105 protein-coding genes (1 of these 105 cut by a window edge) are annotated in these 113,827 nt (G+C 70.4%); 57 read left to right on the forward strand and 48 right to left on the reverse strand.

What is annotated here, in order from left to right:
• From FIF60_RS06745 to FIF60_RS06770, 6 genes are all read left to right on the forward strand, one after another.
• Nucleotides 1-836: methylated-DNA--[protein]-cysteine S-methyltransferase (locus tag FIF60_RS06745; RefSeq protein ID WP_144185171.1), on the forward strand; the 836-nt coding region annotated here is incomplete at its 5' end.
• A 7-nt stretch (nt 837-843) separates the two neighbouring features.
• A complete protein-coding gene (locus tag FIF60_RS06750) occupies nt 844-1,713 on the forward strand; it encodes a DMT family transporter (RefSeq protein ID WP_144185173.1) in 870 nt (289 codons plus the stop codon).
• A 93-nt stretch (nt 1,714-1,806) separates the two neighbouring features.
• Nucleotides 1,807-2,649: a carboxylating nicotinate-nucleotide diphosphorylase gene (nadC, locus tag FIF60_RS06755; RefSeq protein WP_144185175.1), complete on the forward strand. Its 843-nt coding sequence runs from the start codon at nt 1,807-1,809 to the stop codon at nt 2,647-2,649.
• 3 nt (nt 2,650-2,652) lie between these two features.
• Nucleotides 2,653-3,210 (forward strand): LOG family protein, encoded by a 558-nt coding sequence (locus tag FIF60_RS06760; protein ID WP_144185177.1) that lies wholly within the window; start codon nt 2,653-2,655, stop codon nt 3,208-3,210.
• A gap of 38 nt (nt 3,211-3,248) precedes the next feature.
• Nucleotides 3,249-4,235: a TAXI family TRAP transporter solute-binding subunit gene (locus FIF60_RS06765; protein WP_158639099.1), complete on the forward strand. Its 987-nt coding sequence runs from the start codon at nt 3,249-3,251 to the stop codon at nt 4,233-4,235.
• Nucleotides 4,236-4,303: 68 nt separating this feature from the next.
• Complete coding sequence (locus FIF60_RS06770; RefSeq protein ID WP_144185182.1) at nt 4,304-6,133, forward strand: TRAP transporter permease; 1,830 nt, start codon at nt 4,304-4,306, stop codon at nt 6,131-6,133.
• Between the two features lie 3 nt (nt 6,134-6,136).
• Here the strand turns inward: FIF60_RS06770 and pyk are convergent, their stop codons facing one another.
• Together pyk and FIF60_RS06780 are read right to left on the reverse strand one after the other, a co-directional pair.
• The gene (gene pyk / locus FIF60_RS06775; RefSeq protein WP_144185184.1) at nt 6,137-7,570 is read right to left on the reverse strand and encodes a pyruvate kinase; all 1,434 of its coding nucleotides are present in this window, start codon (nt 7,568-7,570) and stop codon (nt 6,137-6,139) included.
• A gap of 13 nt (nt 7,571-7,583) precedes the next feature.
• Entirely contained in the window at nt 7,584-8,831 is a 1,248-nt protein-coding gene (locus tag FIF60_RS06780) for a glycerate kinase type-2 family protein (RefSeq protein WP_144185423.1), read from the reverse strand.
• Nucleotides 8,832-8,972: 141 nt separating this feature from the next.
• On the opposite strand from FIF60_RS06780, the gene FIF60_RS06785 reads away from it, so the two are divergent.
• Complete coding sequence (locus FIF60_RS06785; protein ID WP_144185186.1) at nt 8,973-9,287, forward strand: DUF1244 domain-containing protein; 315 nt, start codon at nt 8,973-8,975, stop codon at nt 9,285-9,287.
• Nucleotides 9,288-9,295: 8 nt separating this feature from the next.
• Complete coding sequence (locus tag FIF60_RS06790; protein ID WP_144185188.1) at nt 9,296-9,766, forward strand: SRPBCC family protein; 471 nt, start codon at nt 9,296-9,298, stop codon at nt 9,764-9,766.
• Here the strand turns inward: FIF60_RS06790 and FIF60_RS06795 are convergent, their stop codons facing one another.
• The gene (locus FIF60_RS06795) at nt 9,767-10,798 is read right to left on the reverse strand and encodes a catalase family protein (protein WP_158639100.1); all 1,032 of its coding nucleotides are present in this window, start codon (nt 10,796-10,798) and stop codon (nt 9,767-9,769) included.
• Between the two features lie 183 nt (nt 10,799-10,981).
• On the opposite strand from FIF60_RS06795, the gene FIF60_RS06800 reads away from it, so the two are divergent.
• A complete protein-coding gene (locus tag FIF60_RS06800; protein WP_144185192.1) occupies nt 10,982-11,254 on the forward strand; it encodes a DUF2312 domain-containing protein in 273 nt (90 codons plus the stop codon).
• Between the two features lie 47 nt (nt 11,255-11,301).
• Here FIF60_RS06800 and FIF60_RS06805 read toward each other — a convergent pair whose 3' ends face one another.
• Nucleotides 11,302-12,552, reverse strand: coding sequence for an alpha/beta hydrolase family protein (locus FIF60_RS06805; protein WP_204251127.1), 1,251 nt, complete (start codon nt 12,550-12,552; stop codon nt 11,302-11,304).
• Nucleotides 12,553-12,629: 77 nt separating this feature from the next.
• On the reverse strand, nt 12,630-14,414 hold the full coding sequence (locus FIF60_RS06810) for an AMP-dependent synthetase/ligase (RefSeq protein WP_338032063.1): 1,785 nt from the start codon (nt 14,412-14,414) through the stop codon (nt 12,630-12,632).
• Nucleotides 14,415-14,554: 140 nt separating this feature from the next.
• On the opposite strand from FIF60_RS06810, the gene FIF60_RS06815 reads away from it, so the two are divergent.
• Entirely contained in the window at nt 14,555-16,399 is a 1,845-nt protein-coding gene (locus FIF60_RS06815; RefSeq protein ID WP_144185194.1) for a M3 family oligoendopeptidase, read from the forward strand.
• 14 nt (nt 16,400-16,413) lie between these two features.
• Complete coding sequence (locus tag FIF60_RS06820) at nt 16,414-17,763, forward strand: ABC1 kinase family protein (RefSeq protein ID WP_144185196.1); 1,350 nt, start codon at nt 16,414-16,416, stop codon at nt 17,761-17,763.
• 25 nt (nt 17,764-17,788) lie between these two features.
• On the opposite strand, the gene FIF60_RS06825 is transcribed toward FIF60_RS06820, so the two are convergent.
• Together FIF60_RS06825 and FIF60_RS06830 are read right to left on the reverse strand one after the other, a co-directional pair.
• Nucleotides 17,789-18,877 (reverse strand): mandelate racemase/muconate lactonizing enzyme family protein, encoded by a 1,089-nt coding sequence (locus FIF60_RS06825; protein ID WP_144185198.1) that lies wholly within the window; start codon nt 18,875-18,877, stop codon nt 17,789-17,791.
• Between the two features lie 77 nt (nt 18,878-18,954).
• Nucleotides 18,955-19,506 (reverse strand): thioredoxin family protein, encoded by a 552-nt coding sequence (locus FIF60_RS06830; RefSeq protein ID WP_239451526.1) that lies wholly within the window; start codon nt 19,504-19,506, stop codon nt 18,955-18,957.
• Nucleotides 19,507-19,609: 103 nt separating this feature from the next.
• Between FIF60_RS06830 and FIF60_RS06835 the strand changes: the two genes are divergently transcribed.
• Nucleotides 19,610-20,347 (forward strand): Crp/Fnr family transcriptional regulator, encoded by a 738-nt coding sequence (locus FIF60_RS06835; RefSeq protein ID WP_144185202.1) that lies wholly within the window; start codon nt 19,610-19,612, stop codon nt 20,345-20,347.
• Between the two features lies 1 nt (nt 20,348).
• Here FIF60_RS06835 and FIF60_RS06840 read toward each other — a convergent pair whose 3' ends face one another.
• The 5 genes from FIF60_RS06840 to FIF60_RS06860 are packed head-to-tail and all read right to left on the reverse strand — an operon-like array spanning nt 20,349 to nt 25,711.
• A complete protein-coding gene (locus tag FIF60_RS06840; RefSeq protein ID WP_204251128.1) occupies nt 20,349-20,702 on the reverse strand; it encodes a DUF1622 domain-containing protein in 354 nt (117 codons plus the stop codon).
• A gap of 12 nt (nt 20,703-20,714) precedes the next feature.
• Nucleotides 20,715-23,792, reverse strand: a complete 3,078-nt coding sequence (locus tag FIF60_RS06845) for a S8 family serine peptidase (protein WP_144185206.1) — start codon at nt 23,790-23,792, stop codon at nt 20,715-20,717.
• Nucleotides 23,789-24,397 carry a hypothetical protein gene (locus tag FIF60_RS06850; protein ID WP_144185208.1) on the reverse strand — a complete coding sequence of 203 codons (609 nt, stop codon included), beginning with the start codon at nt 24,395-24,397 and terminating at the stop codon, nt 23,789-23,791. The genes FIF60_RS06845 and FIF60_RS06850 overlap by 4 nt, the downstream gene beginning before the upstream one ends.
• Nucleotides 24,394-24,660: a hypothetical protein gene (locus tag FIF60_RS06855; protein ID WP_144185210.1), complete on the reverse strand. Its 267-nt coding sequence runs from the start codon at nt 24,658-24,660 to the stop codon at nt 24,394-24,396. The genes FIF60_RS06850 and FIF60_RS06855 overlap by 4 nt, the downstream gene beginning before the upstream one ends.
• A 37-nt stretch (nt 24,661-24,697) precedes the next feature.
• On the reverse strand, nt 24,698-25,711 hold the full coding sequence (locus FIF60_RS06860) for a radical SAM/SPASM domain-containing protein (RefSeq protein WP_144185212.1): 1,014 nt from the start codon (nt 25,709-25,711) through the stop codon (nt 24,698-24,700).
• A gap of 200 nt (nt 25,712-25,911) precedes the next feature.
• Here FIF60_RS06860 and FIF60_RS06865 point away from each other — a divergent pair, with 200 nt between their 5' ends.
• A complete protein-coding gene (locus FIF60_RS06865) occupies nt 25,912-29,031 on the forward strand; it encodes an adenylate/guanylate cyclase domain-containing protein (protein WP_144185214.1) in 3,120 nt (1,039 codons plus the stop codon).
• Here FIF60_RS06865 and FIF60_RS06870 read toward each other — a convergent pair.
• Nucleotides 28,947-29,903: a hypothetical protein gene (locus FIF60_RS06870; RefSeq protein ID WP_144185216.1), complete on the reverse strand. Its 957-nt coding sequence runs from the start codon at nt 29,901-29,903 to the stop codon at nt 28,947-28,949. The genes FIF60_RS06865 and FIF60_RS06870 overlap by 85 nt on opposite strands.
• Nucleotides 29,904-30,021: 118 nt before the next feature.
• The gene (locus tag FIF60_RS06875) at nt 30,022-32,178 is read right to left on the reverse strand and encodes a malate synthase G (protein ID WP_144185218.1); all 2,157 of its coding nucleotides are present in this window, start codon (nt 32,176-32,178) and stop codon (nt 30,022-30,024) included.
• A 286-nt stretch (nt 32,179-32,464) separates the two neighbouring features.
• Here FIF60_RS06875 and FIF60_RS06880 point away from each other — a divergent pair, with 286 nt between their 5' ends.
• The 3 genes from FIF60_RS06880 to FIF60_RS06890 are packed head-to-tail and all read left to right on the forward strand — an operon-like array spanning nt 32,465 to nt 35,469.
• Nucleotides 32,465-33,634, forward strand: coding sequence for a Re/Si-specific NAD(P)(+) transhydrogenase subunit alpha (locus tag FIF60_RS06880; RefSeq protein ID WP_144185220.1), 1,170 nt, complete (start codon nt 32,465-32,467; stop codon nt 33,632-33,634).
• A 22-nt stretch (nt 33,635-33,656) separates the two neighbouring features.
• Complete coding sequence (locus FIF60_RS06885) at nt 33,657-34,064, forward strand: proton-translocating transhydrogenase family protein (RefSeq protein ID WP_144185222.1); 408 nt, start codon at nt 33,657-33,659, stop codon at nt 34,062-34,064.
• Nucleotides 34,065-34,068: 4 nt separating this feature from the next.
• Nucleotides 34,069-35,469 carry an NAD(P)(+) transhydrogenase (Re/Si-specific) subunit beta gene (locus FIF60_RS06890; RefSeq protein ID WP_144185224.1) on the forward strand — a complete coding sequence of 467 codons (1,401 nt, stop codon included), beginning with the start codon at nt 34,069-34,071 and terminating at the stop codon, nt 35,467-35,469.
• 55 nt (nt 35,470-35,524) lie between these two features.
• Here FIF60_RS06890 and FIF60_RS06895 read toward each other — a convergent pair whose 3' ends face one another.
• A complete protein-coding gene (locus FIF60_RS06895; protein WP_144185225.1) occupies nt 35,525-36,109 on the reverse strand; it encodes an NAD(P)H-dependent oxidoreductase in 585 nt (194 codons plus the stop codon).
• Nucleotides 36,110-36,162: 53 nt separating this feature from the next.
• On the opposite strand from FIF60_RS06895, the gene FIF60_RS06900 reads away from it, so the two are divergent.
• The 4 genes from FIF60_RS06900 to FIF60_RS06915 are packed head-to-tail and all read left to right on the forward strand — an operon-like array spanning nt 36,163 to nt 38,229.
• A complete protein-coding gene (locus tag FIF60_RS06900; RefSeq protein WP_239451527.1) occupies nt 36,163-37,083 on the forward strand; it encodes a pyridoxamine 5'-phosphate oxidase family protein in 921 nt (306 codons plus the stop codon).
• A gap of 3 nt (nt 37,084-37,086) precedes the next feature.
• A complete protein-coding gene (locus tag FIF60_RS06905; RefSeq protein WP_144185227.1) occupies nt 37,087-37,350 on the forward strand; it encodes a hypothetical protein in 264 nt (87 codons plus the stop codon).
• Between the two features lie 4 nt (nt 37,351-37,354).
• Nucleotides 37,355-37,813 carry a gamma-glutamylcyclotransferase family protein gene (locus FIF60_RS06910; protein WP_144185229.1) on the forward strand — a complete coding sequence of 153 codons (459 nt, stop codon included), beginning with the start codon at nt 37,355-37,357 and terminating at the stop codon, nt 37,811-37,813.
• Nucleotides 37,774-38,229 carry a DUF3293 domain-containing protein gene (locus FIF60_RS06915; RefSeq protein ID WP_144185232.1) on the forward strand — a complete coding sequence of 152 codons (456 nt, stop codon included), beginning with the start codon at nt 37,774-37,776 and terminating at the stop codon, nt 38,227-38,229. Before FIF60_RS06910 ends, FIF60_RS06915 begins: the two co-directional genes overlap by 40 nt.
• A 3-nt stretch (nt 38,230-38,232) precedes the next feature.
• On the opposite strand, the gene FIF60_RS06920 is transcribed toward FIF60_RS06915, so the two are convergent.
• From FIF60_RS06920 to FIF60_RS06960, 9 genes are all read right to left on the reverse strand, one after another.
• The gene (locus FIF60_RS06920; RefSeq protein WP_144185234.1) at nt 38,233-38,556 is read right to left on the reverse strand and encodes a thiosulfate oxidation carrier complex protein SoxZ; all 324 of its coding nucleotides are present in this window, start codon (nt 38,554-38,556) and stop codon (nt 38,233-38,235) included.
• Entirely contained in the window at nt 38,553-38,987 is a 435-nt protein-coding gene (locus FIF60_RS06925) for a thiosulfate oxidation carrier protein SoxY (RefSeq protein ID WP_144185236.1), read from the reverse strand. Before FIF60_RS06925 ends, FIF60_RS06920 begins: the two co-directional genes overlap by 4 nt.
• Entirely contained in the window at nt 38,984-40,264 is a 1,281-nt protein-coding gene (locus tag FIF60_RS06930; RefSeq protein ID WP_144185238.1) for an NAD(P)/FAD-dependent oxidoreductase, read from the reverse strand. Before FIF60_RS06930 ends, FIF60_RS06925 begins: the two co-directional genes overlap by 4 nt.
• Before the next feature lie 12 nt (nt 40,265-40,276).
• Nucleotides 40,277-40,585 carry a c-type cytochrome gene (locus tag FIF60_RS06935; RefSeq protein ID WP_144185240.1) on the reverse strand — a complete coding sequence of 103 codons (309 nt, stop codon included), beginning with the start codon at nt 40,583-40,585 and terminating at the stop codon, nt 40,277-40,279.
• Nucleotides 40,586-40,646: 61 nt separating this feature from the next.
• Nucleotides 40,647-41,813, reverse strand: a complete 1,167-nt coding sequence (locus FIF60_RS06940; RefSeq protein ID WP_144185242.1) for a YeeE/YedE family protein — start codon at nt 41,811-41,813, stop codon at nt 40,647-40,649.
• Between the two features lie 109 nt (nt 41,814-41,922).
• Nucleotides 41,923-42,639 (reverse strand): PEP-CTERM sorting domain-containing protein, encoded by a 717-nt coding sequence (locus FIF60_RS06945; RefSeq protein ID WP_144185244.1) that lies wholly within the window; start codon nt 42,637-42,639, stop codon nt 41,923-41,925.
• Nucleotides 42,640-42,813: 174 nt separating this feature from the next.
• Nucleotides 42,814-43,665, reverse strand: a complete 852-nt coding sequence (locus FIF60_RS06950; RefSeq protein ID WP_144185246.1) for a DMT family transporter — start codon at nt 43,663-43,665, stop codon at nt 42,814-42,816.
• A gap of 26 nt (nt 43,666-43,691) precedes the next feature.
• Nucleotides 43,692-44,708: a lipid A deacylase LpxR family protein gene (locus FIF60_RS06955; protein ID WP_144185248.1), complete on the reverse strand. Its 1,017-nt coding sequence runs from the start codon at nt 44,706-44,708 to the stop codon at nt 43,692-43,694.
• Between the two features lie 229 nt (nt 44,709-44,937).
• The gene (locus FIF60_RS06960; protein ID WP_158639101.1) at nt 44,938-46,398 is read right to left on the reverse strand and encodes a Do family serine endopeptidase; all 1,461 of its coding nucleotides are present in this window, start codon (nt 46,396-46,398) and stop codon (nt 44,938-44,940) included.
• A 114-nt stretch (nt 46,399-46,512) separates the two neighbouring features.
• Between FIF60_RS06960 and FIF60_RS06965 the strand changes: the two genes are divergently transcribed.
• The 9 genes from FIF60_RS06965 (at nt 46,513) to FIF60_RS07005 (ending at nt 58,058) form a co-directional block, all read left to right on the forward strand.
• A complete protein-coding gene (locus FIF60_RS06965) occupies nt 46,513-47,190 on the forward strand; it encodes a winged helix-turn-helix domain-containing protein (RefSeq protein ID WP_144185252.1) in 678 nt (225 codons plus the stop codon).
• Nucleotides 47,183-48,559, forward strand: coding sequence for a sensor histidine kinase (locus FIF60_RS06970; protein ID WP_144185254.1), 1,377 nt, complete (start codon nt 47,183-47,185; stop codon nt 48,557-48,559). The genes FIF60_RS06965 and FIF60_RS06970 overlap by 8 nt, the downstream gene beginning before the upstream one ends.
• 48 nt (nt 48,560-48,607) lie before the next feature.
• Nucleotides 48,608-49,396 carry an RMD1 family protein gene (locus FIF60_RS06975; RefSeq protein WP_144185256.1) on the forward strand — a complete coding sequence of 263 codons (789 nt, stop codon included), beginning with the start codon at nt 48,608-48,610 and terminating at the stop codon, nt 49,394-49,396.
• A gap of 91 nt (nt 49,397-49,487) precedes the next feature.
• Nucleotides 49,488-50,573 carry an efflux RND transporter periplasmic adaptor subunit gene (locus tag FIF60_RS06980; protein ID WP_144185258.1) on the forward strand — a complete coding sequence of 362 codons (1,086 nt, stop codon included), beginning with the start codon at nt 49,488-49,490 and terminating at the stop codon, nt 50,571-50,573.
• Nucleotides 50,570-53,623 (forward strand): efflux RND transporter permease subunit, encoded by a 3,054-nt coding sequence (locus FIF60_RS06985; protein WP_144185260.1) that lies wholly within the window; start codon nt 50,570-50,572, stop codon nt 53,621-53,623. The genes FIF60_RS06980 and FIF60_RS06985 overlap by 4 nt, the downstream gene beginning before the upstream one ends.
• 10 nt (nt 53,624-53,633) lie before the next feature.
• The gene (locus tag FIF60_RS06990) at nt 53,634-54,851 is read left to right on the forward strand and encodes an MFS transporter (protein ID WP_158639102.1); all 1,218 of its coding nucleotides are present in this window, start codon (nt 53,634-53,636) and stop codon (nt 54,849-54,851) included.
• Between the two features lie 75 nt (nt 54,852-54,926).
• Nucleotides 54,927-55,442 (forward strand): DUF1269 domain-containing protein, encoded by a 516-nt coding sequence (locus FIF60_RS06995; RefSeq protein WP_144185264.1) that lies wholly within the window; start codon nt 54,927-54,929, stop codon nt 55,440-55,442.
• A gap of 81 nt (nt 55,443-55,523) precedes the next feature.
• Nucleotides 55,524-56,609: a patatin-like phospholipase family protein gene (locus tag FIF60_RS07000; protein ID WP_144185266.1), complete on the forward strand. Its 1,086-nt coding sequence runs from the start codon at nt 55,524-55,526 to the stop codon at nt 56,607-56,609.
• A 3-nt stretch (nt 56,610-56,612) separates the two neighbouring features.
• Nucleotides 56,613-58,058, forward strand: coding sequence for a GntP family permease (locus tag FIF60_RS07005; protein WP_144185268.1), 1,446 nt, complete (start codon nt 56,613-56,615; stop codon nt 58,056-58,058).
• On the opposite strand, the gene FIF60_RS07010 is transcribed toward FIF60_RS07005, so the two are convergent.
• The 4 genes from FIF60_RS07010 to FIF60_RS07025 form a co-directional block, all read right to left on the reverse strand.
• Entirely contained in the window at nt 57,968-59,080 is a 1,113-nt protein-coding gene (locus FIF60_RS07010) for an AI-2E family transporter (RefSeq protein ID WP_204251129.1), read from the reverse strand. The genes FIF60_RS07005 and FIF60_RS07010 overlap by 91 nt on opposite strands.
• A gap of 70 nt (nt 59,081-59,150) precedes the next feature.
• Nucleotides 59,151-59,465, reverse strand: a complete 315-nt coding sequence (locus tag FIF60_RS07015; protein ID WP_144185270.1) for a hypothetical protein — start codon at nt 59,463-59,465, stop codon at nt 59,151-59,153.
• Nucleotides 59,466-59,473: 8 nt separating this feature from the next.
• Nucleotides 59,474-60,457, reverse strand: coding sequence for a 2-dehydropantoate 2-reductase (locus tag FIF60_RS07020; protein WP_144185272.1), 984 nt, complete (start codon nt 60,455-60,457; stop codon nt 59,474-59,476).
• Nucleotides 60,458-60,470: 13 nt separating this feature from the next.
• The gene (locus FIF60_RS07025) at nt 60,471-61,988 is read right to left on the reverse strand and encodes an acyl--CoA ligase (RefSeq protein ID WP_144185274.1); all 1,518 of its coding nucleotides are present in this window, start codon (nt 61,986-61,988) and stop codon (nt 60,471-60,473) included.
• Nucleotides 61,989-62,165: 177 nt separating this feature from the next.
• Here FIF60_RS07025 and FIF60_RS07030 point away from each other — a divergent pair, with 177 nt between their 5' ends.
• The 10 genes from FIF60_RS07030 to FIF60_RS21505 all read left to right on the forward strand — a co-directional run bounded on the left by FIF60_RS07030 (nt 62,166) and on the right by FIF60_RS21505 (nt 69,958).
• Nucleotides 62,166-63,143: an alpha/beta hydrolase gene (locus FIF60_RS07030; protein ID WP_144185276.1), complete on the forward strand. Its 978-nt coding sequence runs from the start codon at nt 62,166-62,168 to the stop codon at nt 63,141-63,143.
• A gap of 9 nt (nt 63,144-63,152) precedes the next feature.
• Complete coding sequence (gene idi, locus FIF60_RS07035; RefSeq protein WP_144185278.1) at nt 63,153-63,689, forward strand: isopentenyl-diphosphate Delta-isomerase; 537 nt, start codon at nt 63,153-63,155, stop codon at nt 63,687-63,689.
• Entirely contained in the window at nt 63,686-64,177 is a 492-nt protein-coding gene (locus FIF60_RS07040; protein WP_144185280.1) for a TspO/MBR family protein, read from the forward strand. The genes idi and FIF60_RS07040 overlap by 4 nt, the downstream gene beginning before the upstream one ends.
• Nucleotides 64,178-64,180: 3 nt before the next feature.
• Nucleotides 64,181-64,438 (forward strand): hypothetical protein, encoded by a 258-nt coding sequence (locus FIF60_RS07045; protein WP_144185282.1) that lies wholly within the window; start codon nt 64,181-64,183, stop codon nt 64,436-64,438.
• Between the two features lie 45 nt (nt 64,439-64,483).
• Entirely contained in the window at nt 64,484-66,016 is a 1,533-nt protein-coding gene (gene crtI, locus FIF60_RS07050) for a phytoene desaturase family protein (RefSeq protein ID WP_144185284.1), read from the forward strand.
• Nucleotides 66,009-67,025 (forward strand): phytoene/squalene synthase family protein, encoded by a 1,017-nt coding sequence (locus tag FIF60_RS07055; protein ID WP_239451528.1) that lies wholly within the window; start codon nt 66,009-66,011, stop codon nt 67,023-67,025. The genes crtI and FIF60_RS07055 overlap by 8 nt, the downstream gene beginning before the upstream one ends.
• A gap of 17 nt (nt 67,026-67,042) precedes the next feature.
• Nucleotides 67,043-67,375 carry a hypothetical protein gene (locus FIF60_RS07060; RefSeq protein WP_144185288.1) on the forward strand — a complete coding sequence of 111 codons (333 nt, stop codon included), beginning with the start codon at nt 67,043-67,045 and terminating at the stop codon, nt 67,373-67,375.
• Between the two features lie 122 nt (nt 67,376-67,497).
• Nucleotides 67,498-69,129 (forward strand): magnesium-protoporphyrin IX monomethyl ester anaerobic oxidative cyclase, encoded by a 1,632-nt coding sequence (bchE, locus tag FIF60_RS07065; RefSeq protein WP_144185290.1) that lies wholly within the window; start codon nt 67,498-67,500, stop codon nt 69,127-69,129.
• A complete protein-coding gene (gene bchJ / locus FIF60_RS07070) occupies nt 69,122-69,778 on the forward strand; it encodes a bacteriochlorophyll 4-vinyl reductase (RefSeq protein WP_158639103.1) in 657 nt (218 codons plus the stop codon). The genes bchE and bchJ overlap by 8 nt, the downstream gene beginning before the upstream one ends.
• Nucleotides 69,779-69,814: 36 nt before the next feature.
• Complete coding sequence (locus tag FIF60_RS21505) at nt 69,815-69,958, forward strand: hypothetical protein (RefSeq protein WP_158639104.1); 144 nt, start codon at nt 69,815-69,817, stop codon at nt 69,956-69,958.
• Here the strand turns inward: FIF60_RS21505 and FIF60_RS07075 are convergent, their stop codons facing one another.
• Nucleotides 69,959-70,771, reverse strand: a complete 813-nt coding sequence (locus FIF60_RS07075; RefSeq protein WP_239451529.1) for a carotenoid 1,2-hydratase — start codon at nt 70,769-70,771, stop codon at nt 69,959-69,961. It abuts the gene before it with no gap.
• 47 nt (nt 70,772-70,818) lie between these two features.
• Nucleotides 70,819-72,363: a 1-hydroxycarotenoid 3,4-desaturase CrtD gene (gene crtD, locus FIF60_RS07080; protein ID WP_144185294.1), complete on the reverse strand. Its 1,545-nt coding sequence runs from the start codon at nt 72,361-72,363 to the stop codon at nt 70,819-70,821.
• 142 nt (nt 72,364-72,505) lie between these two features.
• Here crtD and FIF60_RS07085 point away from each other — a divergent pair, with 142 nt between their 5' ends.
• The 11 genes from FIF60_RS07085 to pufC all read left to right on the forward strand — a co-directional run bounded on the left by FIF60_RS07085 (nt 72,506) and on the right by pufC (nt 83,180).
• Nucleotides 72,506-73,375, forward strand: coding sequence for a polyprenyl synthetase family protein (locus FIF60_RS07085; protein ID WP_144185296.1), 870 nt, complete (start codon nt 72,506-72,508; stop codon nt 73,373-73,375).
• Nucleotides 73,376-73,378: 3 nt separating this feature from the next.
• Entirely contained in the window at nt 73,379-74,542 is a 1,164-nt protein-coding gene (locus FIF60_RS07090; RefSeq protein ID WP_239451530.1) for an acetylserotonin O-methyltransferase, read from the forward strand.
• A gap of 141 nt (nt 74,543-74,683) precedes the next feature.
• Entirely contained in the window at nt 74,684-75,625 is a 942-nt protein-coding gene (gene bchC, locus FIF60_RS07095; RefSeq protein WP_144185298.1) for a chlorophyll synthesis pathway protein BchC, read from the forward strand.
• Entirely contained in the window at nt 75,622-76,641 is a 1,020-nt protein-coding gene (locus FIF60_RS07100; RefSeq protein WP_144185300.1) for a chlorophyllide a reductase iron protein subunit X, read from the forward strand. Before bchC ends, FIF60_RS07100 begins: the two co-directional genes overlap by 4 nt.
• 4 nt (nt 76,642-76,645) lie before the next feature.
• Nucleotides 76,646-78,163 carry a chlorophyllide a reductase subunit Y gene (gene bchY, locus FIF60_RS07105; RefSeq protein ID WP_144185302.1) on the forward strand — a complete coding sequence of 506 codons (1,518 nt, stop codon included), beginning with the start codon at nt 76,646-76,648 and terminating at the stop codon, nt 78,161-78,163.
• Nucleotides 78,164-78,166: 3 nt separating this feature from the next.
• Nucleotides 78,167-79,627 (forward strand): chlorophyllide a reductase subunit Z, encoded by a 1,461-nt coding sequence (gene bchZ / locus FIF60_RS07110; protein WP_144185304.1) that lies wholly within the window; start codon nt 78,167-78,169, stop codon nt 79,625-79,627.
• 132 nt (nt 79,628-79,759) lie between these two features.
• Nucleotides 79,760-79,972 (forward strand): light-harvesting antenna LH1, beta subunit, encoded by a 213-nt coding sequence (pufB, locus tag FIF60_RS07115; protein ID WP_144185306.1) that lies wholly within the window; start codon nt 79,760-79,762, stop codon nt 79,970-79,972.
• A gap of 12 nt (nt 79,973-79,984) precedes the next feature.
• A complete protein-coding gene (gene pufA / locus FIF60_RS07120) occupies nt 79,985-80,167 on the forward strand; it encodes a light-harvesting antenna LH1, alpha subunit (protein ID WP_144185308.1) in 183 nt (60 codons plus the stop codon).
• Between the two features lie 115 nt (nt 80,168-80,282).
• A complete protein-coding gene (gene pufL / locus FIF60_RS07125) occupies nt 80,283-81,107 on the forward strand; it encodes a photosynthetic reaction center subunit L (protein WP_144185310.1) in 825 nt (274 codons plus the stop codon).
• A 10-nt stretch (nt 81,108-81,117) separates the two neighbouring features.
• The gene (gene pufM, locus FIF60_RS07130; RefSeq protein ID WP_144185312.1) at nt 81,118-82,095 is read left to right on the forward strand and encodes a photosynthetic reaction center subunit M; all 978 of its coding nucleotides are present in this window, start codon (nt 81,118-81,120) and stop codon (nt 82,093-82,095) included.
• Nucleotides 82,092-83,180, forward strand: coding sequence for a photosynthetic reaction center cytochrome PufC (gene pufC / locus FIF60_RS07135; RefSeq protein ID WP_144185314.1), 1,089 nt, complete (start codon nt 82,092-82,094; stop codon nt 83,178-83,180). Before pufM ends, pufC begins: the two co-directional genes overlap by 4 nt.
• Before the next feature lie 67 nt (nt 83,181-83,247).
• Here the strand turns inward: pufC and bchO are convergent, their stop codons facing one another.
• The 17 genes from bchO to bchF form a co-directional block, all read right to left on the reverse strand.
• Nucleotides 83,248-84,123 (reverse strand): alpha/beta fold hydrolase BchO, encoded by an 876-nt coding sequence (gene bchO / locus FIF60_RS07140; RefSeq protein WP_144185316.1) that lies wholly within the window; start codon nt 84,121-84,123, stop codon nt 83,248-83,250.
• An 18-nt stretch (nt 84,124-84,141) separates the two neighbouring features.
• The gene (locus FIF60_RS07145; RefSeq protein WP_144185319.1) at nt 84,142-85,896 is read right to left on the reverse strand and encodes a magnesium chelatase subunit D; all 1,755 of its coding nucleotides are present in this window, start codon (nt 85,894-85,896) and stop codon (nt 84,142-84,144) included.
• Nucleotides 85,893-86,918 (reverse strand): magnesium chelatase ATPase subunit I, encoded by a 1,026-nt coding sequence (bchI, locus tag FIF60_RS07150; protein WP_275426715.1) that lies wholly within the window; start codon nt 86,916-86,918, stop codon nt 85,893-85,895. Before bchI ends, FIF60_RS07145 begins: the two co-directional genes overlap by 4 nt.
• A gap of 43 nt (nt 86,919-86,961) precedes the next feature.
• Entirely contained in the window at nt 86,962-88,173 is a 1,212-nt protein-coding gene (gene hemA / locus FIF60_RS07155) for a 5-aminolevulinate synthase (protein ID WP_144185321.1), read from the reverse strand.
• Nucleotides 88,174-88,257: 84 nt separating this feature from the next.
• Nucleotides 88,258-89,322: a putative photosynthetic complex assembly protein PuhE gene (gene puhE / locus FIF60_RS07160; RefSeq protein WP_144185323.1), complete on the reverse strand. Its 1,065-nt coding sequence runs from the start codon at nt 89,320-89,322 to the stop codon at nt 88,258-88,260.
• A 31-nt stretch (nt 89,323-89,353) separates the two neighbouring features.
• Complete coding sequence (acsF, locus tag FIF60_RS07165; protein ID WP_144185325.1) at nt 89,354-90,421, reverse strand: magnesium-protoporphyrin IX monomethyl ester (oxidative) cyclase; 1,068 nt, start codon at nt 90,419-90,421, stop codon at nt 89,354-89,356.
• Nucleotides 90,418-90,729: a hypothetical protein gene (locus FIF60_RS07170; protein ID WP_144185327.1), complete on the reverse strand. Its 312-nt coding sequence runs from the start codon at nt 90,727-90,729 to the stop codon at nt 90,418-90,420. The genes acsF and FIF60_RS07170 overlap by 4 nt, the downstream gene beginning before the upstream one ends.
• Nucleotides 90,726-91,196 (reverse strand): photosynthetic complex assembly protein PuhC, encoded by a 471-nt coding sequence (puhC, locus tag FIF60_RS07175; protein ID WP_144185329.1) that lies wholly within the window; start codon nt 91,194-91,196, stop codon nt 90,726-90,728. The genes FIF60_RS07170 and puhC overlap by 4 nt, the downstream gene beginning before the upstream one ends.
• 19 nt (nt 91,197-91,215) lie before the next feature.
• Complete coding sequence (puhB, locus tag FIF60_RS07180) at nt 91,216-91,869, reverse strand: photosynthetic complex putative assembly protein PuhB (RefSeq protein WP_158639105.1); 654 nt, start codon at nt 91,867-91,869, stop codon at nt 91,216-91,218.
• A gap of 25 nt (nt 91,870-91,894) precedes the next feature.
• Nucleotides 91,895-92,665 carry a photosynthetic reaction center subunit H gene (gene puhA / locus FIF60_RS07185; RefSeq protein WP_144185333.1) on the reverse strand — a complete coding sequence of 257 codons (771 nt, stop codon included), beginning with the start codon at nt 92,663-92,665 and terminating at the stop codon, nt 91,895-91,897.
• Nucleotides 92,666-92,668: 3 nt separating this feature from the next.
• On the reverse strand, nt 92,669-94,126 hold the full coding sequence (locus FIF60_RS07190; RefSeq protein WP_144185334.1) for a BCD family MFS transporter: 1,458 nt from the start codon (nt 94,124-94,126) through the stop codon (nt 92,669-92,671).
• Entirely contained in the window at nt 94,123-94,833 is a 711-nt protein-coding gene (bchM, locus tag FIF60_RS07195) for a magnesium protoporphyrin IX methyltransferase (protein ID WP_144185336.1), read from the reverse strand. The genes FIF60_RS07190 and bchM overlap by 4 nt, the downstream gene beginning before the upstream one ends.
• Nucleotides 94,833-95,759 carry a ferredoxin:protochlorophyllide reductase (ATP-dependent) iron-sulfur ATP-binding protein gene (bchL, locus tag FIF60_RS07200; protein ID WP_144185338.1) on the reverse strand — a complete coding sequence of 309 codons (927 nt, stop codon included), beginning with the start codon at nt 95,757-95,759 and terminating at the stop codon, nt 94,833-94,835. The genes bchM and bchL overlap by 1 nt, the downstream gene beginning before the upstream one ends.
• The gene (locus tag FIF60_RS07205) at nt 95,756-99,358 is read right to left on the reverse strand and encodes a magnesium chelatase subunit H (protein WP_456305143.1); all 3,603 of its coding nucleotides are present in this window, start codon (nt 99,356-99,358) and stop codon (nt 95,756-95,758) included. The genes bchL and FIF60_RS07205 overlap by 4 nt, the downstream gene beginning before the upstream one ends.
• 10 nt (nt 99,359-99,368) lie before the next feature.
• Entirely contained in the window at nt 99,369-100,970 is a 1,602-nt protein-coding gene (gene bchB, locus FIF60_RS07210) for a ferredoxin:protochlorophyllide reductase (ATP-dependent) subunit B (protein ID WP_144185342.1), read from the reverse strand.
• A 2-nt stretch (nt 100,971-100,972) separates the two neighbouring features.
• Nucleotides 100,973-102,274: a ferredoxin:protochlorophyllide reductase (ATP-dependent) subunit N gene (locus tag FIF60_RS07215; protein WP_204251130.1), complete on the reverse strand. Its 1,302-nt coding sequence runs from the start codon at nt 102,272-102,274 to the stop codon at nt 100,973-100,975.
• Nucleotides 102,271-102,858 carry a 2-vinyl bacteriochlorophyllide hydratase gene (bchF, locus tag FIF60_RS07220; RefSeq protein WP_408869790.1) on the reverse strand — a complete coding sequence of 196 codons (588 nt, stop codon included), beginning with the start codon at nt 102,856-102,858 and terminating at the stop codon, nt 102,271-102,273. Before bchF ends, FIF60_RS07215 begins: the two co-directional genes overlap by 4 nt.
• Nucleotides 102,859-103,151: 293 nt before the next feature.
• Here bchF and FIF60_RS07225 point away from each other — a divergent pair, with 293 nt between their 5' ends.
• From FIF60_RS07225 to hemC, 6 genes are all read left to right on the forward strand, one after another.
• On the forward strand, nt 103,152-104,105 hold the full coding sequence (locus tag FIF60_RS07225; RefSeq protein WP_144185346.1) for a cobalamin B12-binding domain-containing protein: 954 nt from the start codon (nt 103,152-103,154) through the stop codon (nt 104,103-104,105).
• 84 nt (nt 104,106-104,189) lie between these two features.
• Entirely contained in the window at nt 104,190-105,614 is a 1,425-nt protein-coding gene (ppsR, locus tag FIF60_RS07230) for a transcriptional regulator PpsR (protein WP_144185347.1), read from the forward strand.
• Complete coding sequence (gene chlG, locus FIF60_RS07235; RefSeq protein ID WP_144185349.1) at nt 105,611-106,534, forward strand: chlorophyll synthase ChlG; 924 nt, start codon at nt 105,611-105,613, stop codon at nt 106,532-106,534. The genes ppsR and chlG overlap by 4 nt, the downstream gene beginning before the upstream one ends.
• A 5-nt stretch (nt 106,535-106,539) precedes the next feature.
• Nucleotides 106,540-107,883 (forward strand): BCD family MFS transporter, encoded by a 1,344-nt coding sequence (locus FIF60_RS07240; RefSeq protein WP_144185351.1) that lies wholly within the window; start codon nt 106,540-106,542, stop codon nt 107,881-107,883.
• Nucleotides 107,884-107,893: 10 nt separating this feature from the next.
• Nucleotides 107,894-109,093 (forward strand): geranylgeranyl diphosphate reductase, encoded by a 1,200-nt coding sequence (locus FIF60_RS07245; protein WP_144185353.1) that lies wholly within the window; start codon nt 107,894-107,896, stop codon nt 109,091-109,093.
• A 112-nt stretch (nt 109,094-109,205) separates the two neighbouring features.
• Entirely contained in the window at nt 109,206-110,201 is a 996-nt protein-coding gene (gene hemC / locus FIF60_RS07250) for a hydroxymethylbilane synthase (protein ID WP_239451537.1), read from the forward strand.
• A gap of 21 nt (nt 110,202-110,222) precedes the next feature.
• On the opposite strand, the gene FIF60_RS07255 is transcribed toward hemC, so the two are convergent.
• Entirely contained in the window at nt 110,223-112,007 is a 1,785-nt protein-coding gene (locus tag FIF60_RS07255) for a helicase-related protein (protein WP_158639106.1), read from the reverse strand.
• A 99-nt stretch (nt 112,008-112,106) separates the two neighbouring features.
• On the opposite strand from FIF60_RS07255, the gene FIF60_RS07260 reads away from it, so the two are divergent.
• A protein-coding gene (locus tag FIF60_RS07260; protein WP_144185359.1) for a patatin-like phospholipase family protein crosses the window boundary here: on the forward strand, nt 112,107-113,827 show its 5' portion. Its footprint extends 172 nt past the window's final position; 1,721 of the gene's 1,893 nt are visible here — the first part of the coding sequence; the start codon lies at nt 112,107-112,109; the stop codon falls past the right edge of the window.

The following is a 113,827-nucleotide window of genomic DNA, read 5'->3' on the forward strand; positions in this document are numbered from 1 at the left end:
CCCCGGCCGACGCGACCGCCCAGGCCGCCGCGGCACGTGCGGTCGCCGGCTTGATCGAGGCGGCGTTCGAGGCGGCCGAGCCCCCGCCGACGCTTGCCGAGCTCGCCGAGCGCACGGGCTACTCGGCCTTCCACCTGCTCCGGCTGTTCAAGGCGCAGACGGGGCTCACCCCGCGCGCCTATGCCGAGGGCCTCCGCGCACGGCGCCTCGGCGAGCGGCTGGCGCGCGGGGAGGGGGTGGTCACGGCCGCCTTCGCGGCGGGCTATGGCAGCCTCCGCGGCGCCTATGCGGCGACAGGCGGGATCACCCCGGGCCGCGCACGCCGGGGCGGGCAGGGAGAGACCATCCGCACCGCCTTCGCCGAGACGCGCTTCGGCCCGCTTCTCGTCGGCGCCACCGGCCGCGGCGTCTGCTTCATCGGGTTCGCCGAGCCGCGGGCGGCGCTTCTCGCGGATCTGCAGCGACGTTTCCCGAACGCGACGGTCGCCGAGGACGACGCGACGCTTGCGGGCCATGTGCAGGCGGTGCTGGCCTATCTCGAGGCGCCGCGCGCCGGGCTGGCCTTGCCGCTCGACCTTCAGGGAACCGCCTTCCAGAAGCGCGTGTGGGACGCGCTGCGCGCCATTCCGCCGGGCGAGACCCGCACCTACAGCGAGGTGGCCGCCTCGCTCGGCCGGCCAGATGCCGTGCGCGCCGTCGCCACGGCCTGCGCACGCAACCCCACATCGCTCGTCGTGCCCTGCCACAGGGTGATCGGCAAGGACGGGGGCCTGCACGGCTATCGCTGGGGGCTTGCCCGCAAGCGCGCCCTGCTCGCGGCCGAGGCGGGGGACTGATGCCCGGGTGAACATCCTCCTCTTCGCGGTGACGTCCGTGCTCTGGGCGCTCGGCTGGGCGGCGATCAAGATCCAGGTGGCGATCGGACCGGCAGGCCCGGCCGTCGCCTGGCGGCTTCTTCTCGCCGGCACGATCCTGCAGCTCTGGCTCCGCGGCACCGGGCGGCACAAGGGCTTCGCCTTGCGCGACCTGCCCTTCGTCGCCATCCAGGGGCTCGGGCTGTTCGCCATCAACAACCTCGTCTTCTACGAGGCTGTGACGTTCATCGCCTCCGGCCTCGTCGCAGTCATCGTGGCCATGGTGATCCCGCTGAACGCGATCGGGCTACGGCTCGGCTTCGGCCTTCCCATCCGGCCGGCGGTGATCCTCGGCGCCGCCGTCGCCGCCTCGGGGCTCGCGCTCGTCTTCGCTCCGGAATGGTCGATGCTCGCCGAAGCCGGCGCCTGGCGCGGCGTCGCGCTCGGCATCGGCGGCTCCTTCGTCGTCGCCTCTGCCAACATGGCGGCGGTGCGCAACGCCCGCGCGCGGCTGCCGACTCTCGCGGTGATCGCTGACGGGCTCGTAATCGGCGGGGTGTTCGCAGCGATCGTCTCGGTGCTGCGCGGGCAAGGGCTTGCCGTCCCGCTCAATGCGGCGTGGATCGCGGCGCTGGTGTTCCAGGCGCTGCTCGTCTCGATCCTCTCCTTCTTCTGCTACTTCACGTTGCAGACGCGCATCGGCGCGGACCGCGCGGCGTATGTGCTCGTGGTCGTTCCGGTGCTGTCGCTCGCGCTGTCCTCGGTGCTGGAGGACTATCGCTGGTCGGTGCTCGCGGTGATCGGTGCCGGTCTCGTCGCGCTCGGCAACGCCATCGCGCTCGCCCCGCGCCGCGTCTGAGTTATTGCGCCAGCGTGCCGGGCGGCGTTGACAGCCCCGCTGGGTGGGGACCACACTGATCATACGCATACGAACAATCAGGGGAGCGCGGGCGTGCTGGAATGGCCTTCGGTGCATCGGATCATCGCCGCCGCCTTCGCAGAGGATGTCGGGGCGATCGACCTGACGAGCGAGACGGTCATCCCCGCCGAGGCGCGCGCCACCTTCGTTCTCCGCACCCGTGAGACCATCGTCGTCTGCGGCATCGACGTCGCCGAGGCGGTGTTCCGCAGCCGTGCACCGCAGTGCGGCTTCGAGGCCGGCGCGAAGGACGGCGCGAAGGTCGAGAAGGGAACGGTGCTCGCAACCGTCACCGGCCCCGCCCGCGCTCTGCTGACGGCCGAACGCACGGCGCTGAACCTGCTTTCCCACATGTCAGCGGTCGCAACCGTGACGCGCCGCTATGTCGAGCGCATCGAGGGAACGAAGGCGCAGCTGATCGACACGCGCAAGACCACGCCCGGCCTGAGGGCGATCGAGAAGCACGCGACCAGCGTCGGCGGGGCGCGCAACCACCGGCTCGACCTCGCCGGCGGCATCATGATCAAGGACAACCACATCTCCGTCTGCGGCTCGATCGCCGCCGCCGTCGCCCGTGCCCGCGCCACCGCCCCGGTTCTGACCAAGATCGAGGTGGAGTGCGACAGGCTCGACCAGGTGAAGGAAGCGGTCGAGGCGGGGGCGGACGTGATCATGCTCGACAACATGAAGCCGCCGATGCTCGCCGAGGCGGTGGCGATGGTGGCGGGCCGCGTGCCGCTCGAGGCTTCCGGCGGTGTCAACCTCGACACGATCCGCGCGATCGCAGAGACGGGGGTGGACTTCATCTCCGTGGGCCGGATCACCCAGGGCGCGCCGCCGGTCGATATCGGCCTCGACGCGACGATCGAGGCCTGAGGGATGGGAGCGGTCTGCGTCTTCGCCTCGGCCAATGATACGCTCGCGGCGTCGCTGAAGCAGGCGGCGGAGGAGGCGGGGGCTGGCATCGCGCGGCTTGGCCATTCGGTCGTCTATGGCGGGTCCTCGCGCGGCCTGATGGGGGCGGTGGCGCGCGGCGCGGTCTCGGCCGGCGGGCGCGTCGTCGGCGTCATGCCGCGCCACCTCGCGGGGCGCGAGCGCGCGGCGATCGACATCGCCGAGATCCACCTCGTCGACACGCTCGCGCAACGCAAGCAGCTGATGGCCGATCTCGCTGACATCTTCCTCGTGCTTCCGGGCGGCGTCGGCACGCTCGACGAGGCGCTCGAGATGATCACGTGGTACGACGTCGGGCTGAGCCGCAAGCCGGTGCTGTTCGTCGATGTCGAAGGGTTCTGGCGCGACTTCGCGCAGATGATGGCCGGGCTCAAGGCCCGCGGCGTGCTGCGCGCAGACATCGAGGGGGCGTGGAGCGTGCTGCCCGACGTGCCGAGCGCGCTCGCGGTGATCGCGTCCTCGTTCGCCCCGCGCGCGGCGTGAGGCGGCCGAGAGATGACTGGGAGAGAGGGAGAATGAACATGCCGGTGCAACGTCGACTTCTCCTCGGTGCGGCCGCTGCCGCGCCGGCCATTCTCGCCGCGCGCGGCGCCGGCGCGCAGGAGGCGATGCGGATCACGCTCGCGGGCGGCTCGGTCGGCGGCGCGTGGAGCGCGATCGGCAACGCGATCGGCGAGAGCATCCGCCGTGCCGTGCCGGGCTCCTCCTTCAGCTACGAGCCGGGGCGCGATGCAGCGAACGTACTTCTGGTCTCACAGGGGCGGGTGCAGCTCGGCATCGCACATGCGCAGATCGCGTTGCGCGCCATCAAGGGCGAGCCGCCCTTCGACCGGGCGATGCCGAACGTGCGCGCCGTGAGCCTGATCGACAGCGAGGCGGCTTGGCAGGCGCTCGTGCGCGAGGGCGGGCCGGTCTCCTCGATCGAGGAGATCGCGCAGAAGCGCGCGCCGGTGCGCGTGACGGCGAACCTCCGCGGCACGCTGATGGCGCTCGCGACCGAGGAGGCCTTCGCCGCCGCGGGCGCGCCCTTCGCGCAGATCGAGCGCTGGGGCGGCAAGACGCACTACGTCGCCTGGAACGACGCGCTCGACATGCTGAAGAACAACCAGGCCGACATCATCACCAACGTCGTCGACTTCCCTTCGCGCCAGGTGATCAACGCAACGCGCGAGATGCCCGTGCGCATGCTGAAGCTCGGGCCCGAGGTCGTGGCGAAGGTGAACGAGCGGCTCGGCTCGACGCCGGTGACGATTCCGGCCAATTCCTACCCGTTCCAGCCCGAGGCGCTGAACACGTTCCGCGCCCATGTCATCCTGCTCACCTCCGCCGACGTGCCGGAGGCGACGATCGAGACGATCGTGAAGGCGATGATCGCCAATTTCGACGCGATCAAGCGCAGCCACGCCACAATGGCGCGGCTCGAGCCGAAGGCGCTACCCGACACGGGCGGCGTGGGGCTGCACCCCGGTGCGGCGAAGGCCTACCGCGCAGCGGGGCTGCTCGCCTGAGCATCGTCGCCCGGTTCGGGCCAGGCAACAGGCGGGAGCTTCCACCGGCGGAGGCTGCCGCCGTCGCCGTGCTCGGAACCGGACTCTCGAGCTGGATGCTGGCGCTTGCGCTGGGCTGGGAGAGCGACCGCAACGCAACGCTCTTCGCCTTCCTCGGCACGGTGCTCGCGCTCGGCTTCCTCACGGTCACAGGCAATGCCCTGAGGCCAAAGGGGCGATCCTGGTTCGCGAACGGGCTCGCCGCGCTCTCGCTCGCCACCTGCGGGTATTTCGTCTGGATGGCGCCGAAGCACGCGCTGCGCTGGCCGATGGTGAGCCCGCTGTCGGACGCCGACATGATCGCGGCGGTCCTGCTCTGCCTTCTTGTCCTCGAGGCGACGCGGCGGACGATCGGGCTCACCCTCTGCATCCTGGTCGCCGGGTTCCTCGCCTACGCCGTCTGGGGCCATCACGTGCCCGGCTCGTTCTCGCACCGGCCGCTAACGCTCACCGAGATCGTCGATCATCTCGTCTTCACGACGAACGGGCTGATCGGCCCCGCGCTTGCGGTCGCGGCGTTCCTCGTCTTCGTGTTCGTGCTGTTCGGCGCGGTGCTCGACAGGCTCGGCGGCGGGGATTTCTTCCATGATCTCGCAGGCGCCCTGGTCGGCCGCCAGGCGGGCGGGCCGGCCAAGGTCGCGGTTGTCTCCTCTGCGATGTACGGCACCATCTCAGGCTCGCCAACGGCGGACGTGGTGACGACCGGAAGCCTCACCATCCCGATGATGAAGCGCCTTGGCTACGCGCCGGCCTATGCCGGCGGGGTCGAGGCGGCGGCCTCCGCGGGCGGCGCGATCCTGCCGCCCGTCATGGGCTCTGCGGCGTTCCTGATGAGCGACTTCACGGGCATCGCGTATGCCGACATCGCCTTCTCCGCGATCACCATCGCGGTGCTCTATTACGTCGCGGTGTTCTACCAGGTGCATGCGCGCGCGGTGCTCGACGGGCTTGGCGCGTTCGAGAAGGCGGGGCCGCGCGTGGTGGAGGTGATGCGCCGCGGCTGGTGGTTCCTCGTGCCGATCGCGGCGATGGTCTGGCTCGTCGTCTCGGCCGACAGGCCTGTCTATGGCGGCGGCATCGCCGTGCTGCTCGCCGGGGCGATGGCGGTGGTGATGACGCGCGACCCGCTGCGCGTTGCCCGCGCGCTGTTCGAGGCGGCGCAGGACGGCGCGCGCCGTGCCGCACCGGTGGGCATCGCCTGCGGCGTGGCGGGTCTCGTGGTCGGCACGCTCACCATCACCGATCTCTCCGGCAAGTTCTCCTCCCTGCTGTTCGGCTTCGCGCCGAACCAGATCCTGTTCGTGATGCTGATCACGGCGGGGGTGACGCTGCTTCTCGGGATGGGCATGCCGACGCCTGCCGTCTATGTGCTCGCCGCCGTGCTTGCCGCGCCGGCGATGATCAATCTCGGCGTGCCGGTGCTCGCAGCGCACCTCTTCGTCGTCTACTTCGCCTCGATGAGCGCGATCACGCCGCCCGTCGCGGTCGCTGCCTTCGCCGCCGCCTCGATCGCCCAGGCAGACCCGATCCGCATCGGGCTGATCGCCTGCCGCCTCGCGGTCGCTGCCTTCGTGCTGCCGTTCTGCTTCGTGTTCCGCCCCGGCCTGCTTCTGGTGGGCGAGCCGATCGTCGTCCTCTGGGCGGTGTTCGTCACGCTCTGCGGCGTGGTGTCCCTCGCCGCAGGGTTCGAGGGCTGGCTTGGCCGCCGGCTCGCACCCGGGCAGCGCGCGGTACTGATCGCCGCGGGCCTCACCCTCGTGGCGCCCGACTGGCGGGCGGATGCGGCGGGCCTCGGCCTTCTCGCGCTCGCGCTCGCCTGGGTCAGGCTCGACCGTGCGGGGGAGAAGCTCCGCGCGTAGCGCTCACGGCATCACGGCGACGCGCAGCGCATTCGTCGTGCCCGATTCCCCGAACGGTACGCCCGCGATCACCACGATCTCGTCTCCCTGCTTCAGGAACCCCTCCTGCGAGGCGATGCGCAGGCTCTTCGAGACCGTCTCGGTCATGGAATGGACATCGGCCGTGACGACGGGGTGGACGCCCCAGGTCACGGCGAGGCGCCGCGCCGTCGTCATGCGCGGGGTGAGGCCGAGGATCGGCGCGTCGGGCCGCTCGCGCGCCATGCGAAGCGCGGTCGATCCGCTCATCGTGAAGGTCGCGATCGCCTCGGCCCGTATGGTGGAGGCAACCTGGCGCGCCGCGGCGGTGATCGCATCGGCCGTCGAATGCTCGGGCGGGTTCCGCGTCGCCTCGACGATCTCTCGCCAGGTCGGGTCCGCTTCGACGCGGGAAACGATTCGGTCCATCATCGCCACCGCCTCGCGCGGGAAGGAGCCTGCCGCGCTCTCCGCCGACAGCATCACCGCATCGGCCCCGTCGAACACCGCGGTGGCGACGTCGGAGGCCTCGGCGCGCGTCGGCGTGGGGGCGGAGATCATGCTCTCGAGCATCTGCGTCGCGACGACCACTGGCTTACCCGCGCGCCGGCACGCCTTGACGATGCGCTTCTGCGCGAGCGGCACGGCCTCGGGCGGAAGCTCCACGCCGAGATCGCCGCGCGCGACCATCACGCAGTCAGACAGCGCGACGATCTCGTCCAGCGCGTCGAGCGCGCCGGGCTTCTCGAGCTTGCTCATGATCCAGGCGCGGTCACCGATGATCTTCCGTGCCTCGGCGACGTCCTCCGGCTTCTGCACGAAGGAGAGACCGACATACTCGACGCCGTTGTCGAGAGCGAAGGCGAGGTCGCGCTTGTCCTTCTCGGTCAGCGCCGGGATCGGCAGCGTCACGTCGGGCACGTTGACGCCCTTGCGGTCCGACACCGCGCCGCCGACGACCACTTCGGTCTCGAGATGGTCCGCCCGCGCGCGCGTCACGCGCAGCCGGACCTTGCCGTCGTCGATCAGCAGCGTCGAGCCGATGCCTGCCGAGCCGATGATCTCGGGGTGCGGGAGCGAGACGCGCGTGCGGTCTCCCGGAACGGGGGAGAGATCGAGCCGGAAGCTCTGCCCGGTCTGGAGCTGCACGCGCCCGCCGCCGAACGTGCCGACGCGGAGCTTCGGGCCCTGGACATCGACGAGCACGCCGATCGGCCGGCCAGCGCGCTTCTCAATCCCGCGGATCGTGTTCAGCCGCGCGAGATGATCCTCGTGCGTGCCGTGGCTGAAGTTCAGGCGGAACACGTCGGCTCCTGCCTGGAACAGCGCCTCGATCACCTCCGGTGTCGAGCTCGCCGGGCCGAGCGTGGCAACGATCTTGGTGCGGCGGTGCCGCCTCAGCGCGGGTTTCTGTCGCATGAGTCTCCGGAACCTATCGGGGGGCGATGAGGATGGCGCGGATGTCGTTGACGTTGGTCAGCGTCGGCCCGGTTACGACAAGGTCACCGGTGCCTGAAAACAGGCTGTAGCTGTCGAAGCCGGCGGCGAGGGCGGCCGCGTCGAGGCCTGCGGCGCGGGCGCGGGCGATCGTGTCGGGGGTGACGATCGCGCCGGCGGCATCCTCCGTGCCGTCGATGCCGTCGGTGTCGCCGGCGATCGCCCAGATGCCTGGCGTGCCCTTCAGCGCGAGCGCGAGGCCCACGAGAAAGGCGGTGTTGCGCCCGCCGCGCCCGGCGGGGCCGGAGCCGATCGTCACCGTCGTCTCGCCGCCCGAAAGCAGCACGCAAGGCGGTTTCGCGGGCGTGCCATGCGTGGCGCAGGCCAGCGCGATGCCGGCCATCACGGTGCCGACGATGCCGCTCTCGCCCTCGATCGCATCGCCGAGGATCAGCGGCGCGAGCCCGTGCGCGCGCGCGGCCTCGGCTGCCGCCTCGAGCGCCATCTGCGGCGTGGCGATCATGTGGAACGCGGCGCGATCGAGCCGCGGGTCGCCCGGCTTCGGCGTCTCCTCCTCCGCGCGCATCAGGTGCGCGGCCACCGCATCGGGAAGCGCGATGGCGTATTTCGCGACGAGCGCGCGCGCATCGGCGAAGCTCGTGGGGTCGGCGACGGTCGGGCCGGAGGCGATCACCGCCGGGTCGTCGCCCGGCACGTCGGAGATCGCGAGGGTGACGATGCGCGCAGGCGCCGCTGCCGCGGCGAGCCGTCCGCCCTTGATCGCGGAGAGGTGTTTCCGCACCGCGTTCATCTCGTGGATCGTCGCGCCGGAGGCGAGCAGGGCGCGGTTCACCGCCTGCTTGTCCTCCGCTGTCAGGCCGGGCGCGGGAAGCGACATGAGCGCCGAGCCGCCACCCGAGATGAGCGCGATGACGAGATCGTCCTCGCCGAGACCGCGCACCGCCTCGAGGATGCGCCGCGCCGCCGCCTCGCTCCGCGCGTCCGGCACGGGGTGGCGCGCCTCGAGCACGGCGATGCGCTTCGTCGGCACTGCATGGCCGTCACGCGTGACGACAACGCCTTCGACGGAGCCCTGCCACGCCTCCTCGAGAACCGAGGCCATCAGCGCGGCCGACTTGCCCGCGCCGATCACCACCGTGCGCCCCTTCGGCGACGCGATTCCGGCGAGCGCCTTCGGCAACACACGCCGCGGGTCGGCCGCGGCGACCGCGCCATCGAACATGGCCCTCAGCGCCGCTCGCGCCGCAGCGTCCGTCACCTCCACGCCCGGAAACCTCCCTCATCCCAGCTCGGCGCGGGGAGTATGGCGAAGACCGTCCCGGCGCGCCATGTTGAGGGTCAGGTGTGTCACAGGAGGCGAGACATGGCCGCACCCGAATTCGACGACGCGACGCGCACGGCGCTCGAGGCCGCTGCCTTCCGCCGGCTCGTGCAGCATTTCCGCGAGAGGTCGGACGTGCAGAACATCGACCTGATGAACCTCGCGGGCTTCTGCCGGAACTGCCTCTCGAAGTGGTACCGCGCGGCGGCCGAGGAGAAGGGCCTGGCGCTGACCTATGACGAGGCGCGCGAGATCATCTACGGCATGCCGTACAAGGAGTGGCAGGCGCTGCACCAGAAGGAGGCGTCGGCTGAGCAGCTCGCCGCCTTCGCCGTCGCCCAGCCGAAGGACCATTGAGCGCCGGCATGGAGGCGCCTGTGGCGAAGGCCGGCATGCTGATCCGCCGGCCTGTGGCGGAGGTGTTCGAGGCCTTCGTCGATCCAGCCGTCACGACACGGTTCTGGTTCACCGAGGCTACCGGGCGCGTCGAGCCTGGCGCGAGGCTTCGCTGGTCATGGGCGATGTACGGTGTCGCCACCGATCTCGAGGTCAAGGCGATCGACGATGGTCGCCGCATCGCCATCGCATGGGATCTCGCCGACGATCCCACCGAGGTCGAGTGGCTCTTCAGCCCGAGGGCCGATCACACCTTCGTCGAGGTGGTCAATCGCGGCTTCGGCGCGGGGCGCGGGGCGGTCGAGCGGGCGCTCGACGCGGCCGGCGGCTTCGCGCTTGTCCTGGCCGCCGCCAAGATCTGGCTCGAGCACGGCGTCGACCCCCGCTTCGTGGCGGATCGTCACCCCGATGCCCATGTCCGTGGGTGGCAGGAGCCTTAGCTAGCTTGGCTCTGCCTGCCTCGGCTCCGCGCGCACGGTGCCGTTCAGCTCGTGGCGCAGGCGCGAGATCGCCTCGTACACGGCGAGGCGCGAGCGGTTGATGCCGCCGAGCGGCCGGTGCGCCGGCACGCAATGCCACGGCGTGAAGGACAGGTTCTCGCAGAACGCCATCTGCTCGGCCGTCTCGAAAGCCTGGCGCGGGATGGTCAGCCGCGCGACGGGAATGAAGGGCGAGGCGGCCTCGCTCCAGATCACCGTCGGGTCCTCGATCGGCATCGCGTCGGGATCGCCGCGAAGCTGTACGAGGAAATCGAAGGCCGCGCCCGCCTCGGCCAGGTGCCGCGAGAGGTTGCGGCGGAGGAAGTCGGGCCCATCGGTACCATGGAACCGTGACGGCGGCGATGCAGGGCGCGCGGAGAACTTGCAGGCGACATCGCCGAACAGATACGGCGTCATACTCCAGTAGCGGATGTCGAGCGGGTTGGTGACGCGGCGGCGCACGATCGCGCCGGCGACGGCGAGCTCCCTCCACCGGAACCGGGTCGGGTTCCAGCCGGGGAAGAAGAAGCGCCAGCGCGGTTTCGCCGCCTGGAAGGCGATGTAGTCGATCGCGTTGCGCACGAAGAAGCTCGGATGGTTGATCAGCAGGAAGTCCTGCGTACCCGACGGACTCCCCTCGACGCCGAGCAGCTTGATGGCGAGCCCGCGGCCGTCGCCGCGCCGATCGTTCCTCGGGGTCTCGGAGCCGTTCGAGAGACGCACCCATGCGGGGTAGCAGCGCGGCTCGGCGAACACGCCTGCGCGGAGATGCACGGGAAGGCCGTCAAGCACGCGGAACTCGGCGCGCACGCAGCCATGCGCCTTCGGGTGCGCATCCCTGCGGGCGGGCCCGGTCGCGGCCGTCGAGCGAACCTCGGCCTCGATCGCGGCGACGACCGCGCCGATCGCCTCCGGCTCTCCCTCGGGGATGGCCTCGCCCGCCACGGGCGCGAAGCGGAACGGCTCGCCTTCGGCTGTCTCGGGATGGGTCATCCTGGGCCCGGCTGTGGCAAGGGAAATGCTGCGCCGAAGCGAGGCGGGCGCTGCCCGGGTGAGCATATAGCCAATCGCGACGGCAGATGCATCGCGGCGGAGGGGTGGGGCCTAAAGCCCCGGGCTTGATGTCGGGGCCCGCCGCCGCTATCCCTCCCGCCCCTTCGCGACGGAGTGACGCGCATGGCCAAGGCAGCCGAGAAGACAGCCGACGACCAGACCTACGGCATCGCTGCCGACAGGCTCCGCAGCCTTGTCGAGCGCATCGAGCGGCTCGAGGAGGAGCGCAAGGCGCTCGCGGGCGACATCAAGGACATCTACGCCGAGGCCAAGTCGGCCGGGTTCGATGTGAAGGTGCTGCGGCAGATCATCCGCATCCGCAAGCAGGACCAGGCCGAGGTCGAGGAGCAGGAGAGCCTGCTCGATCTCTACAAGCGCGCCCTCGGCATGGGCTGAGGGGGCGCGGCCCCCGGCGGGATTTTTGCGCAGGCGTCGGCGCCGCGTCACGTCGCGGACAGCCCGTCGAACCAGGATTTCCACTCGGGCACCGCGCGCGCGAACGTGCCGCGATGCGTCGTCGGGCCGGTCGAGACCGCCTCGACCCTGGCATTGCCCATCGCCCGCTGGAACTCCATCGCCAGCCGCCCGATGCCGTGGCGGATCGCCTCGTCTCTCTCGCCGTAGTGGTTGCGCACGGGCGTGCGGATGATCCAGCGATAGGCCTGGTTCGCGGCCATCTGGCGCCCGAAGGCGGAGGCCGTGAAGAAGCCCGGGTCGAAGTAGGCGTCCGCGATCAAGCTGCGCAGATCCGTCGGGATCCGTGCGGGGTCGACCACCTGTCCTTCATAGGCCTGCCTGCAGATGTCGTAGTGCTCCGGCCTTATCATCGACCGTGCGAGGCCGGGCAGGGCGTAGTAGGTCTCGAACGAGAAGGACGAGAGGATGAAGATCGTCGTGATCCAGGTCGCATCGATTGGTCGCGGGAAGTTCAGGAAGCCCGCGAGCGCGGCCCAAAGGTCGATCGGCGCGCTTGCCGTGGCGGTCGCTGTGACAGGCATGCCGATCGCCTCGAGCCGCTCGAGCAGCGCCATCGTCACGTAGCCGCCCTGCGACCAGCCGGACAGGAAGAGGTGACGGTCGGTGAGGCCCTCTGCCCGCAGCACCGTGCGGGCGGCGATGATCAGGTCGGCTGTTGCCTGCTGGTGGCTGCCCTTGACCATGTAGCCCTGCGGCTCGGTCGACTCGCCCATCCCGATGTAGTCGGCACCGATCACCGCGTAGCCCTGGCCCGCGAACTGCGCGACCATGAGCTGGGTCTCGGGTGACTGCTCGGGGAAGGACGGAACCTGCTGTTTCCCGTACACGGTGCCGTGCTGGTACGAGAGGAGCGGCAGGGTGGCAGCGCCTGTCTCCGGAATGGCGACGAGGCCTGTGAGCGTGACGGGCGTGTTGCTTCGCTCCGGCACCACCGACGGATAGCTCACGCGATAGAGCCGCACCGCAGTGCGCGCGGGGCTGTAGGTGACCGGTATGCCCGCGAAGGCCGGCGTATCGGCGGTGAGGATCCGGTTCAGCCGCGCCACGTCCCACCGCGCGATGAGGCGATAGGTCACGTGGCCTGGCACCTTCTGCGCGGCTGCCGGCTGCGCCGCGCCCGGCGTGGCTGCGAGCGCCATCGCGCCGAGGCTCAGGCCTGCGGCCGCACCGGCCATCTGTCGCCGCGGCAGGCCTGGTGGTGGCGAGCGGTCACGCATGTCGTCCTCGCTGCGGGGGCTGGGTCGCGCGGGTACCGTGCCCGATCTTCGTTGACGAATGGCGAGCGAGCCGCCTGTCAGGCGTACATCCTCTCCACGATGTCCTTGTGCTCGCGCAGCACGATCTGGCGGCGCACCTTCTGCGTCGAGGTCAGCAGCCCGTTCTCGATCGTGAAGGCCGGAACCGCCCGCCAGTGGCGGATCCTCTCCGTCACCGTCAGCGTGCGGTTGGCCTCGTCCACCGCGAGGCCGATCTCCTTCTCGTCCGCCCCATCGGCCGGAACGATCAGCGCCACGAGATGCGACCGCCCGTCGCCCGCCACCACGGCCTGAGCGATCGCCGATTGCTGCGCGAGGATGCCTTCCACGCGCGCGGGGCTCACCATGTCGCCGCCCGTCGTCTTGATGATCTCCCGCTTGCGGTCGGTGATGCGCAGATAGCCGTCCTCGTCGAGCGAGCCGACATCGCCTGTGTGCAGCCAGCCATCGCGGATCGCTGCCTCGGTGGCCTCGGGGTTGTTCCAGTAGCCCTGCATCACGAGATCGCCGCGCACGAGGATCTCGCCGTCATTGGCGATGCGCACCTCGACATTGGGCAGAGGCAGGCCGACCGTGTCGATGCGGATGCGCCCCGGCGGGTTGGCCGCGATCACCGGCCCCGCCTCCGTCTGCCCGTAGCCCTGCATGATCGGGATGCCGAGGGCGAGGAAGAAGCCGCCGACATCGGGGTCGAGGCGGGCGCCGCCGCTCATGATGCCCTTGAGCCTGCCGCCGAAGCGCGCGCGCACCTTGCGCCGCACGAGGAACTCGAGCGCCTTGTCGGCGAACCACCCCGTCGGCCCGAGGCTCTGCCCGCGCACCCGTCGCGCGCCGAGCGCGAGCGCGGCGACGAAGAGGTCGCGCTTCCATTTCGGCTCGCGCTTGAGGCCCGTGAGGATGCGCGAGCGGATCACCTCGAACAGTCTTGGCACGGCGGTCATTACCGTCGGGCGCACCTCGAGCATCTCGGGCGCGATCCTGTCTGCGCCCGAGGCGTAGTAGATCTGCGTGCCGATCGAGAGAAGGAAGAACTGCCCGCAAGTGTGCTCGTAGCTGTGCGAGAGAGGCAGGAAGGAGAGGTAGACCTCGTCCTTGAGGCCGAGCGGCTTGAGCAGCTCCCACGCCCCGGCGCAGTTCGACAGGAGCGCGCGGTGCGGCAGCATCACGCCCTTCGGCGCCCCGCCCGTGCCGGAGGTGTAGATCAGGCACGCCGTCTGCTCGCCCGGGATGGCGAGAAGCTCCTCTGCGAAGCCAGGCAGTGGCGGGCGGGAGACGCCCTCGGTCCAGGGCAGGACGGTGGTACCCGCAAGCGCGCCGACATCCTCCATCGCGACGACGAGGTCGAGCCCGCCGGCACGGCCCGCGCCGTCCATCAGCTTCTGCGCCAACGCCCGGGTCGAGACCACCGCTGCGCGGGCGCCGCTGTCTGCCAGCACATGGGCGATGTCGCCCGGCGTGAAGGTCGTGTAGGCGGGAACGCAGACGCCCCGCACCGCCATGATCGCAAGGTCGGCGATCGGCCATTCGGGCCGGTTCTCCGCAAGCAGGAGCACCCTGTCGCCAGGCTCCACGCCATGGGCGCGGAGCGCGGAGGCGAGGCCCGCCGCAGCCTGTCCGAGCGCGGCCCAGCTCGTTGCGCGCCAGGACGTGCCTTCCCTGGCCCACACGGCCGGGCGCTCGCCCCATTCGGCGGCGCGGGAAAACATCATCGCGGCAAGGTTCGGCCAGGCGGGATAGCCCGAGCCTGCCTGCCCCATGGAAGCCAGCGCACCGTTGGCCTTAAGGCTCGCGGCAAGGTCATCCCAGTCACCCGAATTCGTCACCCGGCGTTATCCTCCCAGATCGGCCGCCCAGGCCGGCTCGGCCTGCGCGGCGGTGTCCCCGCAGCATCCCGCCCGTGCCGGTTGTCCCGGCCCGGCGCGGTGCCATATCCCTTCAGCGCCAACAGAGGTAGGAAGCCGCCGTGCCGCACGCCAGCCGAGATCGCTACGCCACACTCGCCGCTTCCCCCGAGGCGCCGGCCGCGGGCGCGCAGGCCCAGCAGCTTCCCGCCTGGGACCTTTCCGACCTCTACCCCGGCCCGGACAGCCCCACCGTGGCGGCCGACCTCGACGCAGCCGAGAAGGCAGCGAAGGCGTTCGCCGAGCGCTTCAAGGGCCGGCTCGCAAGCCTTTCGGGAGCAGACCTCGCCGCGGCGATCGAGGAGTACCAGCGGATCGAGGAGATCCTGGGCAAGGTCATGTCCTACGCCCAGCTCCTGTTTGCCGAGGACGCGACCTCCGCCGAGATCGGCAAGTTCTATCAGGGCTGCAACGAGCGGGTCACCACGATCAGCTCGCACCTGATCTTCTTCACCCTCGAGCTGAACCGGCTCGAGGATGCCGCGCTCGAGAAGAAGCTCGGCGATGCCGCGCTCGCCCGCTTCCGCCCCTGGCTGCGCGACCTCCGCGTGTTCCGCCCGCACCAGCTCGCCGACGAGCTCGAGCGCCTGCTGCACGAGAAGGAGGTGACGGGCCGCTCGGCGTGGAGCCGCCTGTTCGACGAGACGATGGCGGGGCTCCGCATCACCATCGAGGGCGAGGAGCTCACGCTCAGCCACGCGCTGAACCGGCTGTCGGACCATGACCGCGCGCGACGCGAGGCGGCGGCGAAGGCGATCGGCGCGACGCTCGCGGGCAATGCGCGCCTCTTCGCGCTGATCACCAACACGCTCGCCAAGGACAAGGAGATCATCGACACCTGGCGCAGCTACGAGCGGCCCGAGAGCTACCGCAACCGCGCCAACATGGTGGAGGACGAGGTCGTTGAGGCGCTTGTCTCCGCCGTCACTGCCTCCTTCCCGCGCCTGTCGCACCGCTACTACGCCCTGAAGGCGCGCTGGCTCGGCCTCGAGAAGCTCGCCTACTGGGACCGCAACGCCCCGCTGCCCGAGGATGACGACAGGCTGATCTCGTGGGACGATGCCGTCCGCCGCGTGCGGTCGGCCTATCGCAGCTTCTCCGACGAGCTCGCCGATGTGGGAGACCGGTTCTTCGCCGGCCCCTGGATCGATGCGCGGCTGAAGCCGGGCAAGGCCTCGGGCGCCTTCGCCCACCCGACCGTGCCGTCGGCGCACCCCTACCTGCTGCTGAACTATCACGGCCGCGCGCGCGACGTCATGACGCTCGCGCATGAGCTCGGCCACGGCGTGCACCAGGTTCTCGCCGCGCCCAACGGCTACCTGATGTCGGGCACGCCGCTGACGCTCGCAGAGACCGCCTCGGTGTTCGGTGAGATGCTGACCTTCCGCCAGATGCTGGACGGCGAGGCCGATGCGCGCCGCCGCCGCGTGCTTCTCGCGGGCAAGGTGGAGGACATGCTGAACACGGTCGTCCGCCAGATCGCCTTCTACCGGTTCGAGCAGCGCGTGCATGCAGAGCGGCGAAAGGGCGAGCTGACGCCCGACGCGCTCGCCGCCATCTGGATGGAGATGCAGGCCGAAAGCCTCGGCCCCGCCTTCACCTTCGACGACGACTACCGAACCTACTGGGCCTACATCCCCCACTTCATCCACACCCCCTTCTACGTCTACGCCTACGCGTTTGGAGACTGCCTGGTGAACGCGCTCTACGGCGTGTTCCGCGACGGCCACCCGCGCTTCCAGGAGAAGTATCTCGATCTCCTCCGTGCGGGCGGAACGAAGCGACACAAGGAGCTGCTGGCACCCTTCGGGCTCGACGCGTCCGACCCCGCGTTCTGGAACAGGGGGCTCGACGTGATCGCGGGCTTCATCGACGAGCTCGAGGCAGCGATGCCTGCGAAGGCCTGAGGAGAGCGCGCGGGATGGCGGGGGAAGAAGCCTCGATCTTCGGGCAGCTGAGGCGCGTGGTCCGCACCTCGGGCGCCGTGGGCGGCATCGCAGCGCGCGTCGCGGGCGAGCGCCTGTTCGGCGTCAAGACCGACAGGGTCGGGCATGCGGAGGACCTCAAGGCCGTGCTCGGGGGGCTGAAGGGCCCTCTGATGAAGGTCGCGCAGTTCCTCTCCACCATCCCCGATGCCCTGCCGGCGGAATACGCCGCCGAGCTCGCCCAGCTCCAGGCGAACGCGCCCGCGATGGGCTGGCCCTTCGTCAACCGCCGCATGCAGGCAGAGCTTGGGCCGCAATGGAGCACCAGGTTCGCGAGCTTCGGGCGCGAGGCTGCGGCTGCGGCCTCGCTCGGCCAGGTGCACCGCGCGACATTGCCTGACGGCCGGTCCGTCGCCTGCAAGCTGCAATACCCGGACATGGCGAGCGTGGTCGAGGCCGATCTCCGCCAGCTCAAGCTCGCGATGGCCGTCTACCGGCGGATGGACAACGCCATCCAGCAGGAAGAGATCTACAAGGAGCTGACGGAGCGGCTGCGCGAGGAGCTCGACTACGCGCGCGAGGCGGCGAACATGCGCCTTTACCGCGCGATGCTCGCGGCCGAGCCCTCCGTGCACGTGCCCGATCCGATCGAGGGCTACTGCACGTCGCGCCTGCTGACCATGACCTGGCTCGAGGGCCGCGCGCTGATGCGCAGGCTCGAGGAGGATCCGCCGCAGGAGGAACGAAACGTCATTGCATTGAACCTGTTCAAGGCGTGGTATGTTCCGCTCTACCGCTACGGCGTCATCCACGGCGATCCCCACCTCGGCAACTACCAGGTGCGCGCCGATGGCGGGGTGAACCTGCTCGACTATGGCTGCATCCGGATCTTCCAGCCGCACTTCATCCGCGGCGTGATCGACCTCTACGAGGCGGTGCGGGACAAGGACGAGGACAAGGCCCACCACGCCTACGAGACATGGGGCTTCACCGGGCTCGACCGGGAGAAGATGGCGGTGCTTAACCTCTGGGCCGAGTTCCTCTACGAGCCGCTCCTGCAGGACCGCACCCGCCGCATCCAGGAGAACGACGACCCCCAATTCGGCCGCCGCGTCGCCGAGGAGGTGCATGCGGGGCTCAAGCGGATCGGCGGCGTGAAGCCGCCGCGCGAGTTCGTGCTGATGGACCGTGCGGCGATCGGGCTCGGCTCGGTGTTCCTCCGGCTCGGCGCAGAGCTCAACTGGCACCAGCTCTTCCACGGCCTGATCGACGATTTCGAACAGGGCGTGATGGCCGAGCGCCAGGCCGCCGCGCTTGCCGAAGCCGGGGTTCCCCAGCCGACCTGACGGACGCGAGGCCCCGCCGCGTTTCTCAGCCGGCGTGCCGGGCGAGGCCCTTCCAGTCGAAGCCTATGCCATGGCCCGGCCTGTCGGGAGCGATCGCGCTCCCTTCGACGAGGCTGATCGGCTCGGCGATGAACCGGTCGAGCCCGAAGCCGTGCGCCTCGAGATATGCGCGGTTCGGGCACGCGGCGAGCAGGTGCACCGTCACGTCATGCGCGCCGTGCGAGGTCACCGGCAGGTTGAACGCCTCCGCGAGCCGCGCGACCTTCATGAAGACCGTCACCCCGCCGCAATTCGTCACGTCAGGCTCGGGGAAGCTCACCCCGCCTGCGGAGATCATCTGCTGGAATTCCCAGAGGGTGCGCATGTTCTCTCCCGTCGCGACCGGCAGCCCGCCCTCGCGGAGGATGCGCGCGTGGCCCGCGACGTCGTCGGGGATGGTCGGCTCCTCGAGCCAGACAAGGTCATAGGGCGCGAAGGCGCGGGCGCGGCGGATCGCTTCGTCGACGGTCCATTTCATGTTGGCATCAACCATCAGCGGGAAGCCCTCGCCGAGATGGCTGCGCATCGCCGCGACCCGCTCGACATCCTCTGCCATGTGCACGCGGCCGGCCTTCATCTTGATGGCACGTAAGCCGCGGGCGAGATTGCCGTCGGTCTGCGCGAGAAGGTCGGCGACGGAAAGGTCGAGGTCGATGCCGCCCGCGTAGCAGGGCACGGCCGGGTCGTACCCGCCGAGCAGGCGCCACAGCGGCGCGTTGGCGCGCACGGCCTTGAGGTCCCACAGCGCCATGTCGAACGCCGACTGGGCCAGCACCGAAGGGCCGCCGCGCCCGCCATAGTGCAGCGCCCACCACACCTTCTGCCAGAGATGCTCGATCCGGTCGGCATCCTCGCCGGCGACGATCTCGGGGATCTCGCGCCTGGCGATGTCGGCGATCGCGCCGCCGTTCCGGCCCGTGGTGTAGGTATAGCCGACGCCCTCGGCGCCGTCCTCGTCGCGCACGCGGATAGTCACGAGCTCGAACCGCGTCATGACGCCGTGCGTCGAATCGGACAGCGGCACATCGAGCGGTATGCGGAACAGCCCGGTGTCGATCGATGCGAGTCGCGCCATGTGCTTCTGCCTTCCTCCCGGTTCGTTTGCGCGGGAGCATGGCGTCGCGGGGTGGGCGGTGCAATCCGCGCGGGGGTCTAGCCCGGCGGGACCCGCCGCCACTTGATCGCGCAGCCGATCGCCTGGACCTGCTCCTCCGGCGCGGGGCGGCCTTCGGCGACGGCGCGCATCGCCTCGAACAGCTCCCGCCGCGCGCCGGGGATCGCCGTGGTGCGCGAGGCGTCGAGTCGCCCGCGATAGACGAGCCGCCGCGCGGCATCGAAGCCGAAGAAATCCGGCGTGCAAACCGCACCATAGGCGCGTGCGACCTGCTGCAGCGGGTCGTGCAGATAGGGGAAGGGCAGGCCTTGGTCGCGCGCGAGGCGCTGCATCGCCGGGAACCCGTCCTCGGGATAGGCCTCCTGGTCGTTCGAGCAGATGCCGGCGAAGCCGATGCCGAGCCGCGCGAGTTCGCGGGCATCGCGGATCATGAGGTCGAGCACCGCCTTCACGTAGGGGCAGTGGTTGCACATGAAGACGACCACCGCACCCTTCGGCCCGGCGATGTCGGCGTAGGCCAGCGTGCGCCCATCCGTCGCCGTCAGCAGGAAATCCGGCGCCGTCGCGATCGTTTCATGTCGTTCCGCCACGTCCATGCCTTGCCTCCATCCGCCTCGTGGGCGCAGCATAATGCAAGCCGGGTTGCGATGCTGCCCGGATTTGCAACCTTAACGTTCGGGGGTCCATCGCCTGATGGCTGTTCCGAGGCGCGCCGATCTCGCACCACCGCAGAAGGCGGACACGCTGGCCGACCGCGCGGCGCTGCTCGGCCGAGCGCCGCTGCTCCGCCGCCTGCCTGCCGAGGCGCTGGCGCGACTCGCGGGCTTCGCGCATCTCCGGCCGATGACGAAGGGCGAGACGCTGTTCCGCAGGGGCGACCCCGGGACGGGACTGCTCCTCGTCGTGAAGGGACGAATCCGCGTCTCCGTTCCCTCGACGGAAGGACGCGACGGCGTTCTGAACCTCGTCCGCGCAGGCGAGGTGGTGGGCGAGATCGCGCTTCTCGACGGGCACCCCCGCACGGCGGACGCGATCGCCGATACCGACGGCGAGGTGATGCTCCTCGAGCGCCGCGACCTCCTGCCGCTTCTCGAGGAGAACGGCTCGCTCGCGCTCGCGCTGATGGAGGTTCTCTGCGAGCGCCTGCGGCAGACCTCCGCGCAGGTCGAGGCACTGATGTTCCAGGAGACGGGGCCGCGACTCGCGCGCGCGCTGCTGCAGCTCTCCGCGGTGCAGCGTCTCGCCTCCGTGGCGGTGACGCAGAAGCAGCTCGGCGAGATGGCGGGCACGAGCCGCGAGAGTGCCAATCGCACGCTTAAGGCGTGGGAGGCGAAGGGGTTCGTCTCGCTTGTCCCTGGCCGGGTGACGCTGCGCGACGAGGCGGCGATACGCACGATCGCCGAAGGCGTGCGCGAGCACCAGGAGGGCTAGCCTAGCCGTTTTCCTTCTTCGCGACCTCCACTTCCGCGGCGAGTTCGTGTTGAAGAAAGTAGTTGAGGAAGGTGCGGATCGCGGCGACCGCCGCAAGCTTGCCGATCTGTTCCCAGTTCGGAGAGATCGCCGTACCGACGATGTCGGCGGCAAGCTGGAACTCGAGCGCGAGCGACAAGCCGCGCGCGAGTGCGATTCGCGCTGCCGTCGTTCCGGACCCCAGAAGCTTGAACAGCGCGAAGGCAATGGCTGCGAGGACGATCGTCACGCTGATCGCCTCGATGCCGAGCTTCAGCCACGAGGCAGCCTCGATGACGGCCTGTTCCGCCGACGCGGAAAGCGCACGTTCCTCCACCGCCACCTCCCCCTAGCCGGCGCGCGCCGCGGGTGCCATCGTGACCGAGCACGAGGCGACGCGCCTTCCGGCAGACAGCATCAGCCCCGTCAGCCGATTCGCGCCGCTACCCGCGATCAGCGCGAGCGGGACCGTCGCCCCCGCGGCGAGCCTGAGACGCGGCAGGACCACCGTCTGGCCCCCCTCGATCGTGGCGAAGCCATGCGCGATGCCGAGGCTCGTCGCACCGAGCGTCTCCGTCAGCGCCTCGATCGGCCGCTCGCCCTTCACCTGGTCGCGCAGATTGGCAACCGGGTCGAGCACCTCGTCGGAGGAGCCCGCATAGGGCCGCCGCCTCTGTCCCCAGGGTCCCGCATAGAGCCCGGCACGGCGATAGGGCAGGGCAGCCGAGGGGATGACGAGGCGGAGGAAGGAGGCGCCGGGCGCGCGAAGGACGAGCCCGTCCTCGTCGTCGCTTCCCGTGACAAGCAGACGCAGCCGCGTGCCCATCGGGGCGCTCCGGGCGCTGGCGAGCGAACGGATCGCCGCATTGTTCCGTGCAGGCAACGGCTCGTCCGCGCTCAGCGGGTCGTCGGGGCTGTCGATCGTCGCGACGAGCAGGGGGGTGGACGGGTCAGGCTGCGGCCAGGCGAGCCGCGCCGTGTACCGGTTTCGCGGCTTGACCTCGCCGAGGGCCTGCTCGGCGATCAGCGTGAACAGCCCTTGCCGCTTCGGCGAGGGTGGCGTGGCAGCGAGCGAGGCCGGCGCGGCCCACAGCCTGAGCACGGCCTCGCGTGCCGGTGCGCCGCCGCGGTTGCCGTAGCGCACGGTGACGGTGGCGGGACCCTGGCAGGCGGCGAGGTCACCCACCGGCGCGCCCTCCTCGTCGGCCACCGCGATGGCGGGGCTCGCGCAGAGGTCCTCCGACACAAGAGGTTCGATGCCTGTATCGCCCTCGTATCGTTCGACCCAAAGATCGGCTCCCGCGACGGCTTCCTCGCCTGTCGCTGCAACCATCGCTGCGATGTCGAGCGCGCCGAAGCCGGCGGCGGGGTCCCACCCCGTGGCGTCCTCCGGCGTATCGGCGGGGCCGAGCGCGACCACGTCGCGGCGCGCCGTTTCGCAGAGCACCTGGCGGATGTCGGCAGCCGCGGGGGCAAGGCCGGTCAGCGCATGGATGCGCTCGCAGTAGAGCGCGGCTGCGCCTGCCACCTGGGGGGCCGCGAAGCTCGTGCCGCCGCTCGTCCGCACCGGTCCGCCATTGGTGATCAGCCCCCGCATCGAGGGCGCGGTGACGAAGGCGCCGATGGCGGAAAGCTCGGGCTTGGGGAACCCGCCGCCGCGAACCGGGCCGCGGCCCGAGAAGTCCGACACGCGCATCGGCGCGCCGTCGCTCCGCGCATCGAGCGAGGCGACGGCGAGAACGCGCCGCGCGGTTGCCGGAACGTTCACCGTCGTGCCGAGCGCGATGCCGTCGATGCCGGGCTGGCCGAGCCAGCGGCGGAGCATCCGGTTGTTGCGATCCACCCAGCCATGCACGTCGCCGCTCGCGCCATGGACGAGAAACTGCCAGGTGCCGCGCGGCAGCGTCGCGCCAGGTGCCGGGCGCACCGTCAGGGTGAGGCAGCAGAGGCCGCCCGCCTCGCGCGACAGCAGCCCCTCTGCCAAGAAGCCTGACGGTGCGGGCGAGACGGGGATCGGCACGATGCCGTCCGTCTCGCGCACGGTCACCGGCCCGATCATCCGTGCCGGAGCGAGGATGCCCGAGATCGTCACCGAGGCCGCGCCGGTGCTCTCGAACCAGAGCTCGGCCGCCTCGGCGAAGAGGCAGCCCGGCGCGAACTCGAGCGCGAGCGCGACGTCACGTGCCGTGGCATCGCCAGGCACCACGGCGTGTGCGGGCATCGGCACGGGCGGCAGGCCCTGGAAGCGGAGCAGGTGCTCGTTGCCCGCCGCGACGACGAGCGCGCGGCCGGGCAGGAGGAGCAGGTTGTCTAGGAACTCCTCGCCGAGGAGGCCGCCGTCATGCGGTCCGAGATTGTCGCCGTTGGAGAGGTTGACGACGACGCCCGCGAAGGGCGCGAGAGGCGTTGCGGTGGCGAACAGGTCTGCCACGCCCGCAAGCATCGCTGCCTCGTTGCCGAAGCGCCGTTCGTCCTGCCCCGCCGCCGCGACGAAGGCGAGCGCTGCCTCGGGCGCGATGCCAGGGAGGCTGCGCTGGGCGAGCCTGCCGCTTCCGCCAGCGATGCCGGCGACCATCGTGCCATGCGTCTGCAGCACGGTGCGGTCGCCGGCTGCGGTCGGCGCGAGAGGCAGGTCGCGCGCGCGCACGAGATGGGCGAGCGCGCCGGATGGGGCCCCGCCCGCCGCGTGCGCCGCGATCGCGACATCGATCTCGCCGCGCTCGAAGCGCGCCCCCATCGCCGGCTGGCCGGGCCCCGGGCGCGGCGGCAGCGAGAGATCGTGCAGCCAGGCGAGCCGAGTGGTTCCGTCCTCATTCCGGAGATCGGGATGCAGCAGGTCGATGAAGGTGTCGACCACGCCGACCAGCGTTCCCGCCCCGGTGAGCCCCTCCGCACCGTCGCCGTGGGGAGGCAGGGCATGGACGCGGGCGACCTCCACCGGCGTCGCTGCGGCCTGCCAGGTTCGCCCCGGCTCGGCGCGCACGGTGGCAGGGTGCTCGAGCACGCGCACGAGACCGATGACGTTGACCCACACGACGAAGATGTCGGCCGCCTGAGCGGCGACCTCCGCGCCGAGTGCCTCGAGCTCCGCCCTCTGGCCGAGGAAGCGGAGAAGCACGCCGGCGAAAGGGCGGGAGCGGTCGAAGGTCGTGACGATGCCGGCCTCCCGCGCCTCGGCCGCGCGGCGGAACGCAAGCCGCTCGGGCGTGGCCGTGATGCCGAGCCGCCGCGCGTACTCGTCGAGCGCCTCGAGCCCCTCGCGCACGGTCTCGTCCACCGCCTCGTCGGCGAGCGAGGCGAGCAGGGCGGTGACGCGCCCCGAGAGGCTGAGGCCGTAGCGTGTGGCCGATGGCGCGCCTGCGCGCGGCTTGTCGCGCGGCGTGACCGGTGCGACCCGCCTCCGCCTCGGAGGGTCGCGTTCCGTCACGCTCCCGACGGTCCGGTGGCGATCGAGTGGCCGATCAGGTCACCGACGGCGGAGAGGAGCAGCATCTTCTCGACCTGCACCGTCTCCTCGTCGAGCAAAAGCGCGAGGAAGGTGCGGATCCGGTCGAACCGTGCCCGGTCGGTTGCCTTGGTTGCGGCGAGCGCGCGGCCCCAGGCCGAGGCGTACTGCGCCTCCGAGACGGGTCGCGTGAGGCCGATCAGCATCCGCACCGTGCGCTTGGCACGGCCGGCGACGATGAAGGTGCCGAGATAGCGCGCGCTTCCCGCGAGCTCGCTGTCGGCGAAGAGCGTGTCGGAGACGAGCTCGGCCAGCTCCGTCTCGTTGCTCACGCCGGGGCTGTCGGACTCCTTGTCGGTCAGCCAGTCCTGCACCGCCGCAGCGCTCTGCCACGAGAGAACGGCGGTGACGGAGATGATCGCCGCGAGCGTGCCGGAGACATTGATGCCGGCGGCGGGCGCCGCGCCATGCTCGCCGAAGAACGGCAGCGCCGCTTCCGTGCGCACCTCGGAGACAATCTCTCCTGCCCGTGGCTCGCCTGCGCCAAGGCGGGCGAGAAGCTCGCGTGGGGAGATGTCATTCGTCATGGGGGCGTGTCCTTCCGGGTCTGCATCGAGGCGTGGGGGTTGGCGGCGGTGGTGACGAGGCCGAGCGCGGCAAGCTGCTCGAGCCCGCGCGAGAACGCGCCCTGCTCCGGCGCGGGGCCGGGCAGGGAGCGGAGCGCGTCGTTGAACTCGGCGGCGATCGCCGCGCGTGGCCGTCCGTCGCAGAGCGTCAGCAGCAGCCAGGATGTGGCGTTCAGCGTGTGCAGCCGCGCGCGCGCCGGGTCGTAGGCGAGGCAGGTCCCCATCTCCGGCACCGGCCTCAGGCGCAGGCCGCGCGCGGCGCTAACGCAGTCGGTCGGGGAGAACGGCAAGGTCCACTCCCTCGTTCAGCGTCACGTCGAACGGATCGGGCGCTTCCCAGCGCCCGTGGAAGGCAAAGGCGGTCGAGCGGCAGCCGCCATGGCTCCTCTGCGTCGCCGAGCAGTCCGGGCAGGAGGCTTCGACATTGCCCGAGCGGATGCGGCGGTAGAGCGGATCGTTCCGCCAGGCATCGAGGTAGGAGCGCTCGAGGATGTTGCCGTAGTTCACGTACTCGCGGAGATACTGGCAGCCGATGATGTCGCCTGCCGCATCCAGCGCTGCGGCCTGCCAGCAGCAGTTCTGGTCGCGCGGGTGCCAGGACTGCATGACGCCGAGCCCGTCCGGCGGGTCGAGCGAGGCGATCGCTGCCATCTGCGCCTCGAGCGGCAGCGCGATCTCCTCCCAGATGCGCTTGGCGCGCCCGAGCGGGTAGAGCCTCAGAATGCCCACCCGTTCGGCGCCGAGACGATGCGCGAGGCGAAGGATCGCGTTCAGCCGCGGGGCCGTGCGGCGCGTCAGGACCACGAGCGCATCGACGGGGATGCCACGCCGCGCGCATTCCTCGATCGCCGTGCAGGCGGAATCGAACGCGCCCGGCGCGCCGGCGGTCGCGTCGTGGGAGGCTGCGTCGTCGCCCATCAGGTCCACGAGCACGCGGCCGACACGGATGGCGGCGAGCCGGTCCGCCACGGCGGCGTCGAGGCCGGCGCCGCGTGTTCGCACGAGCGTCATCATCCGCGGCGCGACGGCCTCGAGCAGGTCGAGGAAGCCGGGCTTGGCGAAAGGCTCGCCGCCTTCGAAATAGACCTGGATGAACCCGTCATCGGCGAGCTTCGCCAGCACCTCGCGCCAGGCAGGGATGGAAAGCTCGCGCGGCTTGGGCGCCGCGGAACAGTCGCTGTAGCAGTGCGCGCAGGCGTGCGGACAGGCCTCGGTGATCGAGACCGAGATCTTCGGTGGCGTCTCGAGGACGGGGTTTGCATACGCAGCAGTCATCGAGCGGCCCTGATCGCGCGGACGTCATTGTCCCGACATATTGTTCCCGGGTCGCGACGGAGTGTAGGCAGCAGCGATCCGTGGCACAATCCGGCCAGGGAGCGGGCGGCGCCTGGCCGGTTGACACCGGACGCGTCGCACTCCGCCAGTGGCTCGGAAGGCGAAGGCAGAACGGGCGCAGATGCGCGAAGACGACCGCCATGGCACATGACGGTGCGATGACCCTCTCCTGCCGCGACTGCGGCGAGGTGCTGCCGCCCGCGGCGCGCTTCTGCCCGGCCTGCGGCACGCGCGTCGCGCAGGCGGCGCCGGGGCCGGTGGCCGATGGCGGCGAGCGCCGGCATGTGACCGTTCTCTTCTGCGACCTCGTCGGGTCGACCGGACTCGCCGCGAGGATGGATCCCGAGGAGTTCGCCGACCTGCTCGTCGCCTACCGGCAGGAGGCGATCGGCTGCGCGCGGCGGCATGGCGGGCACATCACCCGGTATGTCGGCGACGGCATCCTGATGACCTTCGGGTACCCGCGCGCGCTCGGGCGCGACGCCGAGGCGGCCATTGCCTGCGGGCTCGAGCTTGTCGGCGCGATCACCGCACGCTACCCGGACGGCGTGGCCGGGCGGCCGGTGACGGTGCGTATCGGGATCGAGAGCGGCCTCGTGCTCATCGGCAATATCGGGCCCGAGGGCGGCGTCGAGCAGGACGCGATCGTGGGCGATGTGCCCAACACGGCCGCCAAGCTCCAGGTCGCGGCCCCGCCTGGCGGGGTGGTGATCGGGGAGGGCACGCAGCGCGTCGCGGGCCAGCATTTCCTCTGCCGCGACATCGGCGCCCCGCCCGGCCTCGCGCGCCCGATGCGGGTGCAGCTCGTGACGGGCCGGGCTCATTCCGCCCGCGTGCGCCTCGGCTTCGACGGCGCGCCGCCGCCCCTGATTGGCCGCGAGGCGGAGCTCGAGGCGCTCGCGACACGCTGGCGCAAGGCGGCGGACGGATACGGCCAGGTCGTGTTCCTCAGCGGCGAGGCGGGCATCGGCAAGTCGCGCCTCGCGCTGGCCCTCAGCGAGCGCATCGCGCAGGCGAGTGCCGCGCATGCCGACCTGGTCGCCACCTGCGCGCCGCAGACGGAAAGCTCCGCGCTTCGCCCGCTCGTCGTCGCCCTTCGGCGCGCGCTCGGCCTCGGCGATGCCGCGCCCGCCTCGGACATCGCCGCCGCCGCCGACCAGCTCATCGACATGCTGAGGCTGCCGCGCGAACCGGCGCGGTCGATCCTCGCGGCCCTTCTCGAGGGCGGCGACCTTCCCTCCGCAGCGACGCTCGACATGACGCCGGAGGCCATCCGCCGCGTGGTGTTCGACGCGCTTCTCGCCTTCGTCGCGCAGAAGGCAGAGCAGGCGCCGCTGATGTTCCTGGTCGAGGACCTGCACTGGGCAGACCCCTCGCTTCTGGCGTTCGTGCGCCTTCTCGTCGAGCAGATCGTGCGCCAGCGCGTGCTCCTGGTCGCCACGCACCGGCCGGAGATGGTGCCGGACGTTCCCGAGCACGGGCATGTGCTCCGGCTCGCGCTGCGGCCGCTGGCGGCATCCGAAAGCCGCCGCATCGTCGCGGCCGGCGTCGGCGCGGGTCTCGATGAGGCGACGGTGGGGCGCATCGTCGCCCGCTGCGACGGCGTGCCGCTCTTCCTCGAGGAGTACGCCCGCGCCGCGACCGAGCGTGGCGGGGCGGAAGAGGCAGAGGTGCCGGAGACGCTCGCGGAGGTGCTCGAATCGCGCCTCGATGCCGTCGGCGAGGCGAAGGCAACCGCACAGGTCGCCGCCGTTCTCGGCCGCGAGGTGACGGCCGATCTGCTTCGCCCGCTCTGCGGCCTCGGCCCGGAGGCGCTTCTGTCGCATCTCGATCGCCTTGCCGCCGCGGGGCTTCTCGTGCCGACGCGCGCCGTACCCGAGCCCGCCTATGCGTTCCGCCACGCCGTCCTGCGCGAGGCGGCCTATGCGAGCCTCAGGCGGGACAAGCGTCGCGCGCTGCATCGCGCGACCGCCGAGCTGATCGCCTCCGCCCATCCCGAGCTTGCCCGCGCCGAGCCGGAGACGGTGGCACTGCACTGGGCCGAGGCGGGCGAGGCGCAGCGCGCGGCCGCGCTCTGGCGCGTCGCCGCCGCGCGCGCTCTCGGCGCCTCGGCGAACGAGGAGGCCGAGCGGCATGTGCGCGCAGCACTTCGCGTGCTTCCCCCTGGCGAGCAGGCAGGCGAGGAGACGCGGCTGCTCACGCTGCAGCTGATGCTGCAGCTCGGCTCCGCGCTCACCGCCCTGCGCGGCTATGCCGCCCCCGAGACCTTTGATGCGTTCGAATCCGCCCGGCGCCTCGCGGAGGGGCTCACCGATGCCGCGAGCCTCTACCCGGTGCTGTCGGGTCTGAAGGCGTTCTACATGGTGCGCGGCCCGCTGCCCGAGGCGCGGCGGCTCGGCGAGAGGCTGCTCGCGCTCGCCGAGCGTGGTGGCAACCCTGCCCATCTGCGCGACGCGCGCCGCCGCATGGGCTGGTGCCTGACCGCGATGGGCGAGCTCGCCGACGGCGAGGCGATGCTGCGCCAGGTCGTCGCCGAGGAAGGGCCGGTGCCGGAGGGCGCAGGCAGCGACGTGGTGGCCATGGCGTGGGGCAACCTCGCGATGAACGCGATGCTCGCTGGCCCCGCAGAGACGGCGCGCGCCGCCGCGGAGGCCGGCGTGCGCCGGGCGCGCCGCGGCAGCCACTCGCTCAGCCTCGCCTATGCCGCGGGCCTGGCCGCAACCTCTGCGCAAGTGCTGGGCGATGTCGAGGCGACGCGCAGCCTCGCCGAGGAGGTGCACGCCGTCGCGCTCGACCGCGGCATCACCTACTGGTCGGCCATGGCGCGAATCATTTCGGGCTGGGTGCGGGCCGTCGATGGGGAGCCGGCCGACGGGGTGGCCCGCATCCGTGCCGGCATCGCGCTCTATCTCGACACGCAGGGCGCCGTGCTCCTGCCCTACGCGCAGGGCCTGCTCGCCGATGCGCTTGCGCTCGCGGGCCAGGAGGAGGCGGCACGCGAAGCCGTGCGGCACGGCATCGCCACGGCCACCACGCTCGGCGGCAAGGCCTTCCTGCCCGATCTCCTGCGCCGCCTCGGCACGCTCGGCGAGGCAGACGCGTTCGACCGCGCGGCCGCGCTCGCCGAAGTCATGGGCGCCCACCTCGCTCTCGAGCGGATCGTGCGGGCGCGGGCTCACGCGGTGGCGGCGGACGCTGCCGGAGGGGCGACGGCGGGTGACACCCGGGCGAGCAGCCTCAGCGCCGGCGGCATCGCGTAGAACACGATCGCCGAGAGGGCGAGCATCTGCTCGGTCGCCTCCGGCAGCATCCCCGCCGTCGCTGCCCACACCACGGCGATGTTGCGCGACACCGCGCTCACCGCCACCCCGCGCGCATCGGCCTTGGCGTGGCGCGAGAAGGCCAGCGCGGTCGCCGCATAGGCCGCGAGAAGCAGGGCAGCGATCAGGAGCGCGATGGAGGCGGCCTCGAGTGGCGCCTCGCGCAGCATCGGCCCGATGCCCGATGATCGGGCGAGCGTCGTCGGCAGCAGGATGGCGAAGGCAAGCGTGGTCCAGCGCGCGGCGTTCAGCCTGGCATCGGCGAAACGGACGCCGGCGCGCCGCAGCGCGAGCGCGGCCAGCGCCGGCAGCAGGACCACCACCGCCGCGCGGCCGGCCAGCGCGAGCGGCGCCATCCCCTCTGCCGGAAGCGCGACGAGCAGGGCGAGAAGGGGCAGCAGCAGCGGCAGCGCGAGGAAGGTGACGGCGGAGAGGCAGAGCGCGAGCGCGGCATTGCCGCCTGCGAGCGTCACGTAGAGGGCAGCGCCCGTGCCGACGGGCGCTGCGAGAAGCAGCATCGCGCCGAGGGCGAGTGCGGGGTCTGCCCCGGCTGCCGCGGCGAGGCACCAGCCGGCGAGGGGCAAGGCGAGCTGGATGAAGAGCGCGGCGCAGAGAAGCCGGGCCGGGGCGCGCAGCACGGCGGCGAAGCGCGCCGCATCGGCACCCATGACGGTCGTGAACACCAGCGCGGCGACGAGGGCGGGGAGAAGCGGCAGGGCTGCGGCAGCCGCGCCCGGAGCGAGGATGCCGAGGGCGAGCGCGCCCGGCACCGCGAGGGTCGCGACGTCACCGATCGCAGGGATGCGCGGCATGGCGGTGCTCCGCAGGGGCTGGCAGGGACCGGTGACCCGGCCCGTGCCGCACTCTGCGTCGGCCGCCCCGCCGCGCCGTGTGGCCTACCTCACACGCGAGCGGCTTGACGCGGCCCCCTCAGGCGGCCTTGGCCTCGCGCCGGCGCGCGTGCAGCACGAACTCGGTGTAGCCGTTCGGCTGCTCGCGGCCCTTGAACACGAGGTCGCACGCCGCCTTGAAGGCAGGGCCGTCGAACTCAGGCGCCATCGGGCGATAGGCCGGGTCGGACGCGTTCTGGCGGTCGACCACCGCTGCCATGCGCTTCAGCGTCTCCATCACCTGCGCCTCGGTGACCACGCCGTGGTGCAGCCAGTTGGCGACGTGCTGGCTCGAGATGCGCAACGTCGCGCGGTCCTCCATCAGCCCGACATCGTCGATGTCCGGCACCTTGGAGCAGCCGACCCCCTGGTCCACCCAGCGCACCACGTAGCCGAGGATGCCCTGGCAGTTGTTGTCGAGCTCGGCCTGCAGGTCCTTCGGGTCCCAGTTCGGCCGGTCAGCGATCGGGAGCACGAGGATGTCCGACACCGTGGCGGGGCTGCGGGTGGCGATCTCCTTCTGCCGAGCCCCGACATCGACCTGGTGGTAGTGCAGCGCATGCAGGGTCGCGGCCGTCGGCGAGGGCACCCACGCGGTGTTGGCGCCCGCCTTGGGGTGGCCGACCTTCTGCTCGAGCATCGCGGCCATCCTGTCCGGCATCGCCCACATGCCCTTGCCGATCTGCGCCCGACCCGCGAGGCCGCAGGCGAGCCCGGCATCGACATTGTTGTTCTCGTAGGCGCCGATCCAGACCGCGTTCTTCATCTCGTTCTTGCGGATCATCGGGCCCGCTTCCATCGCGGTGTGGATCTCGTCGCCCGTGCGGTCGAGGAAGCCCGTGTTGATGAAGGCGACGCGATGCTTCGCCGCGGCGATGCTGGCGCGGAGGTTGATCGAGGTGCGCCGCTCCTCGTCCATGATGCCCATCTTCATGGTGTGGCGGGCGAGGCCCAGCAGGTCCTCCACGCGCGAGAACAGCGCGTCGGCCCAGGCGATCTCGGCCGGGCCGTGCATCTTCGGTTTCACCACGTAGATGCTGCCCGCGCGGCTGTTGCGGAAGCCCGCCGCGCCCTTGAGGTCATGCACCGCGCAGAGCGAAGTCACCGCCGCGTCGAGGATGGTCTCGGGGATCTCGCGGCCCTCGGCATCGAGCACCGCGTCGGTCATCATGTGGTGGCCGACATTGCGCACCAGCATCAGGGACCGGCCGGGAAGCGTGATCGTGCCGCCAGACGGCGTGGTCCAGCTCCTGTCGGGGTTCAGCCTGCGCTCGACCGTTCGGTCGCCCCGCTTGAAGGCGGCCGACAGCGTGCCCTTCATCAGCCCGAGCCAGTTCCGGTAGACGCCGACCTTGTCTGCGGCATCGACGGCCGAGACGCTGTCCTCGCAGTCCTGGATCGTCGAGACGGCGGCCTCGAGCACGACATCGGCGACGCCGGCCCGGTCGTCCCGGCCGATCGCGTGCGAACGGTCGATCCGGATCTCGACATGCAGGCCGTTGTGGCGGAGCAGGATGGAGGACGGGGCTGCCGCGTCCCCGGCATAGCCGACGAAGGCCCCGGCGTCCTTGAGCCCCGTCTTGCCCGAGGGAAGGGCGACGGCGAGCGCGCCGGCCTCGACCGCGTAGCCCGTCGCCTCGGCGTGCGACCCGGCGGCGAGAGGGGCCACCTCGTCGAGCACCTTGCGAGCGCGGGAGACGACGGCGGCGCCACGGGCGGGGTCGTAGCCAGGGCCGCCCGGCAGGCCCATGCCCATCGCATCGGTGCCGTAGAGCGCATCGTAGAGCGAGCCCCAGCGGGCATTCGCGGCATTCAGCGCATAGCGCGCGTTGGAGACGGGCACGACCAGCTGCGGCCCGGCGATGCGGGCGATCTCGTCGTCGACATTCGCGGTCGCGGCCTGCACCGGGCCGGGGTCGGGCAGGAGGTAGCCGATCTCGCGGAGGAATGCCTCGTAGGCGGCCTGGTCGTGCTTCTGGCCGCGGCGGGCCTTGTGCCAGGCATCGATCTCGCCCTGCAGGCGGTCACGCTCGGCGAGCAGCCGGGCGTTGCCGGGCGCGAGTTCGGTGACGATGGCGCCGAGGCCCGACCAGAAGGCGGACGGGTCGATGCCCGTTCCGGGAGCAGCCTCGTCCGCGACGAAGGCGGCCAGCTCCTGTGCAACCTGGAGGCTCCCGGCCTCGATCCGTGACGTCATGCGCCTTCTCCTCGTTTGCACTTGCGGGCCAAGCCTCCGGGCGCGGCCCGTTCCTGCACCGTTCTTCTTCCGGAGCGGTTGCAGTGCAGCATGCTCCGGTTCAAGGCCGTTTTGAAGGGGATGGGTGGGATTGTCGACAGGAGCGGCCCCGGAAAGAGGCGCAATGCAGCCCTGCCCCATGCTCTTGCGCAGGTGACCCCTTTGCAGCATATGCGGCCTTCATGCTCCGGCAGGGCTCGCCTGCCGGGCGTTCTTTGGCCGGCCATCTCGAGAAGGATCATCGCCGATGCGCCTTGCGGTGCTGAAGGAACGTCGCCCGGGTGAGGCGCGTGTGGCGGCCACCCCGGACACGGTGAAGAAGCTCACCGCGCTCGGCCTCACCGTCGTGGTCGAGAGCGGAGCGGGTGCGGGCAGCTCGATCCCCGACAGCGAGTTCGCCGCCGCCGGCGCCGAGATCGCGCCCGATGCCGCGGCGGCGCTCTCGGGGGCGGGGATCGTCTTCAAGGTGCAGGCGCCCCTCGGCCCGGGCGAGGGTGACGTCGACGAGATGGCCCTGATCCCGCGCGGCGCGCTCCTCGTCGGGACGCTCGGCGCCTACGGCAACGAGGACAGGACGCGCGCCTACGCCGAGCGCGGCATTGATGCCTGCGCGATGGAGCTCCTGCCCCGCATCACCCGCGCGCAGAGCATGGACGTGCTGTCGAGCCAGGCGAACCTCGCCGGCTACCGCGCCGTCCTCGAGGGCGCGACCGCCTATGGCCGCGGCTTCCCGATGATGATGACGGCGGCAGGCACGGTTCCTCCCGCGGCGGTGTTCGTTCTCGGCGCCGGCGTCGCCGGGCTCCAGGCCATCGCGACCGCCCGACGCCTCGGCGCGAAGGTGTCGGCCACCGATGTGCGCCCCGCGGCGAAGGAGGAGATCAAGTCCCTCGGCGCCGCCTTCATCGGCGTCGAGAGCGAGGAGACGGCCGCGGCCCAGACCTCCGGCGGCTACGCCAAGGAGATGAGCGAGGACTTCAAGCGCCGCCAGGCCGAGCTGATGGCCGAGACGGTGAAGAAGCAGGACATCATCGTCTGCACGGCGCTGACGTTGGGCCGCGCCGCGCCGAAGATCCTCTCGGCAGAGCATGTCGCCTCGATGAAGCCCGGCGCGGTGATCGTCGACATCGCGGCGGATGCGGGCGGCAACTGCGCGCTGACCGTTCCCGGCGAGAAGGTCGTGACCGAGAACGACGTGACCATCCTCGGCTGGCGGAACTGGCCCTCGCGCATCGCTGTGGCCTCCTCCGCCCTCTATGCGCGCAACCTCCTGACCTTCCTGACGGCGTTCTGGGACAAGGACGGGAAGAAGCCGAACCTCAAGCCCGAGGACGAGATCGTCCAGGGCGTGGCGCTGACGCGCGGCGGCGCCGTCGTCCACCCCGCCTTCGCGCCGAAGCCCGCAGCGGCTGCCTGATCTCCAACAGGGACACAGCATCATGAACCCCAACCAGGTCGCTGAGACCGCGAGTTCGCTGGCGCGCGACGCCGCCGCGCTCGCCGACCGCGCCAACGCTCTTGCGATGCAGGCCGCGGGCACGGCAGCCGGCACGGCGGAAGTGGTCGAGCCCTTCCTGTTCCTGCTCTCGATCTTCCTGCTCGCCTGCTTCGTCGGCTACTACGTGGTGTGGAACGTCACGCCTGCGCTGCACTCGCCGCTGATGGGCGTGACCAACGCGATCTCCTCGGTGATCATCGTCGGTGCGCTTCTCGCCGTCGGCCTCGCCGACGACCCGGTCGCGCGCGTCTTCGGCTTCATCGCCGTGCTTCTCGCCTCGGTGAACATCTTCGGCGGGTTCATCGTCACGCAACGCATGCTCTCGATGTTCCGCAAGAAGGGGAAGTGAGACGATGAGCGCTTCCCTCACCGCGGTCGCCTACCTCGTCGCCTCCGTCTGCTTCATCCTGGCGCTGCGCGGGCTCTCGAGCCCGGAGACGGCGCGCCAGGGCAACATGCTCGGCATCGCAGGCATGGCGATCGCGGTGTTCGCGACGCTGCTGAAGCCGGGCATGGGCGGGTTCCACTGGATCATCCTCGCGGTCGCGATCGGCGGCGGCGCGGGCGCCTACATCGCCACCCGCATCCAGATGACGGCGCTGCCGCAGCTCGTCGCCGCCTTCCACAGCCTCGTCGGCCTCGCCGCGGTGTTCGTCGCCGCCGCCGCCCTCTACTCGCCGCAGAGCTTCGGCCTCGGCCTTCCCGGCACGATGAAGGCCGCCTCGCTGATCGAGATGAGCCTCGGGCTTGCCATCGGCGCCATCACCTTCTCCGGCTCGGTGATCGCCTTCGCCAAGCTGCAGGGCATGATGTCGGGCGCGCCGATCACCTTCGCCAACCAGCACATGCTGAACGCCGTGCTCGGCGTCGTGCTCGTGCTGCTGGTGATCATCTTCGTCTCGACCGAGAGCCGGGCGGTGTTCTGGCTGATCGCCCTGCTCGCCTTCGCGATCGGCTTCCTGATCATCATCCCGATCGGCGGCGCGGACATGCCCGTCGTCGTCTCGATGCTGAACTCGTACTCGGGCTGGGCTGCCTGCGGCATCGGCTTCACCGTCGGCAACCTGATGCTGATCATCGCCGGCGCGCTGGTCGGCGCCTCGGGCGCGATCCTCTCCTACATCATGTGCAAGGGGATGAACCGCTCGATCATCAACGTGCTGCTCGGCGGCTTCGGCACCGACACCTCGACGGCCGGTGCCGGCGGCGGCCCTGGGGGCGACCGCTCGGTGCGCGCGGGCGCGGCGGACGATGCGGGCTTCATCATGAAGAACGCCTCGAAGGTGATCATCGTTCCGGGCTACGGCATGGCGGTGGCGCAGGCCCAGCACGCGCTGCGCGAGATGGCCGACACGCTGAAGAAGGAAGGCGTGGAGGTGAAGTACGCCATCCACCCCGTCGCGGGCCGCATGCCCGGGCACATGAACGTCCTGCTCGCCGAGGCCAACGTTCCGTACGACGAGGTGTTCGAGCTCGAGGAGATCAACAACGACTTCTCGACCGCGGACGTGGTGTACGTGATCGGCGCGAACGACGTGACCAACCCAGCCGCCAAGACCGACCCGCAGAGCCCGATCTACGGCATGCCCATCCTCGAGGTGGACAAGGCAAAGACGGTGCTCTTCGTGAAGCGCTCGATGGCCTCGGGCTATGCCGGCGTCGACAACGAGCTGTTCTTCCGCCCGAACACGATGATGCTGTTCGGGGACGCGAAGAAGATGACTGAGGAGATCGTCCAGAGCCTCGGCCACTGAGCTTGCCGCACCGTGGCAGCGTGATTGCGGGCGGGGGCTTCGGCTCCCGCCCGTCTCATTTCGCGTCTCGGCCGAGTGCGCGCATCTCAGCGAGCCAGCGCGCCCGCTTCGCCTCCGGCGCCGCCTCGACGCCGCCGAGATAGGTCTTGCGCACCGGCCGTATGCCGACGAGGCCGAGCACGGCGCGGTCCAGCGTCCTCACCCCGTGTGCGCCGAACCACCAGCGGTAGGCGAGGGAAGGCATGCCCATCGTGACGACGACGCGCGCCGAGATCCCTGCGAGGCGCCGCCTGCCGCGCCAGCCGCTGTCGGGATCGAGCAGCGCGAAGGAAGGGCGCAGGATCTGCTCGAGCGCGCCCTTCAGGACGGCCGGCATTCCGCCGAGCCAGAGCGGGAAGACGAGCAGGAGATGGTCGGCCGCGGCGAGCATCTCCTGCACGGCGGCGACCTCCGGCGGCGCGGGACGCTCGAACTCGGCCTTCGTCTGCAGCGGCGGCAACGCGAGCGAGGCGACCGTGACGACATCCACGCCGTGCCCGGCCTCACGCGCGCCCGCGGCATAGGCCTCGGCAAGCGCGTGGCAGAGATGCCCGCCCGCCGGGTCGGGGTGGCCCTGGATGATCACGATACGCTTCGCCACGGCTGCGCGACCTCTCCCTCGCCTCGGCCAGGCGAGGACGCTACCATCGCCGCATGAGCGACGCCCACACCGCCGAACACGCCCTTCCCGTCACCCTCACGCCCGATCCTGACGCGCCGCCCTATGTCGCGCTGCCGTCAAGCCGGTTCCGAGTGAAGTTCGATGCGCGCGTCGACTTCACCAACGGGGGCCACGCGGCGGTCGAGGATTTCCTGCTCGACATTCCGGGTGAGAGCATCACGCCGGGGCGGCTCGCGGAGATCATCGTCTCGTCGATGAACCTCCTCCGCGCGGGGCCGGTGACGATCACGCGCATGGAGGTGGTGCCGCGCGGCGCGCATGAGGACGCCGAAGCCGCCGCGGAGGACACGCTCGCCTCGCCCGAGCAGGTGCGCGCCGCCTATGGCAGCCCGCGCCCGCTCGCTGCGTCCAAGACGCGCACGGCGCTCGACCACTGGTCGCGAAGGTTCATCGCGCTCTCGCCTTTCTGCGTCATCGCCTCGGCCGACCAGCGCGGCTGGTGCGACGCGACGCCGCGGGGCGACGCACCGGGCTTCGTCCGTGTCCTCGACGACGCGACGCTGGCCATCCCCGATCGCCTGGGCAACAACCGCGTCGATACGATGATGAACGTCGCCGCCAATCCGCGCGTCGGGCTCCTGTTCATGATCCCCGGCGTTCGCGAAACGTTGCGCGTGAACGGCCGCGCTGCGATCAGCACGGACCCGACGCTGCGCGCGACGATGATCGAGCGCGGCAAGGTGCCTGCCTCGGCGCTGGTGATCACGGTCGAGGAGGCGTTCTTCCACTGCGGCAAGGCGCTGATCCGCTCCGAGCTCTGGAACCCGGAGAAGCACCTGCCGGCCGGCACCCTGCCGACGATCGGGAGGATGGTGGCCGAGCAGGTCGGCGGCATCGACCCTGACAAGGCGGAGGCCGATACGTTCACCGCCTATGTCGAGAGGCTGTACTGAGCGATGGCCGCCTACCGGAACCCGCAGAACGGCTACACGGAATCGGTCACCCCGCTCTCGGTGATCGGCGCCGGGCTGCTCGGGCCGATCTGGTTCGGCCTGCAGGGGCTCTGGGCGCATGCGGTGATCTCGCTGCTGCTGATCCTGCTGTTCTCCGGCTTCTTCCTGTTCTGGCCGCTGATCGTCGTGGTGTGGGTTCTCTACGCGATCGCAGCCCCCTTCATCCTGTCGCGTTCCTATCTCAGGCGGGGCTGGCAGCGGGTGTAGCCCCGTGCCCCTCTACGTCTCCTACGGCTCGAACATGGACCCCGCGCGGCTCGCGTCCCGCACGGGGGCGGATGCCGCGCGCGTCGCGGGGCGCATCGCGGTGGTGGTGCGGGGGATGCGCCTTGCGTTCCTCAAGCGCAACGACGACGGCACGGCCTACGCGACGCTTCTGCCGGACCATGCGTCGCAGGCCGAAGGCATCGGCTACGAGCTGACGGAGCGCGAGCTCGACGCGCTCGATGCGGCAGAGGGCGTGCCAGGCCATTACCTCCGCGCGACCATCGAGGTGATCCCCCGCGCGGGCGGCGTCGCGCGCCCGGCGGTCACCTATCTCGCCAACCCCGCGCGCTGCGCAGAAGGGCTTGCGCCACCGGCCTGGTACCTCGCGCATTTCCTCGCCGCAGAGGACCTGCTGAGCCCCGAATGGGTGGCGATGCTGCGGCGGCAGAAGGTGGCGGGCTGAGCCGCATCCCCCTCCGCACCGTCCCTGCCTACAGGGCGGCGCGCTACGCGGTGTGGTTCCGAGACGAGACAATTTCGCTTTCCGTCGGCACGACGGTGCCGCGGCGCGTCGGCGCCTGGCTGGGCGCGGCGATGGCTGCGGTATTCGTCACGCCCTGCGCGCCGCGCGGCAGGCCACGGCGCCCAGGCGTGGAGCGCGCGAGCTTTCGTCGTTTCCGCGCGAGGGTGGTTGCGGCACGCATCGCGCATCTCGAAGGCGAGGGGGGCGATCACGCAGGGCAGTGGCCGTCGGAGCCGAGCCTGCTTGTCCGGCTCAAGCACCCGTCCCATGCAGCAGGCTGGGGGCGTGCTCTCGACCAGAACGCCGTCCTGCTCGTCCAGCGCCGCGGCGCTGTGCGGCTCCTGCTGCTTCGGTGACGCTCAGGCGACCGTGACGCGATGCGTGGCCGATGCGGTGCGGCCCTGCTCGTCCGCGTAGGTGAAGACGAGGTCTGCCGTGCGGTCGAGGCGGAGCCAGAACACGTGGAACGGGTTCGCTGCCGTGCCGTTGCCGAAGCGCGCCTCGAACAGCGTCTCGCCTCCGGCGGCGACCGTCATGCTCGCGAGCATGTCGCGCGGAACCGACGGCGCGCCGATGCGGATGCCGCTTTCCATCCTGTGTTCCATCAGCAGCCGCACCTCGAACGCCTCGCCTGCGCGGGCGATTCGCGGGACGCGCAGCCGCGGCGTCGCGAGCCCGCTCACGACAGGCACCCGCCCGTGGTGACGCGCACCGAGGCGGTGGCGCGCCGCAGCGTGCCGTCGGAGAGCTCGGCGATCGCGACGACCACCTGCTCCTCTGCGAGGCGTATGCGCGTCGTCACCTCCGGCTTCGCGACCGCGCGGGTCAGCCGGAAGCTCGCGACGCCGGGCGTGGGGTTGCGCGTGGCGAAGAGGTGGATCGCGGTGACGTGGAGGGTCCCGTCCTGCGGGCTCTCCACCGTCACGGTCACAGGCACCTGGCCGCCATTCTCGGCAACCGTGGGTGCGGACAGCGTCACGCCCCCATCGGTCGGCGTGCGCCCGCCCGTCGCCTCTGCGATCGCGCGGTCGAGCGCGCCGGCTTCCGCCACGGCAGCGAAGGGAACCGGGGCGAGGGCGAGGGCAGCGAGGAAGGCTCGTCGGCTCGTCGTCATGCCCCGAACATGTAGTCCGTGATCGCCTTGTACCAAGCGTCGGCGTAGACGGCCTCGAGGCGCCGCTGCTCAGGGTGGTCGCCGCGCGGGGAGATGCCGCCCGAGTTCGGCGTCTCGACGAAGCCCTGCCCGCCGGGGCGGAAGAGGTTGACGACGGAGATGCCGTACTCGTCTCCGCAATGGCTGTAGCAGGTGTTGAAGTAGGTCGGGTTGCCGGGCGGCTGCCCGCCCCGAGCAAGCGCTATGGCGGACGCGACGGCCTGGCGCGAGGTCGAGTTCGCGATGAAGCCCGATTTCGGCATCGGCGGCGCGGTGTTGGCGTCGCCGATCACGTGGATGCCCTGAGCCGCCTTCGCCTCGAAGGTGACGGGATCGACTTCGACCCAGCCGCCGGCATTGGCGAGCCCCGCCTCGATCGCGATGGAGGCAGCGCTCTGCGGCGGGATGACGTTGGCGACCGCCACCTTGTGCTTCGTGCCGAACTCCGTCTCGAGCACGCGCTCGCGCGGATCGACCTTGACGACGCGGCCGTCGCGGTTGCCAGGCACCCACTCGATCATGCCGGGGTAGAGCGCGGCCCAGGCATCCTGGAACAGGGGCTGCTTGCTGAACCCCTCCTTGGCATCGAGCGCGAGGATCTTCGAGCGCGGCTTCGCGCGCTTGAGGTAGCTCGCGATCATGCTGATCCGCTCATAGGGTCCGGGCGGGCAGCGGAACGGGTTGGCCGGGATGGCGAGGCCGACGACGCCACCATCCTCCATCGCCTCGAGCTGGCGGCGCAGAAGCGCTGTCTGCCCGCCGTCTCCCGGCACCCAGGCATGCGGCAGGAGCTCCGACGCCGCCTCGTCATATCCCTCGATGCCGCCCCAGCGGAGCGCGATGCCGGGCGAGAGGATCAGCCGGTCATAGGCGAGGCTCTGCCCGCCGGCGAGGCGCACGCTGCGCGCCGCGGCATCGATCCCTGCCGCGCGGTCATGGAGCACCGTCACGCCGCGGGCGCGCACGGCATCGTAGCCGAAGCTGATCTCAGGGAGCTGGCGCTTCCCGGCGATCACCAGGTTTCCGTAGGGGCAGGTGACGAAGCGCGTGCGCGGCTCGATGAGCGTCACCTGCACGTCGGGGTACGTGTCGCGCGCGAAGCGTGCGGCCGAGGCGCCGCCGAACCCGCCGCCGATGATGACGAGGCGCAGCGATGCCTGCGCGCGCGCGACGGAGGGGGCGGCGAGAAGGGCGGCGGTGCCGAGCGCGAGGGAACGGCGTGTGAGCAGGGCGGTCATGGCGAGCGTCCTTCAGCGCCAGGAGGAGAGCGCGGCGGCGATCGCGGCGATCTCCTCGTCGGTGTAGCCGCGGGCGATGCGTCCCATGATCGTGCCCGGGCGCTCGTTGGCGCGGAACGCCTTCATGGCGGAGACGATCTCCTGCTCCGGCCGCCCCGCGAGGGCGACGACGGGGCCAGAGCCGGTGCTGCCGACGCCGTGGCAGCCGCCGCAGGCGTAGGCGGCGAGGGGGGCAGAGAGGGCGGAAACCTGCCGGGTGGGCGCCTGCGCCATCGCCGGCGCGGCAAGCAGCGCAGCGGTTGCAAGGATGGCAATGCGCATGTGTTCCCCCCGGCACGCGTCGTTCAGAGGAAAATGCGTTTACTTGACGTGGTTTTCTGTTTCAAGCGCCAAAACGTGGCGAGAGCCCGAACAGCGGCCGAAGCCTGACGCCCGCGGCGTTGCCGATCAGCGCGGGGACGATCCATGCCCAGCCATGCAGCGAGCCCGACGCAATGCCGGCGAGATAGGCGCTGATGTTGCACCCCGTCGCGAGTGTCGCGCCGATGCCGAGGCAGAGCCCACCGATCACCGAGGCCGCCGCCTCGCCTGGCCGTGGTAGGGCGAGCACCATCGGTCCGCCGCGCAGGCGTGCCGCGAAGGCCGCGCCTGCGATGATGCCGAGATCCATCACCGTGATGCTGTCTGCGAGAAGCGGCCGGAGCAGCGCCTCCGTCCGCGTCGGGTCTTCCCAGTAGGGCCAGAAGGCTGGGTCATCGATGCCGAGCGCCTCGACCAGCCGCGAGCCCCAGAGCGGGAAGGCGGCGGTGATGGCCCAGGGGCGGCCGGCGATGGCGAGGGTGGCGAAGGAGAGAAGTGCCAAGCCCACCGCGCCCCAGAGGAGCGGCCACGGGCCGAAGGCCAGGCTTCCCCTGCCGCCGATCGGGGCGATGGCACCGTGCCACGCCCGCTCGATGGTGACGGACGCGAGCCAGGCGAGGGCTAGAACCCCGAGAGCGGCCGCTGCGGCCCCCGCCGGGCCGAGAAGCGCTGGAAGAGAGATGGGCGGCAACGCGGGCAGGGCGCTCCAGAGCTCCGACTGCCAGGCAGCAAGCGTCGCGCCGGCAACGAAGCAGGCGAGGGTGAGCCACATGCGCGGCACGCCGCCGCCTGCCGAATAGAGCGTTCCCGAGCCGCAGCCGCCGCCAAGCTGCATGCCGATGCCGAACAGGAAGGCGCCGATGACCAGCGCAAGGCCGGTGGGAAACACGAAGCCGCGCACAGGTTGCCCGGCGATCTCCCCGGCCGCGAGCGCAGGCGCGAACAGTGCAAGCGTCAGCCCGATCAGGACGAGCTGGGCGCGGAACCCTGCCCCCCGTCCTTCGGCGAGAAGCGCCCGGAAGCCCGCGGTGAAGCCGAACCCGGCATGCAGCAGAACGAGGCCGAGTCCCGCGCCGATCGCCCAGAGTACGCCGAGACGCCAGCCATGCTCGGCGGCGAGCCAGAGGCCGGCCGCGACGATCAGCCCGGCAAGGGGGAGTACGGCAAGACGAGAGGAAACACCCGGCATGGCGGCGTGGAAACAGAAAAACCCGATCGCCGCAAGACGTCAGCGCCGCGTGGCGGCAGCCGAGAGGGGGCAGGGCAGCGCCCCGCCCCGTCGTCGTCCCATGCTGGCTTCAGGCGCTGTGGCGCCGCCGCGCGGCGACGCCGAGCCCGAGCAGCCCGGCGAGCAGGAGCGCCATCGTCCCCGGCTCCGGCACCTGCACAATCAGGTCCTGGCTGCCGATGCGGAGGATGACGTCGAGATTCTCGGTACCGGCCATCCAGCTCGCCTCGTCCAGGTAGGCAAGCGCCTGGGCGCGCACCGCGCCAGAGGCGGTGTAGCGGAACGCGCCGTCGCCGAGATCGGCCACCGCGTCGTAGGCGACTTCCCAAAGCGCGACCTGGAATGCGGCCGACTTGGTGGCGCTCGTCAGCGAGTCGGCGAAATGCGTGTTCACGAGCCGGGTCAGCGCCGTCTCGTCCGCCGCGTAGGGCGTGCCGGCGAGGCCCTCGGAGAACGAGCCCTTCTTCGGCGTGCTGCCGGATATGCCGAGCAGCTCGTCGGGCTCGAGGCAGTAGGTGAGGAAATCGGTCCAGCCCGGGGCGGAGCCGCCGGGGGTGGCCTCGGAGAAGATGTACTGGAGCCGGAAGGCACCGGCCTGGACGGTGGTGTTCACCCCGTCGACCCGCACGGTCAGCGTGACCGAGCCGGGGCCGCCATTGAACACGGTGCCGCCATTGCCGTCGCGCACCCAGATGGTCGACGCCTCGGCCGGCGCGGCGAAGGCGAAGGCGCCGCAGAAGGCGGCGGCGAGGGGCAGCGAAACCTTGAGAGCGGTGATCGAGCGCATCGTCGAGTTCCCCACGAACGGTGTGATGCAAAGTCCCGCGTGACGCGAGAGGGTCATGCCACTCGTGGTAGCAAGCGTGATGCCAAGTGATTAAGGCGTTGATTGCGTTCGAAAGGCGATGAATACGTCGGTAGGACTGTCACAATCTCCGACAATAATACCAATGTACTTGCGCTATTTCCGGTTGATCAGCGCCAGCGCGCCGAGGATGGGAACGAGGCCGAGCAGGTCGGTCACCGCCAGCGTCTCGCCATGCAGGAGCGCGCCATACGCAAGGCCGAGCGGCGGCACGGCGAACTGCGCGACGGCCGCGGCGGCGAGGCTGCCCGAGCGCAACATGCGGAACCAGATCAGGTAGCCCGCGATCGACACGCCGCCGACGAGCCAGGCCTGGCTTGCGACAAGTGTCGCGGTGGCGCGGATCGCGCCCCAGTTCTCGAGCGCGGCAGAGACGGGAACGAGGGCGAGGCCTGCGCCGAGGCTCTGCACAGCGTTGGCGAGAACAGGCTCCGCCCGCGTGCCGTAGCGGCGGAACAGCACCGTGCCGAGGGAGAGCGAGATGAGCCCGAACACGGCAAGCGCATAGCCAACGGCATCGCCGCCGCCGCTTGCGACTGCACGCGGCAGCATCACGATGGCAAGCCCCGCGACGCCGAGCCCGAGTGCCGCGATCGCCCGCCGGCTCGGCGTCTCGCCGAGCAGCACCGCAGCGGCTGCGACCGACAGCACCGGGTTTACGCCCACGATGGCGGCGACCACCGCGCTCGGCACGAAGGCGAGCGCGACAGTGGAGAAGCCGAGATAGGCCCCGAAGTTCAGAAGCCCGAGCCCCGCGAGGACGGCGACTTCGCGCCGCCCGGTGCTGATTCCGCGCGCTGCCGCCCAGGCGAGCATGATGCTGCCGGCAGAGACGAAGCGGATGACGAGGAAGAGAAGCGGCGGACAGTCGGCGATGCCGAACTTGGCTGCGGCGAAGGCGCTCGACCAGATCAGCGCCGCCGCGCCCGCGAGCGCGAAGCCCTGCATTCAGGCCTGCCTTCAGGTCGGTGCGGTCAGAGCCGGAACGACAGCGTGATGGACCCGAACTGCTGCAGTTCCTCCTGGGTGTCGAATTCGCGCGAGCGGAAGGTGTGGCTGTAGGAGAGCCTGGCCCAGGGCATGATCACGGCGAAGCCGAACACGCCATCGCCCACGAAGTTCCGCTTGTCCACGCTCGGGCTGTCGCGCCAGGTATTGCCGTCGAGGAACACGTCGACAGCGACCGCGCGCACCTCGCCACCCGCGAACACGTACCAGCCCCAGCGGCCGTCCGGCTGGAAGAAGCCGGAGCCGGCCGGGGCGGGCCGGATGCGGGGCGGCCCGAAATCGGCCTCGAGATTGCTGCCGAAGCGCATGAGCAGGCCCGCCGAGGCGTAGGTCTGCACGTTGCCGAGGCTTGCGGTGAAGCTCGGGACGAAGCCGCCGGCGAGGCCCTGCGGGTCCTCGGCATCGATCGGCAGGTTCACCCGCCACTGCCTGGTCAACACCAGGTTGGCGCCCGGCTGGTCCTTCAGCTGGTAGTCCCAGCCAAGCGCACGCTTGAAGTTGAAGAGGTCATGGACGTTGTTCTGGACCTGCTCGCCGAGCGCGGATGGCCCGACCACGCCGACCTGCAGCTCGATCGCGCCGTACTTGGTGACGTTCATCTGCCGGGCCTGGTAGGCGGCCTCGGCGTATGAGGTCAGCGAGATCGTGCCGTAGAGCCACCCGGCATAGGGCCTGTCCGTCGGGTCTGGGATGCGGGCCTGGGTGTCGGAGGGCGTGTAGATGTTCTGCCCGAACCCTGCGCCCCAGCGGACCGCGCCGTTGCTCGGCAGCAGAAACAGCGAGTGGTTGGCGACCCATTGCAGGAAGTAGGGCGCGCCCTCGGACGGGGACTGCCACTGGAACAGGAAGCCGTTGGTGTAGTTCTTGTCGGTTCCCGCGAAGGTGTCGTTCTCGAAGGTGAAGGAGAACGTGCCCTTCGGGTCGAGGGTCTGCGCCGTGGCATCGCGTGCGGCGGGGAGCGTCCCGGCAAGGGTCACCGCCATGGCAGTGACGAGAAGGCGGGCGCGCCGCAAAGAGGATTTGTGCTTCATCAAGACCGATAGCGCACGAGCGTGCGCCAGGTTGTCAACCGAAGCGAAGAAATCTGCGCCGGTTTACGGCCGGCTGTTGCCGCACCGCCTCTGACAAGCCCGTGCCGCGCTCAATGCGAGGACGCCGGCCACCCTTCCGGGCGGCCGGCGTCGCCGGACCGGTGCTTGCCCCTTGCCCCGGTCAGGCCGCGCGCAGGGGAACGGCGATGTATCGCCGCCCGGCCCCGGCACGCTCGACCTGCAGCGCCACCGAGCGCTCGCCCGATGCCCGCGCCTTCTCCACCGCCTCGACCACCTCGGCGGGCTTCGTCACCTCCCGCTCGCCGACGCGGCGGATGACGTCTCCCTCACGGAAGCCTCGCTCTGCCGCGACGCTGCCCGGCTCGACGCGCATCACGCGCACGCCGCCCTCGGGCGATTCGCCGAGTGCGAGGCCGATCGCCGGGCGCTGGTCGCCGGCCGGGCGTGCCGCCTCGGCACGGCTCCCCGGATGCTCGCCGAGCGTGACGCGAAGCTCCTTCACCTCGCCCTCACGCCGGATCGCGAGCGTCATCGCAGCACCAGGCTTCGCCGCACCGACGGCCGTGGCAAGGTCGCGCGGGGTCGCGATCGCCGCGCCATCGACGCTGGTCACCACGTCTCCCGCCTTGAGCCCCGCCTTCGCGGCAGGCCCCTCGGCCTCGACGGAGGCGACGAGCACGCCCTTCTCGGCGCCCGCCTTCAGCGCGGTCGCGAGCTCGGGGTCGAGCGGCTGCATCGAGACGCCAAGCCAGCCGCGCTCGACCCTGCCTTCCGCCTTCAGCTCGGCGACCACGCGCTTGACCATGGCGGAGGGCACGGCGAAGCCGATGCCGATATTGCCGCCGGAGGGAGAGAAGATCGCGGTGTTCACCCCGATCACCTCGCCCGACGCGTTCACGAGCGGCCCGCCCGAGTTGCCCGGGTTGATCGGCGCATCGGTCTGGATGAAGTCGTCATACGGCCCGGCGCCGATCTGGCGACCGCGCGCCGACACGATGCCGGCCGTCACCGTTCCGCCGAGGCCGAACGGGTTGCCCATCGCCATCACCCACTCACCGACGCGCACATGGTCGCTGTCGCCGAAGGCGAGCGTCGGCAGCGTCCCGCCGGCCTCGACCTTGATCAGCGCGATGTCGGTCGGCCGGTCGCGGCCGACGACCTTGCCCTCGAGGGTGCGGCCGTCCGCGAGCACGACCTCGACGTTCTCGGCCGAGGCGACGACATGGGCGTTCGTCACGACGTAGCCGGCGCCATCGACGATGAAGCCCGAGCCTTCGCCCATGCGCGGCCGCTCGCCGGCCTGGGGCGCACGCTCGCCGAAGCGGCGGTAGAGATCCTCGAAGGGCGTGCCGCGAAGCTCTGGCGGCATCTCCATCGCTGCGACCGGGCGGACGGCCTGGGTGGCGCGCACCCGCACCACGGCCGGCCCGACGCGGGCTGCGGCATCGGCGAAGTCTGGCCCCGCCGCGCGGCCAATTGCCTGGACAGGGATCGACTGCACGGGGGCGGCGCGGTCCTGCGCGATGCCGGGAAGGCCGGTCAGCGCCGTGGTCGCGAGCGCCAGCGCGAGCACGCCGCCGGCAAGCGCGCCCCGGCGGTGTCGGCGGATCAGTGTCATCATCGGTGAGGCTCCCTCTGGTGGTCTCATCTCGGGAGGGAGGAAAGCGCATGGGCCATCGTGCTTCGCTGTCCGGGGGCTTACGGTTTCGTATGCTGGCGCACGGAGGTGTGGGGTTTGCGTATTCTCCTGGTCGAGGACGATTCCGAGACGGCCGCCTATGTGCGCCGCGGCCTGATCGAGGCGGGCCACACGGTCGACCATGCTGCCGATGGCCAGGAGGGGCTGTTCCTCGCCTCCGGCGGTGGCCATGACGTGCTCGTGGTCGACCGCATGCTGCCCAAGCTCGACGGATTGTCCCTCGTCCGCGCGCTGCGCGCCGCCGGGGTGACGGCGCCGGCGATCTTCCTCACCGCGCGTGCCGGCGTCGGCGACAGGGTGGAGGGCCTCGATGCCGGGGGCGACGACTACCTCGCCAAGCCCTTCGCCTTCGCCGAGCTTCTCGCGCGCGTCAACGCGCTCGCCCGCCGCCCGCGGCTGCAGCAGGAGACCACTCTTCTCCGTGTCGGCGACCTCGAGATGGACCTGCTTCGCCATACCGTCTCGCGCGCGGGCCAGCGCATCACGCTGCAGCCGCGGGAGTGGCGGCTCCTCGAGTTCCTGATGCGGCGGAAGGGCGAGGTGGCGACGCGCACGATGCTTCTCGAAGCCGTCTGGGACTTTCATTTCGACCCGATGACGAGCGTGGTCGAGACCCATATCAGCCGGCTGCGGTCCAAGATCGACAAGGGCTTCGACCGCCCGCTGATCCATACCGTGCGCGGCGCGGGCTACGTGGTGCGCGACGATGGGTGAGGGCGGCGGCTTCACCCGCACCACCACCTTCCGGCTGACACTTCTCCACCTCGCCCTCACGCTTGCCGGAACCGTGCTGCTCGGCGCCATCGCCTGGTGGGCGACGGTGGGCTTCGCCGCGCGCCAGGCCTCCGAGGAGGTCGCGCGCGGCATGGGCGTGCTCGGCCAGTCCGCCGCTCTCTCTGGCCTGCGCGGCGTCGCGCTCTCGATCGAGGCGCGGCTCGCCGCCGACCGTGCGGGCGTCGAGTACTACCTGCTCGCCGCGCCCGACGGGCAGAGGCTCGCCGGCAACCTCGCCACCGCCCCGCCAGAGATGGGCTGGCAGACGATCGAGGTGCGCGAGGCCTCCGGTGCGACCGTTCCGGTGATCGCGCTTCGCGCCGCCCTCTCCGGCGGCGCGACGCTTGTGGTCGGGCGCGACCTCTCTGCCGTCCGCGCGCTCGAGTCGCGGCTGCTCGGCGCGGCGGGCTGGGTGGCGTTCGGGGCGATCGTGATCGGGCTTGCCGGAGGCTATCTGATCGGCCGCGGGATCGCGCGGCGTACCGCGGCGATGGACCGGGCGCTCGCCGCCGTCGCTGCCGGCGACCTCGCGCGCCGACTGCCTGTCGCCGGGCGCGGAGACGAGTTCGACACGCTGTCGGCGCGGATCAACGCGATGCTCGACAGGCTCGGCGAGGTGATGGCCGCGCTCCGCTCCGTCACCGACGACATCGCCCATGACATGCGCACGCCGCTCACCCGGCTTCGCCAGCGGCTCGAGGAGGTGCGCCGCGCCGCGGGCGAGGGCGAGGCGGCGAAGGCGGCGGCTGCGGCGGAGGCGGAGTGCGACGCGATCCTCGAGCTTTTCGCCGCCCTTCTCCGCATAGCCCAGGTCGAGGCCGGCGCGCAGCGGAGCGCCTTCGGCCGGTTCGACCTCTCCGGCGTCGCCGAAGCGGTGGCCGAGGTCTATGCGCCCGCGGCGGAGGAGCGCGGCCAGACGCTCGAGGCAGAGATCGTGCCTGGCATCGAGGGCTTCGGCGACCGCGCGCTGATCACCCAGCTCATCGCCAATCTCGCGGAGAACGCGGTGAGGCACGGTCGGGAGGGCGGGGCGGTGCGCATCGCGCTCAGCCCCGCGGCCGCAGGCGGGGTGGAGCTCTCCGTCACCGATGACGGTCCGGGCATTCCGGAGGCCGAAAGGGAGCGCGTGTTCCGCCGCTTCCACCGGCTCGATTCCGCCCGCGCAACGCCAGGCTCCGGGCTCGGGCTCGCGCTCGTCCGCGCCGTCGCCGGCCTGCACGGCATGGCGGTGACGCTCGAGGACGCCGCCCCCGGTAGCGACATGCCGGGGCTTGTGGCGCGCGTCTTCATCCCCCCGCCGCCGGCGTAGCGGACGCGGGCATATCTCCCGGGGGCGGAATCGGCCTAGCCTCGGGTCATGCCTGATCCGCAACAGCCGACGGTGCTTGCCGCCCGCGCCCTTCTCGTCGGCGAGCGGCTCGACCTGCGCGGCCTCGGCCGGGCGGGGGCAGCGACGGCCGACCCGCTGCAGATCGTCCTGCCCGGGGTGGAGGCGGCCTTCGCGATGCGTTGGGGCGCGCTCGTCCTGTTCGGCGCCAACGAGGCGGCCGAGGCCGCCGCGCTCGAGGCGCTACGCCCCCGCATGGTCAACCGGATGGCGCAGCCGGTCGACGAGAAGGCGGTGGCGGTGATCGGCGCCGAGGACGGGGTGGAGCCGGGCGGGACGATCACGCTTACCGGATTCGACCCTGCCCGCCTCGCCGTGGTGGCGGATGCGCTGGCCAAGAGCGCTGCCCTCTCCCACCAGGAAACCTCGCTTGCCGGAACCCTCGACGGCATGGAGCCGGTGATCGCGCGGCTGAAGCGGCTCGGCCGCGTCGGCGCCACATCGCGCAGCCTGCTCCGCGCCGTCGGCTCCGCCCTGGATGCGCGGAGCCGGGCCACGGCACGGGTGGATGCCGACGGCAAGCCGGACGTGCTGTGGGACAATCCCGCGCTCGAACCGCTGCATGCCCGGCTCGTGGAGGAGTTCGAGCTGCGCGAGCGGGCCGGCCTGCTCGACCGCAAGCTCGCCCTCGTCGGCGAGACGGTGCAGTCGCTGCTGCAGATCATCGAGGCGCGCCGGAGCCTCGGCCTCGAGATCGCCATCGTCGTGCTGATCGCCATCGAGGTCATCGCCACCCTGTACGAGGCGATCGCGGGCTGAGCGCCGCCTTGATCTTTCTCATCGCCCCGCGCCCGCCTCTCATGGTTAGGTGCGGCATCAACATGACCGGCCCTGGCCGGCGAGGGGATCGATGCGACACGGACTGCTGAGGGCATTTGGCCTTGCCGCGCCTCTGCTTGGCCTGCTCGCCGCCTGCGGCCAGGAGGCCCAGCAGGACGCCGAGCCGATCAGGCCCGTCCGCGTCATCACCATCGAGAAACGGGAAGGGGGCGAGACCGTCTCCCTCACCGGCCGGATCGAGGCAGAGGACAATGTCGCTCTTTCCTTCCGCGTCGCGGGGAGGATGACGGCACGGACGGTCAATGTCGGCGACCGTGTCGAGGCCGGGCAGGTGATTGCCCGGCTCGAGCCCGAGCAGGCAGAGAATGCGCTGCGCGGCGCGCGGGCAAACCTCGCCGCAGCGATGAGCGTGCTGACCAAGACGCAGAACGAGTTCGGCCGGCAGGACCAGTTGTTGCGCGACGGCTGGACCACGCGCGCGCGGCACGACCAGGCCGTGCAGGCCTTCCGCAGCGCCCAGGCGCAGGTGGACGCGGCGCACGCGCAGGTGGCGATCGCGGAGGAGAATCTGAGCTACACGGTGCTGGTCGCCGATGCGCCGGGCCACGTGACCGCCCGTGGCGCGGAGCCTGGCGAGGTCGTCGCGGCCGGGCAGATGATCGTGCGGCTCGCGCGCGAGGGTGGGCGCGATGCCGTGTTCGACGTTCCCGCCGCGCTGTTCGGCCAGGCGCCGCCCAACCCGGTGATCGCCGTCGCGCTGACCTCAAACCCTGCCGTGCGCGCCACCGGGCGCGTGCGTGAGGTTGCCCCGCAGGCAGACCCGGTGACGCGCACCTTCGAGGTCAAGGTGGGCCTCACCGACCCGCCCGAGGAGATGCGCCTCGGCTCGACCGTGACGGGCTCGGTACGGCTCGAGGGCGGAGCAGGGATCGGCATCCCAAACTCGGCGCTGACGCGGGCCAACCAGCTTCCCGCCGTCTGGGTCGTCGACCCCGCGAGCAACGCGGTGTCGCTCCGCCCCATCGAGGTGGACCGCTACGACCTTGCGAACGTCATCGTCCTGCGCGGCCTCGAACCGGGTGAGGTGGTCGTCACCGCCGGGGTGCAGGCGCTGCGCCCTGGCCAGAAGGTCCGCCTGCTCGGCGCCACGCCGTGAGCTTCAACCTCTCGGCCTGGGCGGTCCGCAACCGCTCGATCGTCGTGTTCCTGATGATCGGCGCGCTCGTCGCCGGCACGCTCACCTTCCTCCGCCTCGGACGTGCCGAGGACCCTGTGTTCACCATCCGCACCATGGTCGTCCAGGCGCAGTGGCCGGGTGCCACGCTTGAGGAGACGCTCGAGCAGGTGACGGAGCGGCTCGAGCGCAAGCTCCAGGAGACGCCGCATCTCGACAACCTCCGCAGCTACACCAACCCCGGCCTCTCGGTGATCTTCGTCGACCTCGTCGGCTCCGCGCAGGAGCGCGCGGTGTCCGACGCCTGGTACCAGGTGCGCAAGAAGGTCGGCGACATCCGCCATACATTGCCTGCCGGCGTGCTCGGCCCGTTCTTCAACGACGAGTTCGGCGACACCTACGGCATCATCTACGGCTTCACGGCTGACGGGTTCTCGCGGCGCGAGCTTCGCGACAGGGTAGAGGAGGCGCGTTCTCGGCTGCTTATGGTCCCGGACGTGTCGAAGATTGAGATCCTCGGCGCGCAGGACGAGCGCATCTTCGTCGAGTTCACCTTCGCAACGCTTTCCCAGATCGGCGTGACGCCCGACCAGCTCGTCGCCGCGCTTGCCGCGCAGAACGTGGTCCGGCCCGCAGGCGTCATCCGCACTGGGGCGGAGGCGCTGTCGGTGCGCGTCTCGGGCGCCTTCACGAATGAGCAGGACATCCTCGACGTCAACTTCGCCGTGGGCGGACGTATCCTGCGGCTGCGCGATGTCGCGACTGTCCGCCGCGGCTATGCCGACCCGCCGCAGCCGCTGTTCCGCGTCAACGGACAGGAGGGGCTCGGGCTCGCCATCGCCATGCAGGAGGGCGGCGACATCCTCGGCCTCGGGCGGAACATCGCCGAGGAGATGCGGAAGATCGTCGCAGAGTTGCCGATCGGCATCGAGGCGACGCTGGTGGCCGACCAGGCGGCGACGGTCGACGAGGCGATCTCGGATTTCACCACCTCGCTGTGGCAGGCGATCCTGATCGTGCTCGTGGTCAGCTTCATCGCGCTCGGCGTACGCGCCGGCACGGTGGTGGCGATCGCCATTCCGCTGACGCTCGCGATCGTCTTCCCGCTTATGGAACTGGCCAGTATCGACCTCCAGCGAATCTCGCTCGGCGCGCTGATCATCGCGCTCGCGCTTCTGGTCGATGACGCCATGACGACGATCGATGCGATGACGCGGCGCCTCGCCGCCGGCGACAGGATGGAGGATGCCGCCGTCTACGCCTACAAGGCGCTTGCCTTCGCGATGCTCGCGGGCACGCTCGTCACCGCGGCGGGCTTCGTTCCGATCGGCTTCGCGCAGAGCTCTGCGGGCGAGTACACCTTCTCGATCTTCGCCGTCGTCGGCATCGCGCTGATCACGTCGTGGTTCGTCGCGGTGATCTTCGCCCCGCTTCTCGGCATCGCGCTGCTTCGTCCGCCGAAGCCGGGCAAGGAGCCGGGCGACGGCGGCGCCGTGCTCCGCGCCTATCGCGGCTTCCTCGGCACAGCCATCCGCTTCCGCTGGGTGACGGTGGGGGCAGCGATCGGTTTGTTCGTCCTGTCGATCCTCGCACTTCCGCTCGTTCCACGGCAGTTCTTCCCGCCGTCGGACCGGGTCGAGCTTCTCGTCGATCTCAAGCTGCCGATGAACGCCTCGATCCACGCAACCAACGACGCCATCCGCCGGCTCGACGAGCGGCTCGCCGAGGACGCCGACATCGCGCGCTGGTCGAGCTATGTCGGGCGCGGCGCGATCCGCTTCTACCTGCCGCTGAACGTCCAGCTCGCCAACCCGTTCTTCGGCCAGAGCGTGATCGTGACGAAGTCGATCGAGGCGCGCGAGAGGCTGCAGCCAAGGCTCGAGGCGCTACTCGCAGAGGAGTTCCCCGAGGCGATCGGGCGCGTCTATCCGCTCGAGCTCGGCCCCCCCGTCGGCTGGCCGCTGCAGTATCGCGTCACCGGCCCGGGACTTTCGGAGGTGCGCGAGATCGCGCTCGAGGTCGCGCAGGTGATGGCGCGCGCGCCCGATACGCGGCGCATCAACTTCGACTGGATGGAGCCCGCGCGCGTGCTGCGCATCCAGGTCGACCAGGACGAGGCGCGGCTTCTCGGCCTCTCCTCCAACGCCGTCGCCAGCGCCCTGAACGCGGCGATCTCTGGCGTGACGGTGACGCAGGTGCGCGACGACATCTACCTCGTCGATGTCGTCGTGCGCGAGACGGACGGCCAGGCGCTCTCGATCGAAACGCTGCGCACCCTCCAGCTGTCGCTGCCTGGCGGGCGTTCGGTGCCGTTGAGCCAGTTCGCGCGCTTCGAGTATGCGCAGGAGTATCCGCAGGTCTGGCGCCGCAACCGCGTTCCGACGCTGACGGTGCAGTCCGACGTCGCACCCGGCGTCCTGCCGGAGACGGTGATCAGCGCGATCGAGGACGACATGGCGGCGCTCGCCGCGCGCCTGCCGGAGGGCTATCGCATCGAGTTGGGTGGCATCGCCGAGGAAAGCGCGGACAGCCAGGCCTCGGTGTTCGCCGTCGTGCCGCTGATGATGATGCTCGTCCTCACCGTTCTGATGTTCCAGCTCAAGAGCTTCCAGCGCATGACGATCGTTCTCTCGGTCGTGCCGCTGGGGCTCATCGGCGTCGTCGCGGCACTTCTCGTCTCCGGCCAGCCGCTCGGGTTCGTCGCCATCCTCGGCATCCTTGCGCTGGTTGGCATGATCGCGAAGAACGCGGTCATCCTGATCGAGCAGATCGAGGCGGAGCGGCGTGCGGGCAAGCCCGTGCGCGAGGCGGTGATCGAGGCGTCCGCCTCGCGCTTCCGGCCCATCCTGTTGACCGCGCTTTCGACCGTGCTCGGCCTGATCCCGATCGCGCCGACGGTGTTCTGGGGCGCGATGGCCTTCGCCATCATGGGCGGGCTGCTCGTCGCCTCGCTTCTCACCCTCGTGTTCCTGCCGACCGTCTATGCCACCTGGTTCGGCTGGCGCGAGCGGCGCGAGGCGACAAAGGGCTGATCGGCCGGCGATGGCCGAAGGAGTCGAGCCGTCGCTCCGCGTCACCGATCGTCGCGCCTACTATCACCTGTTCGCGAGCCAGGTGCTGGCGCTGCTGGCTACCGGCATCGCGACGGTCGCGCTCGCGCTTCTGTCCTACGACCTCGCAGGCGCCGATGCCGGTGCCGTGTTCGGCACCGCGCTCGCGATCAAGATGGCAGCCTACATCCTGATCTCCCCCGTTGCCGCGGCGCTCACCTCGCGCCTGCCGCGCCGGTCTCTTCTGATCGCAATGGACGGGCTTCGCGCAGCCGTCGCGCTCACGATGCCCTTCGCAGCCTCGGTGTGGCAGATCTATTTCCTGATCTTCGTGTTCCAGGCGGCCTCAGCCGTGTTCACACCGGTGTTCCAGGCGACCATCCCGGAACTGCTTCCGGAGGAGGCGGACTATGCCGGCGCTCTCGCGCGTGCCCGCCTTGCCTATGAGCTCGAAGGCACGGCGAGCCCGGTCCTCGCCGCGGCACTTCTGCTCGTCGTGGAAGGCCCGGCGTTGTTCGTTGGCACCGCCATCGGCTTCGTCATCTCAGCCGCGCTGATCCTCCGCGTCGCCCTGCCGCAGCCGGTGCCGCGGCCGGGGCGGGGCGTTCGCGAGCGCCTCGCCGTCGGCTTCCGCGCCTTCGCTACGACACCGCGGCTGCGCGCGCTCGCGGCATTCGGCGTCGTGTCCGCGCTCGGCACGGCAATGGTCGTCGTCAACACGGTCGTTCTCGTCAATGTCCGCGCCGCCGATCATGACCGCGCCACAGCGATCGGGCTTGCCACCTTCGGGCTCGGCTCGGTGATCGGCACGCTCGCGATGCCGTGGCTGCTCACCCGGCGGCGCGAGCGGAACGTCATGCTCACAGGCGCGCTTCTCGTCGCCCTGTCGCTTGTGGCTGGAACGGCGGTGCAGGGGCTGCGGGCGCTGCTGCCTCTCTGGTTCCTGATCGGCCTCGGCGCCGCGCTCGCGACGACGCCCTACGGCATCCTGATCCAGCGATCCGCGGCGCGGGAGGACAAGCCCTCGCTCTACGCCGCGCAGTTCGCGCTCAGCACGCTGGCGCTGCTGCTTGCCTACCCGCTCGCGGGCTGGCTCGGCGTCGAGGCGGGGTTTGCCGCAACCTTCGCCACCCTTGGCGTGTTGGCTGCCTTGTCGGGGCTCGGCGCAGCCTGGATCTGGCGCGGCGACCCGAAACCCGAGCGCGCTTGAATGCCCCGATGATTTCCGCTCACCTCATCTCCGCCGGACCCTCAGACAGACGCACAACGAAACGGGAGAGAAATCATGGCCGATCTACTCGTCGTCGAGTTCCCGACCGAGGCGCAGGCCGAGGCGCTGCGCAGCAAGCTCATCTCGATGCAGCAGGAGTATCTCGTCGAGCTCGGCGACGCCGTCGTCGCGGTGAAGCAGGCCGACGGGTCGGTGAAGCTGAACCAGCTCTTCCAGCCGGTGAAGGCGGGCGCGCTTTCCGGCGCGCTGTGGGGCAGCCTGATCGGCCTCCTGTTCCTGATGCCGATCGCCGGAGCCGCCATCGGCGCGGCGGGCGGCGCGCTCGGCGGCAAGCTCACCGATCTCGGCATCAACGACCAGTTCATGAAGGACGCCGCCAAGACGCTTCATTCGGGCAACGCGGCGCTGTTCGTTCTGATCCGCAAGATGACGACCGACAAGGTCCTCGCCGAGCTCAAGGGCTTCGGCGGCACGGTGCTTCGCTCCTCCTTCGACGAGACGAAGGAGGAGGCGCTGCGCGAGGCGCTTGCCGGCGCCGAGGCGGCGCACGCGGCCTCGGCCAAGGGCTGACGCCGCCCTCCGTTCCGTTGTGCAGTGCAGCATGGGTGTGCTAGAGCCTGCTCCGAAGCGCTATCGAAACGGGGGCGGCCAATGGCTCGGAAACCTGGCGGCGGCAGAACGAAGCCGAAGGCGACGCCGGCTGGTGATGGCGCTCCGCGTGGCACGCTGAAGGTCGATCTCGCGCTCCAGGGCGGCGGCGCGCATGGCGCCTTCACCTGGGGCGTGCTCGACCGGCTTCTCGAGGAGCCCTGGCTCGTCATCGAGGGTGTCTCGGGCACCTCCGCCGGTGCGATGAACGCTGCCGTGCTTGCCGATGGTTACGTTGCTGGCGGCGCGGAAGGCGCGCGCCTCGCGCTCGCTGGCTTCTGGCGCGCGGTGTCCGACGCCGCTGCGTGGAGCCCGCTTCGCCGCAGCCCGGTCGACGTGATGCTCGGTCGATGGTCGCTCGACACCTCGCCCGCCTTCATCGCGATGGACGTGATGACGCGGCTCTTCTCCCCGTACGACCTGAACCCGCAGGGGCTGAACCCGCTGCGCGAGATCCTGGCTGCCTGCGTCGACTTCGAGCGCCTCGCACGCTCGCCGATGAAGATCTTCGTCACGGCGACGAACGTGCGCACGGGCCGGGGCAAGATCTTCCGCAACGCCCAGCTCAGCCCCGACGTGCTGCTCGCCTCGGCCTGCCTGCCGACGATGTTCCAGGCGATCGAGATCGACGGCGAGGCCTACTGGGACGGCGGCTTCGCAGGCAACCCGACCATCACTCCGCTCGTCCGCGAAACGGATGCCGACGACACCATCCTCGTGCAGATCAACCCGCGCGAGCGGCCCGGCACGCCGCGCACCGCGGCCGAGATCCTCAACCGCATCAACGAGGTCTCCTTCAACGCCACGCTGCTGAAGGAGCTTCGCATGATGGCGCTGCTCCGCCAGGTGGTCGGCCCCGGTGCGCAGGGCGAGGCGGCGCGCTGGGCGAGGATGCGCACGCACCGGATCCGGTCCGACATGATGGTTCGGCTCGGCCAGTCCTCGAAGCTGAACGCGGAATGGGCGTTCCTGACGATGCTGCGCGACGAGGGGCGGCGGGCCGCCTCGGAGTTCCTCGAGACGCGTGGCGACAGGCTCGGCCGCACCTCCACCTCGGACATGAACGTGCTGCTCGAGCAGGAGTGCTGAGGCATGGGCCTTCTCGGCATCCTCGCAGGCCTCGTCCTGCTCATCGGGCTTGCCTATCGCGGCTGGTCGGTGCTCCTGCTCGCGCCCATCGCTGCGCTGATCGCTGCCGCCGCGTCCGGCGAACCGCTGCTCGCGCACTGGACGCAGACCTTCATGGATGGCGCGGCCGGGTTCGCGGCACAGTTCTTCCCGTTGTTCCTGCTCGGCGCGGTGTTCGGCAAGCTGATGGACGACAGCGGCGCGGTGCGCGCGATCGCCGCCTGGGTGTCGCAGCGGCTCGGCCCCGAACGCGCGGTCCTCGCCGTCGTTCTCGTCGGCGCCGTCGTCACCTATGGCGGCGTCAACCTCATGGTCGCCTTCTTCGTTCTGGTGCCGATGGCGGCCGCGCTGTTCCGTGAGGCCGACATTCCGCGCAGGCTGATGCCGGCAGCAATCGGGGTGGGAACTTTCACCTTCACCATGTCGGCGCTGCCAGGCTCGCCTGCGCTGCAGAACGCGATCCCGATGCCGTTCTTCGGCACGACGCCCTTCGCGGCACCCGGGCTCGGGCTGATCGCGTCGGCCATCATGCTCGGCTTCGGTCTCTGGTGGGTGGGCCGGCGCGAGGCCGCGGCGCGCCGTGCCGGCGAGGGGTTCGAGGGGGTCGCCTCGCCCGAGGCCATGGCCGACCCGCGCGTGCGCGAGCTCGCCACGGTGGCACGGGAATTCGACCCGGCGGAGCTTGCGCAGGGCGAGCGGGTGGCCGAGCCGCCGGCGTTCCTCGCCTCGGTGCTGCCGCTGATCACCGTGCTTATCGTCAACCTGGTGATGAGCTTCGTGGTGCTGCCGCGGATGGATGCCTCCTTCCTCGCAGACCCGGCCTGGGGCGGCACCACGCTTTCCGCCGTGGGCGGCGTGTGGGCCGTCATCGTCGCGCTGGCTGCCGGCATCGTCATCCTGCTCGCGTTGCACTGGCACAGGCTGCCTGCGCTCAAGGAGACGGTCGATGCCGGGGCCAACGCCTCGGTCCTGCCTGTGCTCAGCGTCGGCTCGCTCGTCGGCTTCGGCGGCGTCGTTGCGGCGATGCCGGCCTTCGAGCTGGTGCGGGACTGGGTGCTCGGCATCGGCGGCGGGCCGCTCGTGTCGCTCGCCGCCTCCATCAACGTCCTCTCCGCGCTCACCGGCTCCGCTTCGGGTGGGATGACGATCGCGCTCGGCACGCTCGGCGAAACCTACATGCAGCTTGCCGCCGAATACGGGATCGACCCCGCGCTGATGCACCGCATCGCGGTGATGAGCTCAGGCACGCTCGACTGCCTGCCGCACAACGGTGCCGTGGTCACGCTGCTGAAGGTCAGCGGAACGACGCATGGCGAGAGCTACGGCGATCTGGTGATGTCGGTGATCGTCGGGCCGGTGATCGCGCTCGTCGCGGTGGTGGTGATCGGCTCGCTCGTCGGCTCGTTCTGAGCGAGCCTTCCGGTTCCGCCGGAGAGCAGCACCGCGACCCACCGTGCACCCTCGCTCCGCTCGCAGACGGAGAGGATGGCGATGAGGATCGGCGTGCCGAGGAAGGCGCCGGCCACGCCCCAGATCAGCGCGCCGAAGAACACCGCGAACAGCACTGCGAAAGGCGAGACGGAGAGCACGCGTCCCGTCATCCGCGGCTCGAGATAGGATCCGAGAACGAACTGGATCAGGTTCATGCCGAGGAAGACGGTGATCGCCATCTGCCACTCGCCGAACTGAAGCCCGGCAAAGAGGGTCGGGAATACCGTCGCCACCAGCGGTCCGATGAAGGGGATGTAGTTCAGCGCGAAGGCGATGACGCCCCATTCCTCGGCAAGCTGGAGGCCGGTGACGCGCGCGAAGGCCCAGATGCCGAAGCCCGTCAGCAGACTCATCACCGTGCGGACGGCCATGTACACCTGGAGCTTGCGCGCGATGTCGCGCGAGGTGCCGACCGCGCTTGCCCCGCGTTGGCCGAGCCGCGCGAGCCGTTCCGCAACCGCCTCGACCTCGAGCAGCCCGAGAAGCGTGAACACCAGCGTGATGATCGTGAAGCTGACGAAGCCCTGCACGTAGCCGGTGAGCTGCTGCGCCGCCCGCACCATCCAGCGTATGTCGAAATGTTCCGCAAGCAGCGCGGCCGCGCCGATGCCGTGGTCGTCCAGCCAGGCCGTCTGCTGGACGAAGATCTCCTGCAGCCGCGCGCCGTTCGCGATCAGCCAGAAGGCGACGCGGTTGAACCCCCATACCACCATCGAGGCCAGCATGCCGACCGCGACGAGCGTCGCGAACACCGTGACCAGCACGGCAAGGACCGGCGTCATCCGCGCCTGCAGCGCCTTCTGCAGAGGCCAGACGACGGCGATGAGGAACAGCGCGCAGGCGACGGGCGCGAGCACCGGGCGCGCGAGGGCCAGCGCGGCGATGACGAGGATGGCGGTGACGGTCGCCACCATCGCGGTCATTCCGCGCGACGTGCTCATCGCTGCTCCCCAGGCTTGCCCCCGGCCGGAGCATGGGAACCGGCTTGCCGCGGCATGGGCGGAGATACCCTCATGTAAGGCTGAGCACGACCATCGCCGGCACGATCACCGCACGCGCGAAGCGCGCGAAGGCGGGGTCGGCGTCATCGCGGCGGGCCGAGCGCAGTACGCCGACGGTCGCGATGACGTTATAGGGCACCGACAGGAGGTAGCCGATGACGAGCGCCCATTCCGGCTCGTCGGCGATCAGCAGAACGTAGCAGGCGATCGAGGTCGAACCGTTGAGGATGAAGCCGATCGTGACTGCCCAGGTCCAGAACGCATCGGGCAGCGGAATCTCGCCGCGCCAGAGTCGCCCGAGTGCCCCTCCGCGGCTGAGCGACACCGGCGCGGTCAGCCGTAGCAGCCGGCTTCGCGCGCCCGTGCGCGCACGAGCGCAAGCACGGTCTCGCAGATCGGTGCCGGGCGGCCGACGAGCGCGGCAAGCTCGACGACGACGCCGAGCAGCGCGTCGATCTCCATCGGCCGGCCGCGCTCGAGGTCCTGCAGCATCGAGGTGCGGTGCGCGCCCACCTCGGCCGCACCAGCGATGCGCTTGTCGACATCGATCGCGAAGCGGATGCCGAGCGCCTCGGCCACGGCCTGCGCCTCCAGCATCATCGCCCGTGCGACGCCACGCTGGCCGGCATCGGCCGTGAGCGTGTCGAGCGTGGACGTCGTCAGCGCGCTGATCGGATTGAAGGCGAGGTTGCCCCAGAGCTTGACCCAGATCTCGTCGCGGATCTTCGGCCGCACGGGCGCCTTGAACCCTGCGGCGATCAGCGCCTCGGAGATCGCGCTCACGCGCGGGCTGCGCGAGCCATCCGGTTCGCCGAGCGTGAACCGGTCGCCATAGGTGTGCTCGATCACGCCGGGCTCGACCACCTCGGCCGCCGGATAGACGATGCAGCCGATCGCCCGCTCGGGCGGCAGCAGGCGCCAGACCGACCCGTCTGGGTCGACGGAGGACAGGCGGTGCCCCTCATGCTGCCCGCCCGGGTGCTTGTGGAAATACCACCAGGGTATGCCGTTGACGGCGGAGACGATCGCGGTGTCGGGTCCGAGCAGGGGCTGCATCTGCTCCGCCGCTGCGGGAAGCGAGTGCGCCTTCAGCGTGACCACCACGTAGTCCTGCTCGCCCGCCTCTGCGGCGGAGGCGACGCAGCGGGGGCGGACGGTGATCTCCTCGCCGTCGCTGCGGAGCACGAGGCCCTTCTCCTGCATCGCCGCGAGATGCGGCCCGCGCGCAATGATGGTGACCTCCGCCGCGTCCTTGGCGGCAAGCCGCGCGGCCATCAGCCCGCCGATCGCGCCGGCGCCGAAGATGCAGATGCGCATCAGACCACGCCCCTCACGCCGTCAGCCCAAGCTTCTCGGCAAGCCCGATGCGCATGAGCTTGCCCGTCGCGCCCTTCGGAATCTCGGGCAGGAACACCACCTTGCGCGGCACCTTGAAGTCGGCCAGGTGCTTGGCCGCGAAATCGCGCAGCTCGCGCTCGGACAGCTCCATCCCCTCGCGCAGCACCACTGCCGCGCCAACCTCCTCGCCAAGCTTCGGGTGCGGAATGGCGAAGGTGAGCGCCTGGGCGACGGCTGGGTGGTCGGACAGGATGCCGTCGACCTCGAGAGGCGAGACCTTCTCGCCGCCGCGGTTGATCAGCTCCTTGAGCCTGCCGGTGAGCTGGAGGAACCCGTCCTCGTCGAACATCCCCTGGTCGCCGGTGCGGAACCAGCCATTGGTGAAGGCCTTGGCGTTCGCCTCCGGGTTCGCCTCGTAGCCCTTCGTCACGTTCGGGCCGCGGATCACGACCTCGCCGATGCCGCCGCGCGGCAGGATCGTTCCGTCATCGTCCATGATCGCGACGTCCGGCCCCGCAGGAAGGCCGACGAAGCCTGGCTTGCGCGGGCCGGCGAGCGGGTTCGAGGCCATCTGGTGCGACGCCTCCGTCATGCCGTAGCTCTCGACGAGCGGGGCGCGGAACGTTTCCTCGAGCTGGCGCATCACCGGCCCGGGAAGCGAGGCGGAGGAGGAGCGCAGGAAGCGGAGCGGCGCGCGGGCGATGATCTCGGCGTTGCGGTCCGCGCGGGCGAGGATCGTCTGGTGCATCGTCGGAACGGCCGTGTACCAGGTGGGCCGCTCCTCATCGAGCCAGCGGAAGAACTTGAGCGCGTCGAAGCCCGGCGTGCAGCACACCGCCCCGCCCGCGCCGATCGAGGAGAGCACCGCGGCGATCAGCCCGTGGATGTGGAACAGCGGCATGATGTTGAGGCAGCAATCGCCGGGCCCGAGCGCGAGCGTCGCGCCGATGTGCCGGGCCGAGGCGCAGACATTGCCGTGGGTCAGCGGAACGATCTTCGGCCGCGCCGTGGTGCCGGAGGTGTGCAGCACGAGAGCGACGTCATCCTCGCCCGCCATGCCCGGCGAGGCGGCACGGCCCTCGCGACCGCCTTCGAGGGTGAAGCTGCCCGCTTCCTCACCCGGAACGAGCTCGATGACGGGAATGCCCAGGCGCTCGGCGGCGGCCCGGGCCGGGCTCGCCACCCCGCGCTGGGCGACGAGCGCGCGGCAGTTCACGTCCTCCATGTAGAAGGCGAACTCGTCCTCGCGGTAGGCAGGATTCAGCGGCGCGTTGGTCGCCCCGCAGGCGATGGCGAGGAAGGCGGTGGCCATCTCCGGCCCGTTCGGCAGGACGATGCCGACACGGTCGCCCCGGCCGATGCCGCGGGCGTTCAGCGCCTCGACGGTGCGCGCGGCGAGCGCGCGAAGCCCGGCATGGGTGAGGGGACGGCGCCCCTCCGGCGCGCGGATCGCGGGCGCCTCTGCCGGGCCTGCCTCGAGAAGCCGGGGAACCGTCGTGAAGGCCGCCATTCTCGGTCCTTTCCTCCTGGAACGCGGCCGCCGCGCCGCGCGCGAAGCATGTGGCATCCCGGGGCGCTGCGGGAAAGCCCCCCAGCCTGAGCGTTTCGTCCTGAGCGTTTCGTCCTGTGCGTTTCGTCGGCGCGCGTTTGGTTCTAGCCTTGGGATGGAACGAAGGGGGAGGGCCGCATGCAACGCCGCTACGGAAGGATCGATTCCACGCTCGAGGCGGTCTACGCGAAGCTGGCGGACGAAGGCCATGTCTCGCCCGACCCGATGGTGATGCCGATCGCGGAGGCCCGGGCGGGCAACGTGCGCTACCTGACCCATGTCGGGGCGGGCGGGCCCGAGATGGCTTCCGTCACCGTCCGCGACATTCCGGGCCCGGCCGGCCCGATCCCCGTGAAGATCCTCAGGCCCGAGACGGCCGACATCCCGGCCCCGGCGGTGCTCTACCTGCACGGCGGCGGCTTCGCCTTCGGCGATCTCGACACCCATGACGGGCTTGCCCGCCATCTCGCCGCCGAGAGCAACGCGGTGATCGTGATGCCGCACTACCGCCGCACGCCGGAGCACCCGTTCCCCGGGGCCTATGACGACAGCCTCGCCACCTGGCGGTGGCTGGCGAGCGAGGCGACCATCGGTGAGCTCGGCCTCGATCATCGCCGCCTCGGGCTTGCCGGCGATTCGGCTGGCGGCAATCTCGGCCTCGCCCTTGCCGCGGCGCTTCGCGACGGGGCAGGCCCGGTTCCGGCAGGGGCTGCGCTGATCTACGGCATGTTCTCGCGCAGGAGCGACACGCGCTCGCAGCAGGCCTATGCCGCCGGGCCCGGCCTGACCAGCCCGCGGCTTGCCTGGTTCTGGGATGCCTACCTGCCCGGAGGCGTCGGCGCGGAGGACCCGCGTGCCGTGCCCTGGCACGTCACGCTCGAGGGGCTGCCGCCGCTCGCCCTCTTCGTCGCCGAATGCGACATCCTCGCCGACGACACCTGGGACATGGCCGAGCGGCTCGAGAAGGCGGGCGTTCCGTTCACGCTCGATGTCTTCCCCAACGCCACCCACGGCTTCATCCAGCTCTCGCGCTTCTACGCGCCGGCGGGGGATGCGCTCTCGGTCATCGGCAGGCGGATCGCCGAAATGCTTGGCGCGCCGGGAATGTCAGCTTAAGTTGACATCATGGAGGAACAGGTCGTCCTGGTCGATCGGCAGGATCGCCCGCTCGGCGTGATGGGCAAGCTCGCCGCGCACCAGGAGGGGCGGCTGCATCGCGCGCTGTCCGTCGTCCTGCGCTCCGCCGACGGGCAGAAGCTGCTGCTTCAGCGGCGGGCGAGCTGCAAGTACCACTCCGGGGGGGCCTGGACGAACACGTGCTGCAGCCACCCCCGCCCGGGCGAGGACCCCGAGCAGGCCGCCGTGCGCCGCCTCCGCGAGGAGATGGGCATCGCCCTTCCGGGCCTCGAGAAGCTCTTCACCACCGTCTACCACGCCCCTGTCGGGTCGGGCCTGACGGAGCATGAATACGTCCACGTCTTCGGCTGCGCCTGGGACGGCGAGGTGCACCCCGACCCCGCAGAGGTCGAGAGTTATGCCTGGTTCGACGCCGAGGCGCTGAGGCGCGACATGGCCATGCACCCCGAACGCTACAGCGTGTGGTTCAGGACCTACGCCGATGCGTTCTGGGAGCGCATGGCCGGAGTGAAGCCTGCCGCATGAGCGGCGGAAGGCATTCCCCGCTCCTGCCGGTGATCGTCGCGGCGGGGGCGGCGCTTCTCGTTGCCGCCGTCGGCGCGACGATGACCGATCTCGGCCCCTGGTACCAAAGCCTCGTCCGGCCGTCCTGGCAGCCGCCCGACTGGGCCTTCGGCCCGGCCTGGACGGTGATCTTCTCGCTGATGGCCCTGTCGGCAGTCACTGGCTGGCGAGACGCGCCAGACCAGGCGACGCGGGAATGGCTCGTCGGCCTCTTCGCCGTCAACGGCGTGCTCAACATCGTCTGGAGCGGCATCTTCTTCCGCCTGCGCAGGCCGGACTGGGCGCTCATCGAGGTCGTCTTCCTCTGGCTCTCGATCCTCGCGCTGATCCTGTTCCTGCGCCGGTTCAGCGGCCGCGGCGCGCTTCTGCTCGTGCCGTACCTCCTCTGGGTCGGCTTCGCCGGCCTGCTCAACCTCGCTATCGTCCGGCTCAACGGCCCGTTCGGCTGAGCGATGGCCGAAGTCATTGCCACGGCGCTCGACCTCGTCCTTGTGGCGGTGGTGGTCCAGGGGGTGTTGCTCTCCCTCCACTGGCGGCGGACGGGAAGGGGAGTCCCGCCTGCCTCGCTTGCGGCCACCCTCGCCGCGGGGTGGTTCCTGCTTCTCGCGCTGCGCCTGGCCCTTGGCGCCGCCTGGCCCGGCTGGATCGGGCTCGCGCTGCTAGGCGGGCTGCTCGCCCACCTCGCCGACCTTCGCATCCGCTGGCGCTGATCAGGCTGGCGAACTCTGTCAACTTGCCCTTACACTCGGAGCGGCATGGACGCCGCAACGCTCGCCCCCCCGCGCCTTCAGGATGACCCCCGACCACATGCGGTGGTGATCGGCGCCGGCTTCGGTGGCCTCGCCGCCGCGGTGCGGCTCGGGGCGCGAGGCTTCCGCGTCACGGTCCTCGAGCGGCTCGACCAGCCAGGCGGCCGCGCCACGGTGTTCCACCAGGACGGGTTCACCTTCGACGCCGGCCCGACCATCGTCACCGCCCCGTTCCTTCTCGAGGAGCTCTGGTCGCTCGCCGGCCGCCGCTTCGCAGACGATGTGACCCTCGTGCCGATGGACCCGTTCTATCGCATCCGGTTCCATGACGGCGCCGTGTTCTCCTACTCCGGAGACCCTTCGGCGATGCGGGCGGAGGTCGCGCGGTTCTCGCCGGCCGACGTTCCGGGCTGGGAACGCTACATGCGGCTGTCGGCCGAGACCTGCCGCATCGGCTTCGAGGAGCTCGGCCACGTTCCGTTCGGCTCGCCGCTCGACATGCTCCGCGTGGCGCCGGACCTCATCCGCCTCAAGGCATGGAATAGCGTGCACGGCGTGGTGGCGGAGCATTTCCGCGACGAGCGGCTTCGCGCGGTGTTCAGCTTCCACCCGCTTCTGATCGGCGGCAATCCGTTCTCCGCGCCCTCCGTCTACTGCCTGATTGCCGCGCTCGAGCAGCGCTGGGGCGTCCATTCTGCGATGGGCGGAACGGGCGCGATCGTCGCGGGCCTCGTCTCGCTCATCGAAGGCCTCGGCGGTGCGGTGCGCACCGGGGCGGAAGCGGAGGAGATCCTGGTGCGCGACGGCCGCGCCCGCGGCGTGCGGCTCGCCGGCGGCGAGACGATCGCCTCCGACATCGTCGTCTCCAACGCCGATGCCGCCTTCACCTACGGCACGCTTCTGCGACGGCAGAAGAGACGTCGCTGGACGGACGGGCGGCTCTCCCGCGCGCGCTACGCGATGAGCCTGTTCGTCTGGTATTTTGGCACGCGCCGGCGCTACGAGGATGTCGGCCATCACACGATCCTGCTTGGGCCGCGCTACCGTGCGCTTCTGTCCGACATCTTTCGCCGGAAGGTCCTGGCGGAGGATTTCAGCCTCTACCTCCACCGCCCGACAGCGACCGATCCGGCTCTTGCCCCGGAAGGCTGCGACAGCTTCTACGTCCTCTCGCCTGTGCCCAACCTGCTCGGCAAGACGGACTGGACGGAGGCGGCCGAACCCTACCGGCAGGCGATCGAGGCGTCGCTCGAGGCGACGATGCTGCCTGGGCTCTCCTCGTCGATCGCTACGTCCCGCGTCATGACGCCGCTCGACTTCCGTGACCGCTACCTCTCCCGCCACGGCGCGGCCTTCGGCCTCGAGCCCGTGCTGCTGCAGAGCGCCTGGTTCCGCCCGAACAACCGGAGCGAGGAGGTCGACGGGCTCTACCTCGTCGGCGCGGGCACCCATCCGGGCGCAGGCATACCGGGCGTTCTCTCCTCCGCGCGCGTCCTTGACACGGTCGTTCCGGGGCCGGAGGTCTTCGCCCGTGCGTGAGGCAGACCTCGCCGCCTGCCGCGCGCTGCTGCGCGACGGCTCACGCAGCTTCCACACCGCCTCGCTCGTCCTGCCCCACTCCGTCCGCGCGCCAGCGACCGCGCTCTACGCCTTCTGCCGCCTCGCCGACGATGCGATCGATGGCGACCGCGGAAGCCCCGCCTCCCTTGCGCGCCTCGCGGCGCGGCTCGCGCGCGTCTACGAGGGCCGGGCAGACAAGCACCCGGCAGACAGGGCCTTCGCGGCCGTCGTCGAGGACCATGCGCTGCCGCGCGCGCTTCCCGAGGCGCTTCTCGAGGGCCTCGCCTGGGACGCCGAAGGACGCCGCTACGCCACGCTGTCGGAGCTGAACGCCTACGCCGCCCGGGTTGCCGGCTCGGTCGGCGCGATGATGGCGGTGGTGATGGGCGTGCGAGACCCCGCGGCCATCGCCCGCGCCTGTGACCTCGGCGTAGCGATGCAGCTCACCAACATCGCCCGCGATGTCGGCGAGGATGCGCGGATGGGGCGGATCTACCTTCCGCTCGGCTGGCTCGAGGAGGCGGGAATCGCGCCCGCGCGGTTCCTTGAGCGGCCCGGCTTTTCTCCTGCGCTCGGCGCGGTGGTGGCGCGGCTGCTTGCCCATGCCGATGCGCTCTACGACCGCGCTGCCCCCGGCATAGGCGCGCTCCCGCTCTCCTGCCGCCCGGGCATCGGCGCGGCGCGGCTGATCTATGCCGAGATCGGGCGGGAGGTCGCGCGGCGACGGCTCGACAGCGTCTCCTCCCGCGCGGTGGTTCCGGGAAGGCGCAAGGTCGCGCTTCTCGCGCGCAGCCTCGCCGCGGCGCCGCTCGCCACGACGGGGCCTGGCCTTGCCGCCCCGCCGCTCGCGGAGACGCGCTTCCTCGTCCAGGCCGTCACCGCCGGTGCGGCGCCGCGCCTTGCGGGTCCGCTCGCCCGCATCACCTGGGTGATCGGGCTGTTCGAGAGGCTGATGCGCGAGGACAGGCTCAGCCGAAGCGGCGCCTGACGCGGAAGGGAGGCGGGATGCGCTATATCGTCGGGCTCGTGTTCTTCGCCGCCGGCGCGGCCTTCCTGTACTCGGCGCTCGGCCGCCGCCGTCGCGTCATCGCCGCGGGGCCGGATGCTGCGCCGAAGCTCCACCCTTCTCTCCAGGCACTGGGCGACACGATGCCACCCCTGATCGTGCTCGCCCTCGGAATCGTCGGCGCGAAGATGGCGCTCGCCTTCGTCGTGTCCGGCGCCGAGCGGCACCTCTCCTATCTCGACCTGCTCGGCTTCCTGTTCCTGCTCGCTGCCTATGGAAGCTGGGTGGTGATCCGCGCGCGCTATCGCGAGGCGGCGCCGGCGAAGCGATAGGGGCCTTGGGCGGTTTCGCGCCCACCGTCAACTTGGATTGACACACCTCAACGCCTGACCGTTCCAGCACCGCTACCGGTAGAGAGCCGGCGCGCCGCCGGCCACGAACGTCCGGAGGGTCCATGCGCGTCGTCCTCATGCATCCGAACTATCATTCGGGCGGTGCGGAGATCGCCGGGAACTGGCCGCCTGCCTGGGTGGCCTATCTCGCTGGCTACCTGAAGGCGGCCGGCCATACCGATATCCATTTCGTCGACGCGATGACCAACCACCTCTCCGACGACGAGGTGCGCGAGGCGATCCGACTGCTCAAGCCCGACATCGTCGGCGCGACGGCAATCACGCCCGCGATCTACAAGGCCGAGCAGCTTCTCGCCATCGCCAAGGAGGTCGACCCCTCGATCGTGACGGTGCTTGGCGGCATCCACGGCACCTTCATGTATCCGCAGGTTCTGCACGAGGCGCCCTGGATCGATGCGGTGGTGCGCGGGGAGGGGGAGCAGGTGTTCCTCAACCTCGTCACCACCGTCGCCGAAGGCCGCTGGCCGGCAGAACGCGCCTCGGTGAAGGGCATTGCCTATGCCGAGGACGGCAAGGTGGTGGCGACCCCGGCCGAGCCGCCGATCGCAGACATCGACCGCGTGAGCCCCGACTGGGGCATCCTCGACTGGGGCAAGTACATCTACATCCCGATGGGCGTGCGGGTGGCCATCCCCAACTTCGCGCGTGGCTGCCCCTTCACCTGCTCGTTCTGCTCGCAGTGGAAGTTCTGGCGCGACTACAGGGTGCGCGACCCGAAGAAGGTGGTGGACGAGATCGAGACGCTGGTCCGCGACCACCAGGTCGGCTTCTTCATCCTCGCCGACGAGGAGCCGACGATCCACAAGAAGAAGTTCGTACAGTTCTGCGAGGAGCTGGTCGCGCGGAACCTGCCCGTTCTCTGGGGCATCAACACGCGGGTGACCGACATCCTGCGCGACGAGGCGCTGCTGCCGCTCTACCGCCGCGCCGGGCTCGTGCATGTCTCGCTCGGCACCGAGGCCGCCGCTCAGCTCAAGCTCGACCGGTTCAACAAGGAAACGACGATCGCGCAGAACAAGAAGGCGATCGACCTGCTGCGCGCCAACGGCATCGTCGCCGAGGCCCAGTTCATCGTCGGCCTCGAGAACGAGACGGCCGAGACGCTCGAGGAAACCTACCGCATGGCGCGGGACTGGAACCCCGACATGGCGAACTGGGCGATGTACACGCCCTGGCCCTTCTCCGACCTGTTCCAGGAACTCGGCGACAAGGTCGAGGTGTTCGACTTCGAGAAGTACAATTTCGTCACGCCCATCATCAAGCCCGACGCCATGGACCGTGCCACGCTGCTCGACCGCGTGATGCACAACTACCGGCGCTTCTACCTGAACAAGACGCTGTTCCACTACCCGTGGATCAGGGACAGGACCAAGCGCAGGTACATGCTCGGCTGCCTCAAGGCCTTCGCCAAGTCGGGATTCCAGAGGACGTTCTACGACCTCGGCAAGGTGGGATACTGGGGGCCACAGTCGAAGAAGAAGGTCGATTTCGCCTTCGATGCCTCGCGCACGCTCGACGCCCAGGCCGCTGCCGCGCCGGCGAATGCGATGTGGAAGACGATGCACCACCGCAAGAAGGGCGGCGGCACCGTGCGCGAGGGCGCGATGGTGAAGGCCTGCGGCGGCGGCACCGAACAGCTCGTCGAAAGTGGCGAGGCCGCGCCGCGTGGCTGAGGCGCAGGCGCTCGATGCGGCCGGCATCGCCCTCGCCTCGGGTGCCGCGCGGATCGGGCCGAACGCGATCATTCAGCTCGCGGCCGCGCTGGCGGAGGAACATGGCGAGGCGGCGGCCTCTGCCGTGTTCCACCGCGCCGGGCTGCCGGGCTGGCTCGACCATGCGCCCGGCGCGATGGTTCCCGAAGCCGATGTCGCCGCGCTGCATCGAGCGCTCGTCGAGCATGTGAGCGAGCCGGAGGCGCGCGGTGTGGCTGCCTCGGCCGGGAGGAGGACGGCCGCCTATCTCCTCGCCAACAGGATTCCCGGCGCCGTGCAGGGTCTGCTCAGGCTGCTTCCTCCATGGCCTTCGTCGCGCGTCCTGCTGCGCGCGATCGGCCGCAATGCCTGGACCTTCGTCGGCAGCGGCACCCTCTCGGTCGCGGCCGGGCATCCGATCGTGGTGACCATCTCTGGCGGGCCGCTTCGCGCTGCAGGCTCGGGCGCGCCGTGCGTTGCCGCGTACTACGCCGCAACCTTCGAGGGCCTGTTCCGCGCCCTCGTGCACCCAGAGGCGCATGCCGCGGCGCTGAGCCGGCTGACGGAGACGAACGGCAGCTGCGCCTTCTGCCTTAGCTGGGCACCGCCGCAGGCCTCGCTGGTGCGGTGACTTGCGCGGCTTGCCGGCACGGCCATCTGCCAGCGCATGGAAGAGGGGTTCCTGACCACGCTCGCGCGGCATGAATGGCTCATCATGCTTCTCATCCCGCTCGGCCTCCTGCTCTGGGAGTGGCGGAACATCCGTCGCGAGATCCGCCGCGCGCGCGAGGCCGAACGCCGCGAGGGCTGATCAGCTGCGCCGCGGCATCCGGAACGGCAGGAGCATCTTCACCCAGGCGCTCGAGAACCGGTCGAGATCGAGGCTCTCGTGCACGGCCGTCGCCTCCGCGCCTAGAAGCCGCGTGGTGACGACCGACCGCGCGTAGAACGGCGTATCCTCGAGCGTCGCCGCCACGCGCGCGTCGCCCCCTTCGCCGTGGCTCGACCGGCGGATTCGCCAGATCGTGGTGGACGGCAGCGCCGCGGGCGGAGGCAGATCGATCGGCGCGAGCGTGCCGTCCCGCAGCGCCTCGAGCGCGAGCGTCATCCGCGAGCCGTCGCGGCGCCACGCGTCATACAGGATCGCGGCCCTGCCTCCCGCATCGGCGCGCGACCAGTCCCACCGCGAGAAGCCCTGCTCGAGCGGCGCATCGCCCTGGTTGCTGTCGAGATAGCCATGGCCGGCCCAGGAGAGGGAGGGCTCCTCGAGCCGAACCTCCACCCGCGCGCGGGGGCTGAGCGGCGTCCAGCGATGCAGGCCCGGAGCGTCGAGCGGGAAGGTCCGCCCGCCTAGCGCCTCCGGCAGCAGTCGGATCGTTCCGCGAAGCCGGCGCGGCAGCGGCGCAGAGCGCTCGTCGAACCGGACGGTCAGGGCCGAGCCGTCCCAGGCCATCGAGCTGGGCCCGACCGCGAAATGCTCCACCGAGCGGGCCAGCGCGCCGCGGCCGCGTTCCGTCATCGCCCAGCGCCGGGCGGGGCCGTAGAGCGCGACGTTCAGTGCGACATGGTTCTCGGGCTCGGCGCGCCCCCGCGCGCGCCGCCAAGCGTAGTAGGGGGAGAACACCGAGCCGACGAAGCCGATGATCGTGAAGCCGTGGACGCCGTCGTCGCTCAGCCCGTCGAGATACCACCAGAGATACCCGCCCGGCCGAACCCGCGCGTCGAACCGGAGCGCAGGCGAAGATGTTCCGCCGCCGCCGCCGCCGCGATCCTCCCCGACAGCGCCGCCATCGGCACGCCCGGGCCCGGATGGATGCTGCCCCCCGCAAGGAACAGGCCCGGAAGCCGCGTTCTCGCCCCCGGCCTCTGGAACGATGCCGCCCAGCCGTGCAGCGCCCGGCCGTAGAGGGCTCCCCCCGTCGCCGGGAACATCGCGTGGAAGGTCGCGGGGGTCGTGACCACCCGCTCCACGGTCGAGAGGCTCAAGCCCGCCCGGGCCAGAAGGCCGAAGGTTCGTTCCTCGCATTGTGCGATCTCCGAGGGGGATGGGGCGCCGCGGTCACCGGTGGCCGGGGCGTTGACGAGGACGAGGAACCGCTCGGCCGCGTCGGGGGCAGGGACGCCGCCGGCGCCGCGATCCTGCGCGCAGACATAGATCGTCGGGTCGTCTGGCAGCCTCGCCTGACCGACGATCTGGTCGAACTCGGATCGATAGTCCTCTGAAAAGAAAACATTATGATGCAAAAGCGGAAACCCTTCCGCCTTGGCCGCGAGGCTCCACGTCACCGCGGAGAGGGACCGTGGCGGCGCCTCCCCGGCGGTTGCGGAGGCTGCGCCGTCGCCGAACCGCCCCTCGCGCAAGGCGGCATGGTCGACATTGGCGATGACGGCGTCGGCCTCGATTGCCTCGCCGCTCGCGAGGCGCACCCCGCAGGCGCGGCCAGAGCGTTCGAGGATTGCCGCAACATCAACGCCATACCGGAAGATGCCGCCATGATGGGACACCGCCCCGGCAAGGGCGCGGGCGATCCTGTGCATGCCCCCCTGGACCGCCCACACCCCTTCCTGCTCGACATGCGCGATGAGCATCAGCGTGGCCGGGGCAGCAAAGGGCGAGGCGCCGCAATAGGTCGCGTAGCGGCCGAAGAGCTGGCGCAGCCGACCGTCCCGGAAGTGCCTGCCGAGCTCGTCCCATAGCGTGGCGAAGGGTGAGATGCGCATCAGCCCAGGCAGTCCCCGCACGCCGACGCGCCTGGCGAGCCCGATGGGCGAGGGCAGCTCGTCCGTCATGAAGCTGTCCTCGAGCGTGCGGTAGATCTCGCCAGCGCGGACGATGAAGTCGCGATAGCCGCGTGCCTCCGCCGCACCCGCGAAGGCCCCGATCGCCTCCTCGCTCGCGCCCCTGTCTGCATGGAGGTCGAGCCGCGCGCCGTCCCGCCAGGCGTGGCGGGCCAGAACGTCGAGCGGCTCGGTGGGCACGAGCGCGCCGAAATCGACCCCGGCCTCGGCGAACAGCGCCTCCAGCACCCAGCGCATGGTGAACACGGTGGGACCGGAATCGACCGGGCGGCCGGCGACCATGACCTCCCGCATCTTGCCGCCCGGGGCGGCGGCGCGCTCGAGCACGGTGACGCGGGCGCCCTGGCGGGCGAGGTCGAGCGCGGCGGCGAGCCCGCCCATTCCGGCACCGATCACGACGACATGTCGTTCCGCCATTCCTGCCGTTGCTCCCCCTGTGCCGGATCGTTGCGGGAAAAAGTCGTTGACGCGAGTGTCAGGACAAGATGACAGTCTATACCGACAACGAAGCGTGACGCACCCTCGTCCTTGGCTTCGTTCCTGCGGGAGGCGCTGGCCCATGGATGCCATCACGCGGATCGAACGGGCGCTCGGCGCCGCTCTGTCCTGCACCGAAACAAGAGGCTCGCCGCCGCGTCTCGGCGAGGCGATGCGCTATGCCGTGTTCCCACGCGGCTCGCGCGTCCGCCCCCGGCTCTGCCTCGCCGTCGCCTATGCCTGCGGCGACGACATCCCCGCGATGGCCGATGCCGGCGCGGTGGCGATCGAGCTTCTGCACTGCGCATCGCTCGTGCATGACGACCTTCCCTGCTTCGACGATGCCGAGATGCGCCGCGGCAAGCCTGCGCTGCATCGCGCCTTCGGCCAGCCGCTCGCGGTGCTCGCGGGCGACGCGCTCATCATCGCCGCCTTCCAGGCGATCGCCCACGCCTCTGCCCTCGCGCCCTCGCGCGCGGCCGCGCTGATGCTGACCATCGGCGACAGCGTCGGCATGCCGTTCGGCATCGTCGCGGGCCAGGCCTGGGAGTGCGAGGACGAGGTCGATCTGGAGGAATACCAGAGGCAGAAGACAGGCTCGCTCTTCGCCGCCGCCGCCGTCGCGGGAGCAGCGTCTGCCGGCGCCGACGCCGAGCCGTGGCGCCTGTTCGGCGAGCGGCTTGGCGAGGCTTACCAGGTCGCCGATGACCTCTCCGACGCGGTGTCGGAGGACGGCGAGAGCGGCAAGACCAGCGGCCGCGATGTCATGCATGGCCGGCCCTCTGCCGTGCGCAGCCTCGGCATCCAGGGGGCCGTGCGCCGGCTCGAGGAGCTCACGGAGGCGGCGGCCGATGCGGTGCCTGCCTGTGACGGCGCCGAGGCGCTGAAGGCGCTGATCCGGCTCGAGGCGCGCCGCCTGCTTCCCGGCAAGCTCGCGCTCAGCGCGGCCTGAGCCGTGGCGGCGCTCTCCCGCGAGGCGCCGCCCGCAAGGCCGATGCCGCTCCTCCGCTCCGCTATCGACCGTTTCCTCTCCTGGCGCGACGGGCGGATCGCCGATCCGCGCTTCCGCGCCTGGGCGGCGCGGTTTCCGCTGACACGGCCGAAGGCGCGCGCCGAGGCCCGTGCCCTGTTCGATCTCTGCGCCGGCTTCGTCTACTCGCAGGTCCTGCTTGCCTGCGTGCGGCTCGACCTGTTCGAGGCGCTCGCGCGCGGCCCGCTTCCTCAATCCACGCTCGCCGCACGATCGCGGCTCTCGCCGGAGGCGATGCAGCGACTCGTCGACGCGGCCGCCTCGCTGCGCCTGCTGCGGCGCGACGGCGCGGGGGGCGTCGCGCTCGGGCCCCTCGGCGCTGCGATGGTCGGCAATGCCGGGCTTGCAGCGATGGTGGAGCATCACGCGCTCGTCTACCGCGACCTCGCGGATCCGCTCGCGCTGTTGCGCGGCGAGCATGGCCAGGCGGCGCTCGCCGGCTACTGGCCCTACGCGGCCGATGGCCCGCACGCCGCGCTCGGCGATGCCGACGTTGCGCCCTACACGGCGCTGATGGCCGCCACGCAGCCGCTCGTCTCGGCGGAGGTGCTCGGCGCCTACGATTTCTCGCGGCACCGCACGCTGCTCGATGTCGGCGGCGGAGACGGCAGCTTCCTCGAGGCGATCGGCCGCGCCAACCCGCGGCTGTCCCTGATGCTCTTCGACCTGCCCCCGGTGGCCGAGCGCGGGCGGCAGCGACTCGAGGCCGCAGGCATGGGGGGGCGATTCCGTGCCTTTGGCGGATCGTTCCTCGAGGATAACCTCCCTCGCGGCGCAGACATCGTCTCGCTCGTGCGGGTGATTCACGACCACGACGAGGCGCGGGTTGCGCGACTCCTCCGTGCCGCGCGCGAGGCGCTGGGCCCCGGCGGCACGCTGCTGATCGCCGAACCGCTCGCCGACACGCCGGGCGCCGAGCCGATCGGGGCGGCCTATTTCGGCTTCTACCTGCTCGCCATGGGGCGCGGCCGGGCTCGTTCTGTCGAGGAAATCAGCCGGCTTCTGCGGGATGCCGGCTTCGCCCGCACGCGCCGGGCGCCGACACGCACACCGCTGCTGACCGGCCTCATCGTCGCGGAAACGGCATGAACCGGGCCGTCATATGTCAATCTTGCTTGACCATCCGAACCGTCAAGTTAAACTGACACTCAAGTGAGGCAATCCGACAAGCAGCCTGCATCCGCGGGCAGAACGCTCCGGCTTCGTGCCGAACGGGGAGAGAAATCGTCAGTGGACACACTCGCTGTCCTCCTGAAAGCGCCGCAGGAGTTGGCCCTCAGCCGGCTCCCCCTCGTCGATCCGGGCGAGGACGACGTCGTCGTCGATGTCGAGTGGAGCGGCATCAGCACGGGTACGGAACGGCTCCTCTATACCGGCCGGATGCCGCCCTTCCCCGGCATGGGCTATCCCCTGGTGCCTGGCTACGAGTCGGTCGGCCGCGTCGTCGAGGCCGGCCCGCGCGCGGGGCGGGATGTCGGCGCGCGGGTGTTCGTTCCGGGCGCCCGCTGCTTCGGCCCCGTCCGTGGGCTCTTCGGTGGGGCCGCGCAGCGGCTCGTCGTTCCCGGAACGAAGGTGCGCCCGATCGACGAGCGGCTTGAGGAGCGGGGAGTGCTGCTCGCGCTCGCCGCCACAGCCCGGCACGCGCTTGCCGCCCCTGGCGCACCGCTTCCCGAGTTGATCGTCGGACACGGCGTGCTCGGCCGGCTGATCGCGCGGCTGGTTCTTGCCCTCGACGGCAAGCCGCCCACGGTGTGGGAAACCAACCCGGTGCGTGCGGACGGCGCCGAGGGCTATTCCGTGGTCGACCCGATCGAGGACGAGCGGCGGGACTATCGCTGCGTCATCGATGTCAGCGGCGACGCCACCATTCTCGACACGCTCGTCGCGCGGCTTGCGCCGGGCGGAGAGGTCGTTCTCGCCGGCTTCTACTCCGATCGCCTCTCCTTCGCCTTTCCGCCCGCCTTCATGCGCGAGGCGCGGCTGCGCGTCGCCGCGGAATGGCGCGAGGGCGACATCGAGGCAGTGACCGCGCTGATCGCCGAAGGGCGGCTCTCGCTCGACGGTCTGATCACCCACCACGAGCCGGCGGAGCGGGCCGATGCGGCCTACCGCACCGCTTTCGGCGACCCAGCCTGCCTGAAGATGATTCTCGATTGGAGGGCGTGCCCATGAACGTGACCGTCGGCGCAAAGCCGGTTCCCTCCGCCCAGGCAAGCCAGGCCGAGGCCCTGCGCGCAGAAGCCTCGATCGAGCCCGATGCCCCCGTCACCTCCGAGCCGAAGAAGGAGACGCAGATCATCGCGATCTACGGCAAGGGCGGCATCGGCAAATCGTTCACCCTCGCCAACCTCAGCTACATGATGGCGCAGCAGGGAAAGCGCGTGCTGCTCATCGGCTGCGACCCGAAGAGCGACACTACGTCGCTGCTTTTCGGCGGCCGCTCCTGCCCGACGATCATCGAGACCTCCTCGCGCAAGAAGGCGGCGGGCGAGCAGGTGATCATCGGCGATGTGTGCTTCAAGCGCGACGGCGTGTTCGCGATGGAGCTCGGCGGGCCCGAGGTCGGCCGCGGCTGCGGCGGGCGCGGCATCATCCACGGCTTCGAGCTGCTCGAGAAGCTCGGCTTCCATCAGTGGGACTTCGACTACGTCCTGCTCGACTTCCTCGGCGACGTGGTGTGCGGCGGCTTCGGCCTGCCGATCGCGCGCGACATGTGCCAGAAGGTCATCGTCGTCGGCTCGAACGACCTGCAGTCCCTCTACGTCGCCAACAATGTCTGCTCTGCGGTCGACTACTTCCGCAAGCTCGGCGGCAATGTCGGCGTCGCCGGCATGGTGGTGAACAAGGATGACGGCACGGGCGAGGCCGCCGCCTTCGCCGCAGCGGCGGGCATTCCCGTTCTCTCGGCGATCCCCGCGGATGACGACATCCGCCGCAAGAGCGCGTCGTACGAGATCATCGGCAAGCCGGGCAGCCCCTGGGCGCCGATGTTCGAGGAGCTCGCCCGCCAGGTGGCCGAGGCGCCGCCCGTGCGCCCGACCCCGCTGACCCATGACGCGCTGCTCGGCCTGTTCAAGGGCGAGGCGGTCGGACGCGGCGTCACGCTCGACCCCGCGACGATGGAGGACATGTGCGCGGCCGAGCTGGTCACGAAACCCTCCCTCGAAGTCGTCTACGAGGGGGCGTGAGGGCATGAACGCCGTCTCGCAACCGAAACAGGCCGCTCCGCCCGCCTCCGAGGGCGGCTGCCATGGCGGGCGCGAGACCATGCGCGAGGCCGCGCGCGCCGCCGGCAAGTCCGAGGCGCTCGACCGGCTTCAGGCGGACTATCCGCAGGGCCCGCACGACCAGCCGCAATCGATGTGCCCGGCCTTCGGCTCGCTCCGCGTCGGGCTTCGCATGCGGCGGGTGGCGACGATCCTCTCGGGCAGCGCCTGCTGCGTCTACGGCCTCACCTTCACGAGCCACTTCTATGGCGCGCGGCGCACGGTGGGCTATGTGCCGTTCAACTCAGAGACGCTCGTCACCGGCAAGCTCTACGAGGACATCCGCGAGGCGGTGCACCAGACGGCGAAGCCCGAGGAGTACGACGCGGTCGTCGTCATAAACCTCTGTGTGCCGACCGCCTCGGGCGTGCCGCTCGACCTCCTGCCGAAGCAGATCGACGGCGTGCGGATCATCGGCATCGACGTGCCTGGCTTTGGTGTGCCGACGCATGCCGAGGCGAAGGACGTGCTCGCCGGCGCGATGCTCCGCTACGCCCGGAACGAAGCGGAGGCAGGCCCCGTCGCCCGGCCGCGCAACCTCGCCGAAGGCGTACGCAGCGTCGCCCTGATCGGCGAGCTCTTCCCCGGCGACCCGCCAGGCGTTGCGGCGCTACTCGCACCGATGGGCCTCGGCATCGCGCCGCAGACGCCCGCGCGCGAGTGGCGCGATCTCTACGCAGCGCTCGACTGCGAGGTCGCCGCCGCCGTGCATCCGTTCTACGTCGCGAGCGTCCGTGAGTTCCGCGCCGCGGGCCGCCCCGTCGTCGGCTCGGGCCCTGTGGGGCTCGACGGCACTGCGTCCTGGCTCGAGGCCGTCGCCGCCGCGGCGGGCGTCGAGCCCGCCGCGCTCGATGCAGCGAAGGCCAAGGCGCTGCCCGCGATCAAGGCCGCGCTTGCGGCGAGCCCGATCGCCGCGCGCGTCACCATCTCCGGCTACGAAGGCTCCGAGCTCCTCGTCGCGCGGCTTCTTGTCGAGGCAGGGGCAGAGGTGCCGTATGTCGGCACGGCCTGCCCGCGCACGGAATGGTCCGACCCCGATCGCGAATGGCTCGAGGCGCGCGGCACGCACGTCCAGTTCCGAGCCTCGCTCGAGCAGGACATCGCGGCGATGAAGGACGCACGGCCCGATCTCGCCGTCGGCACCACGCCGCTCGTGCAGAAGGCCAAGGAGCTCGGCACGCCCGCGCTCTACTTCACCAACATGGTCTCGGCCCGGCCGCTGTTCGGCCCTGCCGGTGCCGGCGCGCTTGCCGCGATCGTCGCCGCGCAGACCAAGGGGGCCGAGCGCTTCAAGCGCATGGTCGGCTTCTTCGAGGGCGTCGGCACCCCCGATGGCGCCGGCTACGGGTTTTCCGGCAAGCCCGTCGATCCGCCCGGCTTCCGCGAACGGCAGAAGAAGCTGCGCGCGGCGAAGGCGAAGTCCGAAGAAGCGGTGGGGACCTGAGCGATGCTCGTTCTCGACCATGACAGGGCTGGCGGCTACTGGGGTGCCGTCTACGCGTTCAGCGCGGTGCGCGGCCTGCGCGTCGTCATCGACGGGCCAGTCGGCTGCGAGAACCTGCCGGTCACCGCGGTCCTGCACTACACCGATGCGCTTCCGCCGCATGAGCTTCCCGTCGTCGTCACCGGCCTCGACGAGGACAGCCTTTCGCAGAACGGCACGGAAGGAGCGCTGAGGCGCGCCGCCGCGACGCAGGACGCGGATCTTCCCGCCGTCGTCGTCACGGGCTCGATCGCGGAGATGATCGGCGGCGGGGTGACGCCGGAAGGGTCGAACCTGCAACGGTTCATTCCCCGCACGATCGACGAGGACCAGTGGCAGGCGGCCGACCGCGCGATCAACTGGCTGTGGACGGAGTTCGGCGCCAAGCGCACGAAGATCCGCCCGCGCAAGGAGCGCAAGGAAGGCGAGAAGCCCCGCGTCAACATCATCGGGCCGATCTACGGCACGTTCAACATGCCCTCCGACCTCGCCGAGATCCGAAGGCTGGTCGAGGGGATCGGCTGCGAGATCAACCTCGTCTTCCCGCTCGGCAGCCATGTCGAGGACATCGCGAAGCTGCCGGATGCAGACGTGAACGTCTGCATGTACCGCGAGTTCGGTGCACGCCTCTGCGAGACGCTGGAGCGGCCCTGGCTGCGCGCCCCGATCGGGCTGTTCGCGACGACGAACTTCCTCCGCACCCTCGGCGAGCTCGCCGGTGTCGATCCCGAGCCGTTCATCGAGCGTGAGAAGCACACCACGATCAAGCCGATCTGGGATCTCTGGCGCAGCGTCACGCAGGACTTCTTCGGCTCCGCCACCTTCGCCGTGGTCGCGACCGAGACCTATGCGCGCGGGCTTCGCCGTTTCCTCGAGGAGGAAATGGGCATCCCCTGCGCCTTCGCCTTCTCGCGCAAGCCAGGCGAGAAGCCTGACAACGCGGCCGTGCGTGCGGCAATGCGTGCGACGCCCCCGCTCGTCCTGTTCGGCTCCTACAACGAGCGCATGTATGCGGCCGAAGCCGGCGGCCGGTCGATGTACATTCCGGCCTCGTTCCCAGGCGCCATCATCCGCCGTGCCACAGGCACGCCGTTCATGGGCTACGCGGGCGCGACCTACGTCATCCAGGAATACTGCAACGCCCTGTTTGACGCGCTGTTCCACATCCTCCCCCTCGGCACCGATCTCGACCGCGTCGATGCGACGCCGGCGAGGCCCGCGCAGGCGGAGATCCAGTGGGACGCGGATGCGGCTGGGCTCCTTCAGGCCCATGTCGAGGCCGAACCGTTCCTTGTCCGGATCTCCGCCGCCAAGCGGCTGCGCGAGCGCGTGGAGGCCGAGGTACGCGCCTCCGGCACGCAGCGCATCGATGTCGGCCGCGTCCGGGCCGTGCTGGGCGAACCGCGCGAGGCGGTCCCGGCATGAGCCCTTCCTCCGACATGCGGCAATGCCGCCCCATTCGCACTCGGCCTTGCCGGGTCACGTCTCGTCCGTGGTGGTCACGGCGGTCCCTGCCGCGCGGGAGGTGCGCGGTAACGATAACCTGCAGGAGACTCCATGGCTGACAGGTTAGACAGTTCGCTGTCTGGGTTGACGGAGAACGAGGCTCGGGAATTCCACGGAATTTTCGTGCAGTCCTTCGTCATCTTCACGGTGATCGCGATCGTCGCGCACTTCCTCGTCTGGATGTGGCGTCCCTGGCTCCCGCCAGTGGGCGGCTACCGGGCGATGCTCGACACTGCGACCACGACCATCTCGTACCTGGTGTAGGAGGGGGATGCCATGTGGCGCATCTGGCTGATTTTCGATCCCAGGCGTGTCCTCGTCGGACTCGCTACCTTCCTGCTCGTACTGGCCCTGCTGATCCACTTCATCCTGCTCGGAACCGACAGGTTCAACTGGATCGAAGGGCCGCGGCCTGCTGCGGTGACGACGCAAGCGTCGCCTCTGCCGCCGTCTCGCTAGCCTACCATGCCCGGCTGCGGGCGGGCGGCGGGTCCAACCCCCCCGCTCCTCCGCAGCCGGGACCCGCAACGGAGAGGCCGACCCAACTCGACCTCGACACCCGGGAGTTTCGACAATGTCGATGCTCAGTTTCGAGAAGAAGTACCGAGTCCGGGGAGGCACCCTGGTCGGGGGAGACCTGTTCGACTTCTGGGTCGGTCCCTTCTATGTCGGCTTTTTCGGCGTCACGACGATGTTCTTCACGGTGCTCGGCACCGCGCTGATCATCTACGGCGCCGCGCTCGGCGGCACGTGGAATGTCTGGAAGATCAGCATCGCGCCGCCCGACCTTGCCTACGGCCTCGGCATCGCGCCGCTCAAGGCCGGCGGGCTGTGGCAGCTGATCACGGTCTGCGCGCTCGGGGCATTCATCTCGTGGGCGCTGAGGCAGGCGGAGATCTCGCGCAAGCTCGGCATGGGGCTTCACATCCCCTTCGCCTACGGCATGGCGATCTTCGCGTATTTCACGCTCGTCGTCATCCGCCCGGTCCTGATGGGCGCCTGGGGGCACGGCTTCCCCTACGGCATCTTCAGCCATCTCGATTGGGTATCGAATGTCGGCTACCAGTACCTGCACTTCCACTACAACCCGGCGCACATGATCGCGGTGAGCTTCTTCTTCACCACGACGCTGGCGCTCTCGCTGCACGGCGCGCTCGTTCTCTCGGCGATCAACCCGCCGAAGGGCCAGCCGGTGAAGACCGCGGAGCATGAGAACACGTTCTTCCGCGACACGATCGGCTACTCGATCGGCACGCTCGGCATCCACCGCCTGGGCCTCTTCCTCGCCCTGTCGGCCGGCTTCTGGAGCGCGGTCTGCATCGTGATCAGCGGTCCGTTCTGGACGCGTGGCTGGCCCGAATGGTGGGGCTGGTGGCTCAACCTGCCGATCTGGAGCTAGGGAGGGCGAGATGGCCGAATATCTGAACATCTTCACCCGGGTGCAGGTTCGCGGCCCTGCGTATCCGGGAGTGTCGCTGCCGCGAAGCGACGAGCCGCGAAGGGGAGTGCCGCGCTTCCTCCACCTCGCCGGCAAGCTCGGCGACGCGCAGATCGGGCCGATCTATCTCGGTTGGCTCGGCGTGCTCTCGCTGGCCTGCGGGTTCGTCGCCTTCGAGATCATCGGTCTCAACATGCTCGCCTCGGTGGGCTGGGACCCGATCCAGTTCGTCCGTCAGCTCTTCTGGCTGGCGCTCGAGCCGCCCGCGCCGCAATACGGGCTCTCCTTCCCGCCGATGGCGGAAGGCGGGTGGTGGCTGATGGCGGGGTTCTTCCTCACCGCCTCGATCCTGCTCTGGTGGCTTCGCGTCTATCGTCGCGCCAGGCAGCTCGGCATGGGCACCCATGTCGCCTGGGCATTCGCCGCGGCGATCTGGCTCTACCTGGTGCTCGGCTTCATCCGCCCGATCCTCATGGGCAGCTGGTCCGAGGCCGTTCCCTTCGGGATCTTCCCGCACCTCGACTGGACGGCTGCGTTCTCGATCCGCTACGGCAACCTCTTCTACAATCCGTTCCACGCCCTCTCGATCGTCTTCCTCTACGGATCGACGCTGCTCTTTGCGATGCACGGCGCGACCATCCTCGCCGTGAGCCGCTTCGGCGGCGAGCGGGAGATCGAGCACACCCTCGATCGCGGCACGGCGGCGGAGCGGGCCGGCATCTTCTGGCGCTGGACGATGGGCTTCAATGCCACCTACGAGTCGATCCACCGCTGGGCGTGGTGGTTCGCGGTGCTCTGCCCGCTCGCCGGCGGCATCGGCATCCTGCTTACCGGCACGGTCGTGGACAACTGGTACCTCTGGGCGGTCCAGCACGATTTCGCCCCGGCCTACCCGGCCGTGTTCCCGCCCTCGGCTGATCCGGCAATCGCGGCAGGAGTGGTGCGATGAACATCTTTCTCCAAAGCGGGCTGGGCGTTGCCGGTGTCGTTGGCGCCGCGATCGTCCTGCTCACCTTCGAGAGACCACCCGTCGAGACGGTGCAGCGCGGCTATCGCGGCACCGGAATGGAACTGGTCTATACCGAACGCGCTCTCGAGCGCATCTCGGCGGCCAACATCGTCCCCGAGGCCGACCCGCCGGTCGACCCCGTGGGGCAGCGGGCCTCGGAAGTGTACGAGAACGTGCAGGTGCTCGGCGATCTCGATGCCGGGCAGTTCATCCGGCTGATGGCGGCGATCACCGCCTGGGTGTCGCCGGAGCAGGGGTGCAACTACTGCCACAACCCCGAGAACCTCGCTTCCGACGACGTCTACACCAAGGTCGTGACGCGGCGCATGTTGCAAATGACCCGGGCGATCAATACCGACTGGCAGACGCACGTGAAGGAAACGGGCGTGACCTGCTACACCTGCCACCGCGGCCAGCCGATCCCGCGGCAGGTGTGGTCGACAGAGCCGGGGCGGAGCACGGCGATGCTCGCGGCCTCGGCGGGACAGAACGTCGTCTCGTCCTCGGCGGGCCTTACCTCGCTTCCGTATGACCCGTTCACGGCCTTCTTCCGCGACAGCCTGCCGATCCGCGTCAACGGCACGACGCCGCATGGGCCGAACAATCGCGCCTCCATCAAGCAGACCGAGTGGACCTACGGCCTGATGATGCACTTCTCGCAGGCCACGGGCGCGAACTGCACGAACTGCCACAACACGCAGAACTTCGCGTCCTGGAACGATGCGGCGCCGACGCGGATCTCCGCCTGGCACGGCATCCGGATGGTGCGCGAGATCAACAACGCCTACATCGAGCCGCTCACGCCGCTCTGGGCCGCGAACCGGAACGGTCCTCCCGAGCGGGGCTCGGCGACAATGTCGCGTCTCGGCCCGCATGGCGATGCGCTGAAGACGAACTGCGCGACATGCCATCAGGGTGCCTACAAGCCGCTGCTCGGCGCACCGATGCTGCGTGACTATCCGGAGCTGAACGCCGTCAGCCAGAACCCAACGACACCAAGATCCGCCGCGCTGGCGCCACGCTAGCCGGCTCCCTCTCCCTCGCTGGGGCGGCCCTTCGTGGCCGCCCTCTTTTTTTGCGCAGCGCGGCGCCTCAGGGTTCGGAAGCTTGCACGATCAGCGCAGCGACCTCCTCGGGTGCCTCCTCATGCGCGAGGTGACCGAGCCCGGGAAGCGTGACGAGCTGCGCCGTGGGCAGGATCGCGCGCACGCGCAGCGCATCCTCCGGTGGGATCGTACGGTCATTGCCGCCGACGACCAGCGTGAGCGCGGGCCTGAGCCCCGGCAGGGCGCGGGCGAGGGGGTGAAGGTCCCACGCAGCCATCATGCCGAGGGCGGCCGTCACATGCGCCGAATGACGCGCCAGGCTTGCGTAGAGCCTGACGCCTTCGGCATCGATGCGCGAGCCGGTGTTGCGCAGGAGCCGTTCCACAGCCGAACGGTCTGCCGCACGCCTGGCGATCAGCCAGGGCACGACCGGAACGGCAACGAGCATGCGGGCAAGGGCCGAGAAGATGAACAGGTCGCCTGGCCCGCCGCGCAGCGGCAGAAGCGCGCCGTTGATCGAGACGATCGCGCGCGGCGCGAGCATGCCCTCGAGCGCCATGGAAGCAGCGACCGCCGCGCCGGCGGAATGGCCGGCGACGAGCTCGGGCACGGCGCCGAGCTCGCGCAGCAGGGCGTGCACGGCCTCCGCCATGCCCGGCAACGACAGGGCGCGTTTCGGCGGCGCATCGGTGAAGCCGTGGCCCGGAAGGTCGGGGGCGACGACGGTGAAGCGCTCTGCGAGAAGCGGCAGGAGGCCGCGCCAGGAATGCGTCGCCGCGCCGGTTCCGTGCACCAGGAGGAGGGCAGGGCCCGTGCCGGTGATCTGCACGTGCCAGCGGAAACCGCCTGCACGGACGAAGCGGCTTGCCTTCCGGTTCGGCCAGTCGCGGCCGTCACGATCCCAGGCCGGCCGGCTGGACAAAGGGCGGCGTCCGCGCGCTCAGGCAGCCCGCGCGGTGTGCGCCGGCGCCATCGCCTTCACCGCGCGCGACACGGCCGCCGCATCCGCATAGGGAAGCGGGAGGTAGCGCGCGCCCATCGCTGCGGCGAGCGTCTCGCCCTGCTTCTGCGGCCGCGGCGAGGTGTCGAGCAGGACCGAGGCGATGCGAAGCGAAGCCAGTACACGGGCGGCGGCAAGCGCGTCCCGCTCGGCGGCCTCGCGCCCACCCGTGCCATCGCGCGCGACATTGGCGCGCCCATCGGTAAACAGGACGACAACCGGCGTACCGCCGCGGCGAAGCACCGCTTCGGCGAGCGCGCGCGCACCGTCGAGCGCAGAGGCGACGGGCGTGCCGCCACCGCCCGGAAGGGCCGCGAGGCTTCGCTTGGCGCGGACGAGCGATGTCGTCGGCGGAAGAAGAAGTTCTGCCTGCCGGCCGCGAAAGGCGATCAGCGCAACGCGGTCGCGCCGCACATAGCAATCGGCGAGCAGGAGCTCGACCGCCCCCTTCGCTTCGGCCATGCGGTTCAGCGCAGAGGAGCCGGAGGCATCGACGGCGAAGATCGTCGTCGTCTCGCTCCGCTCGCGGTAGCGGCGGATGTGGAAATCCTCGCGCCGCACGGCGATGCGTGGCCCGCCTTGGCGACGGCGCATGCCCTGCCAGGGGGCAGCGGCGCGAAGCGTCTCGAGCAGCGCGAGCCGCTTGCCTCCGCCAGGCATGCCAGGCCGCGCGGCAAGCGGCGCGCCGCGAAGTGCGGAGAGGCGCGCGGCCCCTTCCTTGCCCGTGCTCGCGGCACCGCGGGAGAGGCCTCGCTGCGCGAGCGCCGCGAGTAGGTCCTTCGGCACGGCGGCTGCGGCGGCGGCAAGCAGGACGTCGGAGAGCGCATCGCTTGTCTCGCCTTCCTCCGAGCGGTTCTCCGTCTGCTCGGGCGGCGGCGGAGTGTCCTGCTCAGGCGGTGTCTCCGGCTCGGGCGGGCTCGGCATGCAGGTCGCGCGCGGGGCAAGCACCAGCCGGGTCGCAGCGATCGCATCCGCCTCCTCGACGGCGGGCCGTCCCGCGAGGGCGGCGGAGGCGCGCGCGGCCGCAAGCGCAAGCAGCGGGGCGCGGAGCGAGCCGATGCCGAAGGCCGCGGCCGTGGCGCAGAGCGCCTCCAACGTTCGGGCATCCACCGAAACCTTCGCCAAGGCGGTACGGGCGCGGAGGATCGCATCGCGACCCGTCTCGGCCATGGCTGTGTCGGCAAGCGGGATGCCCTCGAGCCGCGCGGCGAGGCCGATGCGCTCGGCGAGCTCGGGCGGCGGCGCCTCATCCTCCGTGGCACCTTCATCGAGAAGCACGAGCCCGACGCGCGCGGGAGCCCGGATCGTCATCCCCTCGCGCTCGGCGACGACCTCGCCGCGGTCGAGCGCAGCGCCGAGGCGCGCAGCGAGCCCGGGCGCAAGACGTTCCGCCATCGGCACCAGAACGAGGCCGCCATCGGCTTCGGCGAGCAGGCCGCGCGCGCCGACAGGCCGGCCGCTCTTCAGCGTTGCTGCGAGATCGATGCCGCCGAGCAATCGCGAATCGCCGATGCCGGGGGGCAGCTTGCGCAGCGGCATCCCTTCCGGAAGCACGCGGCGCAGGAAGCCGAGCCAACGGTCGAGCACCGGGCCTGGCCGCGCGCGAAGCACGAGGCCCTTGAGCCCGGCAGGGTCGATCGCGAGAAGCTGCGCGGCGAGAAGGGCATCGTCCCAGGCCCGCGCGGCCTCGCTCATGCGGCAAGAACCTCGGCGATGGCGCGTTCGACGCGCGTGGTCGCCACGGTATCGTCGAGCGGGTTGCGCCGAAGCCTGTGGCGCAGCGCCGCCGGGGCGACCGCGCGAAGCTGCGCGAGGCCGACCTCACGCTCACCGTCATACGCAGCGAGCGCGCGCGCGGCGCGGATCAGCGTGAGCTCGCCGCGGAGACCGTCCGTTCCGAGCGCTATGCACAGCCTCGCGGCATGGCCGATCGACTCGTCCGGCACGACGATCTCGGGAAGGCGCTTGCGGGCGGCGACGAGGCGCCGGCGAAGCTTCGCCTCCTCGGCCGCCCAGGACACGGCGAAGCCCGCCTGGTCGCGCTCGAACGCGTCGCGACGGCGGACGACCTCGATGCGCGTGGCGATGTCGCTGGGCGTCGTGACCTCGACGGAAAGGCCGAAGCGGTCGAGCAGCTGGGGGCGAAGCTCCCCCTCCTCGGGGTTGCCAGAGCCGACGAGAACGAAGCGCGCGGGGTGGCGTATCGACAGCCCCTCGCGCTCCACCACGTTCTCGCCGGACGCGGCGACGTCGAGCAGGAGATCGACGATGTGGTCCTCGAGTAGGTTTACTTCGTCGATGTAGAGGAAGCCCCGATGGGCGCGGGCGAGCAGCCCTGGCTCGAACGCCTTCACGCCCTGGGCCAGCGCGCGCTCGATGTCGAGTGCGCCGACCACGCGGTCCTCCGTCGCGCCGAGAGGGAGGTCGACCACGGGAACCGGCACAAGCGCCGTCTTCGCCTTCGCGCCGGGCTGGCTGCACTGCTCGCAGAGGCCGGCCGGCGCATCGGGCGAGCAGGAATACGGGCAGCCGACGACGACGCGCATCGGCGGCAGGAGCGCCGCGAGCGCGCGCACGGCGGTCGATTTGCCCGTGCCCCGATCGCCGAACACGAGGACGCCGCCGAGCGTGGCGTCAACCGCCGCGATCAGCAGCGCGCGCTTCATTTCCTCCTGGCCGACGATGGCGGAGAACGGAAAAAGGACCCTGGCGTTCACGCCGCGAGCATCACCCCGCGCTCCGCTCGCGGCAAGAGCGGAGTCATGCCGCACGGCGCAGGCTCAGCTCCGACCAGATGGCGGAAAGGGCGCCGATCAGATGCTCGATATCGGCATCGGAGTGCAGCGGCGAGGGGGTGATGCGCAGCCGCTCCGTGCCGCGCGCCACGGTCGGGTAGTTGATCGGCTGCACGTAGATGCCGTAGGCCTCGAGCAGGATGTCGCTGATCCGCTTGCAGGCGACGGGGTCGCCCACCATCACGGGCACGATGTGGCTCGGGTTGGCGAGATGCGGAACCCCGATCGCGTCGAGGCGGCGGCGCACGGTCGCGACGCGTTCGTGCATCCTCTGCCGCTCCGTCGTGCTGCGCTTCAGATGGCCGATCGAGGCGATGGCGCCGGCCGCGACATGGGGCGGGATGGCGGTCGTGAAGATGAAGCCCGACGCGTTCGAGCGCACGAAGTCGCAGAGCGCGGTGGAGGCCGCGATGTAGCCGCCGAGCACGCCGAACGCCTTGCCGAGCGTTCCTTCGATGACCGTCAGCCTGTCGGACAGGCCCTCGCGCTCGGCCACGCCGCCGCCGCGCGGCCCGTAGAGTCCGACGGCGTGCACCTCGTCGAGATAGGTCATCGCGCCGAACTCGTCCGCCACGTCGCAGATCTCGGCGATGGGCGCGATGTCGCCGTCCATCGAGTAGACGCTCTCGAACGCCACGAGCTTCGGCCGCTCGCGCGGGAACTCGGCGAGCTTGCGACGAAGGTCCTCAGGGTCGTTGTGGGCGAAGATGCGGCGCTCTGCGCGCGAATGGCGGATGCCCTCGATCATCGACGCATGGTTGCCCTCGTCGGAGAACACCACGCATTCGGGAACCCGTGCGGCGAGCGTGGTCAGGCTCGCCCAGTTTGACATGTAGCCCGAGTTGAAGATCAGCGCCGCTTCCTTGCCGTGCAGGTCGGCAAGCGTCGCTTCGAGGCGCACATGGTAGTGGTTGGTTCCGCCGATGTTGCGCGTGCCGCCCGCGCCGGCGCCGCAGCGGTCGAGCGCCTCGTGCATCGCGGCAAGGACCTCGGGGTTCTGCCCCATGCCGAGATAGTCGTTGCTGCACCAGACGGTGACCTCGCGGGTTCCCTCAGGCGTGTGCAGCGTCGCCCGCGGGAAGGCACCGGCTCGCCGCTCGATGTCGGCGAAGACACGGTAGCGTCCTTCGTTCCGCAGGCCCTCGAGATGGCGGCGGAAGAATGCCTCGTAGTTCATGTCGCCTCCGTACCGTGCCGGTGCCGCGCTGCATCGGGTCTGGCGTCTGCACGGCGCGGCGTCGTGCGATGCCTTGTCATCGTCTCATCCAGCCTCTGGCAGAGGCGCGGCGGTGCAGGCGAGGAGCGCGGCCTGCAGGCGCTTGAGGTCTATCCGTGCGCCCGTCGCCGTGACCCGGGCCTCAGCGCTCGGCGGTGCAGGGCAGGCGGTGATCGTCGCTCCCCGCTCGGAGGCATAGAACTCGACCCAGCCGCCTCCGGCCCGCACGCTTCCGCGCAGCGTCTCGACCTCGCCGAAGGCGCCGCGCGACGCGGCATCGAGGAGATGGCGGAGGCCTTCGGGATCGCAAGGAGCGTCGATCGAGGTACTCCAGTCCCGCTTCTCGGGCTTCCGCGCCGCATCGCGCAGGCTCCAGGCCCAGAGCAGGATCGAGGGGATCGGCAGAACGAGGAACCAGTGCTCGAGCACCGCGAGCGCAAGCATGCTCGCGAGGAAGGTGTAGCCCGCGGCCTCGCCAGCCGACGTCGCCGTGAGCGCGGCCTGGACGAGAAGGACCGTGCCGATCGTCCCGCCCGTGATGGAGAACGGGAAGAGCAGGTTCATCGGCCGCCTGCGGAAATGGCTCTTGAGGAAGGCGAGATGGTCGGGCAGCAGCTCCTCGCCTGAATTGGGTACGCCGAGGAACAGGTTGAGCTTCGCGCTCAGCCGCATCGCCCAGAGGAGAAGGTAGGTCCAGAGCCCGGCCAGGTTCTCTCCGCCCCAGGTCGCGGCCGCGATCGCTGCCGCGCCGGCGAGGATGGCGAGCTCGTGATGCAGGATCGCCGCCGTCGCCTCGGCGAAGCGGCGGAGCGGCCCCGCGCCGGGCGTCGCCGCCGCCGGGCGCGGCCCGGTGATGAACCCCATCAGGAAGGTCATCTCCTGCCAGGCCCAGATCATCAGCCCGGCAAGGAAGGCGAGATACGCGCCCGAAAGCGAGCCGTCATCGGCGGTTGCCGAGAGCGCCCACAGGGAGAGTGCGGCGAGCGAGGTCGCGACCGTGATGCTCACCCGGAACGTGTTCCGCGGCAGCCCGTCGAGCCAGAGGATCGCGCCGGTGGAGAACCACCAGGCGAACGCCGTGAACACAGCCGGGAGGAGCAGATCGGTCATGCGGCCGCGACCCTCGCTCCCATGCCGCCTGCTACCACGCCGCCGCGGTGCGGATCTCGGCCGGAAGGGCCGCGTGCTTGCCCGGAAGCAGATAGAGGCCAAGGAAGGTCTTCGCCGCCGACGCCTTCAGCCCGAGCCGCCTCAGCGCACCGCCGATGCCCTTCTGGTTCTTCGCCTCCGACATCGCCTGCGTGATCGCGAACAGCTTCTCGAGCCCGCGATGGAAGGCTGGATGGTCGAGGTCGAGCGTGACGGGGAAGACCTGCTTCGAGATCTCTGCGGTGATGCGGAACACCTGCATGTCATAGGTGGTCGCATCCATGCCGAGCGCCTTGTGAAACTCCGGCCGGGCATGGTCGCGCACGTACATCGTTGCGTAGACGGCGAGCTGGAAGAACTTCACCCAGTACCTGTTCAGCCCCTCGAGCAGTGAAGGATTCGCACGCATCAGCAGCGCGAAGGCCTCGCCGTGGCGGAACTCGTCGTTGCACCACTTCTCGAACCACTGGAAGATCGGGTGGAAGCGGTTCTCGGGGTGCCGTTCGAACTGACGGAAGATCGTGATGTAGCGGGCGTAGCCGATCTTCTCCGAGAGATAGGTCGCGTAGAAGATGAACTTCGGCTGGAAGTAGGTGTACTTCTTCGCCTTGGTCAGGAAGCCGAGATCGACGCCGATGCCGAGGCCCTTCAGCGTCTCGTTGATGAAGCCTGCATGCCGCGCCTCGTCGCGCGCCATCACGGCGAAGAGCTCCTGCACATCGGGGTTCTTGATGCGCTTCTTGATCTCGGCATAGAGCACGCAGCCGGAGAACTCGGCCGTCACGGAGCTGACGAGGAACTCCATGAACTCCTTCCGCAGCGGCGGCGGCAGGTCCTCGAGCTTGAACTCGTCAAAGGCGGTCGTGCGGACGAAATGGCCCTTGTTCAGGTCCGCCCGGAACTCCGCCATCAGCGCGTCCCAGTCGGCGCGGACGGAGGAGATGTCGAGCCTGTCCATCGCGTCGAAATCGGTCGTGTAGAAGCGTGGCGTCAGCACCGTGTCCTGCAGCGCGATGCGCGTGCTCTCGTTCGTCGTCTTGTGCGGCGTGAGCGCGTTCATGCTGCCACCTCTGGAAGCTCGATGTCCTCGAAGCCGACATTGTAGAGCTCGGTCAGCGTGAAGAACGCGCCGAGATGCACCATCGCGCGGTCATACCAGCCGGCGCGCCGCACCGTGGCGCGCACCTGCATCGTCGCACGCTCGCCGAACGGAACCCCCGCCGGCGCGCCGTGCATCACGAGCTCGTCCCCGGGACCGATGTCGATTCCGACCGGAATCGAGTAGGCGTGGAGGCTTTCCGCCGTCTGCTCGAGATCGAGATCGCAGACGATCTCGACCGTGTGTCTCCCCAGAAGCCAGTCGATCATCGGCGTTGTCCTCCTTCTGCGACGAGGATTGTCGTGAAGCTCTCGACCTGCGTCGGCCCGAAGGCGCCGAGGTCAACGAAGCGGCCAGTCGCGGGGTCCTCGAGGGTGAGGCGCCCGTCACTCCAGGCCGTCAGGCGGAACGGGGTCTCGGGTCCTGGACCATCGGCCGCGCGGCGCTCGCGGGCGAAGCCGCGCAGCGTCGCGCGGACGAAGCCGCCCGTGCCCGGTGCGAGGTCCGTCACCGTCTCGCCTGTGCGCGCGTCGCTGATGCGGATCGAGCCGGTCGGCGTATCCTCAAAGCGGAGGTCTCGCGTCACGCGTGGAGCGCCGTTCGGGCGGGAGAGATCGCTGTCGTTGGGCTCGAAGAGAAGTGCGGCGCCGAACGACAGGGCGACGGCAACGGCGGCAGCCGCGAGCGCGCCGCGCGGAAACCGGCGGCGTCGCGTGGAAGAGGAAGGTGTCTGCATGGTCTCCTCCCGCCCCCCGCTAGATCGTTGCGGCCGCGGCTTCGCCGCGCGCGGGGCTTCGGTGCTCGGTGCCGGGAACCGCCTGGACGGGGAGGGCGGCGGATGCCGCGAGCGCGCGTCCGATGATCTGCGCCACCGTCTCGGGCTCGGCGATGCAGCGGAGCGTCGGCTGCGGGCGAGAGAAGTGCCAGGGCCGGGCATGCGGCCAGAGGAAGAGGAAGGCGATCTTCTCGCTCGGCGCGAGCCGCAGGGCGATGTCGCCGGTTCCGTCGGAATGCTGCTTGAGCCCGGCCGCTTCGACGGACGCGTAGGGAACGTTGACGGTGGTCGGCAGCGCCACGCCGGCGCGGATCACCACCCTTCGGTTCGTCACGGTGTAGAGCGTCGTACGCGCCGAGGCCCAGGCGTAGAGCGCGAGCGGCAGGATGGCCGCCCCGCCGAGCACGACGAGGAGCGCAACACCGAGCGCGATCTCGGTCGCTGCGGCGCCATCCATGGCGAGCGCGATGCCCCGCCAGGCAGCGAGCAGCGCGAAGTAGATGGCGATGGTGCGCACATGCAGGGCGCGACGGGCGAGCGAGTCTCGCCTCGGCGCTCCCTGCCACAGGATGGTCTCGCCGGGAGGCAGCCTCTCCGGCAGTCCCGGAACGGGCTCGAAGTCATGCTCCCTCACGGCGATCCCTCCTTTCGCGCCACGCTCAGACAAGCGGTTCCTGCCTCTGCGGCGTGGCGTACATGTGACCCGACGCGAAGTATGCGCCGATGCGGTCTTCCTCGCGAAGCGTAACCTGGTTCGGGTTCGCAAGTCCCGGAGCATCGGCGAAATGCTTCGCCAGAACCGACACCACGCGAACCTGGCGCCGCGTCGCATCGATGCGCACGAGAGTCATCGGCACGAGCACGCTGCGTGCGCCGATATCGACCTCGACGAAGCGTGCGATCACCTCGGACAGGTCGATCCAGACATCGGTGCAGGTCCCGGCGACCTTGCCGTCGGCGCCGACCACGGCCATGCCGCGCGGATCGGGATCCTCCTCGGCGAGGCTCCAGCCCGGCGCGATGCGCAGCGGCACGATCTTGGGCACGCCGTCATCGTAGGTCAGGTCCGGAACGTCAGCGCGCTGTACGTAGGAGGCGGGGCCGACGGCATCGAGCATCGGGTTGCCGGTCGGCACGAGCGGGGAGCCGAAGCTTCCCGATGCCGGAACCGCGCCCACGATCGGCGGCTCGACCTCGCCGACCCGCGGCACCGTGATCCTGTGACCGTCATGCGTGATGAAGGTCTTCGGCGAAGGCAGGTCAGGGAACCCGACGACGCGGATGCGAGAGGGGCGGTCGCTGACCAGCGGGTAGCCTTCGCGCTTGCCTTCGCGGTGCAGGTAGAAGACGAGCCCCGCGAAGAAGATCCAGAACGCGTAGAGGCTGATGAAGGCGATATCGAAGTGGGCCGTTATGCCGGTGGAGGGCATCGTTTACCTCGCCAGGCTGGGTGTTGGCTCGACAGCGCGAGCGGTGCGCGGGTCGAGCTGGGGCGCGGGCTGTTGTGGCGCGCCCGCATGGCGCACAAGCGGGCCGATCACGGCCAGCGTGAGGAAAAGAAGTACGATCTCGATGAGGTACACCGCGCCGTAGCCGGTCACGGTCGTCTGCAGCGTCGAGCCGAGCGTGCCGGCCGTTGCCGCGCCGCCGATCACGTCGCGCAGCACGGAGCCCATGGCGATCGCCGCACCGACTGCGGTTGCCTGAACGGCCCCCCAGGCACCGAGGGCGAGCCCGGTCTGGCCCTTGCGGGCGAAGCGGATGCAGGCGGTGAGGGTGCCAGCGACGAAGAAGCCGCTGCCGAGCCCGATCATCGCGGTTCCGGCGAAGAACAACGCGACCGACCCGGTCGGGGCGGCAAGGATGATGGCGGCGAAGGCGAAGGCGCCGATCAGCGCACCGTAGGCGGCGAGCCGGTGCGGATCGACCGGGCGGCTCAGCGCCCGCGCCGAGAGCGCGAAGCCCGCGATGCCGCCGGCGGCGAACAGCGCGGTGAGCATCGTCGTTCCGGCGACGCTCATGCCGAGAACCTGGCCGCCATAGGGCTCGAGCAGCACGTCCTGCATGCTGAACGCTGCGGAGCCGAGGCCGACGGCGAGCAGGCGGCGGTTCCACTGCCCGCCCTCGCGAAGCTGGGCCCAGCTCTCGGAGAAGCTCGGCTGCGGCACGTGCCGTGCGGTGCGGGCCGGGTCGCGCGGCTCCTGCTTCCAGAGAGCGATGCAGTTGAGCGCCATCGTCACGACCGCCGCACCCTGGATCACCTGGATCAGGCGAAGCTGGCTGAAATCGGCCAGAAGGGCGCCGAAGATCAGCGCCGAGACGACCATGCCGGCAAGCAGCACGACCGACATCAGGGCGACGACGCGTGGCTGCGTCTCCTCTGCCGCGAGGTCGGTCGCAAGGGCGAGGCCGACGGTCTGGACCGTGTGCAGCCCTGCGCCGACGAGGAGGAAGGCAAGCGCTGCCGCGAGCTGGCCGAAGATGGGCGGCCATTCGGTGTCGCCCGAGAGGAGCAGCAGGGCGAAGGGCATGATGGCGAGGCCGCCGAACTGCAGCAGGCTGCCGAACCAGATATAGGGAACACGTCGCCAGCCGAGCGCTGAGCGATGCGTGTCGGACCGGAAGCCGATCAGCGCGCGGAAGGGTGCGAACACGATCGGAAGCGCGACCATCAGACCGACGAGCGAGGTGGGCACGCCGAGCTCGACGATCATCACGCGGTTCAGCGTGCCGATCAGCAGAACCGCCGACATCCCGACGGAGACCTGGAACAGCGACAGCCGCACCAGGCGGCCGAGCGGAAGGTCGGGCGTTGCGACGTCTGCGAAGGGCAGGAAGCGCGTGCCGAGGCGCTGCCAGCCGCGCAGGAGCGAGGCGTTGAGTGCCTTCATGCAGTGCCGTCCCGCCGCAGCTCGAGCGCCTGCGAGGTGTAGAAGCCCCGCGAGACCCGGAGCGTCCGGCCGATCCCGTAGGAAGACAGCCCCGCCTCCTCGCCGATGAGCCGCGCGAGCTTCGCCCCGGCTACCGGCTCGATCGCTGGCGCGCGGTCGCTCCGCGGGAACAGCCTGCCCACCGCATGCATCGCGGCGAGGGCGGGTGTGCGCGGCGCATAGGTGAAGAGAACGCTCGATCGTGTCCGCGCGGCAAGCCCGGCGAGGGCGCGCGTCACGTCCTGCGCCCGGTAGTGGATGAGGCTGTCCATACAGACCACATGGTCGAAGCTGCCAAGGCTCGCATCGAGCATGTCGCCGGAGCGGAACGTCACCCGCCCGCGCAGCGGCGTCGCCTCGGCGCGTTCCCGTGCGAGGCCGACCAGCGTCGGCGAGAGGTCGATCGCGACGACGTCTGCGCCCCGTGCCGCCGCAGCGATCGCGAGCGCGCCCGTTCCGCACCCGGCATCGAGAAGGCGGAGGCCGGTGAGATCGGCTGGAAGCCACGAGAGCATCGTCGCGCGCATCGTGTCGCGGCCCGCGCGAACGGTCGCGCGGATTCGGCCCACCGGGGCATCCGAGGTCAGCCGCTTCCAGGCTTCGACCGCCGTGCGGTCGAAATAGGTGAGGAGCTGGCCGCGCCGCTGCTGGTAGGTCGCCGTGTGCATCAGTCGAACCCCAGGAGGTCGAAGATCTCGCGGTCCTTCAGCGGGCCTGCCTCGATGGCGTCGGTGCCGGCCCAGAGAGCCGCGGCGAGCCGCATGTATTCCTGCTGCACCGCCTCGAGTTCGGGCGAGTGCTCCATCTCGAACAGGGTCGTCTTCTTCAGCCGGGACCGGCGGATGACGTCGAGAGACGGGAAATGCGCGAGGGTGCGAAGCCCCGTCGCCTGGTTGTACTTCTCGATCTGGTCGGTGCTGTCGGAGCGGTTCGCGATCACCCCCCCGAGGCGCACCGGATAGTTCTTCGCCTTTGCGGCGATCGCCGCGACGATGCGGTTCATCGCGAAGATGCTGTCGAAATCGTTCGCCGCAACGATCAGCCCGCGATCGGCGTGCAGAAGGGGGGCGGCGAACCCGCCGCACACGACGTCGCCGAGCACGTCGAAGATGACGACGTCGGTCTCCTCGAGCAGGTGATGCTCCTTGAGCAGCTTCACCGTCTGCCCGACCACGTAGCCGCCGCAGCCTGTGCCAGCCGGCGGCCCGCCCGCCTCGACGCAGAGCACGCCGTTGTAGCCCTCGACGACGAAATCCTCAGCGCGAAGCTCCTCGGCATGGAACTCGACGGATTCGAGCACGTCGATCACCGTCGGGATCAGCCGCTTGGTCAGCGTGAAGGTGCTGTCATGCTTCGGGTCGCAGCCGATCTGCAGCACCCGCCGCCCGAGCTTGGAGAAGGCCACGGAGAGGTTCGACGACGTCGTGCTCTTGCCGATCCCGCCCTTGCCGTAGACGGCGAACACCTTCGCCCCCTCGATCTTGAACGCCGTGTCGGGGTGGACCTGAACGCTGCCGTCTCCGTCACCGCGTGCGCGGGTGTGGCTGCGCGACAGCGCGGGCGCGGCCGGACGTGTTGGCGTCACGACAGTCATGCGGGCACTCCCTGTGTGATGCCTTCCATCCTGTCCTCGAGGTCTTCCCCGGCGCGGCGAAGCGCGTCGAGCATCTCGGGATCAGGGCTCCAGTAGCGCCGCTCATGGGCCTCGATCAGCCGGTTGGCGATCTTGGCCGAAGCGGTTGGGTTCAGCGCGGCGAGGCGCTCGCGCATCGCGTCGTCGAGCATGTAGGTCTGCGCCAGGTGCTGGTAGACCCAGGGTGCGACCTCGCCGGTGGTTGCAGACCAGCCCATCGTGTTCGTCACATGCGCCTCGATCTCGCGCACGCCTTCGAACCCGTGCTTGAGCAGGCCCTCGTACCATTTCGGGTTCAGCACCCGCGTGCGCGTCTCGAGCGCGACCTGCTCGGCGATCGTGCGCACCCGACCATCGCCGCGCGTCTGGTCGCCGATGTAGACGGCCGACGCGGTACCGCCGCGCGCGCGGCGCACCGCGCGGCTGATTCCGCCGAGCGTGTCGAAGTAGTGATCGACCGTGGTGACGCCGACCTCGATGCTGTCGAGGTTCTGGTAGGTGATGTCGACCGTCGCGAGGATGTCGCCAAGCACCTTGTCGTTGCGGGCGGGCTTGCCATCGACGCCGAAGGCGTAGCCCTTCCGCTTCACGAAGGCCTCGGCGAGCTCGTCCTCGTCGTTCCACGCCCCTTCGCCGACAAGGAAGTTCACGTTGGCGCCGTAGGCACCGTCGGTATTGCCGAACACGCGCAGGGCGGCGTCCTCGATCGTGCCGCCGTGCCGCGCGATATGCGCGAGTGCATGGCGCCGGACGAAATTCATGTCGGCCGGCTCGTCTGCGGTTGCCGCCAGCAACGCCGCTTCGGCGAGCAGCTTCATCTGCAGCGGCAGGAGGTCGCGGAAAATGCCGGAGGTGGTGATCACGACATCGACCCGCGGGCGACCGAGCTCGGCAAGCGGGACGAGGGCGGCGCCGGTAACGCGACCATAGCTGTCGAGCCTCGGCTTCGCCCCCATCAGCGCCAGTGCCTGCGCGATCGGTCCGCCCTCGGTCTTGAGATTGTCGGTGCCCCAGAGAACCATCGCCACCGTTTCGGGCAGTGCATTGCCCTCCTGCGCGTGCCTCTCGAGCAGGCGCTGTGCCTGGCGCGCGCCATCCTCGACAGCGAAGGCGGAGGGGAGCTTGAACGGATCGAAGCCATGGATGTTCCGGCCCGTCGGCAGCACGTCCATGCTGCGGAGCAGATCGCCGCCCGGGGCAGGGCGGATGTAGCGTCCGTCAAGCGCGCGGAGCAGGCCGGGAAGCTCGTTGTCGGCAGCGAGCAGCGCGTCTAGGCGCGTGCGGTCTTCGGCATCGGTGATGCCTGCCGCATCGAGCAGCTCGGAACGCTGGGCGGCGTCTGGGGGTTCGCCGACGACGTGAAGCCCGTGCGGGATCAGCGCGTACTCGAGTTCGAGGAGATCGGCGGCGAGAGCGATGATCTTCGCCGTTGCCGCCTCGCCCCAGACAGGTTCGGTGGTCGCAAGGTCGACCGCGGCAGCCTGGGCCTGGATCATCCCGGCGAGCGCATCGCGTTGACCGGGGTCGGCGTCAGGCTCGAGGGCGCGCCAGCGGTCGAGCGAGGCCTTGAGATCGAGCAGGCCCCGATAGAGACCCGCAGCGGAGACCGGGGGCGTGAGGTAGCTCACCAGCGTCGCGCCGGCCCGCCGCTTGGCGATCATGCCCTCGGAGGGATTGTTGGACGCGTAGAGGTAGAAGTTCGGCAGATCGCCGATCAGCCTGTCCGGCCAGCACTGCGCGGAGACGCCGACCTGCTTGCCGGGCATGAACTCGAGCGCCCCGTGCGTTCCGAAGTGGAGCACCGCATCGGCCCCGAAATCCTCGCGCAGCCAGCGGTAGAACGCGGTGAAGGCATGGGTCGGCGCAAACCCGTGTTCGAACAGAAGGCGCATCGGATCGCCCTCGTAGCCGAAGCCTGGCTGGACGCCGACGAACACGTTGCCGAGCTGGACGCCGAGCACGAAGATGTCACGCCCATCGCTGTTGGCGCGGCCTGGTGCAGGCCCCCACTGCTTCTCGATCTCCGCGAGCCACGGCGTGCGGCGAACATGGTCATCGGCGGAGATCCGCGCGCCGACATTGGCGACCGTGCCGAACCGGTCGCGGTTGCCTTCGAGGATCATTGTGCGGAGCGCATCGACGCTCTCGGGGACATCGACCGCATAGCCTTCATCGCGCATCGCCCGAAGCGTGTTCCTGAGCGAGGCGAACACACCGAGGAAAGCAGCCGTGCCGGTCGTTCCCGCGTTGGGTGGGAAGTTGAAGAGGACGATCGCGACCTTGCGCCGGGCACGCTCGGCACGGCGCAGCGCCACCAGACGAGCGACGCGGCCGGCAAGGGTCGTTGCGCGCTCCGGGTGGGGAACCATGTTGCGTGCACAGGAGACGCCATCGCAGCCCGCGCACTTCTCTCCCGTCTCGGATGCGCCGCAGCGGCCGCCGAAGGTCATCGGCCAGATGCCGCCATCGAGCTCCGGGATAGCGACCATCATGGTCGCTTCGACCGGCAGCAGGCCGCGCTGGTCGGCGTTCCACTGCCGCATCGTCTGGAACTCGAGCGGGTGGGCGGTGACATAGGGCACGTCGAGCTTTGCGAGGATGTCCTCCGCCGCGCGCGCGTCGTTGTAGGCCGGTCCGCCGACGAGAGAGAAGCCGGTGAGGGAGACGACGGCATCGACGACCGGGGTGCCGTTGCGCATGAAGTACTGCTCGACCGCCGGGCGGGCATCGAGCCCGGACGAGAAGGCCGGGACGACGTTCATCCCTTGCGCTTCGAGTGCGGCGATCACTCCGTCGTAGTGGCGTGCATTGTTGGCCAGGACGTAGGACCGAAGCACGAGAACACCGACCGTGCCGCGTGCCCCCTCGCGCGGCAGCGCATCGAGCCGCTCCGTGATGCGGCCCTTTGTACGCGGGTGATAAAGGCCGACATCCGGGTAGTGGACGGGTGGCGCGACCCGCAGCGAGCCCGCGAGCGCCTTGCGCGGCCCGGTCGCGTAGCGGTTCACCAGCATCGCCACCATGCCGGCGATGTTCTCTGCCGAGCCGGCGAGCCAGTACTGCAGCGTGAGGAAGTAGGCGCGAACGTCCTGCGCCGTTCCGGGAATGAAGCGAAGCAGCCGCGGCAGCTCGCGCAGCATCTTCATCTGGCCCTTGCCGCTCGCCGGATGGCCCTGCGCGGTGCGCTTGCCGCGGAGGCGCTTCAGGAGGCCGACGATGCCGCTCGCTTCGACCGACATGTCGAACCGGCCGAGCCGGGTGAGCCTCACCACCTCGGGAGCGGAAAGGCAGCAGACGAGCGCATCGCAGGCCGCACGGCGTGCCGCGAGCGCGGGCTCGACGAGCTTGATGTGGTCCTCGAGGAACAGCATGCCGGCAATGACGATGTCGGCGCGGGCGATGTCGTCGAGGCAGTCGGCGAGCGCGGCCTCGTCGGAGGCGAACTCGTCGGCGGCGTGCAGCACGAGCTCGAGCCCGGGAAGGTCGCGTGCCAGCATCTCGCGCGCAGCCGCAACGGCACCGCCGAAATGGCTGTCCATGGTGACGATCGCGACCCGCACGGCGGGCCCGTCAGCGCGAGAAGTGGGCTTTCGCGTCATACAGCGTCTCGACGGTGATGCGGACGAGTCCGCGTTCAGATGCGAAGCGTTCGGTGTTGCGGCGCGCCTTCCCGCGCACGAAGAAGGGGATGCGGCCGAGTTCCTTCTCGGCCTCCGGTGTCCAGCCAGGCTGCCCGGGCGGCTCGGGCGCGGCCGGCGCGACAGCCGGTGCCGCCGTGGACACGGCCAGCGCGGGCTCGGGCGCAGGCTCGGTGCGCGGCGTCGGCGCGTGGCCGAGATGCGAGGGAGCGGCGCCGTCGTGGAATTCGAAATCGTCGCGGAACATGCCGAGGAGATGCTCCTCGAGGCCCATCATCAGCGGGTGCACCCAGGTGTCGAAGAGAACGTTGGCGCCTTCGAACCCCATCTGCGGCGAGTAGCGGGCAGGGAAGTCCTGCACATGCACGGGCGCGGAGATCACCGCGCAGGGAATGCCCAGCCGCTTGGCGATGTGGCGTTCCATCTGCGTGCCGAGAACGAGCTCGGGCTGCAGTTCTGCCACCTTGGCCTCGACCTCGAGATAGTCGTCGGTGATGAGCGGCTCGACGCCGTATTCGGCAGCCGCCTCGCGGACCTCGCGCCCGAACTCGCGCGCGTAGGTGCCCAAGCCCACGACGGCGAAGCCGAGCTCCTTCGCGGCGACGCGGGCGGCGGCGATCGCGTGCGTCGCATCGCCGAAGATGAACACGCGCTTGCCGGTGAGGTAGGTGCTGTCGACGGACCGGGAGTACCAGGGAAGCCGGCTCTCCTCCGCCGCGAGCAGCACGTCCGCGTCGAGCCCTGCGGCCTCGGCGATCTCGGCGATGAAGCCGCGCGTCCCGAGAACGCCGATCGGGATGGCGCGGATCGTCCTCTGTCCGAAGGTGCGCCCGAGCCACGCCGCCGCCACGCCCGCGACCTCCGGGTAGAGGACGACGTTCATCTCCGCCTCGCCAAGCCTCGCGAGATCCGCGACCGACGCGCCCAGCGGCGCGACGACGTTCACGTCGACCCCGATGCGGCCGAGCAGGCTCACGATCTCGGTCACGTCGTCGCGGTGGCGGAAGCCGAGGGCGGTGGGGCCGAGGATGTTGCAGCGCGGGCGATGGCCGGCGGCGCGCGGCGCGCGCGCCGTGCCAGGCGGCGGCGCCGAGGGGCCTGCGAAGGCGCGGACGAGGCGGTAGAACGTCTCCGCCGCGCCCCAGTTCTCCTTGCGCTGATAGGCAGGCAGCTCGAGGGGAACGACCGGAATGGGAAGGTCCATCCCCTCGGCGAGTCCGCCCGGGTCGTCCTGGATCAGCTCGGCGGTGCAGGAGGAGCCGACGAGAAGTGCCGCGGGGCGGAAGCGGTCATAGGCATCGGCGCAGGCGGCCTTGAACAGCCCCGCCGTGTCGCCGCCGAGATCGCGCGCCTGGAACGTGGTGTAGGTGACGGGCGGCCGCGCCTTCTGCCGCGCGATCATCGTGAAGAGAAGATCAGCGTAGGTGTCGCCCTGCGGGGCATGCAGCACGTAGTGCACGTCGCGCATCGAGGCGGCGATGCGCATCGCTCCGACATGCGGCGGCCCCTCATAGGTCCAGACGGCGAGGTGCATCGCTACACCTCCAGCCTGTCGCGCCGCGACAGCGGGCGCGCGAACAGTCCCGCGAGGTCACCGGCCTGGTCGAAGCCCTGGATCGGCGTGAACACGAGCTCGATCGACCATTTGGTGGTGATGCCCTCGGCCTCGAGCGGATTGGCCAGGCCGAGGCCGCACACAGCGATGTCGGGGCGGGCCTCGCGGCAGCGGTCGAGCTGCCGCTCGACATGCTGGCCCTCGACGATCCGGGAGCCGGCGGGGAGGAGCGCGAGCTCCTCCGCGAGATGCTCGCGGTGGAGGTAGGGCGTGCCGATCTCGAGCGGCGTCATGCCGAGCTCGGCGGCGCAGAACCGCGCAAGCGGGATCTCGAGCTGGCTGTCGGGAAAGAAGAAGATCCTGCTGCCCTCGAGTCGCTCGCGATGGGCGGCGAGCGCGATCGCTGCACGCCGGCGCGGCGCGGCGACCGCGTCGTCGAAGCGCTGGCGCGGCACGCCCCATTCCTCAGCCGCCGCGGCGAGCCAGCCCGTCGTTCCCTCCATACCGAGCGGGAAGGGGGCGGCGAGTCGCTTCGCTCCGCGCGTCTCGAGCGAGCGCGCTGTGTCTGCGAGGAAGGGCTGCGCGAGGAGCATGCGCGTGCCAGGGCCCACGGCGGGAAGCTCGGCGGCGCGGCGGGGCGGCAGGAACGTCACGGGGCCGACGCCCATCTCGGCGAACAGCCGGCGGAACTGGTCCTCCACCGTTTCGGCGAGCGCGCCGACGATCAGGAGCGAACGATCCTCCGCCTTTGCCTCAGCCATCTCGGGCACGAGTGCGGCAAGGCAGGCATCCTCGCCCTGCGTGAAGGTCGTCTCGATGCCGCTGCCGGAATAGTTCAGCACGCGCACGCCGGGCGAGAGCACGCTGTCGAGTCGCTGCGCGGCGCGGGAGAGATCGAGCTTGATGACCTCGGAGGGGCAGGAGCCGACAAGGAAGAGCAGCCGGATGTCGGGGCGACGGGCGATAAGCTTCGTCACCAGCCTGTCGAGTTCCTCGTTGGCATCCGCGAGCCCCGCGAGATCCCGTTCGTCGATGATCGCTGTCGCGAAGCGGGGCTCCGCGAAGATCATGACGCCGGCGGCGGACTGCATGAGATGCGCGCAGGTGCGCGAGCCGACGATCAGGAAGAACGCGTCCTGGATCTTGCGGTGCAGCCAGATGATGCCTGTCAGGCCGCAGAAGACCTCGCGCTGGCCGCGCTCGTGGATGACCTCGCCCTCGGCGCACCCGGAGAGTGCCCCCGCACGGGGGGCGAGCCGCGAGAGGGGGGAGGGATGGTTCACTGCGCGAAGCCTGGCCTGCCGCCTGGCCCTGCGGAGGCAAGCGCTCCGTCGCGCCGCGCCGCCCGCAGCTTCATCACGAACTGCGCGGCGTTGACGACGTAGGCCGCGTAGGCCGCGAGTGCGATCAGCATCTGGGTACGGGGAGAGACGAGGGCTGCGGCCGCCACGATGAGGTAGAGCGTGTGCAGCGCGAGCACGAGCATGCTGAACACGTCTTCCCAGAAGAAGGGCCTGGCGAAGAGGTACTTGCCGTAGACGTCGTGCTCCCAGAGAGAGCCCGTCACCATGATCGTGTAGAGCAGCAGCGTCTTGACCACGATCGATGCCGTTGCGGCCGCGAGCCCCTCGCCCGTGGAGAGGTAGGTCAGCACGAGACCGAGGCTGACCAGGAAAACGACGAACTGCAGTGGCGCCAGCACACCCTGGACCAGCGTCCAGCGCGAGGCGTCGCGCCGGGCGCGCTCTTCCGGCGTGTAGAGGGGCTGGCGAAGGGGGCGCCTCGGCGCTGTCTTGCCATGCAGCGTGGCGCGCCCGCAGGCGATGCCCCAGGGGCTGCAGTCGATGGAGTCAATCAGCTTCTGCACCGGCCTAGGTGTAAGCATTTCTTGACAAGCCCCCTCCCGAAAAGGTCCGCTGTCGTCACGGTTCTCGCCGCGGCTCCGGCGGATCATCACGGCTTCGACGGGGCGCCCTGCGGAAGGAGACGATCTCTTGGAAACTCGTCCTGATCTGCCGCTTGACGCCCATGCCGCCCGCTCCAAAGCGCGCAGTGGAAGGCTAGTGTTCGGGCGGATCGGGTGTCAAGCAGGATTGACGTAAATGAAGCTTGACAGTTGGCCTGGTGCGGCGGGATAGACTCTCACTCGGAGGACGGGCGATGGACATCACCGGCTTGGACTCGCTGCACCAGGGCTCACTGCTTTCCAACGTCACCGCCCTTGGCGCGCGGGACGCCGACGAGGACGGTTCCGGCGTGTCCTACGGGACCGGCGCATCCCCTCTCGTGGATGAGCTGACACGAGCCCTTCTCGCCCGAAGGCGTCCTGCCACGCCCCGCTGCAATGGTCTCGCGAGCGCCGTCTCGGCCGACATCCTCCCGCGCCTTGTGCTCGCGCTGCGGGCGCCGAGCCCGGGCGGCGCGAACGGAGCCGGGAGCACCCGCTTCGCCGAGCCGATCGTTGTGCTGGCCGATCTTGCGCTCGAGAGCGACGTCGCCGGCGCGGTCCGCTTCGTCGAGGCGTTGCAGGCCGGGGGCCATGCGCTCGAGACGATCTATATCGATGTCGTGGCCGCCGCGGCGCGCCATCTCGGCCAGCTCTGGCATGACGACCGGGCGAGCTTCGCCGACGTCACGATCGGGATCCTGGCGCTGCAGCGGCTGCTGCATGCCCTGGACCATGCGTTTTGCTGCAATGCGGAGCCGACTCGGCGCGACCCCGGGAAGCGCATCCTCCTCTCGACGCGGCCCGGCGAGGCGCACGCTTTCGCCCTTGATATCGTTGGCGCTTTTCTCAGGCGCGCCGGCTGGATGGTCGAAACCATCGCCCCGAAGAGCCAGGGTGACCTATCGGGGGCCATCCGCCGGGGCTGGTATGCGGTGCTCGGGATCTCTGACAGTTGCGGCGACTCGCGGGATGCGCTTGCCTCCGCGATCCATGCCGCGAGGCGCGCCTCGCTCAACCGTGGCCTTCGGGTCATGGTCGGCGGGCCTGCCTTCGCTGTCGACCCGGATCGCGTAACCCGGACCGGAGCTGATGCGATGGCCCGGGATGCGCGCCACGCCGTGGAGCAGGCGGAAGGCCTGCTCGCTCACGCCCGGCAGGGCAACTGAGATCACGGCATGGCGATTGGTGGTGACGGCATGGGAGGCGGGTTGTCGGCGAGGGCGCCGACATGAAGGACAAGGCAGGACGACATGACATTCATGACCCCACGGGTCGCGCTGGGAGATCTCGACGCAGAGGCGGCGGCAGCGCTCGTCTCGGCGGCAGCAGATATCGCCCTTGTCGTGTCGCCTGAAGGAACGGTGCTGGACGTGGCCTGCAATACCGATGACATCGCCCGCGAAGTCGGCGATGGCAGCGCCTGGCGGGGAAGGCCCTGGGCCGACATCGTCGCGCCCGACAGCCGCACCAAGACAGCAGAGATCATTGCCTCCGCCACCGACGGCCGGGCGCCGACCTGGCGCCACGTGAACCAGATCACCCCGCGCGGCACCACCTTGCCCATTCTCTATTCCGCCGTTCGGACCGGGCCGAGGAAGCACATCGTCGCCTTTGGCCGTGACCTGCGCCCCATCGCGGCGCTGCAGCAGCGACTCGTCGATGCCCAGGCCTCGCTCGAGCGCGACTACACCCGGCTGCGCTACGCCGAGACGCGGTATCGCCTGCTGTTCCAGATGTCGTCCGATCCCGTGCTCGTGCTCGATGCCGACTCGCGGCGGATCGTCGAGGTGAACCCGGCGGCCGAGGAGCTGTTCGGCGCCGAGTCCCGGCCCCAGGTCGGGCAGGATTTCCTGTCGATCTTCGCAGAACCGGCGCGACGGCCCATCGAACTCCTGCTTGCCGGGGTGCGGGCCGCAGGCCGCGGGGACGACGTGCGCGCCATGCTCGGCGGCAGCGCTCGCCCGGTCGATGTGTCGGCGACGCTGTTCCGGCAGGACAACAGCTCCTTCTATCTTGTCCGCCTCCTCGCGGTCGCGGTGACCGACGAGCTGGTCACGCCAGGGCGGCCGAAATCGAAGCTGCTCAAGCTCGTCGAGAGCGCGCCGGACGGCTTCGTCGTGACCGGCGAGGATGGCCGGATCCTCACCGCGAACGCCGCCTTCCTCGAGATGGCGCAGCTCGCGACGGAGGAGCAGGCGCGGGGCGAGGCGCTCGAGCGCTGGCTCGGCCGGCCTGGTGTCGACCTCGAGGTTCTGCTGGCCAACCTGCGGGAGCGCGGGCCGGTCCGGCTGTTCCCGAGCACGTTGCGCGGCGAGTACGGCGCACAGGCGCAGGTCGAGATCTCCGCGGTGTCGACGACGAACGGCGGCGTGCCCTGCTACGGCTTCGCGATCCGCGACGTCGGCACGCGCCTTGCCACGCAGCCGAACTCGCAGCGGGAGATGCCGCGCTCGGTGCAGCAGCTCTCGGAGCTGATCGGCCGCGTGCCGCTGAAGGACCTTGTCCGCGAGGCGACCGACGTGATCGAGCGGCTCTGCATCGAGGCCGCGCTCGAGCTCACCAACGACAACCGCGCCTCGGCTGCGGAGATGCTGGGCCTCTCGCGACAGAGCCTCTACGTGAAGCTCCGCCGCTACGGCCTCGGCGACCTCGCCTCGAGCTCGGACCAGCCATGAGCGAGGGCGGCGGACTGGCGGCGAACATCCCCGCACCGCTCGTCGGCCGCCGCCCTGCCTCGCCGCTCGCAGCGCTAGAGCTTCTCAAGCCGATCACCTGGTTCGCGCCGATGTGGGCGTTCGGCTGCGGCGTCGTCTCGAGCGGCGTCGCCCCAACGGAGCGCCTGGGCCTGTTCGCCCTCGGCGTGCTGCTCGCTGGCCCTCTCGTGTGCGGAACGAGTCAGGCTGTGAACGACTGGTTCGACCGGCACGTCGATGCGATCAACGAGCCGAACCGCCCCATACCGTCCGGCCGCATCCCCGGACGCTGGGGGCTCTGGATCGCGATCGGCATGAGCCTTCTATCGCTTGCCGTCGCTTCGCAGCTCGGCACGTGGGGCTTCTGGGCCACCGTCGTCGGCCTCGTTCTGGCTTGGGCCTACAGCGCCCCGCCCATCCGGTTGAAGCAGAATGGCTGGTGGTCGAGCGCGGTGTGCGGCGCCTGCTACGAGGGCCTGCCCTGGATCACGGGAGCGGCGGTGATGGCAGGCGGCGCGCCGGCGCCGGTCGTGCTCCTGGTCGCCGCGCTCTACAGCATCGGCGCGCACGGCATCATGACGCTGAACGACTTCAAGGCGGTGGAGGGCGACCGGCGCATGGGCATCGGCTCGCTGCCGGTCCGCCTCGGCGTCGCGCCGGCCGCGCGGCTCGCCTGCTGGGTGATGGCGCTGCCGCAGGTCGCCGTCGTCGCCTTGCTCCTGGCGCGCGATGCGCCGCTGCATGCGGCTGCCGTCGCGGCCGTGCTCGGCGTACAGGTCGTGCTCATGCGGAAGCTGCTGTCAGACCCGCGCAAGCTCGCACCCTGGTACAACGCAACCGGAACGACGCTCTACGTGATCGGCATGCTGGTGACGGCCTTCGCCATCAGGCCGGTCGCATGAGGAGCATGGGTGCCGGATCAGGGCTCTCCTGGCCGGGAATCCTGCGGCTCGGCCTCGTGCAGACGGCACTCGGCGCGATCGTGGTGCTGACGACGTCGGCGATCAACCGCGTGATGGTCGTCGAACTCGCCCTGCCGGCGACGCTTCCCGGGGTTCTCGTTGCCGTCCACTACGCGGTGCAGATGCTGCGCCCGCGCATGGGCTATGGCAGCGACATGGGCGGGCAGCGTACGCCCTGGATCATCGGCGGCATGGCCGTGCTCGCTGTTGGCGGCGTGGTCGCGGCCGCGGCAACGGCGATGATGGGTGAGGCGCCCGTGGCCGGGCTTGCGCTTGCGCTCGTCGCCTTCGTCATGATCGGGCTCGGCGTCGGCGCGGCGGGCACGTCGCTTCTCGTCCTCCTTGCCGCGCTCGTCGTCGAGCGGCGCCGCCCGGCCGCGGCGTCGATCGTCTGGATCATGATGATCGCGGGCTTTGTCCTGACGACGGCGATCGCCGGCAGGCTCCTCGACCCCTATTCCGGCCCTCGGCTCATCTCGGTCTCTGCCGGTGTCTCCGTGCTTGCCTTCCTGCTCGCGCTCGTCGCGGTGTGGGGAATCGAGAAGCGGCACGCGCCGGTGCAGGCGCCCGTGACGGCCGAGCGTGCGCCGAAGCCGGCCTTCCGCCAGGCGCTCGCCGAGGTGTGGGCCGAGCAGGATGCACGGCGCTTCACCGTGTTCGTGTTCCTGTCCATGCTCGCCTACAGCGCGCAGGACCTCATTCTCGAGCCCTTCGCCGGGCAGGTCTTCGGCATGACGCTCGGCGAGACGACGCGGCTTGCCTCGATGCAGCACGGCGGCGTGCTCGCAGGCATGGTCGTCATCGCGCTCGTCGGCAGCTTCGCTTCCGGAACGAGGCTCGGCAACATGCGCGCCTGGACCGTGGGCGGATGCCTTGCCGCCGCCGTTGCCGTCTCGATGCTGATCGTCGCGGGCCAGGTCGGCCCGGGCTGGCCGCTCGGGCCGTCCTACTTCCTGCTTGGCCTCGCCAACGGCGCCTTCGCCGCCGCCGCAATTGCCTCGATGATGCTGATGGTCGGCAAGGGGCGGGAGCGGCGCGAGGGCGTGCGGATGGGGCTCTGGGGCGCGGCGCAGGCCATTGCCTTCGGCCTCGGCAGCCTTGCCGGCGCGATGGCGCTCGATGGAGCCCGCATGGCCTTCGCAGACGAGGCGACCGCCTACGGGGCCGTCTTCGTGGCCGATGCCATCCTGTTCATCGCGGCGGCGCTTCTCGCGCTGCGCATCGGAACCTACGGACAGCGGAGCGCGCCCGGCTATGGCGCCGTGCCCACCGCTGCGGTCGGAAGCTGAGGGAGGCTGCATGGCGCGCGGCGAAACATTCGACGTTGCGGTGATCGGCGGCGGGCCCTCGGGCGCGACCGCGGCGAACGACCTCGCGAGGTCGGGGCTGTCAGTCCTGCTGCTCGACAAGGCGGGGCGCATCAAGCCGTGCGGCGGGGCGATCCCGCCGAAGTTGGTCGATGATTTCGGCATCCCCGAGCACCTTCTCGTCGCGCGGATCCGCTCGGCGCGGATCGTTTCCCCGAAGAGCCGTTCGGTCGACATGCCGATCGATGGCGGCTTCGTCGGCATGGTCGACCGCGACGTGTTCGACGAGTGGCTTCGTTGCCGTGCCGCGGCGAACGGCGCCGAACGGGTGAGCGGCACCTTCGAGACGCTCAACCGCGGCGACGACGGCACGAGCACGATCACCTATCGTGCCAAGGGCGCTGCGCCCGATGCGCCGCTCGAGGCGGTTCGCGCGCGCGCGGTGATCGGCGCAGATGGCGCACTCTCCGCGGTTGCCCGGCAATGCGTTCCGGGGGCCGAAAAGGTGCCCTTCGTCTTCGCCTACCACGAGATCGTCCGCACGCCGGAGGAGGGCACCGCCGCCTACGACCCGGCGCGCTGCGACGTTTACTACAACGGCGCGATGTCGCCCGATTTCTACTCCTGGATCTTCCCGCACGGGCAGACCATGAGCATCGGCACAGGCTCGGCGCACAAGGGCTTCTCCCTTAAGGGTGCGGTGGGCGACCTGCGGGGGCTGACGGGCCTCGCCGGAGCGGAGACCATCCGCCGCGAGGGCGCACCGATCCCGCTGAAGCCTCTGAAGCGGTGGGATGACGGGCGGAACGTTCTGCTCGCGGGCGATGCCGCGGGCGTCGTCGCGCCGGCCTCGGGCGAGGGCATCTACTACGCGATGCTCGGCGGCCGCCTCGCGGCCGACGCGGTCGGCGAATTCTGCCGCACCGGCGATGCGCGCGCGCTGCGCACTGCGCGTCGGCGCTTCATGCGCGTGCACGGCCCGGTGTTCTGGATCCTCGGCGTGATGCAGACCTACTGGTACGGCACCGACGAGCGGCGCGAGCGCTTCGTCAGAATCTGCAGGGACAAGGACGTGCAGACGCTGACGTGGGACGCGTACATGAACAAGGAACTCGTCAAGGCGCGGCCGCTCGCGCATGTGCGGATCTTCTTCAAGAACCTCGCCCATCTCACGGGGCTCGCCTCGGCATGAGACGGCACCGGAGCGGAGCGGGGAACAAGGCCAGGCAGGGTATGGGGAGAGGGCGTTGAGCACTTTGTCGGAAGGCGGGTTCGGTCAGGGTGATGGCGGCGGCCGTCGCGTCATCTCCGAACTGCCTGGCGGTGGACGGCGTGTCCGTTCCCATGCGAGATCGTTGCCGCTTCGTGTCGGCACGCGCGGCAGCCCGCTCGCGCTCTGGCAGACGCGCATGTTCCTCGGCATGATCTCGGGCTTCTGCCCGGTGCTCAACGCGGCCAAGGCGTTCGAAGAGCACACGATCGCCACCTCGGGCGACATCATCCAGGACAGGCGGCTTGCCGAGATCGGCGGCAAGGGGCTGTTCGCAAAGGAGATCCACGAGGCGCTCTGCGAGCGCCGCGTCGACTTCGCCGTGCACAGCATGAAGGATCTCGAGACGAAGCTTCCCCCCGGCATCGTACTCGCCTGCTGCCTCGCCCGCGAGGACGAGCGCGATGCGCTCATCCTCGGTCCCCGCTGCGGCCCGGCCGACAGCGCCGACCCCTATGGCGCGATCCCGCATGGGGCGCTCGTCGGCACCTCCTCGGTGCGCCGTCAGTCGCAGCTTCTCGCCGCGCGGCCGGACCTCAAGGTGACGATGCTGCGCGGCAACGTCGCGAGGCGCCTCTCCAAGGCGCATGACGGAACGGTGGATGCGACGCTTCTTGCCGTCGCCGGCCTCCGCCGCCTCGGCCTCGAGCACATGGCCGACATCGCCCTTTCCCCGGAGATCATGGTTCCCGCCGCAGGGCAGGGCATCGTCGGCATCACCGTGCGCGAGGAGGACGAGGAGCTGTGCGAGCTTCTCTCCGCCATTGAGGACCGCGAGGCGAGGATCGTCTCGACGGCCGAGCGGGCGTTGCTCGATGCGCTCGACGGCTCCTGCCGCACGCCCGTCGGCAGCTATGCCGTTCTGCAGCCCGACGGCGACATCCGCCTTACCGGACTTGTCGCGAGCGAGGACGGGACGTTCATGCTGCGACGGGTGATGATCGGCGCGGCCTCGGATGCTGCGCGAATCGGCACGGCACTCGGCGAGAGCCTCAAGCGCGACAGCCCAGCTGACATCTTCCTCGACTGAGCGACGGCACAGGCGAGCGGTTCAGGCGAAGTCGCCCTTTGCCCAGCGCTTGCGCAACCGCGCGCTCGCGCCTTGGCGGAGCGAACGTTCGATATGCGCGTTGAGCCTCGCCTGGCTTGCGCGCGCTTCCTCCTCCTCGATGTAGATGCCCGGCCATTTCTGCGCGAGCCAGAGATAGGCGGTGAGAAGCTTTGCCGCGCGCTCCGCGTCGGCAAGGTCGCCCGGGTCGCCGGCGACGGACTGGTCGAGCCGCCGCGGCGGAGGCGGCGGGGCGGTCACCTCCACGCCATGCGCATGCCGCCGCGCCCAGGCGATGAGCTGCATCGAGGTGCGCTTGTCGCGGAGATCGGCCGGGCAGCCGAGATAGCCGAGCGCGTCCTTCAGCGGCAGCCTCGCGGCGGCGGTGATCTCGGCCATCGCCATCGCATCGTCGAGCCGGCCGAGCTCGATGCCGCTCGCGGGCCAGCGGAAACGCTCCGCCACCACCGTGAGAACGCGGATGAGGCTCGGCGCTCCGAGGCGCCGGCCGATGTCGAGAAGCTGCTGCTCGCGCGGCAGAACGCGCATCGGCCCCTCGAGCGGCGGGGGCGGGTGCTCGATCGCTGCGCGGATCGGCGTCTCGTCCTCGCCCGCGAGCACGCCGACGAAACCTTCGGCGTAGTGGCCATACCGCCCCGCCCGGCCGGAGATCTGTCGGATGAGATGGGGCCCGAGGCCGCCGTATTTCGTCGTTGCGGCGAACAGGATGCGCCGGATGGGCAGGTTCAGTCCCATCCCGATCGCGTCCGTCGCGACCAGGACGGGCGCGGTGCCGCTGCGGAACCGTTCCGCCTCCGCCCTGCGGACATCGGGGCCGAGCGCGCCATAGACCATCGCGGGAGGCTTGTTCCTGGCGATCAACGCCTCGCGGAGCGCGAAGGCATCGCGTCGCGAGAAGCAGACGATCGCGTCTCCGGGCTCTGCCTTGGCAAGCGGCACGGGGCGATCGAGCAGGGTCAGCGGCACCATGCGCTCGAATCGTCTGACCGTGATGCTCTCGCCGGTGAGGGACGCCAGCCGCCGGATCATCGGCTCCGCCTCGGCCGCGCCGGCGAGCACGATTCGCCGAGCCGGCATGCCGATCACCGCCTGCGTCCAGGCCCAGCCCCGATCCTCGTCTGCGAGCATCTGGATCTCGTCGATGACCGCGACATCAACCTCCGAGGACAGGTCGGCCATCTCGACGGTTGCACAGAGATGGCGCGCCCCCGGAACGATCCGCCTCTCCTCTCCCGTCATCAGGCTGGCAGCGATTCCGCGTTCGGCGAGGCGCTCAGTGCCTTCCCAGGCGAGCAGGCGGAGCGGGGCGAGATAGGCGCCGCGATGGGCCTCAGCGAGCATGTCGAACGCCGCGTGGCTCTTGCCGCTATTGGTCGGCCCGAGCAGCGCGACGATCTCGCGGCGGATCGCGCGGGCTTGCTGGAAGGAGGCGACCCAGCGGCCGAGCGTGAGCGCGCCGACGACCTCCTGCTCGTGCCGGTGCCTCGCCTTCGCATGCAGCGTGCCGAGCCGTTCGCGACGCCATTCCTCGAGGCGGGCTTCGGCGCGCGCACGCTCGGCATGCACCATCGCCCCGTCGTTCTCGGCTCGGCGCAGCCTGCCGCGGATCGCCTCGGCCAGAACCGAGATCAGCGCGATGTCGTCGAGCTCGGGGTCGGCGGCGATGGCGGCGAGACCGGCCGCGATGTCCTCCCGACGCACCGGAACGCGCAGGCCATGCAGCAGGAGGTCGAGCCGGGTGCGGGATGAGGGGGCGGGTGTGTCCACGGCCTTGCGTGTGCGCGGTTGCTGCATGACGCGTCAAGGCCCAACGGCGGCCAAGGGTTGCGCTAGGATCATCCTGGCAATGAGCAGGGGGAGGACGAGATGGCAGACACGCTCGCAGCGCAGTGGTGGCGGGCCTATCCTCGCGAGGAGGCGGAGCCTGACCCCGGGCGGTTCGAGCTCGGCCTCTGCATGGCCGGCGCGATCTCCGCGGGCGCCTACACCGCCGGCGTGCTCGACTTCCTGATCGAGGCGCTCGACGGGTTCGAGGCCGAGAATGCGCGCCTCGGCGCCTCCGGACCGCTGCATCACGTCACGGTCAAGGTACTCGGCGGGGCATCGGCAGGGGGCATGTGCGCGGCGATCGCGGGCCTGTTCCTCGACCGCCGCTTCCGGCCCGTGCGATCGCTCGCCGATGCCGAGGCGCAGCGCGAGAACCCGCTCTGGCAGGCCTGGGTCGAGATGATCGACATCGACCAGCTCCTGCGGGCCGATGACCTGCCCGAGGGCGCGCCGATCCGCTCGGCGCTCGACTGCACGGTGCTCGACCGCATCGTCGACACCACGATCGCGCGCGTCGCGACGCTTCCCCCGGTGCGGCGGCCCTGGCTCGCCGACCCCGTGCGCGTGATCCTCACCCTCGCCAATCTCCGCGGCGTGCCCTACGCGCTTCGCTTCTCAGGCCGCGAGGGCGCGACCTCGCACTTCATGTGGTCGCACGCGGACAGCGTGTGCTTCACCGTTGCCGCCGATGCGGCGGCATCGGCGACCGCCGCGCCGGCCACGCGGCCTGGCGAGGTGGCGGTCGAGCGTGGGGACCTTGCGCAGGGCGCCTTCGTGGGCGATCTCTTCCGCGCCGCGGCGCTCGGCACCGGCGCCTTCCCGGTGGCGCTTCGCCCGCGCGAGGTGACGCGGCTGCGCGACGACTACGCCTATCGCGCCCTGCTCACCCCTGCGGGCGCATTCGGCGATGCCCCGCCTGAGAACCCCGCACTCGGCCTGCCCGACTGGCCGGCGGAGATGGACGAGCGCTACCGCATGCTGGTGCTCGACGGCGGCGCGATGAACAACGAGCCGCTTGATCTCGTGCGCCGTGCGCTGGCGGGATGGGGCGGGCGGAACCTCCGAGAGGGCGAGCGTGCGAACCGCGCGGTGCTGATGGTCGATCCCTTCGTCGAGCCCGGCCTGCCGGGCCCTGACCATGAAACCGGCCTGCACGCGACGCTGCTGCCGCTCTTCGATGCGCTCGTGCGCGAGGCACGGTTCAAGCCGGAGGACCTTGCGCTCGCGGCCGACCCGGACGTCTATAGCCGTTTCCTGATCGCACCGAGCCGGGGGGGAGACTGGTCGGGGAAGTCGGCGATCGCGGGCGGCTATCTCGGCGGCTTCATGGGGTTCTTCTCGCGTGCCTACCGGGCCCATGATTTCCTGCTCGGCAGGCGCAACTGCCAGAGCTTCCTCCGCAAGTACTTCGTCCTGCCGGAAGGAAACCCGCTGTTCTCGACGCCTGGCTGGACGGAGGAGGCGAGGGTGCGGTTCGGCATCCTGCCGCGCGGCGATACGCGCCGGCATCTGCCGATCGTTCCGCTGTGCTCTTCTGCCGAGGGGCTCGACCTCGGCGCACCCGAGGCCGCGCCCGAGCCAACCTGGCCAGCGGGAGCCTTCAGGGCCGCGGATGTGAAGACGCGGATCGAGGAACGCGTCGCCGCCGTGACGGCCCAGGTCGATGCGACGATCCTCACCCCGCGCTTCCGCAAGGGCGCGGAAGCCTTCGTCGGACGCATGGTGGGCGAGAAGATCGCCGAGCAGGCCTGGCCGCTGCG

This window comes from Elioraea rosea, assembly GCF_007644105.1.
In the GTDB taxonomy this organism is placed as follows: Bacteria; Pseudomonadota; Alphaproteobacteria; order Acetobacterales; family Acetobacteraceae; genus Elioraea_A; species Elioraea_A rosea.

Bases quoted from the DNA above. Each gene is read 5' to 3' on its own strand.
- FIF60_RS06760 (WP_144185177.1), top strand. From the start codon at position 2,653: ATGGGAGCGGTCTGCGTCTTCGCCTCGGCCAATGATACGCTCGCGGCG.
- FIF60_RS06765 (WP_158639099.1), top strand. From the start codon at position 3,249: ATGCCGGTGCAACGTCGACTTCTCCTCGGTGCGGCCGCTGCCGCGCCG.
- pyk (WP_144185184.1), bottom strand. From the start codon at position 7,570: ATGCGACAGAAACCCGCGCTGAGGCGGCACCGCCGCACCAAGATCGTT.
- FIF60_RS06780 (WP_144185423.1), bottom strand. From the start codon at position 8,831: ATGTTCGATGGCGCGGTCGCCGCGGCCGACCCGCGGCGTGTGTTGCCG.
- FIF60_RS06785 (WP_144185186.1), top strand. From the start codon at position 8,973: ATGGCCGCACCCGAATTCGACGACGCGACGCGCACGGCGCTCGAGGCC.
- FIF60_RS06790 (WP_144185188.1), top strand. From the start codon at position 9,296: ATGGAGGCGCCTGTGGCGAAGGCCGGCATGCTGATCCGCCGGCCTGTG.
- FIF60_RS06795 (WP_158639100.1), bottom strand. From the start codon at position 10,798: ATGACCCATCCCGAGACAGCCGAAGGCGAGCCGTTCCGCTTCGCGCCC.
- FIF60_RS06800 (WP_144185192.1), top strand. From the start codon at position 10,982: ATGGCCAAGGCAGCCGAGAAGACAGCCGACGACCAGACCTACGGCATC.
- FIF60_RS06805 (WP_204251127.1), bottom strand. From the start codon at position 12,552: ATGCGTGACCGCTCGCCACCACCAGGCCTGCCGCGGCGACAGATGGCC.
- FIF60_RS06820 (WP_144185196.1), top strand. From the start codon at position 16,414: ATGGCGGGGGAAGAAGCCTCGATCTTCGGGCAGCTGAGGCGCGTGGTC.
- FIF60_RS06825 (WP_144185198.1), bottom strand. From the start codon at position 18,877: ATGGCGCGACTCGCATCGATCGACACCGGGCTGTTCCGCATACCGCTC.
- FIF60_RS06835 (WP_144185202.1), top strand. From the start codon at position 19,610: ATGGCTGTTCCGAGGCGCGCCGATCTCGCACCACCGCAGAAGGCGGAC.
- FIF60_RS06850 (WP_144185208.1), bottom strand. From the start codon at position 24,397: ATGACGAATGACATCTCCCCACGCGAGCTTCTCGCCCGCCTTGGCGCA.
- FIF60_RS06855 (WP_144185210.1), bottom strand. From the start codon at position 24,660: ATGGGGACCTGCCTCGCCTACGACCCGGCGCGCGCGCGGCTGCACACG.
- FIF60_RS06860 (WP_144185212.1), bottom strand. From the start codon at position 25,711: ATGACTGCTGCGTATGCAAACCCCGTCCTCGAGACGCCACCGAAGATC.
- FIF60_RS06865 (WP_144185214.1), top strand. From the start codon at position 25,912: ATGGCACATGACGGTGCGATGACCCTCTCCTGCCGCGACTGCGGCGAG.
- FIF60_RS06870 (WP_144185216.1), bottom strand. From the start codon at position 29,903: ATGCCGCGCATCCCTGCGATCGGTGACGTCGCGACCCTCGCGGTGCCG.
- FIF60_RS06875 (WP_144185218.1), bottom strand. From the start codon at position 32,178: ATGACGTCACGGATCGAGGCCGGGAGCCTCCAGGTTGCACAGGAGCTG.
- FIF60_RS06880 (WP_144185220.1), top strand. From the start codon at position 32,465: ATGCGCCTTGCGGTGCTGAAGGAACGTCGCCCGGGTGAGGCGCGTGTG.
- FIF60_RS06885 (WP_144185222.1), top strand. From the start codon at position 33,657: ATGAACCCCAACCAGGTCGCTGAGACCGCGAGTTCGCTGGCGCGCGAC.
- FIF60_RS06890 (WP_144185224.1), top strand. From the start codon at position 34,069: ATGAGCGCTTCCCTCACCGCGGTCGCCTACCTCGTCGCCTCCGTCTGC.
- FIF60_RS06900 (WP_239451527.1), top strand. From the start codon at position 36,163: ATGAGCGACGCCCACACCGCCGAACACGCCCTTCCCGTCACCCTCACG.
- FIF60_RS06905 (WP_144185227.1), top strand. From the start codon at position 37,087: ATGGCCGCCTACCGGAACCCGCAGAACGGCTACACGGAATCGGTCACC.
- FIF60_RS06915 (WP_144185232.1), top strand. From the start codon at position 37,774: ATGGGTGGCGATGCTGCGGCGGCAGAAGGTGGCGGGCTGAGCCGCATC.
- FIF60_RS06925 (WP_144185236.1), bottom strand. From the start codon at position 38,987: ATGACGACGAGCCGACGAGCCTTCCTCGCTGCCCTCGCCCTCGCCCCG.
- FIF60_RS06930 (WP_144185238.1), bottom strand. From the start codon at position 40,264: ATGACCGCCCTGCTCACACGCCGTTCCCTCGCGCTCGGCACCGCCGCC.
- FIF60_RS06935 (WP_144185240.1), bottom strand. From the start codon at position 40,585: ATGCGCATTGCCATCCTTGCAACCGCTGCGCTGCTTGCCGCGCCGGCG.
- FIF60_RS06940 (WP_144185242.1), bottom strand. From the start codon at position 41,813: ATGCCGGGTGTTTCCTCTCGTCTTGCCGTACTCCCCCTTGCCGGGCTG.
- FIF60_RS06945 (WP_144185244.1), bottom strand. From the start codon at position 42,639: ATGCGCTCGATCACCGCTCTCAAGGTTTCGCTGCCCCTCGCCGCCGCC.
- FIF60_RS06950 (WP_144185246.1), bottom strand. From the start codon at position 43,665: ATGCAGGGCTTCGCGCTCGCGGGCGCGGCGGCGCTGATCTGGTCGAGC.
- FIF60_RS06955 (WP_144185248.1), bottom strand. From the start codon at position 44,708: ATGGCGGTGACCCTTGCCGGGACGCTCCCCGCCGCACGCGATGCCACG.
- FIF60_RS06960 (WP_158639101.1), bottom strand. From the start codon at position 46,398: ATGATGACACTGATCCGCCGACACCGCCGGGGCGCGCTTGCCGGCGGC.
- FIF60_RS06970 (WP_144185254.1), top strand. From the start codon at position 47,183: ATGGGTGAGGGCGGCGGCTTCACCCGCACCACCACCTTCCGGCTGACA.
- FIF60_RS06975 (WP_144185256.1), top strand. From the start codon at position 48,608: ATGCCTGATCCGCAACAGCCGACGGTGCTTGCCGCCCGCGCCCTTCTC.
- FIF60_RS06980 (WP_144185258.1), top strand. From the start codon at position 49,488: ATGCGACACGGACTGCTGAGGGCATTTGGCCTTGCCGCGCCTCTGCTT.
- FIF60_RS06990 (WP_158639102.1), top strand. From the start codon at position 53,634: ATGGCCGAAGGAGTCGAGCCGTCGCTCCGCGTCACCGATCGTCGCGCC.
- FIF60_RS06995 (WP_144185264.1), top strand. From the start codon at position 54,927: ATGGCCGATCTACTCGTCGTCGAGTTCCCGACCGAGGCGCAGGCCGAG.
- FIF60_RS07000 (WP_144185266.1), top strand. From the start codon at position 55,524: ATGGCTCGGAAACCTGGCGGCGGCAGAACGAAGCCGAAGGCGACGCCG.
- FIF60_RS07005 (WP_144185268.1), top strand. From the start codon at position 56,613: ATGGGCCTTCTCGGCATCCTCGCAGGCCTCGTCCTGCTCATCGGGCTT.
- FIF60_RS07010 (WP_204251129.1), bottom strand. From the start codon at position 59,080: ATGAGCACGTCGCGCGGAATGACCGCGATGGTGGCGACCGTCACCGCC.
- FIF60_RS07020 (WP_144185272.1), bottom strand. From the start codon at position 60,457: ATGCGCATCTGCATCTTCGGCGCCGGCGCGATCGGCGGGCTGATGGCC.
- FIF60_RS07025 (WP_144185274.1), bottom strand. From the start codon at position 61,988: ATGGCGGCCTTCACGACGGTTCCCCGGCTTCTCGAGGCAGGCCCGGCA.
- FIF60_RS07030 (WP_144185276.1), top strand. From the start codon at position 62,166: ATGCAACGCCGCTACGGAAGGATCGATTCCACGCTCGAGGCGGTCTAC.
- idi (WP_144185278.1), top strand. From the start codon at position 63,153: ATGGAGGAACAGGTCGTCCTGGTCGATCGGCAGGATCGCCCGCTCGGC.
- FIF60_RS07040 (WP_144185280.1), top strand. From the start codon at position 63,686: ATGAGCGGCGGAAGGCATTCCCCGCTCCTGCCGGTGATCGTCGCGGCG.
- FIF60_RS07045 (WP_144185282.1), top strand. From the start codon at position 64,181: ATGGCCGAAGTCATTGCCACGGCGCTCGACCTCGTCCTTGTGGCGGTG.
- crtI (WP_144185284.1), top strand. From the start codon at position 64,484: ATGGACGCCGCAACGCTCGCCCCCCCGCGCCTTCAGGATGACCCCCGA.
- FIF60_RS07060 (WP_144185288.1), top strand. From the start codon at position 67,043: ATGCGCTATATCGTCGGGCTCGTGTTCTTCGCCGCCGGCGCGGCCTTC.
- bchE (WP_144185290.1), top strand. From the start codon at position 67,498: ATGCGCGTCGTCCTCATGCATCCGAACTATCATTCGGGCGGTGCGGAG.
- FIF60_RS21505 (WP_158639104.1), top strand. From the start codon at position 69,815: ATGGAAGAGGGGTTCCTGACCACGCTCGCGCGGCATGAATGGCTCATC.
- crtD (WP_144185294.1), bottom strand. From the start codon at position 72,363: ATGGCGGAACGACATGTCGTCGTGATCGGTGCCGGAATGGGCGGGCTC.
- FIF60_RS07085 (WP_144185296.1), top strand. From the start codon at position 72,506: ATGGATGCCATCACGCGGATCGAACGGGCGCTCGGCGCCGCTCTGTCC.
- FIF60_RS07100 (WP_144185300.1), top strand. From the start codon at position 75,622: ATGAACGTGACCGTCGGCGCAAAGCCGGTTCCCTCCGCCCAGGCAAGC.
- bchY (WP_144185302.1), top strand. From the start codon at position 76,646: ATGAACGCCGTCTCGCAACCGAAACAGGCCGCTCCGCCCGCCTCCGAG.
- bchZ (WP_144185304.1), top strand. From the start codon at position 78,167: ATGCTCGTTCTCGACCATGACAGGGCTGGCGGCTACTGGGGTGCCGTC.
- pufB (WP_144185306.1), top strand. From the start codon at position 79,760: ATGGCTGACAGGTTAGACAGTTCGCTGTCTGGGTTGACGGAGAACGAG.
- pufA (WP_144185308.1), top strand. From the start codon at position 79,985: ATGTGGCGCATCTGGCTGATTTTCGATCCCAGGCGTGTCCTCGTCGGA.
- pufL (WP_144185310.1), top strand. From the start codon at position 80,283: ATGTCGATGCTCAGTTTCGAGAAGAAGTACCGAGTCCGGGGAGGCACC.
- pufM (WP_144185312.1), top strand. From the start codon at position 81,118: ATGGCCGAATATCTGAACATCTTCACCCGGGTGCAGGTTCGCGGCCCT.
- pufC (WP_144185314.1), top strand. From the start codon at position 82,092: ATGAACATCTTTCTCCAAAGCGGGCTGGGCGTTGCCGGTGTCGTTGGC.
- FIF60_RS07145 (WP_144185319.1), bottom strand. From the start codon at position 85,896: ATGAGCGAGGCCGCGCGGGCCTGGGACGATGCCCTTCTCGCCGCGCAG.
- hemA (WP_144185321.1), bottom strand. From the start codon at position 88,173: ATGAACTACGAGGCATTCTTCCGCCGCCATCTCGAGGGCCTGCGGAAC.
- puhE (WP_144185323.1), bottom strand. From the start codon at position 89,322: ATGACCGATCTGCTCCTCCCGGCTGTGTTCACGGCGTTCGCCTGGTGG.
- acsF (WP_144185325.1), bottom strand. From the start codon at position 90,421: ATGAACGCGCTCACGCCGCACAAGACGACGAACGAGAGCACGCGCATC.
- FIF60_RS07170 (WP_144185327.1), bottom strand. From the start codon at position 90,729: ATGATCGACTGGCTTCTGGGGAGACACACGGTCGAGATCGTCTGCGAT.
- puhC (WP_144185329.1), bottom strand. From the start codon at position 91,196: ATGCAGACACCTTCCTCTTCCACGCGACGCCGCCGGTTTCCGCGCGGC.
- puhA (WP_144185333.1), bottom strand. From the start codon at position 92,665: ATGCCCTCCACCGGCATAACGGCCCACTTCGATATCGCCTTCATCAGC.
- FIF60_RS07190 (WP_144185334.1), bottom strand. From the start codon at position 94,126: ATGAAGGCACTCAACGCCTCGCTCCTGCGCGGCTGGCAGCGCCTCGGC.
- bchM (WP_144185336.1), bottom strand. From the start codon at position 94,833: ATGCACACGGCGACCTACCAGCAGCGGCGCGGCCAGCTCCTCACCTAT.
- bchL (WP_144185338.1), bottom strand. From the start codon at position 95,759: ATGACTGTCGTGACGCCAACACGTCCGGCCGCGCCCGCGCTGTCGCGC.
- bchB (WP_144185342.1), bottom strand. From the start codon at position 100,970: ATGCACCTCGCCGTCTGGACCTATGAGGGGCCGCCGCATGTCGGAGCG.
- FIF60_RS07225 (WP_144185346.1), top strand. From the start codon at position 103,152: ATGGACATCACCGGCTTGGACTCGCTGCACCAGGGCTCACTGCTTTCC.
- ppsR (WP_144185347.1), top strand. From the start codon at position 104,190: ATGACATTCATGACCCCACGGGTCGCGCTGGGAGATCTCGACGCAGAG.
- chlG (WP_144185349.1), top strand. From the start codon at position 105,611: ATGAGCGAGGGCGGCGGACTGGCGGCGAACATCCCCGCACCGCTCGTC.
- FIF60_RS07240 (WP_144185351.1), top strand. From the start codon at position 106,540: ATGGGTGCCGGATCAGGGCTCTCCTGGCCGGGAATCCTGCGGCTCGGC.
- FIF60_RS07245 (WP_144185353.1), top strand. From the start codon at position 107,894: ATGGCGCGCGGCGAAACATTCGACGTTGCGGTGATCGGCGGCGGGCCC.